This is a genomic window from Streptomyces sp. NPDC031265, from assembly GCF_055570295.1.
Genome location: NZ_JBVIHM010000002.1, coordinates 1 through 114,271, shown reverse-complemented (window position 1 = coordinate 114,271; position 114,271 = coordinate 1). Strand labels below are relative to the sequence as shown.

The following is a 114,271-nucleotide window of genomic DNA, read 5'->3' as shown; positions in this document are numbered from 1 at the left end:
GGGGCGCGCGGGGCAACCGCACCGGCGCGCGCACCGGCCGGCCGGGCGCGGAGTTGCCGTGCCGGTCGGCCGGTGCTTGCTTGGACGGGGAGAGCCCCCGGTCCGCGGGGGCGTCGCGGACCAGGAGGACCCCATGAAGTTCGCGCAGATCATCGACTTCGAGACCGAGCGTGCGGACGAGATGCGCGAGCTCATCCGCCAGTACGAGGAGAGGGCCCGGGCGGAGGGCCGCAAGCTCGGCCCCTCGCACCGCACCCTGCTGCGCGACCGGGCCAATCCGAACCGCTATCTGGCGGTGGTGGAGTTCGACTCGTACGAGGACGCGATGGCCAACAGCGACGCTCCGGAGACGACCGAGCTGGCCAAGCAGCTCGCGGCCCTGTCGACGCGGCCGCCCGCCTTCACGGACTGCGACGTGGCGGAGTCGGAGTCCCTGTAGCGCCCGGCGCCCGCCGGATCCGGCGGGCGCCCCAGGCGGTCAGGCGGGTGCCGCCTCCGGTGCCGCCTCCGCCGGGTCGAGCACCGGCCGGGTCTCCGGCAGGAGAGCGAAACAGCCGAGGCTCAGCAGCGCGACCCCGGTCAGATAGGCCGCCACGCCCCACGGCGGCCCCTCGCCCCGTGCGAGCGCGGTCGCCACGACCGGGGTCAGCGCGCCGCCCAGCACCCCGCCCAGGTTGTAGCCAAGGGCCGCGCCCGTGCAGCGCACCCGGGGCTCGTAGAGCTCCGGCAGATAGGCCGCGATCACCGCGAACATGGTGATGAACGCGATCAGCGCGCCCAGGATCCCGGCGAACATGAGCAGCGGTTCGCCGGTCTGGAGCAGCGCGACCGTCGGGAACATCCACAGCGCGCAGGCCGTGCACCCCGCCAGACAGAGCGGCCGCCGCCCGTACCGGTCGGCGAGCAGGGCCGAGACCGGGGTCAGCGCGCCCTTGACGGCGACGGCGGCCATGACGCAGACGAGCATGACCGTACGGCTCACGCCGAGGCGCTCGGTGGCGTACGCCAGGGCCCAGGTGGTCACCGCGTAGAAGACGGCGTACCCGACCGACAGCGCCCCCGCCGTCAGCAGCACCAGCCGCCAGTGGTCGCGGAGCACCTCCGCGAGCGGCAGCCGGGCGCGTTCGCCGATCTCCTGGAACTGCGGGGTCTCGGTGAGGGAGGAGCGCAGCAGCAGCCCGCCCGCCGCGAGCAGCCCCGCCCCCCAGAACGGGATCCGCCACCCCCACGCCCGGAACTCGGCGTCCGTCAGCCCCGCCGAGAGCGTCAGCATCACGCCGTTGGCCAGCAGGAACCCCAGGGACGGGCCCATCTGCGGAAAGGACGACCACAGGACCCGGCGCCGCGCGGGTGCGTGCTCCACGGTGAGCAGCACGGCCCCGCCCCACTCGCCGCCCAGCCCGAGCCCCTGAAGGAAGCGCAGCACGAGCAGCAGGACGGGGGCGGCGGCTCCGATCGTCGCGTACGAGGGCACACAGCCGATGGCGACCGTGGCAAAACCGGTCAGGAGCAGCGAGAGGAACAGCACCGGGCGCCGTCCGTACCGGTCACCGATATGACCGAAGACGACAGAACCGAGCGGGCGAGCGATGAACCCGATCCCGAAAGTGCCGAAAGCGGCCAGGGTTCCGGCGAGCGGGGAGAACGTCGGGAAGAAGAGCGGGCCCAGGACGAGCGCGGCGGCCGTCCCGTACACAAAGAAGTCGTAGAACTCGACCGCCGTCCCGGCGAGCGAGGCGGCGGCGAGCCGCGTCATCGACGGTGGTGCGTGTGTGGGGGGAGAGGTGGAGGAGAAGCGCATGCCGCGCCAACTACCCATGCTTACGGGCGGTTATGGGGGGCGTGCGGAAGCACGCCCGCGCCGCGAACGAGCGCTCGGCCCGATGGGGCTACCAGCCGCGTGCGTGCCACTCCGGCAGCTTGGGGCGCTCGTCGCCGAGCGTGGTGTCGTTGCCGTGGCCCGGGTACACCCAGGTCTCGTCCGGCAGGACCGCGAAGAGCTTGGTCTCCACGTCGTGGATGAGGCTGGCGAAGGCCTGCGGGTCCTTGTGGGTGTTGCCGACCCCGCCCGGGAACAGGCAGTCGCCGGTGAACAGGTGCGGGTGGCCGTGCGGGTCGTCGTAGAACAGCGCGATCGAGCCCGGGGTGTGGCCGACCAGGCGGCGGGCGGTCAGCTCGACCCGGCCGACGCGGATCGTGTCCCCGTCTTCGACGGGGACGTCGGTCGGCACGGGGATGCCCTCGGCGTCGTAGCGGCCCGCGTAGGTCGTCGCGCCGGTGGCGGCGACGACGTCGGCGAGTGCCTGCCAGTGGTCGCCGTGTCGGTGGGTGGTGACGACGGACTTGATGCCGTCGTCACCGATCAGCGTCAGGAGGGTGGAGGGCTCGGCCGCCGCGTCGATCAGCAGCTGCTCGCCGGTGGCCCGGCAGCGCAGCAGATACGCGTTGTTGTCCATCGGGCCGACCGCGACCTTGGAGATCATCAGATCCCCGAGCTCGTGGACATCCGCCGGACCGCCGACCTTCACCGCTCCGCTGTACGTCATGGGCTCAGCGTAACGCCGGGCCTACAGGGGCGGCAGGGCGGGCAGCGGGCCGCCCGAGGCCTCCAGGGCGGCGCCGTCCCTGCGGCCCGCGAGCCAGCCCAGCAGGTCCCATGCGGGGCCGCCGACGGTCACCGGGGCGCCCTCCGTGCCGCCGGTGCGCAGGGTGTGGCCGTTGTTGCCGGTGAGGGTGACCGGCGGGACCGAGGCGTTCCCCGAGAAGCGGTCGGCCAGGAACTGGATCTCACGCCGGACGAACTCGTCCGGCAGGTCCTCCAGCTCATAGCCGACGCCCAGGTCGACGTGGTGCAGCTCGACCTCGATCAGCCGCCTGAAGGGGATGCGGGCGGCCTGGTCGAGGACGCTGTTGCGGAGCTCGACCGTACGGGCCCAGTCGGCGGGCCGGGCGCCCTCCTCCTGGAAGCGGGCCGCGCTCTCGCGCAGGTCGGCGAGGTGGGCGTCGAGCGGACGCGCCGCGTCGCGCGCGATGTCGGCGTCCCGGGCCTCGGCGCTCTCGTACATGGGGCGGCCTGCGAGCACGTTGACGAGCGCGTCCGCGTTGCGGGCGACATGGGCGAGCACGTGCCCGCGGCTCCAGCCCGGCAGCCGTGACGGCCCGGCGACTGCCGCGTTGTCCAGTTCGGCGGCTGCGGTGAGCAGCCGGTCGGTGGCTTCCCGTACAGATACCAGGTCGTGCGCATGATCAATCATGGCGCCGACGATAGTCCCGCCACTCATTCGGGTGAAGCCGCTTGGACGAGTCCGTAAATCGAATGCGCGTGCTATAGGCTCGTCAGTGGCATCAGGCATCCTTGGCTGTAAAACGATCCATCGCCCTGGCGGCCCCCCATAGTCTGAGACGGGGGCTCCGCCCCCTGCTTCTCTTCAAGAAAGGTGCGGACCGGCGTGGCCGACCGTCTCATCGTCCGTGGCGCGCGCGAGCACAATCTCAAGAACGTCTCGCTCGACCTCCCGCGCGACTCCCTCATCGTCTTCACCGGGCTCTCGGGGTCGGGCAAGTCGTCCCTCGCGTTCGACACGATCTTCGCCGAGGGGCAGCGCCGCTACGTCGAGTCGCTCTCCTCGTACGCCCGCCAGTTCCTCGGCCAGATGGACAAGCCGGACGTCGACTTCATCGAAGGTCTGTCGCCCGCGGTCTCCATCGACCAGAAGTCGACCTCGCGCAACCCGCGTTCGACGGTCGGCACCATCACCGAGGTCTACGACTACCTGCGTCTGCTCTTCGCGCGCATCGGCAAGCCGCACTGCCCCGAGTGCCGTCGGCCGATCACCCGCCAGTCGCCGCAGGCCATCGTCGACAAGGTGCTCGAACTGCCGGAGGGCAGCCGCTTCCAGGTGCTCTCGCCGCTGGTGCGCGAGCGCAAGGGCGAGTTCGTCGACCTCTTCGCCGACCTCCAGACCAAGGGCTACAGCCGCGCGCGCGTGGACGGCGAGACGATCCAGCTCTCCGAGCCGCCCAAGCTCAAGAAGCAGGAGAAGCACACCATCGAGGTGGTCATCGACCGCCTCACCGTGAAGGACTCCGCCAAGCGCCGCCTCACCGACTCGGTGGAGACCGCGCTCGGGCTGGCCGGCGGCATGGTGGTGCTCGACTTCGTCGACCTGGCCGCCGACGACCCCGAGCGCGAGCGGATGTACTCGGAGCACCTGTACTGCCCGTACGACGACCTGTCCTTCGAGGAGCTGGAGCCGCGCTCCTTCTCCTTCAACTCGCCCTTCGGCGCCTGCCCCGACTGCACGGGCATCGGCACGCGCATGGAGGTCGACCCCGAGCTGATCATCCCGGACGAGGAGAAGTCCCTCGACGAGGGTGCGGTCTCCCCCTGGTCGCTCGGCCACACCAAGGACTACTTCGCCCGCCTGGTCGGCGCGCTCGCCGAAGAGCTCGGCTTCCGTACGGACATCCCCTGGGCGGGGCTGCCGCAGCGCGCCAAGAAGGCGCTGCTGTACGGCCACAAGACGCAGATCGAAGTGCGCTACCGGAACCGGTACGGACGGGAGCGCGCGTACACGACCTCCTTCGAGGGCGCCGTGCCGTTCGTCAAGCGGCGCCACTCGGAGGCGGAGTCCGACGGGGCGCGCGAGCGCTTCGAGGGCTATATGCGCGAGGTCCACTGCCCGACCTGTGAGGGCTCGCGACTGAAGCCGCTGGTCCTCGCGGTCACCGTGATGGACCGCTCCATCGCCGAGGTCTCCGCGATGTCGATCAGCGACTGCGCCGACTTCCTGGGCGAGCTCAAGCTCAACGCGCGCGACAAGAAGATCGCCGAGCGGGTCCTGAAGGAGGTCAACGAGCGGCTGCGCTTCCTCGTCGACGTCGGCCTCGACTACCTCTCGCTCAACCGCGCCGCCGGGACGCTGTCGGGTGGCGAGGCCCAGCGCATCCGCCTCGCCACCCAGATCGGCTCGGGTCTGGTCGGCGTGCTGTACGTGCTGGACGAGCCGTCCATCGGTCTGCACCAGCGGGACAACCACCGGCTGATCGAGACGCTGGTCCGCCTGCGCGACATGGGCAACACGCTCATCGTCGTCGAGCACGACGAGGACACCATCAAGGTGGCCGACTGGGTCGTCGACATCGGCCCGGGCGCCGGTGAGCACGGCGGAAAGGTCGTCCACAGCGGCCCGTTGAAGCAGCTCCTCGCCAACAAGGAGTCGATGACGGGGCAGTACCTGTCGGGCAAGAAGTCCATCCCGCTGCCGGACGTACGGCGCCCTGCGGATCCGTCGCGCCAGCTCACCGTGCACGGCGCCAAGGAGAACAACCTCCGGGACATCGCCGTCTCGTTCCCGCTGGGTGTGCTGACCGCGGTCACCGGTGTCTCCGGCTCCGGAAAGTCGACCCTGGTCAACGACATCCTCTACACGCACCTGGCGCGCGAGCTGAACGGCGCGCGGGCGGTCCCCGGGCGGCACACGCGCGTGGAGGGCGACGACCTGGTCGACAAGGTCGTCCACGTCGACCAGTCGCCGATCGGCCGTACGCCGCGGTCGAACCCGGCGACCTACACGGGCGTCTTCGACAACGTGCGCAAGCTGTTCGCCGAGACGATGGAGGCGAAGGTGCGGGGTTACCTCCCGGGCCGGTTCTCCTTCAACGTCAAGGGCGGCCGCTGCGAGAACTGCTCGGGCGACGGCACGATCAAGATCGAGATGAACTTCCTGCCGGACGTGTACGTGCCGTGCGAGGTCTGCCACGGGGCGCGCTACAACCGGGAGACGCTGGAGGTCCACTACAAGGGCAAGTCCATCGCCGAGGTCCTCGACATGCCGATCGAGGAGGCGCTGGACTTCTTCGAGGCGGTGCCGACGATCGCCCGTCACCTGCGGACGCTGAACGAGGTGGGGCTTGGCTACGTCCGGCTCGGCCAGTCGGCCCCGACGCTGTCGGGCGGCGAGGCGCAGCGCGTGAAGCTGGCGTCGGAGCTGCAGAAGCGGTCTACGGGGCGGACGGTGTACGTCCTGGACGAGCCGACCACCGGCCTCCACTTCGAGGACATCTCGAAGCTGATCAAGGTCTTGTCGGGACTCGTCGACAAGGGGAACTCGGTGATCGTCATCGAGCACAACCTCGACGTCATCAAGACGGCGGACTGGGTCGTGGACATGGGCCCCGAGGGCGGCAGCGGCGGTGGCCTGGTGATCGCCGAGGGGACGCCGGAGCAGGTCGCGTCGGTGGCCGCGAGCCACACGGGGAAGTTCCTGCGCGACATTCTGGGTGCGGACCGGATCAGCGACGCGGAGCCGACTCCTGTGCGGAGGGCGGCGAAGCGGGCGCCGGCGAAGAAGGCGGTGGCGAAGAAGGCGGTGGCCAAGGCCCCGGCCAAGAAGACGGCGTCCCGGGCCCGGAAGGCCTGAGCCACTCGGTCCCGGGGGTTTCGGCCCCCGGGGCCCCGGTTGTCCGGCTGCGGGCCGGTGGCCGTGCGCGGGGCTTCGCCCCGGTCCCGGGGGTTTGCCCACCCGCCCGCCCGTTGCTGGGGTCGGGAGAGCTCGGCTCCTGGGGGCTTCGCCCCCAGACCCCGTGTTTGTCTGCGGGCTCGGTGGGGGCTGGTCGCGCAGTTCCCCGCGCCCCTGAAGGCAGAACGGGCCCTGGCCACACTTCAGCTCCTCCGGCGTGCGAGGAACTGGGCCCGGCCACATTCAGGCCCTCCGGCGCTTGAGGAGCGGGGCAGGGGCCGCAGGCCCCGCCCCTTCAGGGGCGCGGGGCTGTGACATGTGAGGCTCCGCCGCGTGGGCGCGACCAGCCAGAGGCAGCCCGCAGACGAAAGAGGTCCGGGGCGAAGCCCCGAAGCGGGGGCGGGGCCGCGAGCTCCGTGAGGGGGTGCGGGGGCGGAGCCCCCTCCGACGGGATCCGGGAGCGTAGCCCCCGGGCAACCACCTCGCGCCCCACCCACCCGCGGAGGGTTTAGGGAACGGGCGGGGTGGGGGTGCTCAGGGACCCGGCGTGTGGCGGCTGTGCGCCCCGCTGCCCGCACGTCAGGGCCGCGGCGTGGGCCGCGTACGCGAGCGCGGCGGACCACGCGGACGCGGACAGGGGACCCCGCCCTGCCACCGCGTGCAGCAGCGCCGCGTTCACCGTGTCCCCCGCCCCGATCGTGTCGACCACCTCGATCCGCTCGCCAGGGACGGAGACCTCGTCGCCGGACCGGGTCCACACGGTCATCCCCGCCGCGCCCCGCGTCAGCACCACCGCCTCCGGCCCAGCCGCCAGCCACTCCTCCACCCCGCCGCCCAGCCATGCCGCGTCCTCCTCGGACAGCTTCAGGAGGGACACGTACGGCAGCCAGGAGCGGAAGCGGGCCCGGTAGGCGTGCGCGTCCGGGACCAGGCCGGGGCGGATGTTCGGGTCGAGCAGGGTGAACACGCCCCGCCCCGACTCCCGCCGCAGCAACGCCTCGTACGCGCTGGCCCCGGGCTCCAGGACCAGCGAGCACGTGCCGAGCGCCAGCGCCCGTACACCGGAGGGGAGTTCGGGCGGCAGCTCGAAGAGGCGGTCCGCGGTGCCGGACGCGTAGAAGCCGTATCCGGCGGCCCCGTCCGCCCCGACCGTCGCCACCGCCAGCGTCGTCGGCTCGGGGCCGCGCTGGACCAGGGAGGTGTCGACACCGGCGGCGCGCAGGCCGTCGAGCAGGGCCTCGCCGAAGCCGTCCGTCGACACGCGGGAGCAGAACGCGGTCTCGGCGCCGAGGCGCCCGAGGGCCACCGCCGTGTTGTACGGGCCGCCCCCCAGCCGGGGCGACAGGGGGCCCAGCCGGTCGCCGGGGCGCTCGGGGACGAGGTCGATGAGGGCTTCTCCGGCGACGACGATCACGCGGCCGAACGTACACCCATCCGGACCGGTCCCGTCCAGCCCCGGCCCCGCCACTACCCACCCCTCCGCCCCACAGCTCCCGCCGGTATCGTCGGATACGTCACCAACCCCCCATGACCTGTGGAGACCCCATGTCCGGCCAGCCCGCCGCCCGTCGTACCGTGCTGAAAGGCGCGGCCCTCGCCGGGGCCGCCGGGCTGGGAGCGGCCGCCTGCTCCACCGACTCCAAGCTCGGTCACGCCGAGACGCCGACCCCGACCGCGCCGGTCGCCCTGGGCGCGCCCGAGGAGATCCCGGTCGGCGGGGCCAAGCTCTACCGCGAGCAGCGCGTGATGGTGTCCTGCCCGGCCAAGGGCGAGTACAAGGCGTTCAGCGCCCAGTGCACCCACGCCGGCTGCGTCCTCGACAAGATCGAGGACGGGCACGGGAACTGCCCGTGCCACGGCAGCCGCTTCAACGTGATGACCGGCCAGCCGGTCCACGGCCCGGCGACCGTCCCGCTGCCCTCCGTCCCGGTGAAGGTCAAGGACGGCAAGCTCGTCGCGGGTCCGGACGCCTAGCCGTACCGCCTACGTACTACGTACGTAGGCGGACCGTTACGCCCAGTCCCAGTCGATCCCCAGGATTCCCGGCCGTGCCCCCTGCTCGACCAGATGCACCGTCCGGTGCTGGCCGCTCAGGGTCAGGTCGCCGCGGGGTGAGCGGGTCGAGCCGGCCGACGTCTGGGCGAAGCGGCGGCACCGGACCGGCAGGGCGTGCTGGTCGAAGCGGACCTGGAGCACGTACTGCCCGCCCGCGAAGTTGAAGCCGCGTATGTACTCGCTGCTCACGCCCGCCGTGCCGTCCTCGAAGCCGTAGCCGAAGAGGTACGTCTCACCGGCCCGCAGCCGGGCGTCGAAGAGCAGCTCGGCCACCAGGACGCCGGTCTCGGCGTCCCAGCGCACCCGGCCGGTGCGGCAGTTCTCTGCGGCGCGCACCCGGATCCGGGACGGGTCGCAGCCCGGGTCGCCGTGGTGGATGGCCAGGTAGCGGTCGACGCCGTCGCGGTGGGCCCGCACCACCTGCTGGGAGTCGCGGCCGAGCAGCTCCCGGTGCGCCCCGATGCTCACCCGCTCATGGTGGCCGACGGTGTGCAGCCCCCCGTCCACCGGTGACTCCAGGCCCGATATCAGCCGCTCGACGACGCCGGAGGCCTCCACCAGGGAGCGGTAGGAGCGGCCCGCCGGGCGTTCCGCCTCGCGCGCGTCGCCGTCGTCGAGCAGCCGCAGCAGCGACCGCTCCGGCAGCCCGAGGACCTCCTCCAGGGCGCGCACCGCCCGCAGCGACTCTGCGCGCTGCGGGCGCCGGGCGCCCTGCTGCCAGTAACTCAGGCTGGTCACGCCGACCTTGACGCCGCGCCCGGCGAGATGGTGCTGCACGCGTTGGAGCGGAAGTCCGCGGACGGCGAGCGCGGCGCGCAGCGCCAGGTGGAACGGGCCGGTGTGCAGCACCTGTGCCAGATCGGCATCGGTGTGGAGCATGGGGGACTCCCTCGGGACTGCTCGGATCTCGGTGGGGGTGGCCGTACAGGGCGGCCTGGTTCAACTGCGCTGCTGGTCCGGGGGGTCGGACCGCGCAGTGAACGTTCACGGCGGGGGGTGGTCAAGAGTCGCCGCGGGACCCGGGTGGCCTGGTTGGCCTGGAAGGCCTGTTCACGTGGCGGCCACTCCGTTCACACCCGCGTCTCACCCCGCATTGAAGCGCGTTGACCAGCCCACGACAACGTTCGATGCTCACCGAAAGCGTCCGGACGCGCTCCTCCAATCCCCACACCCCCCCGCTTCGGGAGGAACGCGATGCACAACCGCAAGAGACGGCTCTCGGCCCTCGCCCTCGTGGTGACGGCCCTGCTCGTCGCCCCCACGGCGAGCGCCGTCGCATCCCCGCACGAGCACGGCACCACCACAGCCGCCGCCACCACGACCGCCGCCACCGACACCCGTACCGCCGCCGACTCGCCGTCCGCCACGGCAGCCACGTCGAAGCGGCTCAACATCACCATGCAGGCCCAGCAGATGAGCAACTGGTGCTGGGCCGCCAGCGGAAACACCATCGCCACCTGGTTCGGGCGCAACTACAGCCAGAACCAGTTCTGCAACGCCGCCTTCGGGCGTCAGCAGGGCTACGACTGCCCCAACTGGCAGGCGGACCTGGGCAATGTGCAGAACGCCCTGGGCTGGGCCGGGATCAACTCCGGCTCGTACGTCACCGGCTGGCTGCGCTACTCGACCGTACAGACCGAGATCAACGCCAACCGGCCCATGGAGAGCCGGATCCAGTGGTCCAGCGGCGGCGGTCACATGCATGTGATCTACGGGTACGACACCGCGAACAGCTGGGTCTACTGGGGAGACCCGTGGCCCTCCAGCAACCGCTACAACTGGGCCTCGCACGACTGGTACGTCGACAACGACTCGTTCTCCTGGACCCACTCGCTCTACCGGATCGGGGCGTGACGACGATGACCCAGCGACGTCTGTCCTCCGTCGCCGCCGTCGCGGCGCTGCTCACCGGCCTCGCCGGTCTCTGCGCCCCGTACGCGGCGGCCGCCGGCAACCCCACCCCAACGGCCGACTCCAAGGCGGCCGCCCACCGGGCGGCCGCGGCCCCCGCCACCCTCGACACGCTCTCCCGCTTCTTCGCCCGGGACGGCAAGGTGTCCCTGACCGCCGCCGCCCCGCGCATCCAGGGCGACGCGGTGCCCGTCTACACGCTCTCCCCGGAGTTCGTCGCCGGGCGGGCGGGCGCTCCCGTCGCGAAGCTGGAGTACCTCGCCTCCACGGCCGTCTCCTCGGACGGCCAGAAGGCCTCCCTGTGGTCCGTTCCGCAGGGCACCACCTGGAAGGTGGTGAACATAGCCACCGGTGACGACGAGTCCCGCTACGCCGCGGCGGGCGCGAGCAGGCTGCCGGGCGGCACCGTCTTCCAGGAGCCGCAGATCAACGCCTGGTACGTCCAGAAGGGCGCCACCGTGCTCCCCCTGGACGAGGACGCGGTGCGCGCGGTCGGCGCCAGGGGCACCACCCTGGCCGCCTACCGGCAGCGCGTCCAGCGGGCCTACGGCGACAAGCTGCCCGGCTCCGCGTACGCGAAGTCCGGCAAGGCCGGGGGGTACGGGCAGAGCCCTGAGGAGGTCCGGGCCCAGGCCGCGTCAGCCGGCCACGGCGGTGGGACGGGCACGGCCGGGGTCGCCTCGGTGACGGCCGGTGCGGGTACGCTCGCGGCGGCCGGCCTCGGCGCGGTGGCTCTGCGCCGCCGCAGGCGCGGGGCGAACCGGGCGTAGGCAATTCCCCTGACTGTGTGACCGGCCGCGGATCGTGCGTGGCCGGTCGCGCGGTTCCCCGCGCCCCGTGAAACCGCGTTGTCGGTCCCCGCCAGTAGGGTGGTGGACATGGCAGACCCCTCCACCTACCGCCCCAAGCCGGGACAGATCCCCGACTCGCCGGGGGTCTACAAGTTCCGGGACGAACACCGCCGGGTGATCTACGTCGGCAAGGCCAAGTCCCTGCGCCAGCGGCTCGCGAACTACTTCCAGCCGCTCACGAGCCTGCACCCGCGCACGGCGACGATGGTCACCACGGCCGCGTCCGTGGAGTGGACGGTCGTCTCCACCGAGGTCGAGGCGCTCCAGCTCGAATATTCGTGGATCAAGGAGTTCGACCCCCGCTTCAACGTCAAGTACCGCGACGACAAGAGCTATCCGTACCTGGCGGTCACCCTCAACGAGGAGTTCCCGAGGGTCCAGGTGATGCGCGGCGCCAAGAAGAAGGGCGTGCGCTACTTCGGTCCGTACGGACACGCGTGGGCGATCCGCGAGACCGTGGACCTGATGCTCCGCGTCTTTCCCGTACGGACGTGCTCCGCCGGGGTGTTCAAGCGCTCCGCCCAGATCGGCCGGCCCTGTCTGCTCGGCTACATCGGCAAGTGCGCGGCCCCCTGCGTCGGCCGGGTGACGCCCGAGGAGCACCGCGGACTGGCCGACGACTTCTGCGACTTCATGGCCGGGCGCACCGGCACGTACATCCGCCGCCTGGAGAAGGAGATGACGGCGGCGGCCGAGGAGATGGAGTACGAGCGGGCCGCGCGGCTGCGCGACGACATAGGGGCACTGCGCCGGGCCCTGGAGAAGAACGCGGTGGTCTTCACCGACGCCACCGACGCGGACCTGATCGCGGTCGCCGAGGACGAGCTGGAGGCGGCCGTCCAGATCTTCCACGTCCGCGGCGGGCGTGTGCGGGGCCAGCGCGGCTGGGTCACCGACAAGGTCGAGGCCGTCGACACGGCGGGCCTGGTCGAGCACGCCCTCCAGCAGCTGTACGGGGAGGAGACCGGCGACTCCGTACCGAAGGAGGTGCTGGTCCCGGCGCTGCCCGAGGACACCGAGTCGGTCGGCGCCTGGCTGGCCGGGCGGCGTGGGTCGCAGGTGTCGCTGCGGATCCCGCAGCGCGGCGACAAGAAGGACCTGATGGCGACGGTCGCGCGCAACGCGCAGCAGGCGCTCGCGCTGCACAAGACCAAACGCGCCTCCGACCTGACCACCCGCTCCCGGGCCCTGGAGGAGATCGCTCAGGCCCTTGAGCTGGACAGCGCCCCGCTGCGGATCGAGTGCTTCGACATCTCGCACCTCCAGGGCGAGGACGTGGTGGCGTCCATGGTCGTCTTCGAGGACGGCCTGGCCAGGAAGAGCGAGTACCGGCGCTTCCAGATCAAGGGCTTCGAGGGCCAGGACGACGTCCGGTCCATGCACGAGGTGATCACCCGCCGCTTCAAGCGCTATCTGGCCGAGAGCGCCCGGCTGGGGGAGTGGGCGGACGGCGAGGAGGGCGAGGGCGCCGAGGAGGGCCCGGCCCCCTCCGGCGAGGTCCCGGCGCCCGGCGAGGCCTCCGTGGAGGCAGGCCCCCGCACCGAGGACGGGCGGCCCAAGCGGTTCGCCTACCCGCCGCAGCTCGTGGTGGTCGACGGCGGGCAGCCGCAGGTGGCGGCCGCCAAGCGGGCCCTGGACGAGCTCGGGATAGATGACGTGGCGGTCTGCGGTCTCGCCAAGCGACTGGAGGAGGTCTGGCTGCCGGACGACGACGACCCGGTCGTCCTGCCCCGCTCCAGCGAGGGGCTGTATCTGCTTCAGCGCGTGCGTGACGAGGCTCACCGGTTCGCCATCACCTATCAGCGGGTCAAGCGGACGAAGAGGTTCAAGGCGAGCCCCCTGGACGAGGTGCCGGGCCTGGGCGAGTCCCGCAAACAGGCTCTGGTCAAGCATTTCGGCTCGGTGAAGCGGCTCCGGTCGGCGACAATCGAGGAGATCTGCGAAGTTCCCGGGATAGGCCGCAAGACGGCCGAGACCGTGGCGGCGGCCCTGGCGCGGACAGCCCCGGCCGCACCCGCCGTGAACACGGCGACAGGAGAGATCATTGAAGACGACGGGGGAACCGCGAAATGACTGAGCACGACCGAACAGAAGCAGAAGCTGGAGCCGAACACGTGAGTACGGGCACGACGAACGACGCCGCCGCAGAGGCGGCCATCCCCGAGCTGGTGATCATCTCCGGGATGTCAGGCGCCGGACGCAGCACCGCCGCCAAGTGCCTGGAGGACCTCGGCTGGTTCGTCGTCGACAACCTGCCTCCCGCGCTGATCCCCACCATGGTGGAGCTCGGCGCCCGGTCCCAGGGCAATGTGGCCCGCATCGCCGTCGTCGTCGACGTGCGCGGCCGCCGTTTCTTCGACAACCTCCGTGAGTCGCTGGCCGACCTGGACTCCAAGCAGGTCACCCGGCGGATCGTCTTCCTGGAGTCGTCCGACGACGCGCTGGTGCGCCGCTTCGAGTCGGTCCGCCGCCCGCACCCGCTCCAGGGCGACGGCCGGATCGTCGACGGCATCGCCGCCGAGCGCGATCTGCTGCGCGAGCTGCGCGGCGATGCCGACCTGGTGATCGACACCTCCAGCCTCAACGTCCACGAGCTGCGCGCCAAGATGGACGCCCAGTTCGCCGGGGACGAGGAGCCGGAGCTGCGCGCCACGGTGATGTCGTTCGGCTACAAGTACGGCCTGCCGGTCGACGCCGACCTGGTGGTGGACTGCCGCTTCCTGCCGAACCCGCACTGGGTGCCGGAGCTGCGCCCGTTCACGGGTCTGAACGAGGAGGTGTCGGGCTACGTCTTCAACCAGCCGGGCGCCAAGGAGTTCCTCAACCAGTACAGCGAGCTGCTCCAGCTGATCGCGACCGGCTACCGCCGCGAGGGCAAGCGGTACGTGACGGTCGCCGTGGGCTGCACCGGCGGCAAGCACCGCTCCGTCGCGATGTCCGAGAAGCTGGCCGCCCGCCTCGCCTCCGAGGGGATCGAGACCGTCGTCGTACACCGGGACATGGGGCGCGAGTGAAGGTGTACCGACGGCGCACGAGCGGACCGGTGCTGCGCACCGGCCGCAAGCGTGGTGCCCAGCCCAAGGTCGTCGCCCTCGGCGGCGGAATGGGTCTTTCTGCGTCGCTCGCGGCGCTGCGCCGGATCACCGGCGACCTGACGGCCGTCGTCACCGTGGCCGACGACGGCGGTTCCAGCGGCCGGCTCCGGGAGGAGCTGGGCGTACTGCCGCCGGGCGATCTGCGCAAGGCGCTGGCGGCGCTCTGCGGCGACGACGACTGGGGCCAGACCTGGGCCCGGGTCATCCAGCACCGCTTCCAGTCCCAGGGCGAGCTGCACGAGCACGCGGTCGGCAATCTGCTGATCGTGGCCCTGTGGGAGCAGCTGGGCGACCACGTCCAGGCGCTCGACCTGGTCGGCAGGCTCCTCGGGGCGCACGGCAGGGTGCTGCCGATGTCCGCCGTCCCGCTGGAGCTGGAGGCGCTGGTCAAGGGCCACGACCCGGCCCGCCCCACCGACGTGGACACGGTCCGCGGCCAGGCCACGGTGGCGCTCACCCCGGGCGAGGTGCAGTCCGTCAACCTGGTCCCGCACGACCCGCCGGCGGTCCCGGAGGCGGTGGAGGCCGTCCTGGACGCCGACTGGGTGGTGCTCGGCCCGGGGTCCTGGTTCTCCTCGGTCATCCCGCACCTGCTGGTGCCCGAGCTGCTCGACGCGCTCACGGTCACCAAGGCCCGCAAGGTGCTCTCGTTGAACCTGGCGCCCCAGCCCGGCGAAACCGATGGCTTCTCTCCGCAGCGTCATTTGGAGGTTTTGGGACGACACGCCCCTAAACTCGCCCTGGACGTGGTGCTGGCCGACGAGGCCGCCGTGCCCGACCGCGAGTCCCTCGCCGACGCCGCCAAGCAGCTCGGTGCCGTGGTCGAGCTGGCGGCGGTCGCCGCGCCCGACGGGTCCCCGAAGCACGACCGGGAGCTGTTGGCCGCCGCGTACGACCGTATTTTTCGGATGCATGGAAGGATCGGCCCATGGCGATGACGGCAGCGGTGAAGGATGAGATCTCCCGGCTCCCCGTCACCCGGACCTGCTGCAGAAAGGCGGAGGTCTCGTCGATCCTGCGGTTCGCGGGCGGCCTCCACCTGGTCAGCGGCCGCATCGTGATCGAGGCGGAGCTGGACACCGCGATGGCGGCGCGCCGGCTCAAGCGGGACATCCTGGAGATCTTCGGCCACAGCTCCGAGCTGATCGTGATGGCTCCGGGCGGGCTGCGCCGCGGTTCGCGCTTCGTCGTACGGGTGGTGGCGGGCGGCGACCAGCTGGCGCGCCAGACCGGCCTCGTGGACGGCCGGGGCCGCCCCATCCGGGGCCTCCCGCCCCAGGTGGTCTCGGGGGCCACCTGTGACGCCGAGGCGGCCTGGCGCGGGGCCTTCCTCGCCCACGGCTCGCTCACCGAGCCGGGCCGCTCCTCCTCGCTGGAGGTGACCTGCCCGGGTCCGGAGGCGGCGCTCGCGCTGGTCGGCGCGGCCCGCAGGCTGCAGATCCCGGCCAAGGCCCGTGAGGTGAGGGGCGTGGACCGGGTGGTCGTGCGGGACGGGGACGCGATCGGTGCCCTGCTCACCCGGCTCGGCGCGCACGATTCGGTGCTGGCCTGGGAGGAGCGGCGGATGCGCCGCGAGGTGCGCGCCACGGCCAACCGCCTGGCCAACTTCGACGACGCCAATCTGCGCCGCTCGGCGCGGGCCGCCGTCGCCGCCGGGGCCCGCGTCCAGCGCGCCCTGGAGATCCTCGCCGACGAGGTGCCCGAGCACCTGGCGGCCGCCGGGCGGCTGCGCATGGAGCACAAGCAGGCCTCCCTGGAGGAGCTGGGCGCGCTCGCCGACCCGCCGCTGACCAAGGACGCGGTGGCGGGCCGGATCCGCCGGCTGCTCGCGATGGCGGACAAGCGGGCCCAGGACCTGGGCATCCCCGGCACCGAGTCCAATCTGACCGAGGATATGGCGGACGGCCTGGTCGGCTGATCGGGGGACCGCTCCCTCCGCTTCGCGCCGGTGCCCTTCTCGTACCGCTGTCAGCTCTATGGTTCAACTTGTCGTGACCGGCGCCCACTTGGTGGGTGCCGGTTCCGGTTTCACCACCCTTCCACGGTATTGACATGGTCATGAAGTGTCATGAGCCTGGCGTCTGTCCACTTTCGTGGCACACAACAGCAAGGGGGGCCAATGAGACGCAGAGCGAGAGCGATCCTCGCCGCGGCTTCACTGCTCACGGCCGGCCTGGCGGCGGTACCAGCCGCTCACGCCAGCCCGGGCGGCGGCGGAGGCGAAGGACTCTCCGTCTGGTACGCCAACGTCACCAAGGCGCAGCTGCCACTGCTGCTCCAGCAGGGCGCGGACGGTCAGGAACTGACAGCGCAGGTACCCGACCGGGGGACCGCCAAGGTCGAGCTCTACCTCACCGAGAAGCAGGCCGGCACGCTGAGGAAGCAGGGCGTCGACCTCACCGAGCACATGCTCTCGACGGCGACCGAGCAGCGACTCAAGGCCCAGGGGGACGGCGTCTTCCGCCCCTACAGCGGGGACAACGGGCTGCAGAAGGAAATCGTCGACACCCAGCTCGCCCACCCGGCCCTCACCAAGGTCGAGTCGATCGGCAAGACCGTCAAGGGCCAGGACATCCTCGCCCTCAAGCTCACCAAGGGCGCGGCCAAGAGCCGCGACGGCTCCAAGCCCTCCGTGCTCTACATGTCGAACCAGCACGCCCGTGAGTGGATCACCCCGGAGATGACCCGGCGGCTGATGCACTACTACCTCGACAACTACGGCAAGGACCCGCGGATCACCAAGCTCGTGGACTCCACCGAGCTGTGGTTCGTGCTCTCCGCCAACCCCGACGGGTACGACTACACCTTCACCGGCACCCAGCAGCGCCTGTGGCGCAAGAACCTGCGCGACAACAACGGCGACGGGAAGACCGCCCCCGGCGACGGCGTCGACCCCAACCGCAACTTCCCGTACAAGTGGGGCTACGACAACGAGGGCTCGTCCCCGGACCCCGCCGACGAGACCTACCGCGGCCCCTCCGCCGGCTCCGAGCCGGAGACCCGCGCGCTGGACGCCTTCGAGAAGCGGGTCGGCTTCGGCTACGCCATCAACTACCACTCCGCGGCGGAGCTGCTGCTGTACGGCGTGGGCTGGCAGGTCGCCACCCCGACCCCGGACGACGTCCTCTACAAGTCGCTGGCCGGCACGCCCGAGAAGCCCGCGATCCCCGGTTACCACTCCCAGCTCTCCTCCGAGCTGTACACGACCAACGGCGAGGCCGACGGCCACGCGGGGAACGTCAACGGGATCCACATGTTCACCCCGGAGATGTCGACCTGCCAGACCGCTTCCCGGATCGACCCGGGCGACCAGTGGAAGCCCGGTGACTGCCAGTCGGTCTTCAACTTCCCGGACGACGAGAAGCTGATCCAGCAGGAGTTCGCCAAGAACATCCCGTTCGCGCTGGCCGTCGCCGACACCGCGCGCCAGGCCGACCAGCCGGTCTCCCCGGTCGGCATCGAGGCCCCCGACTTCACCCCGGACGCCTTCACCACCTCGTACGCCCGAGGCGAGGACCAGGAAGTCGCCGTCACCGTACGCAAGTCGGTGCGCGACAAGACCCTCAACTACCGCATCGACGGCGGCCGTACGCACACCGAGGACCTCAAGGCCTGGAAGGGCGGCGACGTCTACGGCGGCGAGGACAACATCCACTTCGACCAGTACCGCGCCACCGTCGAGGGCGCGGAGACCGGCTCCAAGGTGGAGGTCTGGTTCACCGGGCGCACCCGGGCCGGCAAGCGCACCTCCAGCACGCCGTTCACCTACACCGTGGCCGCCCGGCCCAAGGGCGACACCCTGGTGATCGCGGAGGAGGGCGGCACCGCGCCCGCCCAGCACGTCGGCGCGTACACCAAGGCGCTCGCCGACAACGGCCGCAAGTCCGCGGTCTGGGACGTGGCCACCCAGGGCACCCCGAGCGCGCTCGGCGTGCTCAGCCACTTCAGGACGGCCGTCTGGTACACGGGTGCCGAGCGGCCCACCGCCGCGGTCACCGTGGCCGTGCGCGACTACCTCAACGAGGGCGGCCGGCTCGTCAACGCCGGTGAGAAGGCGGGCGGCACCGTCGACCTCGGCGGCGCCGACTCCGACGACTTCGCCCAGTACTACCTCGGCGCCTACAACCGCGTCGGCCTGAAGTCCCCGCCGGCCTTCGAGGGCGCCGGGAACCTGGCGGGCGCCAAGGCGGCACTCGGCGACGCGGGCGACAACCCGCTGGACCTGGCCGGGGCGTACACGATCACCTCGGACACGCTCAAGCCCGACCAGTTCCCGCAGTTCAAGAGCGCGGCCGCGGGCAGCTACCCGGGGATCCGCACCCCGTTCGAGCCTGCCGCCGGCGACTGGTTCGCGGCGGCCAAGCACCAGGACAGCGCCTATATGCGGCTGTCCAGGACCGTCGACCTGAGCGGCACGGCGGCGGCCGCCAAGCCGAGCCTGCAGTTCCAGCTCAGCTATGACACCGAGCCCGGCTTCGACAACGTGATCGTCGAGGCGCACACGGTCGGGCAGGAGGACTGGACGACCCTGCCGGACGCCAACGGCGGCACCAGCGCCGCGGTGCCCGCCCAGTGCGAGCAGGGCTACTACGTCCAGGGCCACCCGTTCCTGGCGCACTACCTCACCGTCGGCTCCGGCGCCTGCACGGCGACCGGCACCTCGGGCGCGTGGAACCGGTTCACCGGCTCCTCCAACGGCTGGCAGCCGGTCTCTGTCGACCTCAGCGCCTACGCGGGCAAGCAGGTCGAGCTCTCCCTCTCCTATGTGTCGGACCCCGGCACCGGTGGGGTGGGCGCCTTCGTCGACGACACCAAGCTGGTCATCGGCGGCACCGCACAGGGCGCCGAGGGCTTCGAGACGGCGCTCGGCCCGTGGAGCGTGCCGGGACCGCCGGCCGGCAGCCCCGGCAACGCCGGCGACTGGGCCCGCTCCCAGGCGCTCTTCCACTCCCAGGCGGCCGTCACCACCCACGACACCGTGCTGCTCGGCTACGGCCTTGAGCACGTGCCGTCGGCGGCCGACCGCAAGAACGTGATCGGCAAGGCGCTCCGCGCGCTGAGGGACTGATCCGGTCCGGGCGCCCCAGTGCTGAGCACCGGGACGCCCCCTACCCCGGGCGTCACGCTCCGTAGTCGGGACGGAAGTCCCCCCGGCGGCCCTTACCCGTTGGTAGGTATGGGCCGTCGGCCATGTCCGGGCCGTTGTGGCCGCTCATGGGGTGCGCTCGATGTCACTCCACGGCTCCGGGAGAGGTAGGGTCATAAGCGGTCGGGGACATCCCATACAACTCGCCGGCGTCGAAAACCGGCGTACCTAACGAGGAGATCGGTTCGTGACGATCCGCGTAGGCATCAACGGCTTTGGCCGCATCGGGCGCAACTACTTCCGCGCGCTGCTGGAGCAGGGTGCTGACATCGAGATCGTGGCTGTCAACGACCTGGGTGACACCGCGACCACTGCTCACCTGCTGAAGTACGACACGATTCTGGGCCGTCTCAAGGCCGAGGTCACGCACACCGCCGACACCATCAGCGTCGACGGCCACACCATCAAGGTGCTCTCCGAGCGCAACCCGGCCGACATCCCCTGGGGTCAGCTGGGCGTCGACATCGTCATCGAGTCGACCGGCATCTTCACCAAGAAGGCCGACGCCGAGAAGCACATCGCCGGTGGCGCCAAGAAGGTCCTCATCTCGGCTCCGGCCAAGGACGAGGACATCACCATCGTGATGGGCGTCAACCAGGACAAGTACGACGCGGCCAACCACCACGTCATCTCCAACGCCTCCTGCACCACCAACTGTGTGGCGCCGATGGCCAAGGTCTTGGACGAGAACTTCGGCATCGTCAAGGGCCTGATGACGACGGTCCACGCGTACACGAACGACCAGCGGATCCTGGACTTCCCGCACTCGGACCTGCGCCGCGCCCGCGCCGCCGCCGAGAACATCATCCCCACCACCACCGGTGCCGCCAAGGCCACCGCGCTGGTGCTCCCCAAGCTCAAGGGCAAGCTCGACGGCATCGCGATGCGCGTCCCGGTCCCGACGGGCTCGGCCACCGACCTGGTCGTGGAGCTGGAGCGCGAGGTGACCAAGGACGAGGTCAACGCCGCGTTCAAGAAGGCCGCCGAGGGCGAGCTGCAGGGCATCGTGGCGTACACCGAGGACCCGATCGTGTCCTCCGACATCGTCGGCGACCCGGCCTCCTGCACCTTCGACTCCTCCCTGACCATGGTCCAGGAGGGCAAGTCGGTGAAGATCCTCGGCTGGTACGACAATGAGTGGGGCTACTCGAACCGCCTCGTCGACCTCACCGTCTTCGTCGGCGGCCAGCTCTAAGTCTGATAAGTCTCAGGGCAGGCATCTCGATGTGAGCACAGGGCTCGGGCAGCGCAACGATGCGCCGCACGAGCCCTGTCGCTTGCCTCGTCCTTCTCCAAGGAGTCGCAGAAACACATGAAGACGATCGACGAACTTCTCGCCGAGGGCGTCTCCGGCAAGCGGGTATTCGTCCGCGCCGACCTCAATGTGCCGCTCGACGGCACCGCCATCACCGATGACGGCCGCATCCGCGCCGTCCAGCCGACGATCGCCAAGCTCGCCGAGGCCGGCGCGCGCGTGGTCGTCGCCTCGCACCTGGGCCGCCCCAAGGGCGCCCCGGACCCGGACTTCTCGCTCGCCCCGGCGGCCGCGCGGCTCGGTGAACTGCTGGGCGCGGACGTCGCGTTCGCCACCGACACCGTGGGCGCCTCCGCCAAGGAGACCGTCGCGGCGCTGGCCGACGGCCAGGTCGCCGTCCTGGAGAACCTGCGCTTCAACGCCGGTGAGACGAGCAAGGACGACGCCGAGCGCGGCGCCTTCGCGGACGAGCTCGCCGAGCTCGCCGACGTCTACGTGGGCGACGGCTTCGGCGCGGTGCACCGCAAGCACGCCTCGGTCTTCGACCTGCCCGCGCGGCTGCCGCACGCGGCCGGCTTCCTCATCGCCACCGAGGTCGGCGTCCTGAAGAAGCTCACCGCCGACGTCAAGCGCCCGTACGTGGTGGTGCTCGGCGGCGCCAAGGTCTCCGACAAGCTCGCCGTCATCGACCAGCTGCTCGGCAAGGCCGACCGCATCCTCATCGGCGGCGGCATGGCGTACACCTTCCTCAAGGCCAAGGGCTACGAGGTCGGCATCTCGCTGCTCCAGGAGGACCAGATCCCGGTCGTCACGGAGTACATGGAGCGTGCCGAGGCGAACGGCGTCGAGCTGGTCCTGCCGCTCGACATCCTGGCCTCGGGCGACTTCCCGGACCTGAAGACCAAGGCCCCGGCCGACTTCATCACCGTCGACGCGGACAAGATCCCCGCCGACAAGGAGGGTCTGGACATCGGTCCCAGGACCCGTGAGCTGTACGCGTCGAAGATCGCCGACGCCGAGACCGTGTTCTGGAACGGTCCGGTCGGTGTCTTCGAGCACCCCGACTACGCCGGCGGCACCCAGGCCGTCGCCCGGGCGCTCCTGAACTGCGACGGCTTCACCGTCGTCGGCGGCGGCGACTCCGCCGCGGCCGTGCGCACGCTCGGCTTCGACGAGAACGCCTTCGGTCACATCTCGACCGGCGGCGGCGCGAGCCTCGAATACCTTGAGGGCAAGACGCTTCCCGGCCTTGCCGCACTGGAGGACTGAACACCGTGACCACGCGTATCCCGCTGATGGCCGGCAACTGGAAGATGAACCTCAACCACCTTGAGGCCATCGCGCACGTCCAGAAGCTCGCCTTCGCCCTGGCCGACAAGGACTACGACGCAGTCGAGGTCGCGGTCCTGCCGCCCTTCGTGGACCTGCGGTCGGTGCAGACCCTGGTCGACGGCGACAAGCTCAAGATCAAGTACGGCGCCCAGGACCTCTCGGCGCAGGACTCCGGTGCCTACACCGGCGAGATCTCGGGCCTGATGCTCTCCAAGCTGAAGTGCACCTATGTGGCCGTGGGCCACTCCGAGCGCCGTCAGTACCACCAGGAGAGCGACGAGCTCTGCAACGCCAAGGTGAAGGCCGCGTTCAAGCACGGTCTGACCCCGATCCTCTGCGTCGGCGAGGGCCTGGACATCCGCAAGGCCGGCCAGCAGGTTCCGTACACGCTGGCCCAGCTGGACGGCGGCCTCAAGGACGTCCCGGCCGAGCAGGCCGAGTCCATCGTGATCGCGTACGAGCCGGTGTGGGCCATCGGCACCGGCGAGGTCGCCACCCCCGAGGACGCCCAGGAGGTGTGCGGAGCCATCCGCGGCCGCCTCGCGGAGCTCTACTCGCAGGAGCTGGCCGACAAGGTCCGCATCCAGTACGGCGGCTCGGTCAAGGCCTCGAACGTGGCCGCGATCATGGCGCAGCCGGATGTCGACGGGGCCCTGGTGGGCGGCGCGGCGCTGGACGCCGAGGAGTTCGTCAAGATCGTCCGCTTCCGCGACCAGTGAGTATGCGGTAGCGCGGATCCGTCGTACCCTTGCGGGGGTCGGGCTCGGGATAAGGAAGACGTCCCCCCGGCCCCCGTCGCCATATCAGTCCTAGGAAGTTGGTCCAGCCGTGATTGTCGGGTTCTCGATTGCCCTGATCGTCTTCAGCCTGCTGCTGATGCTGCTGGTGCTGATGCACAAGGGAAAGGGCGGCGGCCTCTCCGACATGTTCGGTGGCGGAATGCAGTCGTCCGTCGGCGGTTCCTCGGTCGCCGAGCGCAACCTGGACCGGATCACCGTCGTGGTCGGTCTGCTGTGGTTCGCGAGCATTGTCGTACTTGGTCTGCTGATGAAGCTGGACAGCTGATCTGTCGTATCCGCGTTCAGGGGTGGGTGTAACTACAATCGCTGGACGCGCGTTGGGCCTTACGTAGACTGGGGCATCTTCGAGCACCATCACGCAGGGAGTTACGACCGTGGCAAGTGGCAACGCGATCCGGGGAAGCCGGGTCGGAGCGGGGCCGATGGGTGAGGCCGAGCGCGGCGAGTCCGCGCCGCGTCTCCGCATCTCCTTCTGGTGCTCGAACGGGCACGAGACGCAGCCGAGCTTCGCCAGTGACGCACAGGTTCCGGAGACGTGGGACTGCCCGCGCTGCGGATTCCCGGCCGGTCAGGACCGGGACAACCCGCCGGACCCGCCGCGCACGGAGCCGTACAAGACCCACCTCGCGTACGTACGGGAACGGCGCAGCGACGCGGACGGCGAGGCGATCCTCGCGGAGGCGCTCGCCAAGCTTCGCGGCGAGATCTGACAGCGAAGGGCCCGGCAGACGAACTCGGTTCGTCGGCCGGGCCCTTCGGTATCACCCCAGGTCAAAGGGGATTGTCAGTGGCTCCCCCTACCGTGTGAATCAGTCGATCACATGGGGGAGTTGTGGCAACGCTGGAGAGCGCCGCCGATGCGGCGGCCGAGGTGCCCGCGTGGCGCGGGGGGTTCGGGCGGCTGTGGACGGCCGCGGTCGTATCCCGGTTCGGGGACTCGCTGCGCACCGCGGCGCTGCCGCTGCTCGCGGCCTCGCTGACCAGCGATCCGATGCTGGTCGCGCTGGTCACGGCGTGCGGCTTCCTGCCCTGGCTGCTCTTCGGGCTGCTCGGCGGCGCCGTCGCGGACCGGGTGGACCAGCGCCGGGCGATGTGGGCCGTCGACCTGGTGCGCGGCGCGCTCATGGCCGCCTTCGCCGCGGCCGTGGCCCTGGGGCACGCCTCGATAGCCCTGCTCATCGCGCTCGCCTTCGCGCTCACCTCGCTCCAGACGCTCTTCGACAACGCGGCCACCGCCCTGCTGCCCTCGCTGGTGCCGCAGTCCGCGCTCGGCCGGGCCAACGCCCGCCTGATGACCGGCCAGCAGATAGCCGGCGGCCTCCTCGCCGCGCCGCTGGTGCCGCTGCTCCTGACGGCGGGGACGGGCGTGCCGTACGTGGCGGACGCCTTGAGTTTTGGACTGGCGGCGGCGCTGGTGGCCACGCTGCGCACGGCCGCTCCGGAGCGGCCCGCCCGCAAGCCCGGCTCCACCCTGCGGAGCGAGACGGCCGAGGGGCTGCGCGCGCTGTGGGGCGAGCGGAGCCTGCGCGCGCTCTGCGTGGCCACGACGCTCTGCAACATCGGCATGGGCGCGCTCATCGCCACCCTGGTCCTGCACATCACCGGCTGGCTCCACGCGGGCCACGGCGGCTACGCGGCGGCGATCACGGCGTACGGGGCGGGCAGTGTGGCGGGCGGTCTGCTCACCCACCGACTGGCCCGCCGGCTGGGCCGGATGGGGAGCGTGCTCCTCGCGGGCGCGGTCCAGACGGTGTGCCTGGCGGCGATGGGGTCCATACGGGAGTTGTGGGTATCGATCGCGGCCATGGCCGTGTTCGCGGTGATGGGAATGGTGTGGAACGTCAACCAGGTGACCCTGATGCAGGAGCGCACCCCGCAGGCCATGCTGGGACGGACGAGCGCGGCCTTCCGGACGCTCGCCGTGGCGGGGACACCGCTGGGCGCCCTCATGGGCGGCGCGGTGGCCTCCTCCTGGGGGCTCAACACACCCGCCCTGGTGGCGTCCGGATTGTTCCTGGCCGCCGTGGCCGCTCTGATTCCTGCCCTTACGTCCTGATCAACTAGGTTGGAAGGGCAGCGGGGCAGGTACGTACGCGAGTACGAGGAAGTGGGCTGATGTCCGAGATGAACGCAGAAGGCCGTACCAGGCTCAACCAGATGCCCGAGTGGACCGCACTGGGCAAGCACCGCGAGCAGTTGGGGGACACCCATCTGCGCGAGCTGTTCGCCACCGACCCCGGCCGCGGCACCGGATACACCCTGACGGTCGGCGATCTGCATCTCGACTACTCGAAGCACCTCGTCACCGACGAGACGCTGGGGCTGCTGCGCGAGCTGGCCGCGGCCGCCGACGTGGCCGGGCTGCGGGACGCCATGTTCCGCGGCGAGAAGATCAACACGACCGAGGACCGCGCGGTGCTGCACACCGCGCTGCGCGCCCCGCGCGACGCGGTCGTCGAGGTCGACGGCGAGAACGTGGTGCCGGGCGTGCACGCGGTGCTCGACAAGATGGCCGCCTTCTCCGAGCGCGTCCGGTCGGGCGGGTGGACCGGGCACACCGGCAAGCGGATCAAGAACATCGTCAACATCGGCATCGGCGGATCCGACCTCGGTCCGGCGATGGCGTACGAAGCGCTGCGCTCGTTCACCGACCGGGGTCTGACGGTCCGTTTCGTCTCCAACGTCGACGGCGCCGACCTCCACGAGGCGGTCCGAGACCTGGACGCGGCCGAGACGCTGTTCATCGTCGCGTCCAAGACCTTCACCACCATCGAGACCATCACCAACGCCACCTCCGCGCGCGACTGGCTCCTCACCGGGCTGAACGCGGGTCAGGACGCGGTCGCCAAGCACTTCGTGGCGCTCTCCACCAACGCCGAGAAGGTCGCGGACTTCGGCATCGACACGGCCAACATGTTCGAGTTCTGGGACTGGGTCGGCGGGCGCTACTCGTTCGACTCGGCGATCGGCCTCTCGCTGATGATCGCCATCGGCCCGGACCGCTTCCGCGAGATGCTGGACGGCTTCCACCTGGTCGACGAGCACTTCCGCACCGCGCCCGCCGAGGCCAACGCGCCGCTCCTGCTCGGCCTGCTGGGCGTCTGGTACGGGGCGTTCTTCGACGCCCAGTCGCACGCCGTGCTGCCCTACAGCCACTATCTGTCGAAGTTCACCGCCTACCTCCAGCAGCTCGACATGGAGTCCAACGGCAAGTCCGTGGACCGCGACGGCAACGCGGTCGAGTGGCAGACCGGCCCGGTCGTCTGGGGCACCCCGGGCACCAACGGGCAGCACGCCTACTACCAGTTGATCCACCAGGGCACCAAGGTCATCCCGGCCGACTTCATCGGCTTCGCCGAGCCGGTCGCCGGCCTCCAGCCCGGTCTGGTCGCCCAGCACGACCTGCTGATGGCCAACTTCTTCGCCCAGACGCAGGCCCTGGCCTTCGGCAAGACGCCGGAAGAGGTACGGGCGGAGGGCGTCGCCGAGGAGCTGGTGCCGCACAAGACGTTCCGCGGCAACCACCCCACGACCACCGTCCTGGCGCGCGAGCTGACGCCGTCCGTCCTCGGCCAGCTCATCGCGCTGTACGAGCACAAGGTGTTCGTCCAGGGCGCGATCTGGAACATCGACTCCTTCGACCAGTGGGGTGTGGAGCTGGGCAAGGTCCTCGCCAAGCGGGTCGAGCCCGCGCTGAGCGAAGGGGCCGACGTGCCGGGCCTGGACCAGTCAAGCAAGGCCCTGGTCGCCAAGTACCGGGCGCTGCGGGGCCGTTGAGGCCATGGCGGGGGCGGGGGCGGGGGCGGTGCTGAGACCGCCGAAGAACGAGCCGGACCCGGCGGTCGTCGGCTGGTGGCGCGCGCAGTGGCTGGCGCTCACCGCGGCGCCGGTGGTGGTCCTGGCCGTGCTCGGCGTGCTCATCGCCCCCGCCCGGCCGTGGCTGCTCACGATGGCGGCGGCGCTCGCCGCCCTCGGGACGCTCTCCACCGCCCTGCTGCCCCCTTGGCGGTACCTACCGGCCGAGGTGGCCGCCCGGGTGCTGCGTGAATCGGCCGTCCCGACCGGCGCCGCGCTGGTCGCGCATCCGCGTGCGGCCCGGGTCCGGCGGCTGCGGTGGGCGCTGCTCGCCGTCCTCGTCCCGGTGGCGGTCCTGGCCCCGCTCGGGGCGCTCCTGCCCCCGGTCCTGCCCTATGTGGCGGCCGGGTGCGCGGCGGCGGGGGTGCCGCTCGCGGTGGCCCCCGCCCTCGACGCGTACCGGAACCTGGGGCACGGCGTCGACGGGGTGTATCCGGTGGCCCGTTCGGGCACGGTCCGCCGGGCCACGGCGGTCCTCCGGCGCGGGGGCGTCATCGGCTGGACGGTGAAGCAGTCCGTCCTCCAGCGCCGCGCCGGGCCCCTCACGCTGACCGCCACGACGGCCGCCGGAGCCGGGGCGCACCCGGTGCGCGACGCCGCCGAGGCCGAGGGCCTGGCCTTCGCGGCGCAAGCGGTCCCGGGGCTCCTGGAGCCCTTCCTGATACGGGAGCCGGGGCCCGGCGGGTCGGCCGACGCGCGCTGATCCGGCCGGAGACCGACCCCGGCGCCGGGCACACGTACAGCGTTGGGATCATTACGCGCATGACTTCCACCAGCCGTCGTACGGTTCTCACCGCCCTGGCCACCGCCACTGTCGCCGGTCCGCTGATGGGCGGCCTCGGGGCGAGTGCCGCGCACGCCACCGGGACGAACGACACCTACTCGTCCAACACCGACCTCTACACCCAGCTCGCGGGCAAGGAGGGCACCGACTTCGCCAGACGCTACAAGCGGCACGAGCAGGTCGACAGCGACCAGAGGACGGCCGTTCCGTACGGGCGCACCGCGATCCTCGCGCTGCACGGCGGTGGCATCGAGGGCGGCACCTCCGAGCTCTGCCTCGGCATCGCCGGATACGACCCGGCCACGCTCGCGCCCAAGGGCGGCCCGGCGTACGACTACTGGATGTTCGAGGCGATCCGCAGCAGCAACAACGCCGAACTGCACGTCACGTCGAAGAACTGCGACGACAAGGTGGCCCTGTCCATCGCCGCCGCGAACCTCAACGTGGTGAGCCTGCACGGCTGCACCGCGAGCCAGGCTGGGGCGCCCACCTCGCGCCCCGAGGCCGTCGTGGTCGGCGGTCTCAACACCACCCTCAAGGCGTATCTGCGCGACGCGCTGCGCGCCGCGGGCTTCCAGACCATCGACGGCTCGACCGAGCCGGACCTGGCGGGCGTCGAGCCGACCAACATCTGCAACAGGACGCTGCTCGGCAAGGGCGCCCAGCTGGAGATCACGACCGAGCTGCGCAAGTCCATGTTCACCGTGAACACCATCGCGGGCCGCGCGACCAGCACCACCCCCGTCTACGACGGCTTCGTGGCGGCGGTCCGTACCGCCGTCGCCCGTCTGGAGGCCTCCGGCGGCGAGCAGATCATCCTCTGACGCTCGCGCCGCACCCGGGGGCGAAAGCAGCGGGCCCGGCCCACCAGGAGGTGGACCGGGCCCGTTCGCCTCAGGGTGAGGCAGGCGGATACAGCGCGCGCGGCAGCCGGGACGCGGCCGCCGAGTCGAGCAGCCACAGGGTGCGGCCACGGCCGTACGCACCCGCGGCCGGAGCCTGCACCTCGCCCGCGCCCGACAGGGCGATGGCCGCGGCCTGCGCCTTGTCCTCGCCCGCCGCGAGCAGCCACACCTCGCGGGCCGCCCGGATCGCCGGCAGCGTCATCGAGACCCGGACCGGCGGCGGCTTGGGCGCGCCGTGCACCCCGACCACCGTCCGCTCGGTCTCGCGCACCGCGGGCAGCTCCGGGAAGAGCGACGCCACATGGGTGTCGGGGCCGACACCCAGCATCAGCACGTCGAACGTCGGCACGTCGCCGTGGTCCTCCGGGCCGGAGGCGGCGGCCAGCTCCTCCGCGTAGGCCGCCGCGGCGGCGTCGACGTCCTTGCCGTACGGGCCGTCCGAGGCGGGCATCGCGTGCACCCGCTTCGGGTCGACCGGCACCGCGTCGAGCAGCGCCGCCCGGGCCTGGGTGACATTGCGCTCCGGGTCGCCCTCGGGCAGGTACCGCTCGTCGCCCCACCACAGGTCGAGCCGCGACCAGTCGATCGCGTCCCGGGCCGGCGAGGAGGCGAGGGCCGCGAGCAGCCCGTTGCCGTTGCGGCCGCCGGTGAGGACCACGGACGCCGAGCCGCGGGCGGCCTGGGCGTCCACGATCTTCGTGATCAGCCGGGCCGCCGCGGCCTGCGCCATCAGCTCCTTGTCGCGGTGGACGACGAGCTGAGGGGTGCTCACTTCGCCGCCGTCTTCTTGGCCGGAGCCTTCTTCGCGGCGGGCTTGGCGTCCGAGGAGTCACCGGAAGCGGAAGCGGAAGCGGGAGCGGGACCTGAGGCCGCGGCCGGGGCCGCGTCCTTTCCGTTCGACGGATCGGCGAGCCGGTCCACGCCGAACTTCAGCGCGGAGGCGTAGGTGTCGTCCGGGTCGAGGCGCCGCAGCTCCTCGGCGATCAGCTCGGCCGTCTCGCGCCGCTTGAGCGCCACCGCGCGGTCCGGCTGGCCCTGGATCGAGAGCGTGGCCAGCGAGCCGTCGGAACGGCCCAGGATGATCGGGCCGCAGTCCGTCTCCATCCGTACGGCGGTCAGGCCCGGGCCCGAGGACTGCGAGCGCCGCACCGGCACGTCCAGCCGGTCCGCGAGCCACATGGCGAGCAGCTCGCAGCTCGGGTTGAACTCCTCGCCCTCCACCTCGACCGAGGTCACCTCGCACGACACCTGGTCGAGCGCCGCGGCCAGCATCGAGCGCCAGGGCGTGATGCGGGTCCACGACAGGTCGGTGTCGCCCGGGGTGTAGGTCTCGGCGCGGCCGGTCAGCTCCTCGATGGGCTGCTCGGCCGAGTAGGTGTCGGTGACCCGGCGCTGGGCGAGCGCGCCCAGCGGGTCGTTGGCCGGGTCGATCGGCGAGTTCACCGGCCACCAGACGACGACCGGCGCGTCCGGCAGCAGCAGCGGCAGCACCACCGACTGGGCGTGGTTGACCACCTCGCCGTACAGCCGCAGGATGACCGTCTCACCGGTGCCCGCGTCCGCGCCGACCCGCACCTCGGCGTCCAGGCGCGACTGGGTGCGGTCTCGCGGCGAGCGCGAGACCCGCTTGATGACCACGAGGGTGCGCGAGGGGTGCTCGCGCGAGGCGTCGCTCGCGGCGCGGAGCGCGTCGTACGCGTTCTCCTCGTCGGTGACGATGACCAGGGTCAGGACCATGCCGACGGCTGGTGTGCCGACGGCGCGGCGGCCCTGGACGAGCGCCTTGTTGATCTTGCTGGCCGTGGTGTCCGTAAGGTCGATCTTCATGGCCGGCGCCAGCTCCGTCCGTCTCGTGCGAGCATTTCGTCCGCCTCGACCGGGCCCCAGGTGCCCGACGCGTACTGCGCGGGCTTGCCGTGGGCGTCCCAGTACTGCTCGATCGGGTCGAGGATCTTCCAGGACAGCTCGACCTCCTCCAAGCGCGGGAAGAGGTTGGAGTCGCCGAGCAGGACGTCGAGGATGAGCCGCTCGTACGCCTCGGGGCTGGACTCGGTGAAGGACTCGCCGTAGGCGAAGTCCATCGACACGTCCCGGACCTCCATCGAGGTGCCCGGCACCTTGGAGCCGAACCGGACGGTGACGCCCTCGTCCGGCTGGACCCGGATGACCAGCGCGTTCTGCCCCAGCTCCTCCGTCGCCGTGTGGTCGAAGGGGGAGTGCGGGGCGCGCTGGAAGACCACCGCGATCTCGGTGACCCGGCGGCCCAGGCGCTTGCCGGTGCGCAGGTAGAACGGGACGCCCGCCCAGCGGCGGTTGTCGATCTTCAGCTTGACCGCGGCGTAGGTGTCGGTCTTCGACTTGGGGTCGATGCCGTCTTCCTGGAGGTAGCCGACGGCCTTCTCGCCGCCCTGCCACCCGGCCGCGTACTGGCCGCGCACCGCGCCCGCGCCCAGGTCCTTCGGCAGCCGCACGGCGCCCAGGACCTTGGTCTTCTCCGCCGCCAGCGCGTCCGCGTCGAAGGAGGCGGGCTCCTCCATCGCGGTCAGCGCGAGCAGCTGGAGGAGGTGGTTCTGGATGACGTCACGGGCGGCGCCGATGCCGTCGTAGTAGCCGGCCCGGCCGCCGATGCCGATGTCCTCGGCCATGGTGATCTGGACGTGGTCGACGTACGACCGGTTCCAGAGCGGCTCGAACATGGTGTTGGCGAAGCGGAGCGCCAGGATGTTCTGGACGGTCTCCTTGCCGAGGTAGTGGTCGATCCGGAAGACCTCGTCCGCCGGGAAGACCTCGTGGACGACCTTGTTGAGCTCCTGGGCGGAGATCAGGTCGTGGCCGAAGGGCTTCTCGATGACCGCGCGGCGCCAGGAGCCGTCCTTCTGGTCGGCGAGCCCGTGCTTCTTGAGCTGCTGGACGACCTGGGGGAAGAACTTCGGCGGCACCGAGAGGTAGAAGGCGAAGTTGCCGCCGGTGCCCTGCGCCTTGTCGAGCTCGGCGATCGTCGACTTCAGCTGCTCGAAGGCGTCGTCGTCGTCGAAGTCGCCCTGGACGAAGCGCATGCCCTGGATGAGCTGCTGCCAGACCTCCTCGCGGAAGGGGGTCCGCGCGTGCGCCTTGACGGCGTCGTGGACCTCCTGCGCGAAGTCCTCGTCCTGCCACTCGCGGCGGGCGAAGCCGATCAGGGAGAAGCCCGGCGGAAGCAGGCCCCGGTTGGCGAGGTCATAGACAGCGGGCATCAGCTTTTTACGGGACAAATCGCCCGTGACGCCAAAGATCACCAGGCCCGACGGCCCCGCGATACGCGGGAGCCGTCGGTCTGCGGCGTCACGCAGCGGATTGCTGCTTGACAAGATTTACGCCTCCGAGGGTGCGAGGCGCTGGAGCTCCGCCTCGGTGGACTTGAGCAGGTCGTTCCAGGCGGCCTCGAACTTCTCGACGCCCTCGTCCTCAAGGAGCTGCACGACCTCGTCGTACGAGATGCCCAGCTTCTCGACGGCGTCGAGCTCGGCGCGCGCCTGCTCGTAGGTGCCCGAGACGGTGTCGCCGGTGATCTGCCCGTGGTCGGCTGCCGCCTCCAGGGTGGCCTCCGGCATGGTGTTCACCGTGTTGGGGGCGACCAGGTCGTCCACGTACAGGGTGTCCTTGTACGCCTTGTCCTTGACGCCGGTGGAGGCCCACAGCGCGCGCTGCTTGTTGGCGTGCGCCTTGTCCAGCGCGGCCCAGCGGTCGGAGGAGAAGACCTCCTCGTACGCCTCGTAGGCCAGGCGGGCGTTGGCGAGACCGGCCTTGCCGCGGGCGGCCCTGGCCTCTTCGGTGCCGAGCGCGTCGATCCGCTTGTCGATCTCGGTGTCCACGCGGGACACGAAGAAGGACGCCACGGAGTGGATCTTCGCCAGGTCCAGGCCGCGCGCCTTGGCCTTCTCCAGGCCGGCCAGGTAGGCGTCCATGACCTCGCGGTAGCGCTCAAGGGAGAAGATCAGCGTGACGTTGACGCTGATGCCCTTGCCGATGACCTCGGTGATCGCGGGCAGGCCCGCCTTGGTCGCCGGGATCTTGATGAGCGTGTTCGGCCGGTCCACCAGCCAGGCCAGCTGCTTGGCCTCGGCGACGGTGGCCTTGGTGTTGTGCGCCAGGCGCGGGTCGACCTCGATGGAGACCCGGCCGTCCTGGCCCTCGGTGGCGTCGAAGACCGGGCGCAGGATGTCGGCGGCGTCCCTCACGTCCGCCGTCGTGATCATGCGGATGGCCTCTTCGACGGTGACCTTGCGGGCGGCGAGGTCGGCGAGCTGCTGCTCGTAGCCGTCACCCGAGGAGATCGCCTTCTGGAAGATCGACGGGTTGGTCGTGACACCCACGACGTGCTGCTGGTCGATCAGCTCGGCGAGGTTGCCGGAGGTGATCCGCTTGCGCGACAGGTCGTCGAGCCAGATCGCGACGCCTTCGTCGGAGAGGCGCTTGAGTGCGTCTGTCATGAGAAATGCATCTCCTACTAGTTCGTATACCGGCGTCAGCGCGCGGCGGCGGCGAGAGATTCCCGGGCGGCGGCGGCCACGTTCTCGGCGGTGAAGCCGAACTCGCGGAAGAGCACCTTGCCGTCCGCGGAAGCACCGAAGTGCTCCAGCGAGACGATGCGGCCCGCGTCGCCCACGTACCGGTGCCAGGTCAGGCCGATACCGGCCTCGACCGCGACCCGCGCCTTGACCGACGGCGGCAGGACGCTGTCCTTGTACGCCTGGTCCTGCTCCTCGAACCACTCGACGGACGGCATCGAGACGACCCGGGTCGGGACGCCCTCGGCCTGGAGCTGCTCGCGCGCCTCGACGGCGAGCTGGACCTCGGAGCCGGTGCCGATGAGGACGACCTGGGCGTCAGCGGTCTCGCCCGAGGGGCCGGTGGCTTCGAACAGCACGTAACCGCCCTTGGCGGCGCCCTCGTTGGGCTCGTACGTCGGCACGCCCTGGCGGGTCAGCACCAGGCCGTGCGGGGCGCCCTTGCCGAACACCTTGGTGTAGCGCTTGAGGATCTCGCGCCAGGCGATGGCGGTCTCGTTGGCGTCCGCCGGGCGGACGACGTTGAGGCCCGGGATCGCGCGCAGCGAGGCCAGGTGCTCGACCGGCTGGTGGGTCGGGCCGTCCTCGCCCAGACCGATGGAGTCGTGCGTCCACACGTACGTCACCGGCAGGTGCATCAGGGCCGACAGACGCACCGCGTTGCGCATGTAGTCGGAGAACACCAGGAAGGTGCCGCCGTAGATACGGGTGTTGCCGTGCAGCGCGATGCCGTTCATCTCGGCGGCCATCGAGTGCTCGCGGATGCCGTAGTGGATCGTGCGGCCGTACGGGTCGGCCTCCGGCAGCGGGTTGCCCTCGGGCAGGAACGACGAGTTCTTGTCGATCGTCGTGTTGTTCGAGCCCGCGAGGTCGGCCGAGCCGCCCCACAGCTCGGGGATGACCGCGCCCAGCGCCTGCAGGACCTTGCCGGAGGCGGCGCGGGTGGCGACGCCCTTGCCGGACGCGAAGACCGGGAGCTTCTCCTCCCAGCCCTCGGGCAGCTCGCCCGCGTTGACGCGGTCGAACTCGGCGGCGCGCTGCGGGTTGGCGGTGCGCCAGGCGGCGAACGACTTCTCCCACTCGCCACGGGCCTCACGGCCGCGGTCCAGGACGGCGCGGGTGTGCGCGAGGACCTCGTCGGCGACCTCGAAGGTCTTCTCGGGGTCGAAGCCCAGGACGCGCTTGGTGGCCGCGACCTCGTCGTCGCCGAGCGCCGAGCCGTGCGCGGCCTCGGTGTTCTGCGCGTTCGGGGCGGGCCAGGCGATGATCGAGCGCATCGCGATGAAGGAGGGACGCTCGGTCTCGGCCTTGGCGGCCTCGATCGCCTCGAACAGCGCCTTCGGGTCGAGGTCGCCGTTCTCCTGCGGCGCCACGCGCTGGACGTGCCAGCCGTACGCCTCGTACCGCTTCAGCGTGTCCTCGGAGACGGCGGTCTCGGTGTCGCCCTCGATCGAGATGTGGTTGTCGTCCCAGAGCAGGACCAGGTTGCCCAGCTTCTGGTGACCGGCCATCGAGGACGCCTCGGCGGAGATGCCCTCCTGGAGGCAGCCGTCGCCGGCGATCGCGAAGACGAAGTGGTCGAACGGGGAGGTGCCCGGGGCCGCCTCCGGGTCGAACAGGCCGCGCTCGTAGCGGGCGGCCATGGCCATGCCCACGGCGTTGGCGACACCCTGGCCCAGCGGGCCGGTGGTGGTCTCCACGCCGGTGGTGTGGCCGTACTCCGGGTGGCCCGGGGTCTTGGAGCCCCAGGTGCGGAACGCCTTCAGGTCGTCCAGCTCCAGGCCGTACCCGGCCAGGTAGAGCTGGATGTACAGCGTGAGGGACGAGTGGCCCGCGGACAGCACGAAGCGGTCGCGCCCGGTCCAGTCGGCGTCCGCCGGGTCGTGGCGCATCACCTTCTGGAAGAGGGTGTACGCGGCCGGGGACAGGCTCATCGCCGTACCAGGATGGCCGTTGCCGACCTTCTGTACAGCATCCGCGGCCAGGACGCGGCCGGTGTCTACGGCCCGCTGGTCCAGTTCGGTCCACTCAAGGTCTGTGGTGGTCGGCTTGGTGCTCACCCTGAGTCAGGGCTCCTCTCCACATGTTCGATCCCGGTGACTGTGGGCGCACCGGGCGCTGTCGAGCCTACCCCCGCCGGAACGCTCATTTTTTCGACTGCCCACGGGTTGGGACACACACCTCCAGAGTGCCGAAGACGGGTCGCTTCCGCCTCACGGCGAAGTCTTCGTGACCCGGTCCCAACACGAGCCCACCCCCGCGAAGGGCGGCGTATGGGCAACGTCTACAGTGGCGTGGTACGCGCAAGTCTTCACCGGGTTCTCATGCCCGGAACGTCCGGGCCCATCCGACCGATTGCCCCGGGACTTGCTGGGAATTCTCTGTCAGGGGTGTGCGTGACGGCCGTCGAGTCCCGACCCGCAGGGGTCGTCTTGACTCCCAGCCCGGGGGCCCATCGGCCGTTCGGGGCCCGCGTCAAGGCGTTCGTGGCACTGACCAAACCGCGGATCATCGAACTGCTCCTCATCACCACCATTCCGGTGATGTTCCTGGCCGAGCAGGGCGTGCCGTCACTCTGGCTGGTGCTGACCACCACCGTCGGCGGCTTCCTCTCCGCGGGTGGCGCCAACGCGCTGAACATGTACATCGACCGCGACATCGACGCCCTGATGGACCGCACCTCGCAGCGGCCGCTGGTCACCGGGATGGTCTCGCCGCGCGAGTGCCTCGCCTTCGGTATCACCCTCGCGGTCGTCTCCACGCTCCTGTTCGGCTTCGCCGTCAACTGGCTGTCGGCCTGGCTGTCACTCGGAGCGCTCCTCTTCTACGTCGTCGTCTACACGATGATCCTCAAGCGCCGCACCTCGCAGAACATCGTGTGGGGCGGCATCGCAGGCTGCCTCCCGGTGCTCATCGGCTGGTCGTCCGTCACCAACTCCATGTCGTGGGCGCCGGTCATCCTCTTCCTCGTGATGTTCTTCTGGACGCCGCCGCACTACTGGCCGCTGTCCATGAAGGTCCGGGAGGACTACGCGCGCGTGGGCGTGCCGATGCTGCCGGTCGTCGCCTCCAACAAGGTGGTCGCCAAGCAGATCGTGGTCTACAGCTGGCTGATGGTCGCCGTCTCCCTGCTGCTGACCCCGCTGGGCTACACCGGCTGGTTCTACACGCTGGTGGCGCTGCTGGCCGGCGGCTTCTGGCTGTGGGAGGCGCACGGGCTGCAGAACCGGGCGAAGTCGGAGGTGACGGGCGCCAAGCTCAAGGAGATGCGCCTGTTCCACTGGTCGATCACCTACGTCTCGCTGCTGTTCGTGGCGGTCGCGGTGGACCCGTTCCTGCGGTAGTCGCCCGCTCTTCGCCGGGAGGGCCCAGTGGTGGAAACCACTGGGCCCTCCCGTCGCATGTGGATCTACTCGCGAGTAGCATCCTGGACATGGCAGAAACCCAGGTTGACGAGAAGCAGGCCGCCAAGGCCGAGCGGCGGGCGGCGCGCCTCGCCAAGCAGATCGGCCACTTCGCCAAGGAGCACGGCGGCGCCGAGGGCCAGGTGGCGTACATCGGCCAGCGCGGCGCGCGGATCGTGCTCGTCGGCGAGGACGGCGGCTGGGGCGACCTGGTGGCCCCCAGCCACGCGATCGCCCTGAGCGCGGTCGAGAAGGCCGGGATCACCGTCCACGAGGACTTCGACGGCGAGTTCGCGGCCAAGGTGAGGACCGGTCGCTACGAGTGGACCCGGATGGCCGGGATCCAGCTCGGCGGTCCTAAGAACGGCTGAACGGCAACAGCAACACTCATCCGGGGCTCACCCGTTAGTGAGGTGGAAGCACACCACCCAGGGAGCCCCGGATGATCCTCGCCGTGCCGCAGCCGGAGCTGGTGGACCAGTACTGCCACGGAGTGCTCCGCACCGAGCTGGGGCTCGGCACGTTCGAGACGCAGCTCGGCAGGACCGGCGGTCCGCCCGCCCCCGGCACCACGTTCTTCGACACCCAGACCGGCTTTGCCGTCCGCCGCTGGTGCCCGCCGCTGCTGGGCCTGGAGGCGCACTGCGCCCCCGCCCGCTATCTCGCCCGCCGGCGCGAGCTGGGCGCCCTGGAGACCGTCGGACGGCTCCTGCGCGGCTCGGGCGTCTCCACCTATCTGGTGGACACGGGCCTGCCGGGCGATCTGACCAGGCCGGGGGAGCTGGCCGCCGCCGGGGCCGCCGACGCCCATGAGATCGTCCGCCTCGAACTCCTCGCCGAGCAGGTCGCCGACACCTCGGGCACCGTCGACGCCTTCCTCGCCAACCTCGCCGAGGCCGTGCACACCGCGGCCGCCTCGGCCGTCGCCTTCGTCTCCGTCACGGCCGTGCGCCAGTGCCTCGACCCGGACCCGCCCGGGCCCGGCGAGGTGCGCGGGGCGGCGGGCCGCTGGCTCACCCGGCGCCGCATCCAGGAGCCGCTGGAGGACCCCGTGCTGCTGCGGCACCTGCTGTGGAGCGCGGTCGCCTCGGGGCGGCCGCTCCAGTTGCGGCTCGGCATGGACGACGCGACCGGGCTCGCCGGGTTCGCCGCCGCGACCAACGGCCTGGGCACGGACCTGGTGCTGCTGCACGGCTATCCGTACCACCGCCAGGCCGCCCATCTGGCGAGCGTCTTCCCGCATGTGTACGCGGACGTGGGGCCCGCCCTGGTGCGTACGGGGGCGAGGGCCGCCGACGTGCTGGCCGAGCTCCTGGAGCTGGCGCCGTTCGGGAAGCTGCTCTACTCCAGCGGCGCGCGCGGGCTGCCCGAGCTGCACGTGGTGGGCGCGCGGCTGTTCACCCACGCGCTGAGCCGGGTCCTGGGCGCCTGGGTGGCCGACGGCGCGTGGGCCCGTACGGACGCGGAGCGGGTCGCCGCGATGATCGGGGCGGGCAACGCCCGGCGGGTGTACGGGCTGTCAGGCGCGGGTGAGCGCCGGGTCTGACTGGGCCGGGACGGGCGCGGAGATCTCCGGCCGCTCGCGCAGCGAGAGCAGCACGCGCACCACGGCGATCCACACCAGGCACGAGCCGAACATGTGCAGCGCGACCAGGGCTTCGGGCGTCTTGGTGAAGTACTGGACGTATCCGACGATGCCCTGGCCCATCAGCACCAGGAACAGGTCACGGGCCCGGCCGCGCGGGCCCGCCGGGGCGTCCACGGCCTTCAGGACGAACCAGAGCGCCACGGTGAGGGCCACCACGACCCAGGCCAGGTCGGCGTGGAGCTGGCTGATCATCGTCCAGTTCAACGGGATGCGGTCCACGTCGCTGGAGTCGCCCGCGTGGCGCCCGGCGCCGGTGACGACCGTGCCGACCGCGACCAGCGCGCCCGCTGCGACCACAAGCAGCCAGGTCAGCTGGACCACGGCCTTGCCCACCAGCGGGCGCGGCTCACCGTCGCCCTCGCGGGTGCGCTGCCAGGTCATCATCGCGACCGTGAGGAGCGCGGTGGAGAGCAGGAAGTGCGCCGCGACGGTGTACGGGTTGAGGCCGACCAGGACGACGATGCCGCCCAGGACCGCGTTGCCCATGACGACCCAGAACTGGATCCAGCCGAGCCGGGTGACACCGCGCCGCCACGGGCTCGCGGCCCGGGCCGCGATGATCGCCCAGCCGACTGCCGCGCACAGCACGTACGTCAGCATGCGGTTGCCGAACTCGACGGCGCTGTGGAAGTCCATCTCGCCGGTCGGCGTCAGGCTCTGGTCGGTGCACTTGGGCCAGGTCGGGCAGCCGAGCCCGGACCCGGTGAGCCGCACCGCGCCGCCGGTCACCACGATGACGACGGCCATGACGACGGCGGTGAGCGCCGCGCGCTGGACGGTCCGCGGGGACGGTGTCCACCGCTCGGCGATGAAGGCGAGCGGGTTGCGCACCGCCTGAGCCACATCGGCTCGGGTCACGTTCGGCATGCGCCCTATCGTAGGGGGCTGTTTGTGCACGTTTTCACGAGGGGGTCCCGGGGGGAGTCGGCTCCCCCGGAAGAACACGGCACGAGGGGGGCCGCACACCGGCAGTCGGCCCCTACTCCCAGCGGAAGAACTTCGCCGCCGCGCCCAGGCCCAGGACCGTCCAGACCGCCAGGATCCCCAGGTCGCCCCAGGGCATCGACGCCCCCTGCTGGAGGACGTCCCGCAGCCCGTCCGAGAGGGCCGAGACGGGCAGAAGGCCGAGCGCCGTCTGCACGCCGTCCGGGAACTTGTCCATCGGCACGATGACCCCGCCGCCCACGAGCAGCAGCAGGAACACCAGATTGGCCGCGGCGAGCGTCGCCTCGGCCTTGAGCGTGCCCGCCATCAGCAGCCCGAGCCCGGAGAACGCGGCCGTGCCGAGCACCAGGAGCAGCAGTACGGCGAACGGGTTGCCGTGCGGCGACCAGCCGAGCGCGAAGGCGATCACCGTCAGCAGAATGACCTGGAGGACCTCGGTGACCAGCACCGACAGTGTCTTGGCGGTCATCAGCGCCCAGCGCGGCAGCGGGGACGCGCCGAGCCGTTTCAGCACGCCGTAGCGGCGGTCGAAGCCGGTGGCGATGGCCTGGCCGGTGAAGGCGGTGGACATCACGGCGAGCGCGAGGATCCCCGGGGTGAGGAAGTCCACCGACTCGCCCGCGCCGGTGTCGATGATGTCGACCGCGCTGAACAGCACCAGCAGCAGTGCCGGGATAACCACGGTGAGCAGCAGCTGCTCGCCGTTGCGCAGCAGCATCCGGGTCTCGAGGGCGGTCTGCGCGCCGATCATCCGGCCGACGGGTGCGGCCCCCGGGTTCGGCGTGTACGTACCGGTACCGGCGCTCATCGGCGCAGCTCCCTGCCCGTGAGTTCCAGGCTGTGTCTTCCCGGGGGACGCTGCGTCTGACAGCGGCTGCGCCGCGGGCCGGACCCCCGGCCGATGCAGGTGTCGTCCAGCGTCACGAGCGCAGCTCCCTACCGGTCAGTTCCAGAAAGACGTCTTCGAGGGTGTGGCGTTCGACCGCGATGCCGTCGGGCATCACGCCGTGCTGGGCGCACCAGGAGGTGACGGTGGCGAGCAGCTGGGGGTCGACGGTACCGCTGATGCGGTACGCGCCCGCGGTGAGCTCGGCCGCGGCCGAGCCGTCGGGCAGCGCCTTGAGGAGGGAGGCGAGGTCGAGCCCGGGGCGGCCGGTGAAGCGGAGCGTGTTCTCGGCGCCGCCGCGGCACAGCGTCTCGGGGGAGCCCTGGGCGACGACCTTGCCCGCGTCGAGGATCGCCACGTCGTCCGCGAGCTCCTCGGCCTCGTCCATGAAGTGCGTGGTCAGGACCACGGAGACGCCGTCGGCGCGCAGTTCCCGTACGAGGTCCCAGGTGGCGCGGCGGGCCTGTGGGTCCAGGCCCGCGGTCGGCTCGTCCAGGAAGACCAGCTCGGGGCGGCCGACCACGGCCATGGCGAGCGCGAGGCGCTGCTGCTGGCCGCCGGAGAGCCGGCGGTAGGTGGTGCGCCCGCAGCTTTCCAGGCCGAGGCGCTCGATGAGCGCGGGCACGTCCAGCGGGTGGGCGTGCAGCTTGGCCATGTGGCGGAGCATCTCCTCGGCGCGGGCGCCCGAGTAGACGCCGCCGGACTGGAGCATCACGCCGATGCGCGGGCGGAGCCGTTCAGCCTCGGTGACCGGGTCGAGGCCGAGGACGCGGACCGTGCCGGCGTCCGGTCTGCGGTAGCCCTCGCAGGTCTCGATCGTGGTGGTCTTGCCGGCACCGTTGGGGCCGAGGACAGCGGTGACGGTCCCGGCGGCGACCCGCAGGTCGAGGCCGTCCACGGCGGTCTTCGATCCGTACCGTTTGACCAGGCCGGCCACCTGGACGACGGACTCGCTCTTCATGACCGGCAAGTCTAGGCAGGGCGGGCGGCGCGCCGGACCGTGGGGCGGGGGTCGTACGGGGGCGCGGACGCGCGGATGCGCGACCTCTGTTTTCCGGCCGCCGGAGGCCCGGCCAGGCTCCTGCGCGGACCCGGCCGGACGAGCGCGGAGACGGGTGTTCGAAAAGGGCCTCGACACGTCATACGCCGAGGTCAAGCCGGTCGGCGGCGCCTTGACAAGGAAGCCCCGTTTGATCGATCAGAGATCGTTTCCGCAGGTCATCTTAGGTATGCCTAAGTGATGCACCGCACCGTTCAACGATCAAGACACCGCTTGTCAGGTTCTGAGGAATTACGCAACAATGGTGTTGTGAAAAACGTTGGCGAGGTTCCGCAGGAGGAACTCGCGACCGGTGAGCGGTCCACCCGCAACCGGGTCGCGCGCTCCGTCCTGGACCACGGGCCCTCCACCGTCGCGGACCTCGCGAAGCGCCTCGGCCTCACTCAGGCCGCCGTCCGCCGCCACCTCGACGCCCTGGTGGCCGACGAGGTCGTGGCCCCCCGCGAACAGCGGGTGTACGGGGCACGGACCCGTGGCAGGCCCGCCAAGGTCTTCGCCCTCACGGACTGCGGGCGGGACGCCTTCGACCAGTCGTACGACAAGCTGGCCGTGGACGCGCTCCGCTGGATCGAGAAGTCCGCGGGCGGTGGCGCGGTCGGCGAGGAAGCCGTCGTCGCCTTCGCCCGGGCGCGGATCGAGTCCCAGTCCAAGGGCTATCGCGAGGCCGTCGAGGCGGTACCGCCCGAGGCGCGCACCGAGGCGTTGGCCAAGGCCTTGACCGCCGACGGGTACGCTGCTACGGCGCGCAGCGCGCCCCTCCCCGGACGGGGCGAGCAGCTCTGCCAGCACCACTGCCCGGTCGCCCACGCGGCCGAGCAGTTCCCGCAGCTGTGCGAGGCGGAGACGGAGTTCTTCTCCCGCCTGCTCGGAACCCATGTGCAGCGTCTGGCCACCATCGCCCACGGCGACGGGGTGTGCACGACGTTCATCCCGCACAGCGCACCACAGACCACCGAATCAGCATCCACAAGCACGGCCGGGAGGAACCCCGCATGACTCTCCCCACGGAGACTGCCCACCCCGAACTTGAGGGCCTGGGCAACTACGAGTACGGCTGGGCCGACTCCGACGCGGCGGGTGCCGTTGCCAAGCGCGGGCTCTCCGAGGACGTCGTCCGCGACATCTCCTCGAAGAAGAACGAGCCCGAGTGGATGTTGAAGCTGCGCCTCAAGGGCCTGCGGCTGTTCGACAAGAAGCCCATGCCGAACTGGGGCTCCGACCTCTCGGGCATCGACTTCGACAACATCAAGTACTTCGTGCGCTCCACCGAGAAGCAGGCCGCTTCCTGGGAGGACCTGCCGGAGGACATCAAGAACACGTACGACAAGCTCGGCATCCCGGAGGCGGAGAAGCAGCGCCTCGTCGCCGGTGTCGCGGCCCAGTACGAGTCCGAGGTCGTCTACCACCAGATCCGTGAGGACCTGGAGGAGCAGGGCGTCATCTTCCTCGACACGGACACCGCGCTGAAGGAGCACCCGGAGCTCTTCCAGGAGTACTTCGGCACGGTCATCCCGGTCGGCGACAACAAGTTCGCGTCGCTGAACACGGCCGTGTGGTCGGGCGGCTCGTTCATCTACGTGCCCAAGGGCGTCAAGGTCGACATCCCGCTCCAGGCCTACTTCCGTATCAACACGGAGAACATGGGCCAGTTCGAGCGGACGCTGATCATCGTCGACGAGGACGCCTACGTCCACTACGTCGAGGGCTGCACCGCCCCGATCTACTCCTCGGACTCGCTGCACAGCGCCGTCGTCGAGATCATCGTGAAGAAGGGCGGCCGCTGCCGCTACACGACGATCCAGAACTGGTCGAACAACGTCTACAACCTGGTCACCAAGCGCGCCGTGGCGTACGAGGGCGCGACCATGGAGTGGATCGACGGCAACATCGGTTCCAAGGTCACCATGAAGTACCCGGCCGTCTACCTGATGGGCGAGCACGCCAAGGGCGAGACCCTGTCCATCGCCTTCGCGGGCGAGGGCCAGCACCAGGACGCCGGCTCCAAGATGGTCCACATGGCGCCGAACACGTCCTCCAACATCGTCTCCAAGTCGGTGGCGCGGGGCGGCGGCCGCACCTCGTACCGCGGTCTGGTCGAGATCGGCGAGGGCGCCCACGGCTCCAAGTCGAACGTGCTCTGCGACGCGCTCCTGGTCGACACCATCTCCCGCTCCGACACGTACCCGTACGTGGACGTCCGCGAGGACGACGTGTCCATGGGCCACGAGGCGACCGTCTCCAAGGTCTCCGAGGACCAGCTCTTCTACCTGATGAGCCGCGGTCTGACCGAGTTCGAGGCGATGGCGATGATCGTGCGCGGCTTCGTCGAGCCGATCGCCAAGGAGCTGCCCATGGAGTACGCCCTGGAGCTCAACCGGCTGATCGAGCTGCAGATGGAGGGTTCGGTCGGCTAGCACAGCCTGACGACCGACCCCCAGCAGCGCACGCAGACTGATCTAGGAAGAGAGCACTACGACAGCCATGGCTGAGGCTCAGAACGCCCCCACTCTCAACTCCGTTCGAGCAGGGGGACCCCCACCGGCGGGCTCCACCACCGCCGGTTCGCTCGCGGTGGCCGCCGAGTCGACCGTCGCCACGCGCATGAGCGCGCCCCCGTCCTTCGACGTGGCGGACTTCCCGGTTCCGCACGGCCGCGAGGAGGAGTGGCGGTTCACGCCGCTGGAGCGGCTGCGCGGGCTGCACGACGGCACCGCCGTCGCCACCGGTGACGGACTGCGCGTCGAGGTGACGGCCCCCGAGGGCGTCACCGTCGAGACCGTCGGCCGCGACGACGCCCGGCTCGGCCGGGCCGGCACGCCCGTCGACCGCGTCGCCGCCCAGGCGTACTCCTCGTTCGAGAAGGCCTCGGTCGTCACCGTCGCCAAGGAGGCGGTCCTCACCGAGCCGATCCGCATCGCCGTGCACGGCGAGGGCGGCACCGTCTTCGCGCACCAGCTCGTCGAGCTGGGCGCGTTCGCCGAGGCCGTCGTGGTCATCGACCACACCGGTGACGCGGTGCTCGCCGCCAACGTGGACTTCGTCCTGGGCGACGGCGCCAAGCTGACCGTCGTCTCGGTGCAGGACTGGGACGCCAAGGCCGTCCACGTCGCCCAGCACAACGCGCTGGTCGGCCGCGACGCCTCCTTCAAGTCCGTCGTGGTCACCTTCGGCGGCGACCTGGTCCGTCTGCACCCGCGCGTCTCCTACGCGGGCACCGGCGGCGAGGCCGAGCTCTTCGGTCTGTACTTCACCGACAAGGGCCAGCACCAGGAGCACCGCCTCCTCGTCAACCACAACACGCCGCACTGCAAGTCCAACGCCGTGTACAAGGGCGCCCTGCAGGGCGACGGCGCGCACGCCGTGTGGATCGGTGACGTCCTCATCCAGGCCAAGGCCGAGGGCACCGACACCTACGAGATGAACCGCAACCTGGTCCTGACGGACGGCGCCCGCGTCGACTCCGTGCCGAACCTGGAGATCGAGACCGGCGAGATCGCCGGCGCCGGTCACGCCTCGGCCACCGGCCGCTTCGACGACGAGCAGCTGTTCTACCTGATGGCGCGCGGCATCCCCGCGGGCGAGGCCCGCCGTCTGGTGGTCCGCGGCTTCTTCGCCGAGCTGGTCCAGCAGATCGGTGTCGCGGACGTCGAGGAACGACTGCTCGCCAAGATCGAGGCGGAGCTGGAGGCGTCGGTCTGATGTCCGCCTTCGTCCGCGTCTGCGCACTGAGCGAGCTGGAGGAGGACACCCCGAAGCGGGTGGAACTCGACGGCACGCCGGTGTCGGTCGTCCGCACCGGGGGCGAGGTGTACGCGATCAACGACATCTGCTCGCACGCCAACGTCTCCCTGTCGGAGGGCGAGGTGGAGGACTGCCAGATCGAGTGCTGGCTGCACGGCTCCAGTTTCGACCTCCGTACCGGCAAGCCGTCCGGCCTCCCCGCGACGCGACCCGTGCCCGTTTATCCCGTAAAGATCGAAGGGGACGATGTGCTCGTCTCCGTATCCCAGGAGAACTAAGTCCCCATGGCAACGCTTGAAATCCGCGACCTGCACGTCTCCGTGGAAGCCGAGAACGGCCCCCGGGAGATCCTCAAGGGCGTCGACCTGACCGTGAAGCAGGGCGAGACCCACGCCATCATGGGCCCCAACGGCTCCGGCAAGTCCACCCTCGCGTACTCGCTCGCGGGTCACCCCAAGTACACGATCACCAGCGGCACGGTCACGCTGGACGGCGAGGACGTCCTGGAGATGTCCGTCGACGAGCGCGCCCGCGCCGGCGTCTTCCTGGCCATGCAGTACCCGGTCGAGGTCCCCGGCGTCTCGGTCTCCAACTTCCTGCGCACCTCCGCAACCGCCATGCGCGGCGAGGCGCCCAAGCTGCGCACCTGGGTGAAGGAGGTCAAGTCCGCGATGGAGCAGCTCCAGATGGACCCGGCCTTCGCCGAGCGCAACGTCAACGAGGGCTTCTCCGGCGGTGAGAAGAAGCGCCACGAGATCCTCCAGCTGGAGCTCCTCAAGCCGAAGATCGCGATCCTCGACGAGACCGACTCCGGTCTGGACGTCGACGCGCTGCGCCAGGTCTCCGAGGGCGTCAACCGCGTCCGCGCGACCGGCGAGGTCGGCACCCTGCTGATCACCCACTACACGCGCATCCTGCGCTACATCAAGCCTGACTTCGTCCACGTCTTCTCCGAGGGCCGCATCGTCGAGTCCGGCGGCGCCGAGCTCGCCGACAAGCTGGAGAACGAGGGCTACGAGGCCTACAGCACGAAGGGCGGCGCTTCCGAGTGACGATTCTGCCGGGCCTCCTCGACACCGAGGCGATCCGCAAGGACTTCCCCTTGCTGGACCGTGTGGTCCACGACGGGAAGAAGATCGTGTACCTCGACAGCGCGGCGACTTCGCAGAAGCCGCGCCAGGTGCTCGACGCCCTCAACGAGTACTACGAGCGGCACAACGCCAACGTCCACCGTGGCGTGTACACGGTGGCCGAGGAGGCCACGGCGCTGTACGAGGGCGCGCGCGACAAGGTCGCCGCGTTCATCAACGCGCCGAGCCGCGACGAGGTGATCTTCACCAAGAACGCCTCGGAGTCGCTCAACCTGGTCGCCAACATGCTGGGCTGGGCCGACGAGCCCTACCGCGTGGACCACGAGACCGAGATAGTCATCACGGAGATGGAGCACCACTCCAACATCGTGCCGTGGCAGCTGCTCTCGCAGCGCACCGGCGCGAAGCTGAAGTGGTTCGGCCTCACCGACGACGGCCGTCTCGACCTCTCCAACATCGACGAGATCATCACCGAGAAGACGAAGATCGTCTCCTTCACGCTGGTCTCCAACCTGCTGGGCACCGTCAACCCGGTCGAGGCGATCGTCCGCCGCGCCCAGGAGGTCGGCGCGCTGCTCTGCATCGACGCCTCGCAGGCCGCGCCGCACATGCCGCTGGACGTGCAGGCGCTCCAGGCCGACTTCGTGGCCTTCACCGGCCACAAGATGTGCGGCCCGACCGGCATCGGCGTCCTGTGGGGCCGCCAGGAGCTGCTGGAAGACCTTCCCCCCTTCCTCGGCGGCGGCGAGATGATCGAGACGGTCTCGATGCACTCGTCGACGTACGCTCCGGCGCCGCACAAGTTCGAGGCCGGTACGCCCCCGATCGCCCAGGCCGTCGGCCTCGGCGCGGCGGTGGACTACCTCTCGGCGATCGGCATGGACAAGATCGCCGCGCATGAGCACGCGATCACCGAGTACGCGGTGAAGCGCCTGCTGGAGGTCCCCGACCTGCGGATCATCGGCCCGACCACGGCCGAGGACCGGGGCGCCGCGATCTCCTTCACGCTCGGCGACATCCACCCGCACGACGTGGGCCAGGTCCTCGACGAGGAGGGCATCGCGGTCCGGGTCGGCCACCACTGCGCACGCCCGGTCTGCCTGCGCTACGGAATTCCCGCGACCACGCGAGCGTCTTTCTACCTGTACTCCACGCCCGCCGAGGTCGACGCCCTGGTGGACGGTCTGGAGCACGTACGGAACTTCTTCGGCTAGGGGTAGCGACGTGAAGCTGGATTCGATGTACCAGGACGTCATCCTGGACCACTACAAGCACCCGCACGGGCGGGGCTTGCGGGACGGCGACGCCGAGGTGCACCACGTGAACCCGACGTGCGGCGACGAGATCACCTTGCGGGTGAAGTACGACGGCTCGCAGATCTCCGACATCTCGTACGAGGGCCAGGGCTGCTCCATCAGCCAGGCGAGCGCCTCGGTCCTCAACGACCTGCTGGTCGGCAAGGAGCTGGACGAGGCACAGCGGATCCAGGAGACCTTCCTGGCGCTGATGCAGTCCAAGGGCAAGCTGGAGCCGGACGACGCGATGGAGGAGGTCCTGGAGGACGCGGTGGCTTTCGCCGGCGTCTCCAAGTACCCCGCACGCGTCAAGTGTGCTCTGCTGAGCTGGATGGCCTGGAAGGACGCGACGGCCCAGGCGCTGGGCGCCGGAGCCGAGAGGAAGAGCGCATGACCGAGAACGCAGAGGCCACGTTGAAGCCGGCCTCCGAGGAAGAAGTCCGCGAGGCGCTGTACGACGTCGTCGACCCCGAGCTGGGCATCGACGTCGTCAACCTGGGCCTCATCTACGGCATCCACATCGACGACGCCAACATCGCCACCCTGGACATGACCCTGACGTCGGCGGCCTGCCCGCTGACCGATGTGATCGAGGACCAGGCGAAGTCGGCGACGGAGGGCATCGTCAACGAACTCAAGATCAACTGGGTCTGGATGCCGCCGTGGGGCCCGGACAAGATCACGGACGACGGCCGCGAGCAGCTTCGGGCGCTCGGGTTCAACGTCTGATCCCGCTCGTACGTCGCGTGGGCCCCCGGTACCGATGGTGCCGGGGGCCCTTCGCGTTACAGGGGCTCGACCAGGCGGCGCATGACCTCGACGGGCAGTGCCGGGTTGGCCGCCGCGGCAGAGGCCAGCTCCTCGTCGTCGAGCAGTTCCACGATCCGGGTCACCGGCAGCCGGGGATGGCCCGCGAACGCCTCCCGCACCTGTGGATCCGGGTCCCGCGTGAGCCGCTCGACGGTTTCCGCGTCGGCCTCGGGGTCCCGGGCGGCGAGCGCCCGGACCGCCGCCGGGTCCTCGTCGTCGGCGTGCCGCGCGAGCCCCGTAGCCGGGAAGTTCACCCGGGCCGGCAGGTCCTCGCGGCCCCGGCCGGTGTACTCCAGGAAGCAGCGGAGCAGCAGCTCCGGCGGGGCGTCCGGATGGTTCTGGGCGAGGAGCACGCGTACGCCGAGGTCGGGGTCGGCGGCCAGCAGGGTCAGCAGGTCGGGCGGCAGACCGGGGTCCCCGGCCGCGCACCGGCGTAGCAGCGGATGGCCGGAGAGCGCGCGGCGGCGGGTCTCCTCGGGGTCCATCGGCGCGGAGGGCAGCCCACGGTGCCGGAAGGGGCCGTCCTGGGTGATTTCGTACGCGATGGCCGCCCGCTCCTCCTCGGTCAGGGCGGGGTGTCGGGAAACGGCCAGGCGAACGGCCGGATCGGGGTCGCCGGCGAGCAGCCGGAGCTCGTCCGGCCCCAGATCCGGCCGTTCGGCGATGTCTTCGCGCACCTTGGGGTCCGGGTCGCGGGCGAGCAGGCCATGACGTCGGCGGGCAGGCCTCGGTTGGACGCGATCATTCGCCGCTCGTCGTGCCGCGTCGGGCTGGCCAGCACCGTCTCGACGACGGCGCGGCTGAGGGCGGCGTGCATCAGCAGGTGGGTGCGGAAGTGACTGCTGTGCTTGGGGAGTTCCGCCTCCACCCGGGCGGGATCACGCTCCCGATCGTGCCGCTCCCGCGACCGCAGGACCATGCCGCGCACCTCCTCGTCGGGGTCGGCCAGGAGGGCTGCACGTTCCCCCTCGGACAGGTCGTCCCACGACCTCGCATCTTAACGATGGCGCAGGCGGGCCAGCACGAGCGGCGGCAACTTCCGACCCGTGTCCAAGCGGAGCTGCTACAGCAGGAAGCGCTGGGGTGCGCCATGATCGGTGAACCGTTCTCGCTGCACCACGAAAGCCAGGCAACGCCGCCCTGGTGTGGGTGGCGGGCACGGGGCCCGGTGGCCGGTGCGGTCAGTCCCTCACTCCCGGAACGGATCGACCGACACCGGCGGCCGTACGGATCTGTTCGCCTCCCGTACGTATCTCGTACGGGAGAATTTGGCGCACGCACCGGAGCCTTCTCGTCGACATCACGCCGACGAGAGGCACCCAGTGCTGTATGACGTCTCCCCTTCGAAGCGCGTCGCCCTTGCGGCTGTGAGCGGGGCTCTCACGCTGGCCGGCATGGGTCTGAACGCACCCGCGCACGCGGCCGGTTACGGCACCCCGACCCTCTCGCTCTCGGCCGGACACCTCTCGGGCGCCGTGGGGGCGAGCGCGGACCCTGTGGTGACCGTGACCGTGGGACAGAGCGGAGCCGACGCGGGCGCGCTCACCGTCGCCGCCTCTGCCAGCACCAAGGCCTCCGTCGCCGGGACCGGGGACGTGAAGATCACCGGGACCGGGGCAACCCGGCAGGTGGCGGTGGCCGCGCGCGGGCGCGGGTACACCGACCTCACCCTCAAGGTCACCGGGCTCGGCGGCAAGAGCGTCACCAAGACGCTGCACTACGCAGCCTCGGCCGCCGTCCAGTACGCCTCCGACACCCGGTACTTCACCGGGTCCAGCGACGCCTCCGCCGCCGTCGACGTGGGTGGCGGGTACGTCGTCGTGGCCGACGACGAGTCCAACACGCTGCGGCTCTACGACCGTTCGGCCTCCGGCGCGCCCGTGCGGACCTGGGACTTCAGTTCCGGGCTCGGGGTCAGCAAGGAGATCGACATCGAGGGCGCCGCCCGCGTCGGCAACACCGTCTACTGGACCGGCTCGCTCGGCAACAACAAGGACGGCGAGTACAAGGCCGACCGCAACACCGTCTTCACCACCACCGTCACCGGCTCCGGGGCCACCGCCCAGCTCACGTTCGGCCGCTCGTACAAGAAGCTGCGCGACGACCTCGTCGCCTGGGACCGCGCCCACGGCGACCGGTACGGCTTCGCCGCCGCGACCGCCGCCGGGCAGGCGCCCAAGCAGACCGACGGGTTCAACGTGGAGGGCCTTGAGTTCGCGCCCGGGTCCACCACCACCGCGTACGTCGGCTTCCGGGCGCCGCTCGTGCCCCCGGCGGGCGGCGGCAAGGCGCTCATCGTGCCCGTCACCAACATCGACAAGGTGGTGGGGAGCGGGGTCAAGGCGGTGTTCGGGTCGCCGATCGAACTCGATCTGGGCGGGCTGAGCATCCGGGACATCCGCAAGAACGCCGCCGACCAGTATCTGATCGTCGCCGGGTCGTGGGCGGCCGACGACAACTCCGACCCGTACGCCCTCTACTCCTGGGACGGCGTCGCCGCGCACGCCCCGGTCAAGCTGCGCGACCTGCCCACCAGCGACCCGGGCGGCTGGGAGGCCGTCGTGGACGTGCCGGACCTGTCGGTGCCGGGGGCCCGCGCCCAGCTGATCACCGATGACGGGTCGGCCGACCTGTACGGGGACGGGACCGAGGCGAAGGACCTCACCCACCCCGAGTGGAAGAAGTCCCGCGCCACCTGGTTCACCGTCACCGGCTGACCCCTGCGCCGCCCGTCGGCGGCACCCCCTTCGTCTCGGCCGTCGCCTCCCGAAGTGCGGGGGCGGCGGCTTCGAAGTAGCGGAACAGGACGCGGAGTTCGTCCGGGGCGAAGCCGCCGAAGACCTCCGCCATCCGTCGGCGCGCGGCGCCGAACGCCTGCTCGTCCTCCTCCGCCGGGACCGGGACCGGCTCGACCACCACCCGGCGGCGGTCGGCCGGGTCCGGGGCGCGGCGCAGCCGTCCCGCCTTCTCCAGCCGGTCCACCAGCCGCGTCGTCGCGGACTGGGTCAGCCCGATCCGCTCGGCGAGCGCGCCCGTGGTGAGCGGCCCCGCCAGTTCCAGGACGTTGAGGGCGTAGAGGTCGGTCGGGTTCTGGCCGAGGACGTCGGCCGCCGCCTGGCCGTGCAGGACCACGGCGGTCAGATACGCGCGGTACGTGGCCGCGCCCCGCCGCAGCAGATCCTCGGTCTCACGCGCTCTCTCCTGGTCCGGCATGTCTCGTCCTGTCTCGGTGAGGGATTGCCCAATGCATGCATGCGTGCATATATTGCATGTGTGCAATTAATCGTACCCGAATCTCAGGAGACAGCCATGCCCATGTCGACCGTCGACGCCGATCTCCACTCCGTCCGCGAGCTCTTCGAGGGCCACCGTCTCGCCTGGGGCGACGCCGACGCGTACGGGGCGCACTTCACCGAGGACGCCGACTACGTCACCTTCTACGGCGGCCGCCTCGTCGGCCGCGAGGCAGTGGTCGAGGGGCACCGCGGGCTCTTCGACGGGGTCCTCAAGGGCTCACGGCTGTACGCGGAGATCACCGCCGCCGACTTCCCCGCACCCGGCGTCGCCCTCGTCCACGCGCGCGGTGCCGTGCTCAAGGGCCGGGCGCGCAGGCCCTCGCGGCGGGCGCTCTCCGTGCAGACGTACGTCATCGTCCGTGGCGCGGACGGCCGTTGGCGCATCCGGGCCTTCCAGAACACCCGGCTGCGGCCCCGCGTCGAGGCCCTCTCCCACTGGCTGGCCGCGCGGGCGCCCAAGGGCTGAGACCGGCCGCCCGGTACGGTCGTGGCATGGCCCCCGTCCCAGGAACGTGCGACTGATGGCCCGCCGGTACGACCCCGACCGGCGGCGCCGCATCATCGACGCCGCGATCCGCGTGGTCGGCGAGCGCGGTATCGCCGGGCTCAGCCACCGCAGCGTGGCCGCCGAGGCCGATGTGCCGCTCGGCTCCACCACGTACCACTTCAAGACGCTCGACGAGCTCATGGTCGCCGCGCTGCGCCAGGCCAACGAGGGCTTCGCCGCCGCGATCCGCGAGAGCGGGGCGCTGGCCGAGCCGGGCGTGGACGTGGCCGCGGAGCTCGCGCGGCTGATGGGCGAGTGGATCGCGGGGGACCGGGCGCGGGTGGAGCTGGAGTACGAGCTCTATCTGGCGGCGCTGCGGCGGCCCCCGCTGCGGCCCGTCGCCGCCGAGTGGACCGAGGGTGTGGCGGAGGTCCTGGCCCGGCACACGGACGCGGTGACGGCCCGGGGCCTGGTCGCCCTGATGGACGGCATCTGCCTCCAGGCGCTGCTTACTGGCGGAGCCTATGACCAGGTTTACGCGCGGGAGTTGCTGGGGCGGCTGTTGCGGTAGCGCTCTGCGGGGCGTGGTCCTTCGGCTGCGGACCGTGGGTGGCCGGTCGCGCAGTTCCCCGCGCCCCTAAATACCCAGGGGTGCGGGGAACTGTGCGAGCAACTCACCACAGCCCGCAGACGGGCTCCGCGCCCCAACCGTTATGTACACCCGTACGCATCGCTGTGTACGCTTGTCCGTATGCCGTACGTCCTGCTCTCCTGCGCCATCGCGTCGGAGATCGCCGCCACCTCGGCGATGAAGTACAGCGAGGGCTTCACGCGACCCTGGCCCTCGCTGGTCACCGCCTGCGGATACCTCCTCGCGTTCTATCTGCTCTCGCTCACCCTGAAGTCGATGTCCGTCGGCACGGCGTACGCGATCTGGTCCGGCGCGGGCACGGCCGTCATCGCCGCCATCGGGATGCTCTTCCTGGGCGAGGCGATGACGGCCGCCAAGCTCGCCGGGATCGCGCTGATCATCGGCGGCGTGGTGCTGCTCAACCTCGGCGGCGCCGCGCACTGAGGCTCAGCTCCCCGCCCGGCGCACCGCCTCCAGCGCCGCCCGCACGCTCGCCTCGATGTCAGTGATCGGGTACAGCGCCTCGATCACCGTACGGTCCCGGTCGACCACCAGCGTCAGGCGCTTGAGCCGGCTCACCCCCGCCGTGCGGAACGTCGGCAGCCGCAGCGCGGCCGTCAGCGTCAGGTCCGCGTCCGACAGGAGCGGGAAGCGCAGCCGCTCCTTGTCCGCGAACGCCCGCTGCTCGTCCGGGCGTTGGCCGGACACGCCGTGCACGGTCGCGCCCGCCGCGGTGAACTCGGCGAGCTGGTCGCGGAACGTGCATGATTCGAGCGTGCAGCCCGGCGCCCCCGGGATCCCCGCCCAGCCGGGCGGATACGACTCCTTGCGGGCGTACGCGCCGGGAAAGCAGTAGAGCACGGTGTACGCGCTCTCCTGAGCCACCGGGTCCCGCAACTCACCGTCGTAGTCGGTGAGTTGGAGCTCCGGCACCTTCGTGCCGACCAGCTCCCGCACCCGGTCGGTCTCCCCGGAGCCCTCCGTCGCCGTGGCCATCGCCTCTCCTTCTCCCAGCACCCAGGTGTCTCCCCAGTCCTGGAGTGCGATCAGTACGGGCAGCAGGGCACGGCCGCGCGGAGTGAGCCGGTACTCGTGCCGAACCGGGCGGTCCTGGTACGGCTCCCGGGTCAGCACCCCCGTCTCGACCAGCAGCTTCAGCCGCTCGGCGAGCACTTTGCGGGACATGCCCAGTTCGCGCTGGAGCGCGTCGAAGCGGTGCACCCCGCGTGCGGCGTCGCGCACGATCAGGAGGGTCCACCAGTCGCCGACGACGTCCAGGGCCTGGGCGATGGCGCAGTGCTCGTCGTGGAGACGGGTGCGTTGAGGCATGCCCCCATCCTTCCGTACGCCGTTGACCTGCGGTCTCCATGCTGACATAGTCCGTTCCTATAAGGAACTCACTCGGAAACGAGATCGAACGAGCTCAGGGGGGCGACGGCGTGAAGACCTTGCGCGCGGTGCCGAGAACCGTCCGGCTGCTGTGCTTCGGCATGTTCTTCAACGCGGTCGTCAGCTTCACGTTCATCTACCTCTTCGTGTACCTGACCGGCCCGCGCGGCCTCAGCGTCGGCCAGGCCGGAGTGATCAGCGGGGTCGGCGGCATCGGCCTGGTCGCCGGGAACTTCACCGGCGGCTGGTTCGGCGACCGGTACGGCCACCGGCGCGCCCTGCTCGCGGGAGCCGTCGTCAGCGGCGTCCTCCTGGTCACCCTCGGGCTGCTGCCGACCGCCCTGCTGGCCGCCGCCCTGCCGCTCGCCCAGTACGCCTCGGGAGTCGTGCGGTCCGCCAACTCCGCGCTCGTCGCCGTCGGCGTCCCCGAGGGCAGCCGCCGCCAGGGCTTCGCCGTGATGCGTTTCGCGTCCAACGCGGGCTTCACCGTCGGGCCGCCGCTCGGCGCCCTGGTCGCCGCCCACTGGTCGTACGGCTGGCTCTTCGCCGCCGACGGCGCCGGCACCCTGCTGTTCGCGGCGTACGCGGCCCGGGTGCTGCCCGCCCGCGCGGCCACCCACGCCAAGCCGTCCTACGACCCCGGCGCGCCCGGCCTGTGGCGGGAGCTGCGGGTCCGGCCCGCCGTGCTCGTGCTGCTCGCCGCGATCGTCTGCGTCGACGTCGTCTACCGCCAGCAGTACTCCACCCTGCCCGTCTTCCTCGGCGACCACGGCATGGACGCCCACGTCTACGGCTGGCTCATCGCCCTCAACAGCGGGGTGATCCTCTGCCTCGAACTGCCCGCCGTCCACGCCCTGCGCGGCCGCGCGCCGCTGTCGGTCGTCGGCTGCGGGCTGCTCCTGGTCGGCCTCGGCTACGCGCTGCTCATCCCGGGCGCCGCCCTCGGCTGGGCCCTCGCCCTGATGGTGTCGCTCACCCTCGGCGAGATCCTCTACAAGACCACCGCCACCGCGTACGTGGCCGACCAGGCGCCCGCCCACGCCCAGGGCCGCTTCCAGAGCCTGTACGCGGGCGCCTCCATCAGCGGCCAGGTGCTCGCCCCGCCGCTCGGCGGCGCCCTCTACAGCGCCGCGCCCGGTCTGCTCTGGCCGCTGTGCGCCGCCCTCGCGGGCCTCGCCGGGCTCGCCGTGCTGTGGGCGCGCGGCCTTCCGGCGCCGCTGACCGGGGGTGACGCGCGCCCGGGACATGAGACCGGTTCGCCCCGGCGGGCCGTCGCCGGTTAGGTTTTCTGCCATGACCGACACGACTGCTACTGCTTCTCGCTCCACCGGCGCCGTCGCCGCCGGCCTCGCCACCCTCGCCGGCGACGGCACCGTCCTCGACACCTGGTTCCCCGCCCCCGAGCTCATCGCCGAGCCCGGTCCCGCCGGCACCGAGCGGCTCACCGCCGACCAGGCCCTCGCTCTCGTCGGGAAGGGCGCGGCCGACGCCCTCGGCGTCGACGAGCGCCGGGGCGTCGAGGTCGTCGCCGTCCGTACGGTCATCGCCTCGCTCGACGACAAGCCGCTGGACGCGCACGACGCGTACCTGCGCCTGCACCTGCTCTCGCACCGCCTGGTCAAGCCGCACGGGCAGAACCTGGACGGCCTCTTCGGCCTGCTTGCCAACGTCGCCTGGACCTCGCTCGGCCCGGTCGCCGTGGACGACGTCGAGCGGGTGCGGCTGAACGCGCGCGCCGCCGGACTGCACCTCCAGGTCACGTCCATCGACAAGTTCCCGCGCATGACGGACTACGTGGCCCCCAAGGGCGTCCGCATCGCCGACGCCGACCGGGTGCGCCTCGGCGCCCACCTGGCCGAGGGCACCACCGTGATGCACGAGGGCTTCGTGAACTTCAACGCGGGCACGCTGGGCACGTCGATGGTCGAGGGCCGCATCTCCGCCGGTGTCGTCGTCGGCAACGGCTCCGACATCGGCGGCGGCGCGTCCACGATGGGCACACTGTCCGGGGGAGGAAACGTCCGTATCGTCATCGGCGAGCGGTGCCTGGTCGGCGCGGAGGCCGGGGTGGGGATCGCGCTCGGTGACGAGTGCGTCGTCGAGGCGGGGCTCTACGTCACCGCCGGTACGCGGGTGACCATGCCCGACGGGCAGATCGTGAAGGCCCGCGAGCTTTCCGGGGCTTCGAACATTCTGTTCCGGCGGAACTCGGTTACGGGTGCGGTCGAGGCCCGGCCCAACAATGCGGTGTGGGGCGGGCTCAACGAGATTCTGCACAGTCACAACTGAGGTCCCTGGGGCGCGCGTTGTCGACTGCGGGTCGTCTTGGGTGCTCGCGCCCACGCGGCGGAGCCGCACGATGTCACAGCCCCGCGCCCCTGGGTGCTTCAGTGGATCAGGTCGTCGTATGCCTTCCGCAACACGGCGGCCTGGTCCGGGGTCGCGGGTCGCAGGGGCTCCCGCACCGGGTTGTCCAGCAGCGCCTTCACCGTCACCGTGCCCGGTAGGCCCGATGCCATCATCAGTTCCGACAGGGGGAGCGTGAGGTGGTTGAGGCGGGCTGCCTCGTTCACGTCTCCCTTGTCGTAGGCGTCCAGCGGTGCCCGCATCCGGCTCGGGGCCACGTTCGCCACCGTGCTCACGTATCCCGCGCCCCCTACCGCGTACAGCGGCAGGTTCGTCTCCTCGCAGCCCGAGTAGTACGCGAGCGAGGTGCGACCGATGACCTTGGTGGAGGCGAGCAGGTCGTACGCGCAGTCCTTGACCGCCACGATCCGCTCGTGTTCCGAGAGCCGCAGCAGCGCGTCCGTGCCGATCCGGACGCCCGTCCGGCCCGGGATGTCGTAGAGCATCACGGGGAGCCCCGTGGCGTCCGCCACCGTGCGGAAGTGCGCCTCCACCGCGTCCTGCGGCGGGCGGCTGTAGTACGGCGAGACCACCAACAGGCCGTTCGCGCCCGCCTCTTCGGCCTGCCGCGACAGCTCCACGGTGTGCCGGGTGGAGGCGGTCCCGACCCCGGCCACGACGTGGACGTCGTCCCCGACCTCCGCGCGCACCGCCCGTACGAGCGCCGCCTTCTCGGCGTCGGTCGTGGTGGGCGACTCACCCGTGGTGCCGCTGAGCACCAGGCCGTCGCAGCCCTCGGCGACCAGGTGCGCCGCCAGCCGCCGCGCGTGGTCGAGGTCGAGGCGGTCGTCGGCGGTGAAGGGCGTGATCATGGCGCAAAGTGCGCGCCCGAAAGGGCGGGGAGTGCTCATTCGCGAAGTCTGGGCCGAAGCGAGCGTGAAGGTCTACTTAGATTTGCTTTCGGTTGATCAACAGCATCGCTGAAGTGTTTGGTGCGCAGGCGCTCTTGGCGGCCGCCAGGGCGTACGTCACCATGAGAGACCGGTGTGTCCGTTCATGTCCGTACCGTCGTACCGTCGGAGGCCGTCATGAAGCTCGGCAAGGCTCTCGCCACTGGTGTCGCGGAGGAACAGCCCGAGGATGTCGTACGGGACGAGGCGCCGCCCGTGCCCGAGGAGGTCCCGGCCGAAGCTCCCGTCGAGGTGACGGCGGGCCGATGAGGCTGCGGCTCCCCGAGGAACGCCCGAAGGAGCCGCCCACCGGCTACAAGATCGCCCACGCGGCGCTCTCCCAGGACGGCTCCCGGGCCGGCTTCCTCGGCATCTCGCTGGGCGCCGCCCTGCCCTACGGCGTCCTCGACGACGCCCACTGCGCCTACGGGCGGCGCCACCGCTCGCCGTCCAGGCTCTGCGACTGCGGCTTCCACTGTCTGCACACGCGCGCCGAGGCGGCCGCGCTGACCTGCACGGCCGAGCACCGAGGGGCGCTGCTGCTCGAAGTAGCGGTGCTCGGGCGCTACATCCGGTTCGAGCGCGGGATGCGCTACGCCCGCCAGCGGGTGCGCACCGCCACGGCCGGACCGTGCCGCTGCCGACGGCGGGCGACCGGCCTCGCCGACGCGGGCCGGGGGCGGCCCGGATGGCGGGTCGTCGAGCCGGTCTGCGCGGTGTGCGCGGGGTCGCGCGCGACCGTGGCGTTCGACGACTTCGCCCGGCGCGGCGGCGCGGGGCTGAAGGTCCTGGCCGCGCCCGCCGTCGACGCGGGCGCCCCCGAGCCCGGCCGGACCTTTCCGGAGCTGGTCGCGGAGGCGGCGCTGCTCCAGGCCCGGCTCGACTGGTTCCAGAGCGAGTTGGCGCGGCTCGGCAACCACGGGGACTCGCGATAGAGGGACAAGGAGGGCCCCTGTCCGTCCTTGACCTCAAGTGACCTTGACGTTTCAGGATGGTGATCGTCCACGCGGCACAGCACAGCGACGATCACCAGGAGACCGCCATGTCCGCCACGCCCACCGACGTGAAGTTCGACGCCCTCCCCGACCTCCGCCGCCCCGGTGCCGGAGTCGTCAAGTCCAGCGTCTGGCGCATGGGTACCTCCGAGCGGCAGCGGGCCGCCGTCGAGGCGATCGCCAAGGCGTGGGGCAGCCGGGACTGGCCGGACGTCGGCCTGCTCTCGTACAGCGTCTACACCGGTACGGACGGCGACGCGCTCCTGCACTACTCGCAGTGGGAGAGCGAGGCCGCCTACCAGGACTTCTTCCGGCGGTTCCGGGACGGCCGCAACGCCGAGATCGACGCGGCCGTCCCCGGCATCGAGCGCACGGGCCTGCACTCGTACGAGCTCTACCGCAGCAGCGACCCGCGGCCGGGCGACCCCCGTACGCCCGGCTGCATCGTGATCGTCGACGTGGAGTTCGAGGGGCCGGACCCGGACCGCCAGCGCGCCTGGGTGGACGGTGTCTTCGAGGCGCTCGACACCGACCCGGACCTGCCCGCCGGCGGCCTCTCCGCCCACTTCCACGCGAGCCTGGACGGCACCCGCGTCCTCAACTACGCCGAGTGGGCGAGCGAGCAGGCGCATGTCGACGCCCTGGCCGCGCGCGATGACGGGGTCGGCTCGAAGACCCCGCAGTGGGCCCGGGTGCAGAACTACCCGGGTGTGACCGGTGGCGGGGTGACGCGCTACCTTCCGGCGCTGACCGTCACCCCGGCCGGGTGACCTACGGGCGGAAGCGGATGACCTGCGGGTCGTGGTCGCTGGTCTGGTCCGAGAACTCGGCGTTGATGTGCACGCTGTCGTAGTCGAAGCCGCGGACGGCCGGGCTGGTCAGGATCTGGTCGAGCACCTGGGTGTTGCCCTGGTACACGTAGGAGTAACGCTCCTTCTTCGGCAGCGTGCGGAACGCCGAGCGCAGCGCGCCGCCGTCCTCCAGGGCCCTGGTGGTGTCCGAGAAGTCGAAGTCGTTGATGTCGCCCAGCGCGAGCACCCGGGCGTGCTTGTCGACCGCGAGGATCTGCTTGACGAAGCCGTTCACGGCCTGCGCCTGGAGCAGCCGCTTGGCCTCGGAGGAGCGCGGCACCGGCTGGTGCTGCGAGGCCAGGCCCTCGTCGCCGCCCTTGGAGGCGAAGTGGTTGGCGATGACGAAGACCGTCTGCCCCTTGAAGACGAACTCGCCCGCGAGCGGCTTGCGGCTGTCCGCCCAGGCCGGGTTGGCGGGGTCGATGCGGCCGGGGGAGAGCGTGAGGGCCGGGCGGCCCTTGGTGCCGGTGACGCCGACGGCGGTCCTGGAGTCGCCGCCGGGGCGGTCGGTGAACGAGACCCGCGCCGGGTTGAAGAGGAACACCTGGCGGATGTTGCCGCCGGGCTCGCCGCCGTCCTTGAGGTTCTCCGGGTCGATCGAGCGCCACTGGTAGGCGGGGCCGCCCTTGGCGACGATCGCGTCCGTGAACTTCTTGATGGTGGCGGACGCGTCGACCGTGCCGTCGTTCTTGGCGCCGTTGTTGTCCTGGATCTCCTCCAGGGCCACGATGTCGGGCGAGGCGAGGTGGGTGACCACACCGTCGGCCAGCGCGTCGAACTTCGCCTGCGGGTCGCTCGGGTCCAGGTTCTCCACGTTGTACGTGGCGACCGCGAGCTCGCCGGTGCGCTGCCTGCGGGTGGTCTCCCGCTTGAGGCCGCTGTCCTTGACCGTGCCGAGCGTACGGGCGGTGATCGTGTACCCGCCGAACTGGTTGAAGTCCAGCGGCCCTTCGGTGGCGCCGGTCAGCGTGTCACCGACGTTCGCCTTGGGGAAGGGCTGCTGCGCGCTCGGCACGAGGCTCTGGATCTGGAGGCGGCCGGTGTTCTGGTCGTCGTACGACGAGTACAGCGAGCCGCCCCGCTTGGTGCGGTTCTCGCGCGGCTTCACGGTGACCCACAGCTCGCTGTACGGGTCGGTGGCGCCGACGATCCGCGAGGTGCCGATGCGGACGTTCATGCCCTCAAGGGACTCGTAGTAGTCCAGGGCGTACTTCTTCGGCTGGAGGGTCAGCCCGTTGACGCTGTTGCCGGCGGCCGGGTCGCCCGCCGGGGTGTAGCGGCCGGGAACGGTACGGGCCGTCACCGTGACCGGGGCGGGCAGCGGGTTGCCCGGGGAGACGACCGTCACGGTCGGCTTCGATATCTGGGTCAGCGACTGGTTGCCGGAGGAGAGGCCGCCCGGGACGTACTCGGTGACCGTGCCGGAGACCTTCACCGCGTCGCCCACGGCAACGGTCGGGGCCGAGCCCGTGAAGACGAAGACGCCCTCGCTGGTGGCCGGGTTGTCGTCCGGTGCGGTGTCCTGGAACCAGAAGCCCTTCGAGGAGCCGTACGTCCGTACGCCCGTGACGACGCCCGGTACCTCCGCGACCTGCTTGCCGGCCAGCGGCGAGGTGCGGGTCGTGCCCTGGATGTCGTGGATGCGGGCCGGGGCGGGGACGGTCGGGTCGGCCGCGGCCGATACGGTGCCGGCGAGCAGACCGGCGCCCAGCGCTGCGGCGACGACGGCGGAGACGGCGGCGGATCTCGGAACGGGCATCAAGAAACTCCGGAAGATGAGGGATCGGTGCACGTGCGGGTGCGGTGCTGCTCAGGTGTGCAGCAAGTTCTACGCGCGTCAATCTCTTGGCTGAGCGGTGCAGTTGTCAAGGGTCGCCGGGTGGCCGGAATCTGACGGCTGGATGAACCGGCCGGCGTGGGAGGCCGGACATCTCCCGGCGATTCCCGTACGCAACCGTCGCCGCCCCGGCCGGAACCCGCCGTGCGGCCCGGCCCGGGCTCTCGGCGGGCGCGGCGATACCCGGTGAAATGCGTCTACGCTGGGTGCCTCTCGAATCACATCGCTTCGCCCGAGGAGTACGCCACAGATGTCCGGAGACCGCCCCACCCTGCCGCCGGTGCGGCTGCACTCCGAGGCCGAACTCGCGCGGGCGGCGCTCGCCGCCCCGCTGCTGGCCCGCGCGGCCCGGCTCGCCCGCTGGGCCGGGCCCGGGACCCGGGTCGGCGCCGGCGGCGAGCTCGTCGAGGAGCAACTGCCCGCGGCGGCCGAGGCGCTGGGCCTCACCGCCGACGACGACGGCGCGGCGGACGCGAGCGAGGCGTGGCGGATCGCCGTCGACGCGGGCCTCGTCGACGTCACCGACGCGGAGGACGAGGACGGCGAGGGGACGGCCGCGACGGGCGAGAGCCTCGCCCTGCTCACCTCCGGCTCCCCGCAGGACGTCCTCACCACCTGGCTGGACGCCTTCGACGCGGTCTTCGCGGACGCGACCGCCCCCGTGCTCGACGACTTCGCCGACCTCATCGGGGACGACGGCGAGCTCGACTTCGACCGGCTCGACTGGGACCCGCAGGCGGAGGCCGACTTCCTGGAGGGCGTGCTCGGCAACCTGTATCTGCTCACCGTGACCGAGGGCGGCGCGGGCGAGGGCCCGGTGCCGCTGCCCGCGCTCGCCGCGTCGATGATCATCCCCGACGACATGGGGGAGCCCACCGACGACATCCTGGAGCAGGTGTCGGACGCGATGATGCGCCTCGACGACCAGTTCCGGCTGCTCGAACCGATCGGCCTGGTGGAGTACCGGCCGGTGGACGAGGCGCTGATGGCCGAGGAGGGCGAGGAGCCCGCCCCGCCCGTCGACGACGAGGACGTCGCCCGGTACGGCATGGTCCGCCTCACCCCGCTCGGCCTCTACGGCGTACGCGCCCGGATGCTGGAGGCGGGCGTCGAGGCGCCGGCCGTCGGCGACCTCGCGGACAAGGGCGCGGACGTGCTGCTCGACGGCATCGCGTACTACCCGGAGGCGGCCGCCCGCGCCGAGACCGAGCAGTGGCTGGCGCGGCACGAACTCCCGGCCGCAGTGCGGGAGTTGCTGGCCGCGTCCCGCGGCTCGGACGAGCGCGGCCCGCTGCGCCGCCTCCACTGCCAGCAGGCGCTCGCCCTCACCGGCGCCGAGGCCGAGCCCGCGCTGCGCGAGGTCCTGGACGACGCGGAGCTGGGCGGCCTCGCCCGGGTGTGGCTCGCCGAGCGGGGCGCGGCGGACGTCCCCGCGCCGCCGGAGGCGATGGTGTTCTGGCTCGCGGTGGACACGATCGCCGCGCAGCTGGCGGTGGACGGGGACCTGGAGGAGCTCCAGGGCCTGGTGGAGGGCCTGGTCGGCCAGCACAGCGGCTTCTTCGACGCGGCGTGGCGGGTGGAGCACCCGGCTACGGCGGACGTGCTGGAGGCGATGGGCCGTCTGCACCCGGACAAGAAGGTGGCCAAGGAGGCCCGCAAGGCGGCGTTCAAGGCGCGGTCGCGGGCGTAGTCCCTCGCGGGATGCGGTGCTTCGTCTGCCGACCGTGCTCGGCTGGTCGCGTGGTTCCCCGCGCCCCTGTAGGTGACCCCGGACCCGGGTGAGTCCTCGGGGTGGGGACGGCGGACTGCCTGAGGGGCGCGGGGAACTGCGCGACCAGCCCAGCACGGTCCGCAGGGGAACGACGGCCCCCCGGGCGCGGGAGTTGGGGTGGGCGACACCCCGTGTTGTCGCGGTGTTCGCCCGCCACCGGGACGCTGGCCCCGCCCCCCCCGCCTCCCGCAACCCCCGTCAGGAGACCCCCGATGTCGCTCAGCCGCAGGGAGTTCGCCAGGAATTCCGCCCTCACCGGTGCCGGAGTCGCCCTCACCGGATCCGTCGGGGCGCTGGCCACGGCGCCGGGCGCGCTGGCCGCCGAGGACGCGTACGGCGCCGCCGGACACGGGCACCACGAGCCGGGCTACGGCCCGCTGCTGCCCGACCCCGAGGGCATACTCGCGCTGCCGAAGGGCTTCTCGTACCGGATCGTCACCCACAGCGGCGTCACCAAGCTGGAGTCCGGCGAGATCACCCCGTCCAACCACGACGGCACCGCCGCCTTCGAAGGGCCGCGCGGCGTCACCCTGCTCGTCAACAACCACGAGCTGAAGGGCCCGCGCAAGAGCTGGCCGCACCCGGTGCCGCTCACCGAGGGCCTGGTGTACGACCCGGCCGCCTCCGGCGGCTGCACCGTCGTCGAGGTGCACCCGCACGGCGGCCCGGTCGCCGAGTGGGTCGGCATCGCCGGTACCTCCACCAACTGCGCGGGCGGCGCCACCCCCTGGGGCACCTGGCTGACCTGCGAGGAGACCGAGGACAAGGCCGGCTCCAACGGGATGACCAAGGACCACGGCTATGTCTTCGAGGTCGACCCCTACGACCGGCGCGCCAACCGCGCCCCCAAGCCCCTCAAGGCGCTCGGCCGGTACGCCCACGAGGCCGTCGTCGTCGACCCCCGGCGCGGCCACCTCTTCCTGACCGAGGACGCCGCCGGGCCCAACGGCCTGCTCTACCGCTGGACCCCGCCGCACGGCTTCAAGCACGGCCGCGGGAAGCTGCGCACGCTGGCCGACGACGCCGGAGCCCTCCAGGCCACCAAGTGCTTCGACGCGGGCGGCCGGTTCGTCGACGACCTCTCGCGGGCCACGAAGATCGGCACGGTGTACGGGGTCGACTGGGTCGACGTGCCCGACCGCGACGCCCGCACCACCTCCGTACGCAAGCAGTTCACCGGCCAGGACGTCACCCGCGCCCGCAAGCTGGAGGGCATGTGGTGGGGCGACGGCGGTGTGTACATCGTCTCCTCGTACGCCCGTGAGGAGTCCCCGGTCCAGCACGACGGCCAGGTGTGGTTCTACGACCCGCGCCGCCGCACCCTCACCCTCAAGGTGCTGCTCGGCGTCAACGCCGCGCCCGGCCAGGACGGCGCCTTCGACGGCCCGGACAACATCACGGTCTCGCCGTACGGCGGTCTGGTCATCGCCGAGGACGGCGCGGGCATCCAGCACCTCTTCGGCGCCACCGACTCCGGGCGTACGTACCCCATCGCCCGCAACGAGCTCAACCAGGGCACCGAACAGGCCCCGGAGTACAGCGAGTTCACCGGGGTGACCTTCTCGCCCGACGGGCGGACCCTGTTCGCCAACATCCAGGAGCCGGGCATCATGCTCGCCATCACCGGACCGTGGCGCCGTCAGCCGCGCTGAGCGCGGGGAAGTGTCGTGATGCGGCTGCGGGCCGTCCGTGGCTGGTCGCGCAGTTCCCCGCGCCCCTGAAGGGGCGCCGTGGCGCAGCCGACCCTGCCGCTCAGGCCGAGGGCTTGTCGTACGCCCGTATCGACGCCTTGCCGATACGGGCGTACCAGCCCGCGCCGTCCGCCGCGAGCTCGCTCACCCGGTCCGGCATCGGCCAGCTCCGCAGCGCCCGGCCGTCGGTGAGGCGCAGTGCGGTGCAGGCGCTGCCCGCCGCCGCGTAGACCACCGGGTCCGCCACCACCGGCGGGACCTGGGCGACCCCGCCGCTCACACGCGCGTTCCAGCGGACCCGCCCGGTCGCCGGGGCCACCGCCTCCAGGGTGCCCGCGTCCCGCCAGTGCAGCAGCAGGCCGCCGCCCGTCACCGGTGCGCGGGCCCCGCCCAGCCGCTTGGGCCAGCTCGCGTCGAGCCCCAGGGTGGCCCGGGACCAGCGGTCGCGTACGTCGTGGGCATCGCAGCCGTACAGCCTGTTTCCGGCGGCGACCAGCAGCCTCCCGGCCGACTGGCCCAGCGCGGTCGACCCCGCCGGGAGGCTCACGTCCGTGAGCGTCTGTACGGGACGGACCGCCCGGCCGTCCGCGTCGACGAGATGCACCCTGCCCGTCGCGGTGAGCACCGCGAACCCGGCGGGCAGCGCGCACACCCCCAGCGCGCCCCCGTCGCCCGCCGCGAGCGGATACGTCCACCGCTCGGCGCCGTCCTTCGCTGCCACGCACCGCAGCCGCGTCGACGCGCCGGGCACGGGGGCGATCAGGAGCGCGTCGCCGAGCACGGCGGGCGGCAGGGTCGCCGGGCCCGGCGGCGTGGTCCAGCGCACGGCGCCGCCGGCCGGGTCGGTGGCCCGGGTGCGCCACTCGGAGCTCGTCTCTCCGCGCGAGTCGACGAGCAGCCCGCCCGTCGCGGTGAACCAGCCCAGGGCGGGCGCCAGGCGGGGCGCCTGCACCCGGACGGTGCCCGACGCGAGGACGACGGCCGGGAGTCCCAGGTCCGGCGCGAGGAGCAGCCCGTCCGACGCGCCCCACCACCCGCTCGCCGTCCCGTCCGCCTTCCGCTGCCAGACCGGCGCCCCGTCGGCGCCCGCGCGCGCCTCGACCACACCGGAGGACGAGCCCGCCGCGTCGGTGCCGTGCACCAGTACGGACGCCCCGGCCACCAGCAGCGCGTCCACCTCGCCGCTCCTCGGCTCCAGGCTCCAGCGCGCCCCGCCCGCCGCCGCACCGGTGTGCACCACCGGGTCCCACGAAGACCCGGATCCGCGGCCGTCCGGGGTGGGCCGCAGCAGCGCGTATCCGAAGAGCCCGGCGAGTCCGCCCCCGCCGGCGAGCAGCAGGCCCCGCCGGGCCACCGCCCGGCCGCGCCACGGGCGTACGGGACCGGCCACCGGCTCCCGTACGGTCTTCCGTACGGTCGGCGGCGGCGCGTCCTGCGGCTCCGGCACCGGGTCGTCGGCGAGGACCAGTGACCGCACGGGCTCCTCGCGCCACCACAGCGGGGGCCGCGGATCGCGCAGCGCCCGCAGCACGGTCCGTACGGTCGGACGGGCCCCGGGATCCTTGCCCAGACAGCGCTCCACCAGCTCCCGCAGCCCCGACGAGCGCGTGACGCCGGACAGTTCGGGCTCCTCGTGGACCGTGCGGAACAGCAGGATCGCCACCGTGCCGGTACCGAACGGGGTACGGCCGGTCGCCGCGAACGCGAGCACCGCGCCCAGCGCGAACACATCGGCGGCGGCCGTCGCGGGCGGGCCGTCCCCGGCGATCAGCTCGGGGGCCAGATAGCCCGGCGTCCCGATGATCGCGCCGGCCTCCGTCAGCGCCTGTCTGTCCACCGTCCGGGCGATGCCGAAGTCGATGACGCGCGGCCCGTCCGCCGTCACCAGCACGTTCGACGGCTTCAGATCGCGGTGCACCAGACCCGCCGCGTGGATCGCGGTGAGCGCCTCGGCGAGGGCCGCGCCCAGCGCCCGCACCGCGTCCGGCCGCAGCGCACCGCCCGCCGCCACGGCCCGGCTCAGCGTCACGCCCGGCAGGAACGCCGTGGCCAGCCACGGCACCGGCGAGTCGGGATCGGCGTCCAGGACCGGGGCCGTGTGCGCGCCCGCCACGGCCCGCGCGGCGGCCGCCTCGCGCCGGAACCGCTCCCGGTAGTGCGGGTCGTCCGCGAGGTGCTCGTGGACGGTCTTCACGGCGACCAGCCGCCCGCCCGTCGTGCGCCCGAGGTACACCTGCCCCATCCCGCCCGCGCCGAGCCGGCCGAGCAGGCGGATCCCGCCCAGCCGGCGCGGATCCGAGGCGAGTAACGGATCCGTCATGCGGCGCCGTCCGGGCCGTGGAAGGTGGTGAGGACCGACCCGGCGCACACGTGCACCAGACCGCCCCCGGCGCTCCCGAGCAGTTCGTCGCGTCCCTCGAACGGCACGGCCCACACCAGCTTCCCCGTCGCCGGGTCCAGCGCGTGCAGCCCCCACTTCGGCCCGCCCAGCGCGAGCCGGTCACTGCCCGGCTCCGGCCCGGTGACGTACAGCCGCCCCTCGGAGAGCAGTGGCGGCGGCGATGCGTGGGGTGCCTCGGTGAGCCGCCGTACGTCCGTACGCAGCCAGTGGGTCCGGCCGGTGGCCGCGTCCAGCGCGCTCACCTCCGAGTGCGAAGCGGCGTGCACCAGGCCACCGGTGGCCGTCGGCGTCACGGACACCGAGCCGGTGACGCCCCGGGACCACAGCGTGGTCCGGGTCGCCAGATCGACGGCGCTGACCGCCTCGCCGAGCGCGAAGTAGCCCGTGCCGGTGGCCCCCGGATGGGCGTCCGGCCGCAGCGCCCCGCCCGCGACGGTCGTCTCCGGGCGGCCGTCGGAGGCCCGCAGCACATGGAGCGGCTCCTGCGCGCGGACCTTGAGCTGCTCGGGCTCGTCCGACTGTGCGTAGACGGACGCGGCGACCGCGAACCGCCCGCCCGCGTGCCGCACCGCCGTCACCCCGGCGGCCGTTCCCTCGTGGTACCAGAGCCCCTCGCCGGTCGCCGGGTCGTAGCCGTACGCCCGCCAGGGCCGCTTCTGCCCGGCCCGCCGCGACCAGGCGGTGTCGTACGGCTCGTACGTGACGAGGCACACGACCGCGTCGCCGAGCGCGAACATGCCCCGGGAGCCCTCAAGTTCGACGTCGTCGGGCAGGAGCGAACTGCGCGGCCGCAGCCCTTCGAGCTGCGGATCGCGGGTCTCCCAGCGGGTGTCGCCGGTGGCGGAGTCGAGCGCGGCGAGGGTCGGAGCGCCGGCGAGCTCCGTGCGTACGAGGTAGACGAGGTCCGTGCCGTGTGGCACGACCTGGCCGACGCCCTTGGCGTCCCGCTGCCAGCGGACGGCGCCGGTGGCGGGGTCGAGGCGGGTGAGCAAGGCGTTGTCGAGGACGTAGAGGGCGTCGCCGTGGCGGATCAGGGCGCCGCCGTACTGGGTGGGGCCGAGCGTACGGGTCCACAGGGCGCGGCCGCGGGGCCAGGAGGTGGGGGCGGGGTCGGCGGCCTGCTCGCCGACACTCCCACTTCCGCTTTCGTTCTCGCCGAGTGCGACCGCGGTGGAGATTCCGGCGGCGGCGACGGCGCCGGAGGCGGACCAGAGGAGGAAGCGGCGGCGGGAGGCGCGGCTGGAGTCGGGCAGCGCTGTGTCCGGCGGAGAGGGAGCCGCCTCGATCAACTCGGCGGTGGCTTCCTCGTGCTGGCGTATCAGACCGGTGACCGGCTCCTGCTCCCACCACGGCTCGGGGGCGCTGCGCCCGGCGCACCACGCCAGGACCTCGGCGACGGTGGGCCGGTCGGCGGGCTCGCGGGCCAGACACCGCCCGAGGAACTCCCGCCAGTCGTCCCCCGGTACGCCGTCGAGGTCCGGCTCCTCGTGGAGCGTGCGGTAGAGGACCTGCGGGGCGCTGCCCGCGCCGAACGGGTTGCGGCCGGTGGCGCAGAGCGCGAGCAGCCCGCCGAGCGCGAACACGTCGGCGGCCGGGCCGGGTTCGCCGTCGCGGGCGAGCTGTTCGGGGGCGATGAAGCCGGGGGAGCCCAGGGTCTCGCCGGAGTGGGTGAGCGCCTCTCCTTCCACCCCTTCTACGGTCCCCTTGGCGATCCCGAAGTCGATGATCTTCGGCCCGTCCCGGGTCACGATCACATTGGCGGGCTTGAGGTCGCGGTGCACGAGGTGCGCGGCGTGCACGGCGGCCAGCGCCTCCGCCAGCAGGGCGCCGAGCGCGGCGAGTTGCCGGGGGCCGAGGGGGCCGAGCGCGGAGACGGCCTCGGAGAGGGCGGGGCCGGCGGCGTACGCCGTGGCCAGCCACGGGGGTTCGGCGTCCGGGTCGGCCGCGAGTACGCCTGCGGTGTACGGGCCGTCCACCGCCCTGGCGGCCGCCACCTCGCGGCGGAAGCGCTCCCGGAAGCGGGGGTCGGCGGCGAGGTGGGGGTGAACGGTCTTCAGCGCGACCAGCCGCCCGGAGGCGGCGCGGGCCAGGTGCACCTGGCCCATGCCGCCGTCGCCGAGCAGCGCGACGAGGCGGTACCCGCCGATCTCCCGCACCGCACCTCCCGATCCGCTCGCCTCGACCTTACGGCCATCAGCATGTGCGACGCGGCCTGCCCCACCCCTGGTTGCGCCCCACCCCGCCCCTTCGCCTGAACCCTCCGGGGGTGGGTGGGTGGTTGAGGTGGTTTCCCGGGGGCTGCGCCCCCGGACCCCTTTGCGGGGCCTGCGGCCCCTGCACCCCGCTTCGGGGCTCCGCCCCGGGTCCCGTTCGTCTGCGGGCTGTGTGTGGCTGGTCGCGCAGTTCCCCGCGCCTCTAGGGGGCACCCCACTCCTCAAGCGCCGGAGGGGCTGATGTGTGGCCGGGCCCCGTTCTGCCTTCAGGGGCGCGGGGAACTGCGCGAGCAACCACAGCGCACCCGCAGACGAACCCCGGGCCAAGAAGGGGCGCGGGGAACTGCGCGGCCAGCCCCCACCGGCCCGCAGACAAACGGGTCCCACGGGCGGAGCCCCCCCGGCAGCCCGCCCCGGCCCGCCGCCGCTTCAGCCAGCCGTCCGCTTCAGGACCAGGCTCACGTTGTGGCCCCCGAAGCCGAAGGAGTTGGAGAGCGCCGCGTCCCACTCGCCGGTGCGGTTCGTGCCCGCCACCACGTCGAGCTGCACCGCCGGATCCAGCCGGTCCAGGTTGCGCGTGGCCGGGACCGTGCCGTCGTGGAGGGCGAGCAGGGCCGCCATCGCCCCCACGGCCCCGGAGGCGCCGAGCATATGGCCGGTCATCGACTTGGTCGCGGTGACCACCGGGTGGGTGCCGATCGCCCGTGCCACCGCGTCCGCCTCGGCCAGGTCCCCCGACGGCGTCGACGTGGCGTGCGCGTGCACCACGCCGATGTCGGCGGGGCCCAAGTCGGCGTCCCGCAGCGCCGTTTCGATCGCCCGGACCTGGCCCGCCACGTCCGACGCGGTGATGTGGTCGGCGCTGGAGGTCACGGCCGCCCCCGCCACCGCCCCGTACACCCGCGCCCGCCGGGCCCGCGCGAAGGAGGCCCGCTCCAGGACGAGTACGCCCGCGCCCTCGCCCATCACGAACCCGCTGCGGTCCGCGTCGAACGGCCGGGACACCGTCTCGGGGTCGTGCTCCTGTGGCGACAGCGCCTTCATCTGCGCGAACGCGGCGAGCGTGAACGGGTGCAGACAGGCTTCCGTGCCGCCCGCGACCACCACGTCGGCCCGGCCCGCGCGGATGAGGTCGAGCCCCATCGCGATGGCCTCCGCCCCGGACGCGCAGGCGCTCACGGGCGTGCGCGCCCCGGCCCGCGCGCCCAGGTCCATGGAGACCCAGGCCGCCGGGCCGTTGGGCATCAGCATCGGCACGGCGTACGGCGAGAGCCTGCGCGCGCCGCTCTTCTCGTACGTGTCGTCCTGGCCCAGCGTGGTCAGCACGCCACCGGTGCCGGTGCCGATCACCACCGCCAGCCGCTCGGGCTCCACCTGGGGGGTGCCCGCGTCCCGCCAGGCCTCGCGGGAGCTGATCAGGGCCAGTTGTTCACATCGGTCAAGGCGCCGCGCCTCGACCCGGTCGAGCAGCGAGACCGGGTCGACGGGCAGGGCCGCCGCGACCCGGACCGGTAGGTCCGCCGCCCACTCCTCGGTGAGCAGGGACACCCCGGACTTGCCGGTGAGCAGACCGGACCAGGTGGATACGGCGTCCGCGCCGAGCGGGGTGATCGCGCCGAGACCGGTCACCACTACCTCTTCATGATCGTTCATGCCCTCGACCCTGCCAGTCGCGGGCGGGTGCGGGGGAGGGGCCGAACGGATCGATTTGTCCCAGGAGGGTTGTGGGCTCCGGACAACAGGTGTTCCGTGTCGCCTCGCGTCACGGAAACGCGCGGGGCCCGTCGCCCGCGTGCGGCGGGTGACGGGCCCCGGTCGTCTCGGGCCGTCGTCGCGGTCTTCCGGCGGGTCAGAGCGCCTCGGCCGACGGCTTCACCATCCCGCGCACTGTCCGGGACTTCACGAAGTTCCCCAGCGCCGTCATCTCCCACTCGCCGGAGAACTGCTTGATCAGCTTGGCCATCATCACGCCCGTCTGCGGCTCGGCGGTGGTCAGGTCGAAGCGGACCAGCTCCTCGCCGGTCGCCGCGTCCATCAGCCGGCAGTACGCCTTGGCGACCTCGGTGAACTTCTGGCCGGAGAACGAGTTCACCGTGAAGACCAGGCCCGTGGCCTCCGCCGGGATGCGGCCCAGGTCGACGACGATCACCTCGTCGTCGCCCGCGCCCTCGCCCGTGAGGTTGTCGCCGGAGTGCTTGACCGCGCCGCCCAGGATCGAGAGCTTGCCGAAGTAGCAGCTGTCCAGGTGGTTGCGCTGCGGCCCGTACGCGATCACCGAGGCGTCCAGGTCGATGTCCTTGCCGCGGAACGCGGGCTCCCAGCCGAGGCCCATCTTGACCTGCGAGAGCAGTGGGCGGCCGCCCTTGACCAGCGACACCGTCTGGTTCTTCTGGAGGCTGACGCGACCCTTGTCCAGGTTGATCTTCCCGCTCGGCGCGGCGGCCGGCGCGGCCGGAGCCGGGGCCGGGGGAGCGGCGGGCATCGGCGGCGCGGTCACGGGGGCGACCGGGGCCGGTGCGGCGGGGGCGGGCGCGGGGGCCTGGGGCTCCTCGACCGAGACGCCGAAGTCGGTGGCGATGCCCGCCAGCCCGTTCGCGTACCCCTGGCCCACCGCGCGGGCCTTCCAGGCGCCGCTGCGCAGATAGACCTCCATGACGACCAGCGCGGTCTCGCCGCCGAGCTGCGGCGGGGTGAAGGTGGCGATCACACTGCCGTCGTCGGCGTTGCGCAGGGTGGCGGTGGGCTCGATGCCCTGGAAGGTCTGGCCCGCGGCGTCGGGGCTGGCGGTGACGACGATCTTCTCGATGCCGGGCGGCACCGCCGACGTGTCCACCACGATCGCGTCCGGGGCGGTGCCGCCGCCGGACCGGTAGGTGACACCGGGGCCCGAGGGCTGGTTGTAGAAGATGAAGTCGTCGTCCGAGCGCACCTTGCCGTCGGCGGTGAGCAACAGGCCCGACACGTCGAGCCGCACCGGGGCGGCGACGTCCACCGCCACGCGGGCGGTCGGGAGCGGAAGGTTCGAGCCAGGTGTCATTGCGGTCATGCTCCGGGAACGAGCGGCACGGCTTTACGGTTCCTTGAACGTCCCGCCAATTCGGTGAGCGTCCCGCCGATGCGTGAACGATCACGGATCCGCCCGTCACCCGTCCCTGCCGGTTTCAGTACGGCCACACCGGCGGGTCGGTGGTGAAGTGGCCGCCGAGGTACGCGTGGTCCGGGCTGTCGGGGTCGAGCTCGCCCTGCTCGGCGACCAGCTTCTCGGCATACTGCTCGGAGTCGTCCTGCGGCTCGTACCCGAGCTCCCGTGCCGACGAGAGGTCCCACCACAGCCGGGTGTTGGCGGAGGAGCCGTAGACCACCGTGTGGCCGACGCCTTCGGCGGTGAGGGCCGCGTGGAAGAGGCGGGCGCCGTCGCCGGGGCTCATCCAGATCGAGAGCATCCGTACGGAGGTGGGTTCCATGAAGCAGGAGCCGATCCGCACCGAGACGCTCTCCAGGCCGTACTTGTCCCAGTAGAACTGGGCCAGGTCCTCGCCGAACGACTTGGAGAGACCGTAGAAGGTGTCGGGGCGGCGCGGGGTGTCGACCGGGATCAGGGCGTCCCGCTCCAGCGGCACCTCGCCGCGCGGGCGCGGGGTGAAGCCGACCGCGTGGTTGGAGGAGGCGAAGACCACGCGCGCGACGCCCTCCTCGCGTGCGGCCTCGTAGAGGTTGTACGTGCCCTCGATGTTGGCCCGCAGGATCTTGTCGAACGTGGACTCCAGGGAGATGCCCGCCAGGTGCAGGACCGCGTCGACGCCCCGGACCGCCTCCCGCAGCGCGCCCCGGTCGCCGAGGTCGGCGGTGATCGCGTCCGGCTCACCCGGGATGGTCCGTGCGTCGAGAAGGCGCAGGTCGTAGCCGTACGCCGGAAGCAGCCCCCGCATCAGGGTGCCGAGTCCGCCGGCGGCGCCGGTGAGCAGGACGGTGCGGGGAGCGGGCATGGGGATCTCCTCGGTGCGCGGGCGGGGCGGCGGCCGTGCGGGCCGGACGGACACCCCCATGGACGTCATTCATATCCATGGACAAGCTAGGGAGCAGGCTCCGGCCCCGTCAAGTGTGGCGCGGAGCGCCTGGCGACGCCATGGCGGCAGAGGTGTCACCCGTGCGGAAAACACCCGCACGCCGGGGTTTCGCGTCTTGACCGTCGTCGTAGGGCTGCCATAGCGTGGTGGCGTTCAGAAATGTAGACGTCGGTCAGAATTGTGCACAACGGCCTTTGCCCTGGGAGCGCCTGTGACGCCCGATAACCCATCCCCGCTCGCCGCCCGCCTGGACGGTCTCCTCTTCTTCCCGGTCACCCCCTTCGGGCCGGACGGCGGCCTCGACCTCGCCGCCTTCCGCGCGCATGTGAGGAGCGGCATCGACGCGGGCGCGGGCGCGGTGTTCGCCTGCTGCGGTACGGGAGAGTTCCACGCGCTCACCCCGGAGGAGTTCCACGCCTGCGTGGCCGCCGCCGTCGAGGAGGCCGCGGGCCACGTCCCGGTGGTGGCAGGCGCGGGATACGGGACGGCCCTCGCGATCCAGTACGCCGAGCTTGCCGAGGACGCGGGCGCCGACGGGCTGCTCGCCATGCCGCCGTACCTCGTCGTCGCCGACCAGGAAGGGCTGCTGCGCCACTACACCGCGCTCGCCGCCGCCACCTCCCTCGACGTCATCGTCTACCAGCGCGACAACGCGGTCCTCACTCCCGCCACCGCCGTCGAACTCGCCCGGGCCGACGGCATCATCGGCCTCAAGGACGGCATCGGGGACCTCGACCTGATGCAGCGGATCGTCAGCACGGTCCGCCGCGAGGAGCCCGACCGCGAGTTCCTCTACTTCAACGGCCTGCCCACGGCCGAGCTCACCGGTCTCGCCTACCGGGGCATCGGCGTCACGCTCTACTCGTCGGCGGTCTTCTGCTTCGCCCCGGACATCGCGCTCGCCTTCCACCGGGCGCTCGACACCGGCGACGACGCCACCGTGAACCGCCTCCTGGACGGCTTCTACGTGCCGCTCGTCGAACTGCGCAACCAAGGCCGCGGCTACGCCGTATCCCTCGTCAAAGCGGGCGTACGGCTGGCGGGTCTGGAGGTCGGCGAGGTGCGGCCGCCGCTGAACGAGCCCGACGCGGCCCACATCAAGCAGCTGGCCGCGCTGATCGAGCGGGGTCGCTCGCTGTTGGCGGAGGGCGAAGGGGAGCCGGTCGGGCGGGGCGGGGCGGGCGCGTGAAGGCGTCCGCGTTCCTCTACCCCTGGGACGTCATCGGCGACCCGGACGCGCCCGCGCGGATCGCCGGCCTCGGGGTCGGGCAGGTGACGCTCGCCGCCGCGTACCACTCGACCCGGGCCCTCACCCCGCACCACCCGCGCCACCGGGTGGTCACGGCCGAGCACGCGGCGGTCCTCTACCCCGTCGACGAACGCCGCTGGTCCGGCCGTACGCTGCGGCCGTACGCCGCCGGGCGGTGGGCGCCCGGGGACGCGTACGGCGAGGCCGCCGAGGAGCTCGTGGCGGTCGGCCTCGACGTCCACTCCTGGGTCGTCCTCGCCCACAACTCCCGCCTCGGCGCGGAGCACCCCGAGACCTCGGTGGTCAACGCGTACGGCGACCGCTACCCCTGGGCGCCCTGCATAGCGCGCCCGGAGGTCCGCGCCTACCTGGTCGCCCTCGCGGCGGAGGCGGCGGTACGGCCCGGGGCGCGCGGGACGGAACTCGAATCCTGCGGCTGGTACGGCCTCGCGCACCTGCATGCCCACGACAAGATCGCGGGAGTGGCGCTGGACGACACGGCCCAGTACCTGATGTCGCTGTGCTTCTGCGATTCATGCCGGCAGGGGTACGGGGAGTGGGGCCTGGACGCGGAACGGCTGGCGGGGGAGGTGCGGGCGGCGCTGGAGCCGGTGTGGCGCGGGGGCCCGTGTGCGGGCGGGGAACTGCTGGAGGCGACGGAAGGCTACCGCGCCGCGGTGGCGCGGAGCCTTCAGGAGGAGGTGGTCGGCGCTGTGCGGGATGCGGCGGGGCCCGGTTTCCAGGTGCTGCTGCACGCGGACCCCGGTGTGCACCGGTGCGGGGCGAACGTGGGGGTGGATGCGGCGGGGGTGTTCGGTCTGGCGGACGGCGTGGTCGTCCCTTGCCCCGCCGGCCGCCCGGACCTCCTGCGGCCGTTCGCGGCGCACGCGGGGGCGGGGGCGGTGGTCGCGGCGAACTTCACGGTGGTGGCGGGGATGGGGGGTCGGCCCGGGGCGCTGGGGGAGGATGCGGTGCGGGCGGAGGGGGCGGGGGCGACGGAGTTGAGGCTGTACCACGGGGGGTTGGCGTCGGGGGAGGACGTGGTGGCGGTGCGGCGGTCGGGGGTGGTGGGTTGACCCCGGTTGACCCCCCACCCCGCCCGTTCCCTGCTGTGGCATTGTGCGGCTCCGCCGCGCGGCCTGGGCGGGCGGCCGGGTGGCGGGTCGGGGTGGGCTGCTGGGGGCTCTGCCCCAGCCCCCCCATTCGTCTGCGGGTTCGGTGGGGGCTGGGAGCGCAGCCCCCGGGAGAATCACCTCGACCCGCCCCCCACCCCCGGAGGGTCCAGGGAAGGGGCGGGGTGGGGCCCCGCAGCGTCAGCGCAGCCAGCAGCGCTCCCGCCCCCACCACCGGCAGCAGCACCCGCGGCCCCGCCGGCCCCGCCCGCGCCCGCCGATGCCCTACGACGAACCCAGCGCCGCCCGCATCATCTTCTGCGCCACCGGCGCCGCCAGGCCGTTGCCGCTCACTTCCGAGCGCGCCGCTCCCGAGTCCTCAATGAGCACGGCCACCGCCACCTCCTTGCCGGTGGCGGAGTCCTTCGCGTACGACGTGAACCAGGCGTACGGCGTCTTGGAGTTGCCCACGCCGTGCTGGGCCGTGCCCGTCTTGCCGCCGACCTCGGCGCCGCTCACCTTGGCGTTGGAGCCGGTGCCGTCCTCGACGACCGTCACCATCGCGGCGCGCAACTGGCGCGCGGTCTCCGCCGACATGATCCGCTTGCCGTCGCCGTCCTGGTAGGACAGCAGGGTGGCACCGTCCGCGTCCGTCACCTGGGAGACCATATGGGGCGATGCCATGACTCCATCGTTGGCTATGGCGGCGGACACCATGGCCATCTGGAGCGGCGTCGCCGTCACATCGAACTGGCCGATGCCGGTCAGTGCGGTCTGCGCCTTGTCCATGCCCTTCGGGTACACACTCGCCGAGGCTCGTACCGGCACGTCCTGCTTCGCGTCGTTGAAGCCGAACTTCTCCGCCATGGCCCGGACCTTGTCCTGGCCCAGCCGGTCCGCCATCTTCGCGAAGACGTTGTTGCACGAGTACTGGAGCGCCGTGCGGATGGTGGCGTTCTCGCACGGCGCGGACGGGTTCTCGTTGGTCAGCACGGTCCGGGTGCCGGGCAGGGTGTACGGGTTGGGGCTGTCGGTCCTCGTGTCCACCGACGGGTAGAGGCCGTTCTCCAGTGCCGCTGCCGCCACCACCAGCTTGAACGTCGAACCCGGCGGCAGCGGCTGCCGCAGCGCCCGGTTGACCATCGGCTTGTCCGGGTCCTCGGAGAGTGCCTTCCAGGCGTCGCCGTCCGTCGAACCGGCGATCTTCGACGGGTCGTACGACGGCGTCGAGACCATGCCGAGGATGCGGCCGGTCTTCGGGTCGATGGCGACGGCCGCGCCCTTCTTGCTCCCGAGCGCCTGGTAGGCGGCCTTCTGCACCGCCGGGTCGATGGTGGTCAGCACGTTGCCGCCGCGGGCCCGCTCGCCGGTGAGTACCGAGAGCGGGTCTTTCATACGGGTGTCGGTGCCGTCGAGCACCTTGCCGTAGATCCCCTCCAGCTGGGTCGCCCCGTACACCTGCGAGCTGAAGCCGGTCACCGCCGCGTACATTTCACCGTTCTCGTACGTGCGTTTGTACGCGAGGTCGCCGCTCGCCGTCCTCTCCGATCCGGTGACCGGGGAGCCGGCCACGATGATGTCCCCGAGCGGGTTCGCGTACTGCGCGATGGTGTTCCGCCGGTTCAGCTTGTCGTCCGCGAGGGCCTGGCCTTTGTAGAACTGCACATAGGTGGCCCGTCCCAGGAGGGCGAGCACCATGAGCAGACAGAAGACCGAGGCGCGCCTGATCGTCTTGTTCATCCCAGGGAAAGGACGAGGCGGCTGAAGCGAATCGTTCCATTTGGCCGGTTTTCTCAGGAAGCTCTCATCTGTCGCAGAGGGCTCAGAGGGCTCAGAGATCGCAGAGGCCTCAGCGCGGTGTGATGAACCCCGACTCGTACGCCGCGATCACCGCCTGGGTGCGGTCCCGCGCGCCCGTCTTGGCGAGCACCGACGCCACATGCGTCTTCGCCGTCGCCGCGCCGACGCCCATCCGGTCCGCGATCTCCGCGTTGGAGAGGCCGGTCGCCATCAGCCGCAGTACGTCCGCCTCGCGCTCGGTGAGCCGGGCCGCCCAGGGCGGGGGCGCGGGCCGGGCCGAGGAGTGCAGCGCCGCCAGCTCCCGCACCGCCGACGGATAGAGCAGCGAGTCGCTGCGGGCCACCAGGCGCACCGCCTGCACCAGCTCCTCGGCCGCCGCCCGCTTCAGCAGGAACCCGGCGGCCCCGGCGCGCAGCGCGTCGTACACGTACGAGTCGTTCTCGAAGGTCGTCACCACCACGATCCGCGGCGGCGAGGGGAGCGTCGCCAGGATCTGCTCGGTGGCGCGGATGCCGTCGATCTCGGGCATGCGCACGTCCATCAGGACCACGTCGGGGCGCAGTTCGCGCACCACCGAGACCGCCTGCGCGCCGGTCGCGGCCTCGCCCACGACCTCCAGGTCCGCCTCCGCCTCCAGGATGGCCCGCAGCGCGGTGCGCACCATCCGCTCGTCGTCCGCGAGCACCACCCGGACCGCGCTCATCGCGCACCCCCGGGCTCGCCCGCGACCGGGAAGCGGACGGCGAGCCGCCACCGGCCGCCCTCGGGGCCCGCCTGCGCGCGGCCGCCGAGCAGGGCGGCCCGTTCGGCTATCCCGCGCAGGCCCCGGCCGCCCCCCGGACGTACCACTTGAGCCGTCTCGGGCAGGGGGTTCTCCATCACGATCTCCACTTCCTCGCCGTCGACGGCGATCCGCAGGGCCACGGGCGCGGCGCCGCCGTGCCGCAGGGCGTTGCTCAGGCCCTCCTGCACGATCCGGTACGCCTCGCGCGAGACCAGTTCCGGCACGGCGGCGAGGTCGCCGTCCGCCGTGTACGACACCTTCACGCCGGTACGCGACAGCAGCCCGTCGAGACCGGAGAGGCCGGGCCCGGCGCCCCCGGCCGCCTCGTCGTCCCCCTGCCGCAACAGGCCGAGCACGGAGTCGAGTTCACCGACCGTGCGCCGGGTCGTCTCCTCGATCGCCGCCAGCGCCTCCCGTACGAAGGCGGGGTCGCTGTCGAACACCCGGCGGGCCGCGCCCGCCTGGAGCGTCACCGCGCTCAGCGCGTGGCCCACCGAGTCGTGCAGCTCGCGCGCCAGCCGGTTGCGCACGGCGAGCTCCGCCGCCCGCTGCTCGGCCGCCGCCAGCCGGTCCGCGGGCGTCGGGCCGAGCAGTCTCGGCGCCCAGCGGGCCAGCAACGCGCCGGAACCGGCCGCGCAGCAGTTCAGCGCCAGCAGTCCGGCCAGGCCGAGCGGTGGGGCGAGCAGCACCGTCCAGCCGTCGAAGAGGGGCAGTTCGAGGCGGGAGTGCCGCAGCGCCGCGAAGAGCGGCAGCACGATCAGGGTCAGCGCGAACGGCGGCAGCGCGAGCGTCATCCCGCTGATGATCCCGCCGAGGCCGATGTGGAGCGTGAACCATCCGGCGGTGCGCACCCGGGCCGCCCGTGAGCCGGCGGGCCCGTCCGCGAGCGCGGCCGGGTCGACCCCGCACAGCGCGCGGGCCGCCGCCACCGACAGCGGGCGGGCGATCGGGAACAGCGCGGAGACGGCGGCGATCGGCAACGCGCAGGCGAACGCGGCGAGTTGGAAGCGAAGGTTGGTGTAGACGTCCGCGCCGCCGGTGACCGCACCCACGATCACCGCGCCGAGCAGGAAGTACGGCATCAACGCCGCGCCGCCGAGCACCAGATGGACCCAGCGCAGCCGGGCCGTCCGGCCGAGCAGCCGCGTGGCGATGATCATCCGTACAGCGTAGGCGAGGACGGCGGCGGGAGCCCGGTCCGGTGGAGGTCCGGTCCGCAGGGGTTCAGCGCGCCAGCGTGAGGACGACCTCGTCGATCTCGGCGCCCCGGGCGTTGGCGAAGCCGCGGTCGTGTCCGACGATCTCGAAGCCGCACTTCTGGAGCACCCGGATCGAGCCGGTGTTGTCGGCGGCGGCGCGGGCGTGCAGCGGGCGCTGAGGAACGAGCCCGACCAGGGCCGACAGGGCGGCGGTGGCGATGCCTCGGCCCCAGTGCGCGCGGTCCACCCAGTACGTCACCTCGCGATGGTCCGGCGGGCCGTAGACCGCCGCGTGGCCCGCCACTTCGCCGTCGGCGAGCACCGTGCGTATCAGGTCGTCCGAGGCGCGGAGACGGGCCCAGTGGGTGTCGAAGCGGGCCCGGTCGCTGGGGTCCTCGGCGGCGAAGGCCGCGACCCGCACCGACTCGGGGTCGCTCATGTGCGCGAAGAACACCGGCAGATCGTCGTCGCACACCTCCCGCAGGACGACGGCCGGCCGGGCGTGCGAGGAGGAGGCGAGCGTCATGGGTCAGAGCCTACGCGTGGCCAGGGTGAGCCGGTCGCGGGCGTCGAACAGGGCGTCCTTGACCATCTGTTCGTGCGCCGGGGTCAGCCGCGCGACCGGCACCGAGCAGCTGATCGCGTCGCGCGCGGGGGTCCGGTACGGGATCGCGACGCCGAAGCAGCGCAGCCCCAGCGTGTTCTCCTCGCGGTCCACCGCGTACCCCTGCTCGCGGATCTGGTGGAGCTCCTCGATGAGCTTCTCGCGGTCGGTGATGGTGTGCTCGGTCAGCTCCTGGAGGGTCTCCGGGAGCAGCTTGCGCACCTGCTCGTCGCTGTGGGTGGCGAGCAGCGCCTTGCCCAGCGAGGTCGAGTGCGCGGGCAGCCGGCGGCCGACGCGGGTGAAGGGGCGCAGATAGTGCTGGGACTGGCGGGTGGCGAGGTAGACCACGTTGGTGCCGTCGAGGCGGGCGAGGTGGATGGTCTCCGTGGTGTCGTCGGAGAGCCGGTCCAGGGTGGGCCGGGCGGCCGCGACAACCTCGTCGCCGTCGATGTACGAGGTGCCCACCAGCAGGGCCCGGACGCCGATCCCGTACCGTGTGCCGGTGGCGTCGGTCTCCACCCAGCCGAGCTCGACCAGGGTGCGAAGGAGCATGTAGAGGCTGGACTTCGGGTATCCGACCGCCTCCTGGACCGCGGCGAGGGAGTGCATTCCGGGGCGCCCCGCGAAGTACTCCAGCAACTCCACCGTACGCACGGCGGACTTGACCTGGGCCCCACCTGTCTCGGCAGCCGACATTCGCCCTCGCCCCTTCTTCGTCTGCGCGTCTTGCCAACGCAGAACGCCCGTCAATAGAGTCCAGCATATTCACCAACAGGAACACTGTTCAGAATACCGAACAAACCCTGGTGGTGGAGCAGGACGGGCAAGGATGACGAGCAAGGTCGTTCCCGGAGCACGGGCAGGGCCGGAAGCCGGAAGGACATCGCGGTGAGCACAGCACCAGTCTGGAGTGTCGACCCCCGTACCGGGAAGCCGCGCGAGGAAGTCGCTTCGGAGGCGACCGAGCACGAGGTCGACGAAGCGGTACGGGCCGCGTGGGCGGTGCGCGGCGCGCTCGCCGACCGGACCGTACGGGCCGCGCTGCTGCGGACCGCCGCCGAGCTGCTCGACGGGGCCGCCGAACACGTGGTGGAGGCCGCCGACGCCGAGACGGCCCTCGGGCCGGTCCGGCTCACCGGCGAACTCGCCCGGACCACCGCCCAGTTGCGGGCGTTCGCGGACGTCGTGGACGAAGGCGCCTTCCTCGACGTGCGCATCGACCACGCCGACGCGGGCCGCACCCCGCCGTGGCCGGACCTGCGCCGGATGAAGGTGCCGCTTGGGGTGGTCGCGGTGTACTCGGCGTCCAACTTCCCGCTCGCCTTCTCCGTCCCCGGCGGGGACACGGCGAGCGCGCTGGCGGCGGGCTGCCCGGTCGTGGTCAAGGCCCACCCGGCCCACCCGGCCACCTCCGAGCTGTGCGTCTCGCTGCTGAGGCGGGCGGCGGTACGGGTCGGGCTGCCGCAGGACGTGGTGGCGCTGGTCCACGGCTTCGACGCGGGCGTCGCGCTGGTGCGCCACCCGCTGGTCTCGGCGGCGGGCTTCACCGGTTCGGTACGGGGCGGGCGCGCCCTCTTCGACGCGGCGGCGGCCCGGCCGGTGCCGATCCCCTTCCACGGCGAACTGGGCTCGCTGAACCCGGTCGTGGTCACCGAGGCGGCGGCCGAGGAGCGCGGCGAGCAGATCGGGGCGGGCCTCGGGGCGTCGATGACGCTGGGCGTCGGCCAGTTCTGCACCAAGCCGGGCTTCGTGCTGGCGCCCGTCGGTGCCGGGGGTGATGCGATGGTCAAGGCGCTGACGGCGGCGGTGAGCGACGCGGAGGCGGGGGTGATGCTCGACCACCGGATGCGGGACGCGTTCGTGGCCGGGGTCGCCGAGCGGGCCGCGCTCGACGGGGTCGGGGCGCCGGTGACGCCGGGTTCCGGCGGGGCGCACACGGTGAGCGCGGGGTTCCTGACGGTGGGGGCTTCGGCGCTGTTGTCGCCCGGGCCGCACGACTTGTTGCTGGAGGAGTGCTTCGGGCCGGTGACGGTGGTCGCGCGGTATGAGCACCCGTCCGAAATCGGAGCGGTGCTCTCGCGGTTGCCGGGGAACCTGACGGCGACGCTTCAGCTGTCGGCGGGGGAGGCGGCGGGGGCCGAGGGCGGGGCGGCGGCGCAGCTGCTCCTCGCTGAGCTGACGGCTCTCGCGGGGCGGGTCCTGGTGGACGGGTGGCCGACGGGGGTGGCGGTGGCGCCGGCCCAGCACCACGGGGGGCCGTACCCGGCCACGACGTCGACGTCCACGTCGGTGGGGGCGACGGCGGTCGAGCGGTGGCTGCGGCCGGTGACGTACCAGAGCACGCCGGAGGCGCTGCTTCCGGTGGAGCTGCGGGAGGGGGGTGGGGCGGGGGTGATGCGGTGGGTGGACGGCCGGTTGGAACTCCCCGCCCCGCCCCTTCCCTAGACCCTCCGGGGGTGGGTGGGGGTGGAGCTGGTCTCCCGGGGGCTCCGCCCCCGGACCCCCGGGCAGGCGGCTCCGCCCCCTGCACCCGCCGGTGCTCTGCCCCGGACCCCGTACCGGGGGTGGGTGGGAGACCGAGACTGCGCCCCCGCACCCCCTCGGGGCTACGCCCCCGGACCCCGAGCGGGGCCTGCGGCCCCTGCACCCCGCTTCGGGGCTCCGCCCCGGACCCCGCTCCTCAAACTCCCCCTGGACTTCGTCCAGGGGGGACCCCCAGGGGCTGAATTTGGCCGTGCCCCGTAAACCTGACCTGTCCGCGCTGGACATCCCCATCCCCCTCAGGGGCGCGGGGAACTGCGCGACAGGCCCCCACCGGGCCCGCAGACGAATCCCGCACCCCCGGAGGGTTCCGCGGGGAATTGCGCGACCGGCTCCCACCGGGCCCGTAGACGAATCCCGCACCCCGGAGGGCTACCGCAGCCGCCGCGTAGCCACCGCAGTCCCCGCGAACAGGGCCGCCGCCACCACCAGCCACACCCTCATCCCGGGTACGAATCCCCCCGCCACCAGCGCCCCCGACATCGCCACACTCAGCGCCCCCGCCACCTGCCGCGCCGCGTTCAGTACGCCCGCCGCCAGGCCCGCCCGCTCCTGCGGCAGGGCCTCCATCATCGCGGCGGTCAGGGCCGGGATGGAGAGGGCGCAGCCGAGGGCCAGGGGGATCAGGAGGAACGCCACCAGCAGGGTGGGTGTCTGTTCGTCGGGGACGAGGAGCAGGAGCAGGCCCGCCAGGGCCACCAGTTGGCCGATCATCATCGGGCGGCGCGGGCCGTAGCGGTTGGCGAGTTTGCCCGAGAGGACGTTCGTCGCCGGGATCAGGGCCGTCATCGGCAGGAACATCAGGCCCGCCACCAGCGCCGACTCCCCCCGCACCCGCTGGAAGTAGAGGGAGAAGACGAAGATCACGCCGTAGAACGCCACACTCGCCGCCGCACCGACCGCGACCGCCACCGCGACCGTCGGCGTACGGAACAGGCCGAGCGGCACGACCGGATGGGCCGCGCGCGACTCGATCAGCAGGAAGGCCGATCCGGAGACGAGCGCCACCGCGCCCGCCACCACCCGTACCGGTCCGGACTCGATCACCGCGAAGGCGAGCGCGGCCAGGGCCACCACCGCCGTCAGCTGGCCGGGAAGGTCCAGCGGCGCGGGGCGGCGCTCCGAGCGCGGGGCGCGGGTCGTCAGGGCCAGCGCCGCCAAGCCCAGCGGGAGGTTGATGAAGAAGATGCCGCGCCAGTCCCAGGCCGTGGTGAGCGCCCCGCCCGCGACGGGGCCGAGCGCCACCGCGACCGAGCCGCCCGCCGCCCACAGCGCCACCGCGCGGGCCCGCCGCGCCGGATCCGCGTACGCCTGGCGCACCAGGGCGAGCGAGGCGGGCAGCACCACGGCGGCGGCCGCGCCCTGCACCACCCGGGCCCCGATCAGCACCCCGAGGTCCGGGGCGAAGCCGCAGGCGGCGGAGGCGAGGACGAAGACGAAAGTGCCCAGCGCGTACGCCCTCGCCGAGCCGATCCGGTCCGCGAAGGCGCCGGTCGACAGCATCAGCGCCGCGAACGCGAGCGTGTACGCGTCGACCACCCACTGCAGCCCGGACATCCCGCCGCCCAGGTCGGAGCCGATCGCGGGCAGCGCCACGTTCACCACGGACGCGTCCAGCGTGATCAGGGCGAAGCCGAGGAGCGCGGCGGCGAGGGTGAGGCCGGGGGAGGGGGAACGGGACGGCCTGTGCCGTAGGGACCCGTCGGTGCTCAACTGGTCGGCGGCGGAGACGGATTGGCGTACGGCGTCGGGTGACATGCCCTCAGCCTGACGATCCGCCGCCGGTTACAGTAGTGGCCTGAACGTCATGCATCCGGAGGTTCTGGCCATGAAGTCCGACCGGCGGTCCACGAACCGGCCATCCGCCCCCCACCGCGTCGTCGTCATCGCGCCCTCTCCCGTGGCGATGTTCAACCTCGCCATCCCCGAGCTGCTCTTCGCCAAGGTGGAGATCGACGGTTCCCCCGGGTACGAGCTGACCGTCTGCACCCCGGAGCCGGGCCCGGTCGCCACCACCGGCGGGCTGGACCTGTACGTGGGCCGGGGCCTGGACGCCGTGGCGGACGCCGACACGGTCCTGGTCGCGGGGACGGGGCAGCGCTATGTGCCCGATCCGCGCACGGTGGAGGCCGTCCGCGCGGCCGCCGCCGACGGAACCCGGATCACCTCCATCTGCAGTGGCGCCTTCGTCCTCGCCGAGGCCGGACTGCTCGACGGGCGCAGCGCCACCACGTACTGGGAGCTCGCCGAGGAGCTGGGCCGGCGCTACCCGACCCTCGACCTCAAGGGCGACGTCCTCTACGTCGAGGACGGGGACGTCATGACCTCGTCCGGATACGCGGCCGGGATCGACATGTGCCTGCACATCATCCGTACCGACTACGGCGCCGCCGTCGCCAACCAGGTGGCCAGGGCCGCGCTGGTCGCCCCCGTGCGGCCCGGCGGGCAGACCCAGTTCACCCAGACCCCGCTGCCCGCCGAGCGGGGCGTGGCCTGCGCCGACACCCGGGGCTGGGCGATGCGCAACCTGGACAAGCCGCTCACCCTCACCGACCTGGCCCGGCACGCGGGGGTGAGCGTGCGCACCCTGACCCGCCGCTTCCACGCCGAGAGCGGGGTCAGCCCGCTGCAGTGGCTGCTGCACCAGCGCATCGAGCGGGCCAAGGAGCTCCTGGAGACCACCACGCTCGCCATGGACCAGATCGCCGAGGCCAGCGGCCTGGGCAGCGCCGACTCGCTCCGCGCCCATCTGGTCCGGCGCACGGGTCTGACCCCGAGCTCGTACCGGGCCACCTTCAGCAGGCTGGAGACGGTGGGTTCAGCGAGGGCGGGCTGACCGATGGCGGGCTGATCGGTGGTGGACCGACCGGGGGAATGCGTCGGCCGTCCCGTACGTTGTAATACTTGAAAGTGACACAAACTACTCGGAGAGAAGTGACATGCGCGTCGAGATCTGGAGCGACATCGCCTGCCCGTGGTGCTACATAGGCAAGGCCCGTTTCGAGAAGGGCCTGGCGGAGTTCGCCCACCGCGACGACATCGAGGTCGTGCACCGCTCCTTCGAGCTCGACCCGAACCGCGCCAAGGACGCCGTCGGCCCGGTGATCCCGATGCTGGCGGAGAAGTACGGGCGCACCCTGGACGAGGCCCGGGGCATGGAGGAGCACGTCGCCTCCAACGCGCACGCCGAGGGCCTGGGCTACCTCACCGAGGGCCGGGACCACGGCAACACCTTCGACATCCACCGGCTGCTCCACCTCGCCAAGGCCCGGGGCCGCCAGGAGGCGCTGCTCGACCTCGCCTACCGGGCGAACTTCGCCGAGGAGCGCTCGGTCTTCGACGCCGCCGTCCTGCTGGAGCTGGCCGTCGAGGCGGGCCTGGACGCCGACGAGGCGAAGGCCGTGCTCGCCGACGAGAGCGCGTACGCCGACGAGGTGCGCGCGGACGAGGCCGAGGCCGCCGCGCTCGGCGCCGGCGCGGTGCCGTTCTTCGTGGTCGACCGCAAGTACGGGATCTCCGGCGGCCAGCCCGCCGAGGTCTTCACTCAGGCGCTTGAGCAGGCCTGGCAGGAGCGCACGCCCGTCCTCGCCACGCTCGGCGCCCCCGCCGCGGCCGAGGGCGACGCGTGCGGCCCGGACGGGTGCGAGGTCCCGCGCGCGTGACGCGTGTGATGTGAGTGGTGCACGTACGGTCGTGGGGTTGTTGGGCTGCATACTTTCGGCCCAACCCGTAAGCAGACGTTGACGGTTCCCCTTGGCCTTTGTCGATTGACCCCGGGGCGGGGGGACCTCAGGGTGGGATCATGGAGATCCTGGAGCCCCTGTCGGGCGACGCGTTCGCGCCCGAGACGACGTATCTGAACACCTCCGGCTGCGGCCTGCTGCCCCGGCGTGCCGTGGACGCCATCGCGCGGCTCGCCGGGGAGAACCTGACGGGCACCCGCGAGGGCGCGGGCAGCTTCGACGCGCTCGCCGCCGTCCGCGACTCGTTCGCCCGGCTCACCGGGGTCGGCGCCGACCGGGTCGCCCTCGGCTCCTCGGTCTCGGTGCACGTCGCCCTCGTCGCCCACTCACTGCCCGCCGGGGCCGAAGTCCTCGCCCCCGAGGGCGAGTTCAGCTCCGTGGTGCAGCCCTTCGCGGTGCGCGGCGACCTCAAGATGCGGTACGTGCCGCTGGAGTCGCTGGCCGAGGCGGTACGGCCGGGCACGGCCCTGGTCGCCTTCTCGTCCGTCCAGTCCGTCGACGGGCGGGTCGCGGACCTTGACGCCGTACGGGCCGCGGCGGCCGCGCACGGGGCCCGTACGCTCCTCGACGCCAGTCAGTCGGCGGGCTGGCTGCCGCTGGACGCGGGCGCGTACGACTACACGGTCACGGCCGGTTTCAAGTTTCTGGCCTGTCCGCGCGGTACGTCGTTCCTCACCGTGACGGAGGAGGCACAGGAGCGGCTGGCGCCGCTGCACTCGGGGTGGTTCGCGGCGGCGGACCTGGCCGACAACTACGGGCCGGTCCGGGAGCTCGCGGGGTCCGCGCGGCGCTACGACGAGCCGGGCTCGTTCCTGTCGTACCACGCGGCCGCCGAGTCGCTCGCGGTCCTTGAGGCCGTGGGGATCGAGGCGGTGTACGCGCACGACTTGGCGCTGGCGGGGCGGTTCCGGGCGGGGCTCGCCGCCCTGGGGCACCGGGCCGTCGCCGAGTCCTCGGCGATCGTTGCCGTGCCGGGGCTTGGCGGCGTGCAGCCGGAGTTGTTGCGGGGTGGCGTTCACGCGTCCGCGCGGGGTGGGAACCTGCGGTTCGCTGTCCACCTGTACAACTCGTCTGCCGACGTGGACCGGGCGTTGGAGGTGCTGGGCGCGGCCCTGTAAGACCGTCCTTTTGCCGCGGGCCGTCTGTTTGCTGCGGGTCGTGCTGGGCTGGTCGCGCAGGTCCCCGCGTCCCTTGTCGGGCCGTCTGTTCGCTGCGGACCGAGGCGGGCTGGTCGCGCAGGTCCCCGCGTCCCTTCGGCGCCGTGCTGCGCGGGGCTCTGACGGGTGTGCTCAGCAGTCCGGAGGCGGGCAGTCCTCCGTCGCCGCCATCGGGCACAGGTTCGTCTCCACCTTGTTCAACAGGCGGGCCAGTTCGGCGCGTTCCGCTGTGGTCAGGCCCGCCAGGGTCTTCTCCTCCAGGCTGTTCCACGCCGCCTCCACCGCGTCGTGCAGGGCGCAGCTGGCCTCCGTCGCCTCGACCAGGGAGGCGCGGCGGTCGGCGGGGTCGGGGCGGCGGCGGACCTGGCCCGCCTGCTCCAGGCGCTGGAGCATCTTCGTCACCGTCGACGGGTCCAGCTCCAGCGCCTTGATCAGCTCGGACTGGCGCACCGCGCCCGCGTCCCACAGATGCATCATCAAGATCTCCTGGCCCGCGTAGAGCCCGGTCGCGCGCAGCAGCCGGCCCGCGGCGACGCGGTGCAGCCGGGCCACCCGGGAGACGGCGTGGCTGATCGGGCCCCCGCGCGCCGCACCCGGGGTGCGGGACAACTCCGTACAGAGGGGGTCTTGGCTGCGCGCGTCCGTGGTCATGCCACAACTTTACCTTGGTCGGCCAATCAATGGGTTACAGTGGGCCGCGTCGGATTACTTGGCCGACCACATAAATCTCCCTTGGAGCTGTCATGAGCACCGCCTTCGACCCGATCGACCTGTCCGGCCTCCGCCTCCCCAACCGCATCGCCATGGCGCCGATGACCCGCAGCCGCGCCTACGGCCCGGGCAACTCGCCCACCGCGTCCACGGCCGCGTACTACGCCCAGCGAGCCGGTGCCGGGCTGATCATCAGCGAGGGCATCCAGCCGGCCGCCGTCGGCCAGGGCTACCCCGACACCCCCGGCCTGCACAGCGAGGAGCAGGTCGCCGCCTGGCGCGAGGTCACCGACGCCGTGCACGCCCAGGGCGGCCGCATCTTCGCCCAGCTGATGCACGCCGGCCGCATCGGCCACCCCGACCTGCTGCCCGGCGACCTGGTCAACGTCGCCCCGTCCCCGGTCGCCGCCGCGGGGAAGGTCTACACGCACAACGGCCCGCAGGACTTCGTCACCCCGCGCGAGCTGACGGACGCCGAGGTCGTCGAGACCATCGGCCAGTACGCGGCGGCGGCGCGCAACGCCATCGCGGCCGGCTTCGACGGGGTCGAGCTGCACGGCGCCAACGGCTATCTCATCCACCAGTTCCTGTCGCCCACCACCAACCTGCGCACCGACCGCTGGGGCGGCTCCGACGAGGCCCGCACCCGGTTCGCCGTCGAGGCCGTCAAGGCCGTCGCCGCCGAGATCGGCGCGGGCCGCACCGCCCTGCGCATCTCGCCCGGAAACAGCTACAACGACATGAGCGAGCCCGCGCCGGAGGCCACGTACACCGCGCTGGTGCGCGAGCTTGAGACCGTCGGGCTCGCCTATCTGCACATCCTGGAGGGCGGTCCCGGGCTCCGCGAGCTCACCCGAACGCTGCGCAAGCTGTTCAACGGCACGGTCGTGCTCAACGCGGCCACCGACGGCCCCACCGGCCCGGACGCGCTCGCGCTCATCGAGGACGGCACCGCCGACCTGCTCTCGTACGGGGCGCTCTTCCTCGCCAACCCGGACCTGCCGCAGCGCCTTGAGACGGGCGGCCCGTTCAACGCCCCCGACCCGGCCACCTTCTTCGGCGGCGACGACAAGGGCTACCTCGACTACCCGGCGCTGGGCGCCGCCGTCGTTGTCTGACCGGGGCGAAAACCCCTGGTCGCGGCCCGGTCCTGCGGGGGAGGATCGGGCCGTGACCAGGGACATCGAGCAGGACGTACGGGTGCGCGCCGCCGCCCGCAACAACGCCGAGTGGTGTGCGGCGCTCTGCCGCGCACATGGCATCACGGGCGCGTGGGGCCCCCGCGCCTGGACCAGCGCACAGCGCACCCCGCCGCTCTACCCCGACGCGGTGACCCTCGACCCGGGCGCCGGGCCGCGCGGGATCGTGGAGCGGATCGACGACTCACCGGGCGCCTCGGTCAAGGACAGCTTCGCCGCTCTCGACCTGACGGCCGACGGCTTCGAGGTCCTCTTCGACGCCCAGTGGATCCACCGCCCCGCGCAGGGGACGGGCGCGGGAGGGTGGGAACCGGTGCGTACGGAGGCCGAGTTGGCGCAGTGGGAGCAGGCGTGGTCGGACGGGGACAGCAGCGGTCTCTTCCCGGCCGCGCTCCTCGACGACGGCTCCCACTCCTTCCTCGCGGCGCGGGACGCGACGGGCCGGATCGTCGCGGGCGCGGTCGCCAGTGAGGGTGCCTCGGTGGTGGGCGTCTCCAACCTGTTCGCGGCCGACGGCGACCTCGACGCGGCCTGGGCCGGCTGCCTGGGCACGCTCGCCCGGCACCGGCCCGGCCTCGACGTGGTCGGCTACGAGAGCGGCGACGACCTCGCGGCCGCCGTCCGCGCCGGGTTCACCCCGGTCGGCGGGCTCAGGATCTGGCTGCGCCACTGAGTGGTTCGCCGTACCAGCGCCAGGACTCCTGGCGCGGCAGGTCCGGCAGCTCCGCCCGGCCGGTGGCCCACAGCAGCACGCGCCACCGGTCGGGATCCGCCGGAACCTCGCGGAACAGCCGCGCGAGCACCCGGTCGCAAAGCCCGCCCGGCGGCGCCCAGGTGACCCCGAGGCCCTCCGCCACGTCGTGGGTGTGCAGCAGCGTCTCCACGACACCCATCGCCGCGAAGCCCTCCGGGTCCGAGATGCCGAAGCCGTGGTGGGCGCGGACGTCCGGGGACGCCGTGCGGACCATCGCGGTCAGCAGGGCGCCGCTGGCCTCCAGGGTCTGGAGGAGCCCGGCGGGCCCGGCCGCGCGGTCCGCGTGCACCGCGTTGCGCGGCCCGCCGGGACGTTTCGCCTCCCACAGGTACGGCACCTCGCCGTCGAGCGGCGGCTGCTGCGGGCCGAGCTGCACGGCGTACGCGAAGAGGTCGTCCGAGAGGTGCTCGACGGTCTCCCAGCAGTCCCACTCCAGGGAGCCGGCCTTCACGCTCCAGTCCGCGGCCAGCCCCGCCCGCAGCGCGGTGACGGAGAGCCGTACGACGTGTTCGACATCGGCCGCGGTGACGGGAGTCCGTGAAGATTCATCAGCCATGCGCCGACCGTACCAACGATCAACGCACCGGCGGGCTGTGACTCCAGGGGCGACCCCCGGACCCCCTGGCCGGGCCGGGTCACCCCACCGGCGTGAAGTCTCTGGCGCCGATGAACTCCGGGCGGCGGATCGGGGCCGCGAACGGCTCGGCCGCCGCGTTCTCCACGCTGTTGAAGACGATGAAGACGTTGCTGCGCGGATACGGGGTGATGTTGTCCCCGGAGCCGTGCATGCAGTTGCAGTCGAACCAGGTCGCCGAGCCGGCGCGCCCGGTGAACAGCCGGATCCCGTGCCGGTCCGCCATCTTCGTCAGCGCCTCGTCGGACGGCGTGCCCGCGTCCTGCATCTGGAGCGACTTCTTGTAGTTGTCCTTCGGCGTGGCCCCGGCGCACCCCAGGAAGTCCCGGTGCGAACCCGGCATGATCATCAGGCCGCCGTTGGTGTCGTGGTTCTCGGTGAGCGCGATCGACACGGACACGGTCCGCATGTTGGGCAGGCCGTCCTCGGCGTGCCAGGTCTCGAAGTCCGAGTGCCAGTAGAAGCCCGACGCCCCGAACCCCGGCTTCACGTTGATGCGCGACTGGTGGACGTACACGTCCGAGCCCAGGATCCGCCGGGCGGTGCCGACCACGCGCTCGTCGCGCACCAGACCCGCGAAGATCTCGCTCATCCGGTGCACCTCGAAGACCGAGCGCACCGACTGGGACTGCGGCTCGATGATCGACCGTTCGTCGGCGCGGACCGCCGGATCGGCGATCATCCGCTCCAGCTCGCGCCGGTAGAAGGCCACTTCGTCGTCGGCCAGCAGCTGGTCGACGGTGAGGAATCCGTCCTTCTCGTACGATTCGAGCCCGTCGGACGGCCCCCAGACGACGGGGTCCTGACGGGGGGTCACCACTTCGGTGGCGCCACGGGTGGGGTACAGGTCCTGCATGTCGATCAGCCCTCCTCGGGTTCGGTCAGCAGCGGGTAGACGCCGTTCTCGTCGTGGTCCTCCCGTCCGGTGACGGGCGGGTTGAAGACGCAGACACAGCGGAAGTCGGTCTTGGGGCGCAGGGTGTGGCGCTCATGGCCGTTCAGCAGGTACATCGTGCCGGGCGCGATCCAGTGGGTCTCGCCGGTCTCGTGGTCGGTGAGCTCGGCCTCGCCCTCCACGCACAGCACCGCCTCGATGTGGTTGGCGTACCACATCGACGTCTCGGTGCCCGCGTACAGAATCGTCTCGTGCAGGGAGAAGCCGACCTTCTCCTTGGCGAGCACGATCCGCTTGCTCTCCCAGGTGCCGGAGGCGGCGCGGACATGGCGTTCGGTGTTCTCGATGTCCTTCAACGAGCGGACGATCACAGCGGGTTGCTCTCTTTCCTCGTACGTACGGGTCAGACGGCCATCTCGCGGACCGCGCGGGCAAGGGTGCGCAGCCCCTCGTCGAGCTCGTCCTGCGTGATCGTCAGCGGCGGGAGCAGCTTGGTGACCTCGCTCTGCGGGCCCGACGTCTCGACCAGAAGCCCGAGCTCGAAGGCGCGCCGCGCCACCGCGCCCGCCCGCGCCTTGTCGTGGAACTCGATGCCCCAGACCAGGCCGTGGCCCCGGTACTCCTTGATGTCGACCAGGTTCTCCTCGGTGATCGAGATCAGCGCCTGCTCGACCTGCTCGCCGCGGGCCCGGGTCTGCTTCTCCAGGGCGCCGCCGTCGGCCCAGTAGGCCTCCAGTGCCGCGGTCGCGGTGACGAAGGCCGGGTTGTTGCCGCGGAAGGTGCCGTTGTGCTCGCCCGGCTCCCACACGTCCAGCTCCGGCCGGAACAGGCAGAGCGACATGGGCAGTCCGTAGCCGCTGATCGACTTGGACAGGGTGACGATGTCCGGGGTGATGCCCGCCTCCTCGAACGAGAAGAACGCGCCGGTGCGCCCGCACCCCATCTGGATGTCGTCGACGATCAGGAGCATGTCCTGGCGCCGGCACAGGTCCGCGAGCGCGCGCAGCCACTCCGGGCGGGCCACGTTGATGCCGCCCTCGCCCTGCACGGTCTCCACGATGACGGCGGCGGGCTTGTTGAGCCCGGAGCCCTGGTCCTCTAGAAGCCGCTCGAACCACAGGAAGTCGGGGGTCTGCCCGTCCAGGTAGTTGTCGAACGGCATCGGCGTGCCGTGCACCAGCGGGATTCCGGCCCCGGCCCGCTTGAACGCGTTGCCGGTGACGGCGAGCGAGCCGAGCGACATGCCGTGGAAGGCGTTGGTGAAGGAGACGATCGACTCGCGGCCCTTCACCTTCCGCGCCAGCTTCAGCGCCGCCTCGACGGCGTTGGTGCCGGTCGGGCCGGGGAACATCACCTTGTACGGCAGGTCGCGCGGGCGCAGGACCACGTTCTGGAAGGTCTCAAGGAACGTGCGTTTCGCGGTGGTCGCCATGTCCAGGCCATGGGTGATGCCGTCGCGTTCCAGATAGTCGAGCAGGGCCCGTTTCAACACCGGGTTGTTGTGGCCGTAGTTGAGCGAGCCGGCCCCGGCGAAGAAGTCGAGGTACTCGTGGCCGTCCTCGTCGGTGAGCCGGGCGCCCTGGGCGCGGTCGAAGACGGCCGGCCAGCCGCGGCAGTAGCTGCGCACCTCCGACTCGACGGTCTCGAAGACGCTCAGTGCGGGCGGGGTGATGGTCACAGTCGTACTCCCAGGTCGATCCGGTAGAGGACTTCCGCCTGGTGCCCCTCGTCGGGGAACAGGCCGCTGTCGAAGAGGACTTCGCGGTGGGGCGCGGTGCCGCGCCGCTCGGCGAAGGCGGTGAACAGCCGGTCGGAGGCGGTGTTGTCGGGGGTCACGGTGGTCTCGACGGAGCTGACCCCGTGCGAGTCGGTGACCTTCCCGGTCAGCGCTTCGAGCAGAGTGCCGGCGAGGCCCCGCCCCCGGTGCTCGCGGTCGACGGCGACCTGCCAGACGACGAGCGTCTCGGGCCGGGCGGGCCTGACGTATCCGGTGACGAAGGCGATCGGCTCACCGGTGGCGTCGCGCGCCACCACGGAGGTCGCGGCGAAGTCGCGGCACCAGAGCAGATAGCTGTACGAGGAGTTGAGGTCCAGGACTTGCGAATCGCGGGCGATACGCCAGATCGCGGCGCCGTCCTCGACGCGTGGGGTGTCGATATGGACAACGGTCTGTGCGGCGGTCATGCGGAGGGAATTTACCCAGCGGAAATCGAAATCGCATTCCCGGGAGGGGGTGTGCGCGGCGCGGGTCTGTGTTATCACGCGGGCATGCGCGCAAGGCGTTTTGTCCGGTAATTCCGGGACAAAAAGGCGCCTTTGTGGGGTCGATCACACCCGCCCGAGGGCCGCGAAAACCTTGTTGAGATCTTGCGTTTGAGATCAACAAGCCGGGGCAGAAGAAAACGGGAAGCTGCTCTGGATAAAGCAGCTTCCCGTTTACTGGAATTAATCGGCTATCCATATGCGATAAAGGTGCTACCAGGTTTGTGACACGGCCTTGCGGGCAGCTTCCGTATCGACCTTCCGGCCCGTCTCGCCCAGCGCCGCCCCCAGCGCCGCGAGCGAGCCCTGGACCGCACCCCGAGTGGCATCGGCCCCGTAGTGATTGACCCGGATCATCTCCTTCGCCAGCGCCCCGCCGCCCGCGATCAGCGGCAGCGCGGGATCGGCCGCCAGCGCCTTGGCGACCAGCTCGGAGGCGTCGACGCCCTCGGGGGTGCGCAGCGTCGTGGCCACCGGGGCCGCGTCCCGCGCCTCGTACACATACGGCTCCAGACCGCCGCCGAGCGCCGAGGCGCCCGCCCGGGTCGCGGCCGCGGCCGACGCGTGCCGGGCCGTCACCGTGTCAAGGCCCTCAGCCTCGATCCGCTCCACACACGCCTCCAGGGCCAGCATCTCCAGCTGCGCCGGGGCGTGCAGCAGCGCCTTGCGGCCGCCGTCGATCCAGCGCTCCTTCCAGTCGAGGAGCGACAGGTAGGAGCGGCGCGGGGCGCCCGGGTTGGCGGCGATCCGGGCCCAGGCGCGCTCGCTCACCGACACCGCCGAGACGCCCGCCGGGCCGCCCATCGCCTTCTGCGCGCCGATCACGCACAGGTCCACCCCCCACGCGTCCGGCAGCAGCGGCTCGGCGGCCACCGAGGCGACCGCGTCCAGCATGAACAGCGCGCCGTGCCGGCGGACCACCTCGCCGATCTCCGCCACCGGGTTGGTGTTCCCGGTCGCCGCCTCCGCGTGCACCAGGGAGACGAAGTCGATCTCCGGGCGCTCGGTGAGTGCCCGGTCGATCTGCTCGGCGGACACCGCCGTGTGGAACGGCACCTCCAGGTCCACGACCTCGGCGCCGCAGTCCCGCAGCCAGTTGCCGAAGGTCTGGCCGTACGGGCCCGTCACCACGTTCAGGGCGGTGGAGCCGGGGTGCGCGGCGCCCCGGATGCAGCCTTCCAACGGCAGCAGCGCCTCGCCCTGCATGATCACCACGTCCTGCTCGGTGGCGAGCAGCGCGGCCACCCGCCGCTCGATGGCCGCGAAGCGGTCGGCGGTCAGCGGAGCCAGGTCGAGGAACGGGTGCGTCACAGCGGTGCCTTCTTCACATCAGCGGGTGTGCTCGGTACTTCGGTGCTCGGTACTTCAGCGGGTGCGCTCGGTACTTGAGCGGGTGTGCCGGTACTTCGGTGGGTGTACCCGGTCGAGGGTACCCAGCGCCTCGTACAGTGCTGACCATGAGCGATCACGTGGTGCTGCATGTGAAGGGGCGGGTGCTCGTCGGTCCCGAGGAGGTGCGGGACGAACTGTGGGCGGTGGACGGCCGGATCACCTACGAGCGCCCGCCGGGTGCCGTGGACGCCGTGACGGTCACCGGCTGGGCGCTGCCCGGCCTGGTCGACGCGCACTGCCACGTCGGGCTCGACCAGCACGGCCCGGTCGACGACGAGACCAGCGAGAAGCAGGCCCTCCAGGACCGGGAGGCGGGCACCCTGCTGGTACGGGACGCGGGCTCCCCTTCCGACACCCGCTGGATCGACGGCCGCGACGACCTGCCGAAGATCATCCGCGCGGGCCGCCACATCGCGCGCACCCGCCGCTACATCCGCAACTACGCCCATGAGATCGAGCCCGGCGACCTCGTCGCGTACGTGGCCCGCGAGGCGCGGCGCGGTGACGGCTGGGTCAAGCTGGTCGGGGACTGGATCGACCGCGAGGTGGGCGACCTGTCGCCGTGCTGGCCGCGCGGCGAGGTCGAGGCGGCGATCGCCGAGGCGCACCGGCTGGGCGCGCGGGTCACGGCCCACTGCTTCGCGGAGGACTCGCTGCGCGACCTGGTCGAGGCCGGCATCGACTGCGTCGAGCACGCCACGGGCCTGACCGAGGACACGATCCCGCTGTTCGCGGAACGTGGCGTCGCCATCGTCCCGACCCTGGTCAACATCGCCACGTTCCCGCACCTCGCGGACGGCGGGGAGGCCAAGTTCCCGGTCTGGTCGGCGCATATGCGCCGACTGCACGCCCGCCGCTACGACACGGTCCGCGCGGCGTACGACGCCGGAATCCCGGTCTTCGTCGGCACCGACGCGGGCGGCTCGATGGCCCACGGCCTGGTCGCGGCGGAGGTGGCGGAACTGGTCAAGGCGGGCATCCCGCCGGTGGAGGCCCTCTCCGCCACGGCCTGGGGCGCCCGCGGCTGGCTGGGCCGCCCGGTCCTGGAGGAGGGCGCCCCGGCGGACCTCGTGGTGTACGAGCAGGACCCCCGGGCGGACGTACGCGTACTGGCGTCACCGAGCCGGATCGTGCTGAACGGGCGGATCGTGGGATGAGGGCGGGGAGTTGACGCGGAGGGTGACGGTCCGGGGGAGTGGCTCGTTGTAGTCGTTCGGCGCGATGACGCGACCGCCGGCGCGGACCACCGGCGTACGCCGCGGGGAGGCGGATCGGTCGCCACGGGGGGAACGCATACACGAGCCAACTCGAACGGAAGGCCGCAACAACCCCCCTTGGGGTGAACTGACGCCAGGTGTACGCGAGTTCACTCTCTGTGCGTAGAGATTCCGGTGTCTCAAGTCACCGGCGTGCCCCTGGCTCACCCGAGCCCCACGAGTCCCCGTGGGCGGGGTGCAGGGGCCGCAGGCCCCGCGAAGGGGTCCGGGGGCGCAGCCCCCGGGAGACCACCTCACCCCCCACCCACCCCCGGAGGGTCAAGGGAACGGGCCGGGGGGCGACCAACCCCCGGTCACCCCGACGTCAGCGTCAGCGCCTGGTCCAGCGCCTGGAGGAATCGATTCGTCGTCGAACGGTCCCGCACCGCAAGCCGCAGCCACTCCGGCCCAAGGCCCGGGAACGTGTCGCCGCGCCGGGCAAGAAACCCCAGCCCACGAAGCCGCGCACGCACCGCCCCCGCCCCCGCCATGCGGACCAGTACGAACGGCCCCTCCGCCGCTCCCACCACCCGTACCTCCTCGAACTCCCCCAGCCCCGCCACCAGATGCGCCCGGTCCGCGGCGAGGCGGTGCGCCGCCTCCTCCGCCTCCGCCAGCGCCCGGGGCGACACGCACGCCTCCGCCGCCACCAGCGCGGGCGTGGAGACGGGCCACAGAGGCTGGGCCCGCGACAGCGCGGCCACGACCGGGGGCTCGGCCAGCACATAGCCGATCCGCAGCCCCGCGAGACCCCACGTTTTGGTGAGGCTGCGCAGGACCACCAGGCCCGGCACATCCGTCCGCCCCGCCAGCCCCTCCCGCTCGCCGGGCACCGCGTCCATGAACGCCTCGTCCACGACCAGCGTCCGCCCGGGCCGGGCCAGCGCGGCCAGCACCCCACGGGGGTGCAGCACCGACGTGGGGTTCGTGGGGTTGCCGACCACCACGAGGTCCGCCTCCGACGGCACCGCCGCCGGGTCGAGCCGGAACCCGTCCTGCGGGCGCAGCAGGACCCGGTGGACCTCGTGCCCCGCGTCCCGCAGGGCGGCTTCCGGCTCGGTGAACTGCGGGTGCACCACCACGGGGTGCCGGAACGAAAGCGCCCGCGCCAGCAGTACGAACGCCTCCGCCGCCCCCGCCGTGAGCAGCACCCGCTCCACGGGCAGCCCGTGCCGCCCCGCGACCGCCGCCCGCGCCGCCCGCCCGTCGGGGTAGGCGGCGAGCCCGGTCAGGGACGCGGCGATCCGCTCCCGCAGCCAGTCCGGGGGAGTACCCGCCCGTACGTTGACCGCCAGGTCGGTCAGACCTTCGCCGCCGTCACGGACCTCGGCGTCCCCGTGGTGGCGCAGATCGTGCTCAGTGATGTGCGTGCGCATGGCTGCCATGGTGGTGATGATGGTGGCCGTCGTCGTCCGGGTGGAAGTGCGGCTGCTGGGGCAGTCCCACCTTGTCCTCGAAACCGGGCAGCGCGATCCGGTAGACGCAGGAGTCGCAGTTCATCCGCAGATCCCCCTTCACCGCCTCCTCGTACCGCTCCATGACGAGCGCGTGCAGCTCCTCGGCCGCCCCGATGACGTCGGCGGAACGGACGTCGAGGCCGGGGTGCGCCGCCGCCCACTCCTCGGTCTGCTGCCGCACCCGGTCCGGCAGGATGCCGGTGAACAGGAAGTACGGAAGGACCACGATCCGCCGGGCCCCCAGCTTCTCGCAGCGGTCCAGGCCCGCCGGCACGTCCGGCGCCGCCAGCGACACGAACGCCGTCTCCACGCCCGCGTAACCGCGCCCCTCCCAGAACAGCCGGGCCGCCTTGTACACCTCGGAGTTGGCGTCCGGGTCGGTCGAGCCCCGGCCGACCAGGAGGACCGTCACCTCCGAGCGGTCGAGGTCGCCGATGACCTCGTCGACCCGGCGCTCCAGGACCGCGAGCAGCGACGGGTGCGGGCCGAGCGGGCGGCCGTACGTGTAGGAGATGCCGGGGTGGCGCTCCTTCTCGCGGGTGAGCGCGGCCGGGATGTCGCCCTTGGCGTGCCCGGCCGACACCAGCATCAGGGGCACGGCGGCGAACCGCTTGACGCCCTGCTCCACCAGCGAGGTCACGGCCTCGCCCAGCGGCGGCGGCGACAGCTCGATGAAGCCACCCGCGACGGGCAGCTCGGGGTTGCGGCGGCCGAGCTCCTCGACGAACGCGCGGAACGCCTCGGCCCCGGCGTCGTCCCGGGTGCCGTGCCCGGCGACGAGCAGTGCGGGCTTGGTCTGGGGGGTGGTCACTGGTTCTCCTTGGAGAGGGGGTGGTACAGAAGGGCGTTGAGCGCGGCGGAGGCCACCGCCGAGCCGCCCTTCTCGGAAACGTTGCTGACGGCGGGCAGGCCGCTCTCGCGCAGCGCCTGCTTGGACTCGACGGCTCCGACGAAACCGACCGGAAGGCCGATCACCAGCGCGGGAGCGGTGTCGAGGGTGAGGAGTTCTTCGAGCGCGGTGGGCGCGTTGCCGATCACCCAGAGCGCGCCGGGTCCCACCTCCTCGTACGCGAGCCGGATGGCGTGTGCCGAACGCGTGAGTCCGGGTCCGGACTCGGCGTCCCGCAGACGGCAGACGGTCTCGCGCCGGGTGATCCCGGCCGCGACCATCTCGACATCGGTGACGACCGGCGCCCCGGCGTGCAGCGCCGCGTGCGCCTTCACCAGCGACTCCTCGGCGCAGACGAGGTCCGTGGCATAGCCGAGGTCGGCGGCGGAGTGGACGACCCGCTCCACCACGGCCCTGGTGAGCGGCGCGAAGTGCGAGGTGTCGAGGCGGGCGCGCATCCGCCGGTACGACTCCACCTCGATCGGGTGGACCGTACGCTCCCAGGGCCTGCTCACTCGGCCCCCTCGGCGGTCGCGGCCTGCCACCGGTAGCCGCGCGGGGTCACCATGCGGCCGGCGATCTCACGGGTGGCCGTGTTGCCCACCGTCACGACCGTCATCATGTCCACGGTCGCCGGGTCCAGCGCGCCGAGCGTGGTCAGCCGGCTGCTCTCGTCGGGGCGCGAGGCGTTGCGCACCACGCCGACCGGGGTGTGCGGGGCTCGGTGCTCGGCGAGGATGCCGAGCGCCTTGGGCAGCTGCCAGTCGCGGCCCCGGCTGCGCGGGTTGTAGAAGGTGACCACGATGTCCGCCTCGGCGGCCGCGCGCACCCGGCGCTCGATCACCTCCCACGGCGTGTGCAGGTCCGAGAGCGAGATGGAGACGTGGTCGTGCCCCAGCGGCGCGCCCAGGATCGCGGCGGCGGCCAGCGCGGCCGTCACGCCAGGGACGCCGACCACCTCGATGTCGTCGGCGGCCTCGGCGAGCGCGGGCGACGCCATCGCGTACACCCCCGCGTCGCCCGATCCGATCAGCGCGACCGCGTGCCCCTCGCGCGCCCGGGCGACGGCGGTACGGGCCCGCTCCTCCTCGGCGCCGAGCCCCGACTCCAGGACCGTGGTGCCGGGCCGCAGCAGATCGCGGATCTGGTCCACGTACTGGTCGAGCCCGACGAGCACCGAGGCCCGGCGCAGCTCGTCCTTGGCGCGCGGGGTGAGCAGGTCCCGGGCCCCGGGCCCGAGCCCGACGACCGCGAGCCGCCCGCGCGGGGCGCGCCGCACGACCGCGCAGGTGGCCATCGCGGCCCGCCCCTCGGGGCTCGACTTCCGCTTCGGCACGAGGAGTTCACCACCGCCCGCGAGCGCGGCGGCCTCCGCGACGGAGGGCGTCCCGACGGCGTCCAGGGGCGCGTCGGAAGGGTTCGGCACCTCGATACGGGAGAGCTCCTCCGCACTGTACGTGGTGAGCGGCACTCCGAGCCGGGAGGCCGCCTCGACGATCCCCGGCTCCTCGGACTTCGCGTCCACGGTGGCGAGTTCGGCCACGCTGAGGAGGCTGAGCCCCGCGTCCCGTACCGCGTCCTCGACGAGCCCGAGCACCTCGTCGACGGGCGCGCCCTTGGACGCGCCGACACCCACGACGAGGGACTTCGGCCGCAGCACGGCTTCGTCGGGCCCGAGTTCAAGGAGGCGGTCGGTGAGATGGAGGGCGGCGGGGCCCTCTGCGGCGGCGGTCACGTTCGACGGGAACGCCGGCAGCGGCCACACGCCGTCCGCCCGCAGCGCCACCGGCGAGCCGTCCAGGACCGCCCGGGACACCGCCGCCACCGCGCCCTCCACCGGCAGGCCAAGGGTGTCCAGGCCCGGCACGCCCACCGCGTCCGTCGCCGTGGTCACCACCGGCGTGCAGCCGAGGACTTCGGCCGCCTCGGCGGCCAGCGCGTTGGCGCCGCCCCCGTGGCCCCCGAGCAGCGAGACGGCGAAGCGCCCGGCCTCGTCCACGCAGACCACACCCGGGTCGGACGCCTTGTCCGCGAGGAGCGGGGCGAGCAGCCGGACCGTGGCGCCCGTGGCGAGGAAGCACACCAGCGCGTCGCACTCCGCGAAGGCCCGCTCCATAGCCTCCCGCACGGGTCCTTCGTACACCCGGACCCGGCCGGGCCAGGCCGCGGCCAGCCGGTCGCGGGCTGTGGCGCCCGCCGCCGTGGCGGAGATCAGGCCGATCACTGAACAGCTCCTTCGACAACCGATACAGCTGCGGGGCGGTCGCCCCACAGCAGGAAGACGGGGTTGGTGGCGGCGAGCCGGGTCACGTCCCCGGGCAGCGGTGCGAGCCGCGACGACTGCAGCAGGACGCCGTCGGTCTCCAGACCGGCCCCGGCCAGCGCCGCCCGCACCGCGGGAACGCGGTCCAGCGCCGCCAGCGCCACCACGACCGAGCGCCGGGCCCGCCGGGCGCAGGCGGTCACGATCGCGGGCAGCTCACGGCCGCCCCCGCCGATGAACACCGCGTCCGGATCCGCGAGATCCGACAGGACCGTGGGCGCCGCGCCGTGCACCACCCGTACGTCCACACCGTGCGCCGCCGCGTTGGCCCGGACGTGCTCGCAGCCCTCGGCGGTCTTCTCGACCGCGACCGCCGCCGCGCCGAACCGGGCGCACTCCACGGCCACCGAGCCCGACCCGGCCCCTACGTCCCAGACCAGATCGCCCAGGCGCGGACCGAGCCGGGCCAGCGCCAGCGCCCGCACCTCGGCCTTGGTGATCATCGAGTCGCGGTGCGCGAACGCGCTCTCGTCCAGCGCCCAGCGGTCAGGCGTGGCGCGGCCGCCCGCGACCGTGCGCACCGGCGAGAGCGCCTTCTCCTCGTCCAGGCAGACGATCACGCTGACCGCGTCCCACTCGCGGGCCGCGGCCTCGGCCGGGCTCACCCGCACCAGCCGCTCCCGCTCCGGGTCGCCGAGCGCCGACGCCACCACCAGGAGCCGCTCGGGCCCCCGGCGGGCGAGCTCGGCGCCCAGTTCGGCGGGCCCGGCACCGGGCCCGGTCAGCACGGCGGTCTTGGGGTGCGCCCGGCACACATTGGCGGCCGTCCGCAGGTCCCGGCCGTGCGCGCTGACCACCAGCGCGTCGTCCCAGGGCAGCCCAAGCCGGGCGAAGGCGACCGCCACCGACGCGGTCCCCGGCCGTACGTCCAGCTCCTGCGGCCCGAACCGCTCGGCCAGCGCCCGCACGATCCCGAAGAACCCGGGATCCCCGGAGGCCAGCACCACGGCCCGGCCACCGCGCTCGTGGTGCTCGGCGATCGCGTCGAGGGCGGGCGCCAGCGGACCGAGCACCACCTGCTTGGCCCCCGACGGGAGTTCGGCCGCCGCGAGATGGCGGGCGGCGCCGGTGACCAGCGTGGCCTCGGCCACCGCCGCCAGGGCGTCCGGTGCCAGCGGCGCCCCCGTCCCCGTACCGATGACGGTGATCATGACGGGGTGCGCTCCGCCTTCTCGGCCTTCAGAGCGCGGCGGGCCGCCGGGTCCGCCCGGCGGAAGCCGTGGAAGTGACCCGGGTGGTAGAGGTGCGAGCGGGTGCCGGAAGCCGAGAGGGCCGGGCCGACCAGGAAGAGCGTGTGCTTCCAGAGCTTGTGCTCCTTCACCGTCTCCTCCAGCGTGTCGATCGTGCAGCGCAGCACCAGCTCCTCGGGCCAGGTCGCCTGGTACGCGATGACGACCGGGGTCGAGGTCGGATAGCCGCCCTCCAGCAGCTCCTCCACCAGCTGGCCCGAGCGGGCGGCGGACAGGAAGACCGCCATCGTGGTGCCGTGCCGGGCGAACTCGCGGACCTCCTCGCCGGGCGGCATCGGCGTCTTGCCGCCGCCCAGGCGGGTGAGGATGACGGACTGCGCTACCTCCGGGATGGTCAGCTCGCGCTGGGCGATCGCCGCGACCGCCGAGAACGACGAGACGCCCGGGATGACCTCGACCTCCAGGCCGAGCCCCGCCACCCGGTCGAGCTGCTCCTGGGTGCCGCCCCACAGCGCCGGGTCGCCGGAGTGGATACGGGCGACCTTCAGCCCCTCCCGGGCGGCCCGCTCGTACACCCCGACGACGTCCTCCAGGGACATCGCCGCCGAGTCCAGGATCTCGGCGCCTTCGCGCGCGTGGTCCAGGACCTCGGCCTGCACCAGGCTCGCGGCCCAGATGACCACGTCGGCCTCGGCGATCGCCCGGGCGGCGCGGAACGTCAGCAGATCGGCGGCGCCGGGGCCGGCGCCGACGACGGTCAGCCTGCCGGTGGGGGCATCGGCCATGGGAGGGGTCCTCTCGTACGTCACACAGTCGGTAAAGCGAAATGCGCGGGGGTGGGTCAGTCGGTTAGCAAGGGCGCATGGCAGTGCTCGTGGCGCTCGGTGCGTTCCTGATGACTCTGGTCGGCGGCTGGACGGCCCAGCGCGTCACCGACCGGCGCCATCTCGTGCTGGGGCTCGCGGGCGGGCTGATGCTCGGCGTGGTCGGACTCGACCTGCTGCCGGAGGCGATGGAGGCGGCGGGCGAGGACGTCTTCGGCGTACCGGCCGCGCTGCTTCTGTTCGTCGGCGGCTTCCTCCTCGCCCACCTGGTGGAGCGCCTGCTCGCGGTACGCAGGGCGGCCCATGGAGGCGAGAAGAGGGTGCCGCAGGTGGGTCTGACGGCGGCCGCGGCGATGGTCGGGCACAGCCTGATGGACGGCATCGCCATCGGCGCCGCCTTCCAGGTGGGCGGCGGCATGGGCGCGGCCGTGGCGGTCGCCGTGATCACGCACGACTTCGCCGACGGCTTCAACACATACACGATCACCAGTCTGTACGGGAACGAGAAGCACAAGGCCGTCGCCATGCTGATCGCGGACGCGCTCGCCCCGATGGTGGGCGCCGCCTCGACGCTGCTGTTCACCCTTCCGGCCGAGCTGCTCGGAGGCTATCTGGGCTTCTTCGGCGGGGTGCTGCTGTATCTGGCCGCCGCCGAGATCCTGCCCGAGGCCCACCACGACCACCCGGCGCTCTCCACGCTGCTGTTCACGGTCGGCGGGGTGGCCTTCATCTGGCTGGTGGTGGGGATCGCGGGGTGAGCCCACCGCGTACGGAGCCTTGGGCGCTGTCACAGCTTGCCGCCGCGCCCGCCCTCGCGCCGCGCGGGCGCGATGAGCGTCGAGAGGTACGGCAGCGTGCCGCCGTCGAGCTCCGCGGCCGGGCGGATGAACTCCTCGTCCAGGCCGAGCGCCGAGCCCCACACCGCGTCGTCGATCCGCCCGGTCGCCCGCAGCGCCGCCGCCACCTCACCGGCCTGGCGCCCGAACTTGTACGCCACCACCGTGCCCGGCCCCTCAAGGGCGTCCTTGAGCACGGTCGCCCCGGCGGTGACGGGGACGAGGGTGAGCGGCTCGGTCCCCTCCGTGAGCACGGCGCCCGAACGCGCGGCGAGGTCCTGCATCGCGGTGATCCCGGGCACGGTCACGATCTCCGTCCCCGGCACCAGCTCGGTGATGGTCTGGGCGAGATAGGTGAACGTCGAGTACACATTGGGGTCGCCGATGGTCGCGAAGGCCACCGAGCCGTGGGCGCGCAGCAGTTCGGCGACCGCCTCGCCCGCCGCGTCCCAGGCTGCCTCGCGCCGCCCCCGGTCGGAGCGCTCGTTGAGCGCGAAGACGACCCGGACGACCTTGTCCCGGTCCACGTAGTGCAGGACGGTCGCCTCGGCGCGGCCGGGCTCGCCGCCGTCCTGTCCGTCGGCTGCGGCCATCACGGGCACCACGACGACGTCGGCCTCCCGAAGGGCCCGTACGCCCTTCACGGTCACCAGCTCCGGGTCACCGGGCCCCACTCCGACTCCGACAAGCTTGCTCATGGAGTGCACCTCTCAACGAACCGACGGGCGATGGCGGGCCGGGCGGCCCAGTGCGTGTGCAGATAGCTCGCGTGCACGCCCTGCTGTACGAAACCTTCGACCCGGCGCTCCGGGTGCACCAGACCCCACGCGGGCGCGGGCCCCGCCCCCGGGTCGAGGACGGTCCGGTGGAACTCGTGGCCGCGCAGCCTCGCGCCGGCGGGCGCCAGACAGCTGTCCCCGACCGCGACGGCCTCCCGGTACCCGAGTGTGAGCCGCTCCGACATCCGGGCGTCGGCGTCCAGGACCCCGCACATCGGCTGCCCGTCGAGCGACCGCGCCAGATAGAGCAGCCCGGCGCACTCGGCGGCGACGGCCGCGCCGGACCGCGCCAGCTCGCCGACGGCTTTCCGCAGCGGCTCATTGGCACTGAGCTCCGCCGCGTACACCTCGGGGAACCCGCCGCCGATCACCAACCCGGCGGTGCCTTCGGGCAGGCTCTCGTCCCTGAGCGGGTCGAACACCACGACGTCCGCCCCGGCGGCGGAGAGCAGCTCCGCATGCTCGGCATACGAGAACGTGAAGGCGGGGCCCCCGGCGAGGGCGACGACGGGCTGCGCCCCCGGGTGTCGTGTTCGGCTGCGGGCTGTCTGTGGCTGGTCGCACAGTTCCCCGCGCCCCTTTTCGGCCCGGTGTTCGGCTGCGGGCTGTGTGTGGCTGGTCGCGCAGTTCCCCGCGCCCCTCAGGGGAACGGGGGGCGCGGCAAATCCAGCCCCTGGGGGTCCCCCCTGGACGAAGTCCTTGGGGGAGTTTGAGGAGCGGGGGCCGGGGCGGAGCCCCGAAGCGGGGTGCAGGGGCCGCAGGCCCCGCTCGGGGTCCGGGGGCGTAGCCCCCGGGAAACCACGCTCATCCCCACCCACCCCCGGAGGGTCAAGGGAAGGGGCGGGGTGGGGGAACAACCCCGCCGGGTCCCACGGCTCGCACCCGACCCCCGGCGCAGACCGAGCCAGTGCCAGCAGAGCCACCAGATCGCACCCCCGCCGCACCTGCTCCCCCATCGCCGCGACAGCGGCCACCGCGTCGGCCCGCCGCTCGGCGACCGGCACGAGCCCGAGGTGCCGAGACGGCGTCGACACGGGGGCAGCGCGGCGCAGCGCGCCGAGCACCGGCACCCCCGACTCGTCCAGCGCCTCCCGCAGCAGCTCCTCGTGCCGCTCCGACGCCACCTTGTTGAGGATCACGCCGCCGATCCGCACCCCGGGATCCCAGGACGCGAACCCGTGAACCAGCGCCGCCACCGACCGCGACTGCGAGGACGCGTCGACGACCAGTACCACCGGCGCCCGCAGCAGCTTCGCCACCTGCGCGGTGGAGGCGAGCTCACCGAGCCCCGCCGCCCCGTCGTACAGCCCCATCACGCCCTCGACCACCGCGACGTCGCACCCCCGCGCGCCGTGCGCGAACAGGGGAGCGATCAGCTCCTCGCCGCACAGATACGCGTCGAGGTTGCGCCCGGGGCGCCCCGTGGCCAGGGCGTGGTAGCCGGGGTCGATGTAGTCGGGGCCGACCTTGTGCGGGGACACGGTGAGCCCGGTCGCGGCGAGCGCGGCCATCAGGCCCGTGGCGACCGTGGTCTTCCCGCTGCCCGACGAGGGGGCCGCGATGACGAGACGTGCTACCACTCGATGCCCCGCTGCCCCTTCTGACCGGCGTCCATCGGGTGCTTGACCTTGGACATGTCGGTCACCAGATCCGCGAAGTCCACCAGCTTCTCGGGTGCGTTGCGCCCCGTGATCACCACGTGCTGGGTGCCCGGGCGGTCCCGCAGCACCGCGATGACCTCGTCCGTGTCCACCCATCCCCAGTGCATGGGGTACGCGAACTCGTCGAGCACGTACAGCTTGTACGTCTCGGCCGCCAGGTCCCGCTTGACCTGCTCCCAGCCCTCGCGGGCCTTGTCCTCGTTGGTCGAGTTGTCGCCCTGCAGGTCGCGCTGGACCCAGGACCACCCCTCGCCCATCTTGTGCCAGTCGACGCTCCCGCCCTCGCCGGAGGCGCCGAGCACCTTCAGCGCGTTCTCCTCGCCGACCTTCCACTTCGCCGACTTGACGAACTGGAACACCCCGATCGGCCAGCCCTGGTTCCAGGCCCGCAGCGCGAGCCCGAACGCGGCCGTCGACTTGCCCTTGCCGATGCCCGTGTGCACCACGACCAGCGGCCGGTTACGCCTCTGGCGGGTCGTCAGCCCGTCCTCGGGCACCACGCTCGGCTGTCCCTGCGGCATCAGGCGGCCCTCCTCGAAGTCCCTTGAACGTCCTTGACCAGACCGGCGATCGAGTCGGCCCGCAGCTCGTCGAGCGTCACCGCCGGGCCGCCCAGCTCCCGCGCAAGCTCGGCCGCGAGCCCGAGGCGCACCGCGCCCGCCTCGCAGTCCACGACCACCGACGCGACCCCTTCGGCGGCGAACAGCCGGGCCGACCGGCCCGCGAGCGCCACCGGGTCCACACCACCGGTGGCCCGCCCGTCCGTCACCACCACGAGCAGCGGCCGCCGCGACGGATCCCGCATCCGCTCCACGCGCAGCACGTCGTGCGCCTTGAGCAGCCCGGCCGCGAGCGGGGTACGCCCGCCCGTCGGCAGCGTCTCCAGACGGACCGCAGCCGCGTCCACCGACGATGTCGGCGGCAGGGCCACCTCCGCGTCCTTGCCCCGGAAGGTGATCAGGCCGACCTTGTCCCGCCGCTGATACGCGTCGAGCAGCAGCGAGAGCACCGCGCCCTTGACCGCGCCCATCCGCTGCCGGGCCGCCATCGAGCCGGAGGCGTCGACGACGAAGAGCACCAGGTTGCCCTCGCGGCCCTCCCGGGTCGCCTGGCGCAGATCGTCGCGCCGGACGACCAGGCCGCGCCCCGAGCGCCCGCGCGCCCGCTGGTGCGGCGCGGCCGCCTGGACGGTCGCCGCCAAGTGCAGCTTGGTGAGGGCGCCCTGGGGGCGGCGGGCCCCGGTCGTGCGCCCGTGCGCCGTGCGGGCCCGTGAGCGGCGCCCGGCCGCGCCCTCGCCGAGCCCCGGCACGCTCAGCATCTTCGTACGGAACGGCTCGCCCGCCCGTACGGCCTGCTGCTCTCCCGCGCCGGACGGCTGCGGCTCGCCGCCCTCGCCCGCCTCGGGGCGCGCGGGGGTGTCCCCGGCGCCCGCGTCCGGCGTCGGGCCGCCGTCCTGCGGGGGCTGCCCGCCCCCGCCGCCCGGCCCGTCCGGATCCGGGTCGTCGTCCTCGCCCTGGTCCCCGAACTCCTGGAGGGTGTCGTCGAGCTTGTCCTCGTCGAGGCCCGGGGCGTCGAACGGGTTGCGCCGGCGCCGGTGGGGCAGCGCGAGGAGCGCCGCCTGCCGGACGTCCTCGGCGAGCACGTCCGTACGCCCCGCCCAGGCGGCCAGCGCCGTGGCGGTGCGGGCCATCACGATGTCGGCCCGCATACCGTCGACCTCGAAGGCGGCGCAGGTCGCGGCGATCTGCCGGAGCGCGGCGTCACCGAGCCGCACCTCGGGCAGCAGCGCACGCGCCGCGACGATCCGCGCCCGTACGGAGCTCTCCTCGTCGTCCCAGCGCGCCGCGAACGCGGCGGGCTCGTCGTCGTAGGCGAGCCTGCGGCGGACCACCTCGACCCGCTGGTCCGGCTCCCGGGAGGCCTTCACCTCGACGGTCAGCCCGAACCGGTCCAGCAACTGCGGCCGCAGCTCACCCTCTTCGGGGTTCATGGTCCCCACCAGCAGGAAACGCGCGGCGTGCCGTACGGAGACGCCCTCGCGCTCCACGTACGAGGCGCCCATGGCGGCGGCGTCGAGCAGCAGGTCGACCAGGTGGTCGTGGAGGAGGTTGACCTCGTCGACGTACAGGATCCCGCGATGGGCGTGGGCCAGCAGACCGGGCTCGAAGGCCTTCACGCCCTCGGCGAGCGCCCGCTCGATGTCGAGTGCGCCCACGAGACGGTCCTCGGAGGCGCCGACCGGCAGCTCCACCATCCGCGCGGCCCGGGCCGCCCCGGTCCCGGCCTCGTGCGGCCCGTCGGGGCACCCCGGGTCGGGAGCCCCGGGGTCGCAGGAGAACCGGCAGCCCGTGATGACGTCGACCTCGGGCAGCAGCGCGGAGAGCGCCCGCACGGCGGTCGACTTGGCGGTGCCCTTCTCGCCGCGGACCAGGACGCCGCCGACGGCGGGTGACACCGCGTTCAACAGCAGCGCGAGCCGCAGGTCGTCCTGGCCGACTACAGCAGTGAAGGGAAAAGGCGTGCTCACGCTTGGATCACTCCTTCGAGTGGCTGACACCGGAAGCGGGCCGACTTGCGGTAACTGCATGTCAGGTGGGGAAACAGCTCCCCGCCGGTGCGGGGGTGGTCCAGACGTCGACACCCGGGAGCACGAGCTGGTCGACCGGTCCCCGCCGGTGCGGGGGTTCGGAGGGCGCTCATTCGTCCCCCTCCAGATCTCCCTCAAGTTCGAGGTAGGTCGCCCGGAGCCGGTCCAGGGTCTCCTGGTCCGGCTCCGCCCACAGCCCTCGGTCGGCTGCCTCCAGGAGGCGCTCGGTGATTCCCCTCAGCGCCCACGGATTGGACTTCCGCATGAAGTCCTGGTTCTCCGGGTCGAACACGTACTCCGCCGACAACTTCTCGTACATCCAGTCGTCGACCACCCCCGCCGTCGCGTCGTACCCGAACAGGTAGTCCACGGTCGCGGCCATCTCGAACGCGCCCTTGTAGCCGTGGCGCCGCATCGCCGCCATCCAGCGCGGGTTGACCACCCGCGCGCGGAAGACGCGGTGGGTCTCCTCGCCGAGGGTGCGGGTCTTGATCTGGTCGGGGGTGGCCGAGTCGCCCACGTACGCCTCGGGGGACTCACCCGTCAGATGGCGGACCATGGCGACCATGCCGCCGTGGTACTGGAAGTAGTCGTCGGCATCATGGATGTCATGTTCTCTGGTATCCACGTTCTTCGCCGCCACCGCGATCCGCCGGAACGCCGTCTCCATGTCGCCCCGCGCCGCGCGCCCGTCGAGCCCGCGCCCGTACGCATAGCCGCCCCACACCGCGTACACCTCGGCCAGGTCCGCGTCCGAGCGCCAGTTGCGCGCGTCGATCAGCGGCAGCAGGCCCGCCCCGTACGCCCCCGGCTTGGAGCCGAAGATACGGGCCGTGGCGCGGCGGCGGTCGCCGTGCTCGGCGGTGTCCTCGTCGGCGTGCGCCCGTACGTAGTTGGCGTCGGCAGGCTCGTCCAGCTCCGCCACCGTCCGCACCGCGTCGTCGATCAGGCCGACCACGTGCGGGAACGCGTCCCGGAAGAAGCCGGAGATGCGGACGGTCACATCGATGCGGGGACGGCCCAGCTCCGCGGCCGGGACCACCTCGAAGCCGGTGACGCGCCGGGACGCGTCGTCCCACACCGGGCGGCAGCCGAGCAGCGCCAGGATCTCCGCGATGTCATCGCCCTGGGTGCGCATCGCGGAGGTGCCCCAGACCGTGAGGCCCACGGACTTGGGGTACTCGCCGTTGTCCGCGAGGTAGCGCTGGAGCAGCGAGTCCGCCAGCGACTGGCCGACCTCCCAACTCAGCCTGGACGGAATGGCCTTGGGGTCGACCGAGTAGAAGTTGCGGCCGGTCGGCAGGACGTTGACCAGGCCCCGGGTGGGTGAGCCGGACGGGCCCGCCGGGACGTAGCCGCCGTCCAGCGCCCGCAGGATGTGGGTGATCTCGTCCGTCGTACGGGCCAGGCGCGGCACCACTTCGCGGCAGGCGAAGTCGAGGACCGCGATGGCCGGGGCGAGTTCGGCGCGCAGGACCTCGGTCACCAGCGGGCCGCACGCGGCCGCGTCCCAGCCGCGCTCCTCCATGCCCTCCGCCAGGCGGCGGCACAGCTGCTCCAGGAGGTCGATCGTGTCGGCCGCCGTACGGGCGGGGCCCTCGACCAGGTCCGTGAGCTCCACCGGCACCTTCACCGGTGTGCCCGGCTCGGCGAGCAGTTCCTTCTCCACGAGGCCGAAGTGCTCGGCCAGCGACGCGCGCAGGCCGGGCAGCGCGTTGGCCTGGCCGCCCCACACCTGAGAGGCGCGCAGCACCGCGAGCACCAGGTTGACCCGGGGCTCGGCCTCGGGGCCGCCGCCGAGGATGTGGAGGCCGTCGCGGATCTGGACGTCCTTGATCTCGCAGAGATAGCCGTCGATGTGCATGACGAACTCATCGAAGTCGCCGTCGTCCGGCTGCTCGGCGATGTGCAGGTCGTGGTGGAGCTCGGCGGCCTTCACCAGCGTCCAGATCTGGGCGCGCACGGCCGGGGCCTTCGTCGGGTCGAGGTCGCTCACCAGCGCGTACTCGTCGAGGAGTTGCTCCAGTTTGGCAAGGTCGCCATACGTGTCGGCGCGGGCCATCGGCGGGACCAGGTGGTCCACGACCGTGGCGTGGCCGCGCCGCTTGGCCTGGGTGCCCTCGCCGGGGTCGTTGACGATGAACGGGTAGACCAGCGGCAGCTCGCCCAGGACCGCGTCCGGGCCGCAGCCGGAGGACAGGCCGAGGCCCTTGCCGGGCAGCCACTCCATGGTGCCGTGCTTGCCCATGTGGACGATCGCGTCGGCGCCGAAGCTGTTTTCCAGCCAGCGGTAGGCAGCCATGTAGTGGTGCGACGGGGGCATGTCGGGGTCGTGGTAGATCGCGATGGGGTTCTCGCCGAAGCCGCGCGGCGGCTGGATCATCACGACGACGTTGCCGAACTGGAGGGAGGCGAGCACGATCTCGTCGCCGTCCACGTACAGCTGGCCCGGGGGCTCGCCCCAGTGCTCCAGCATGCTGTCGCGCAGCTCCGGCTCCAGCTTCTCGAACCAGGCGCGGTAGTCGGCGAGCGGCACGCGCGCGGGGGCGGCCGCCAGCTGCTCCTCGGTGAGCCACTCCACGTCGTGGCCGCCCGCGTTGATCAGGCGGTGGATCAGCTCGTCGCCGTTGTCCGGGTGGCCCTCCACCACGTAACCGGCATCGCGCAGCGCGTCCAGGACGCGCACGGCGGAGGCGGGCGTGTCCAGGCCCACCGCGTTGCCGACGCGGGAGTGCTTGGTCGGGTACGCGGTGAAGACCAGGGCCAGCTTCTTCTCCGCGTTCGGCTTGTGCTTCAGCCGGGCGTGGCGCACCGCGATTCCGGCGACCCGGGAGGCCCGCTCGGGGTCGGCGACGTAGACCGGCACGTCGTCCGGGCCCTGCTCCTTGAAGGAGAAGGGGACGGTGATCAGCCGGCCGTCGAACTCGGGGATGGCGACCTGCATCGCCGCGTCCATGGGGGAGAGCGCCGCGTCCGAGGCCTCCCATGCCGCCTTGGACGAGGTGAGGCAGAGCCCTTGCAGCACCGGGACGTTCAGGTCGGCCAGGGCGCCGATGTCCCACGCCTCCTCGTCGCCGCCCGCGCTGGCCTGCGAGGCCGTGGTGCCGCCCGCCGCCAGGACGGTGGCGATCAGCGCGTCCGCCCGGCTCAGCGTCTCGTACAGCGCGGGCTCGGCGCCGCGCAGCGAACCCACGTACACGGCAAGGGCGTTGGCGCCCTGGGCCTCGATGCGGTCGCAGAGGACGTCGACGAACGCGGTGTTGCCGGAGAGCTCGTGGGCGCGGTAGAAGAGCACGCCCACGGTGGGGCGGCCCTCCACGTACGCGCGCGTGCCGTGCACGCCCCACTCCGGCATCTTCTCCGGCTCGGCGAAGCCCACGCCGGTCAGGAGTACGGTGTCGGAGAGGAAGCGGGCGAGCTCCACCAGGTTGCCCGGTCCGCCCTCGACCAGATAGCGCAGGGCCTCGGCGACCACACCGGCCGGGACCGACGACTCGGCCATCAGCTCCGCGTCCGGCACGGACTCGCCGCCGAGCAGCACGGTCGGGATGCCGGACGCCTTCAGCGCCGCAAGCCCGTCCTCCCAGGCGCGCTTGCCGCCCAGGAGGCGCACGACGGCCACGGACGCGCCCTCGATCAGTGTGGGCAGCTCCTCGGCCACGTCGATACGGGTCGGGTTGCCGATCCGGAAGGGCGCCCCGGAGGCCCGGGCCGCCAGCAGATCCGTGTCGGCGGTCGACAACAACAGCACAGTGCTCATGCGGGTGCTCCAGGTGCGATGAAGGGAAGTCCTGCGGGCGCGCCCTGCTCGATGAGCCGCATGAGCGCGTCCGTGTCCGCGTGTTCTTCGATGAGGTCGCCGAGGCGGTCCAGCTGCTCTTCGCGCAGCGCGCCGAACGACGTGTCCGGGGCGGGCACGAAACGCCGTCCGGCGGCGCTCGCCACCCGCTCCAGGAACCGTCGTCTGAATCCGTCGCTCTCAAGTGACCCGTGCCAGTGCGTGCCCCAGACCGCACCGACCCGGCATCCGTCCAAGAAGGCTTCCCCGCCCAGCACTTGAGCGACGCCGTGGTGGATCTCGTATCCCTCCACGTGCTCGCCCAGCGCCTCGCCGGTCGGCCGTGCAAGTGTCTTCTCGGCCGCGAACCGCACCCGTACGGGCAGCAGTCCGAGCCCCGCCACGGAACCCGCCCGTGACTCGACCTCGTCCTCGATGTGCTCTCCGAGCACCTGGAACCCGCCGCAGATCCCCAGCACCGGACGCCCCTCGGCCGCCCTGCGCGCCAGCTCCCGCGCCAGTCCCCGTTCCCTCAGCCATTCCAACGCCCGGACCGTGCCCCGGGTTCCCGGCACGACGACCAGATCCGCGTCGGCCAGTTCCTCGGGCCGGTCCACGAACCGTACGATCACGCCCGGTTCGGCGGCGAGGGCGTCCACGTCCGTGAAGTTGGACATCAGAGGGACCGCGCAGACCGCGACCCGCAGCACGTCGTCGCCCACCGGCGGCGCCACCACGGACTCGCGCACGGCGCCGCGCAAGGAGACCCTCCCCCGAGCTCTCGAACTCCCTCGAGCAGGGGGGACCCCCATCCCGTCCTCCTCGTCGATGCCGAGCCCGTGCGCGAACGGCAGGATCCCGTACGTGTGGCGTCCGGTGAGCCCGCGCAGCATGTCGATGCCGGGTTCGAGGAGCGAGACGTCGCCCCGGAACTTGTTGACGATGTACCCGGCGACCAGCGCCTGGTCCTCGGGGCTCAGCAGCGCCGTCGTACCGAAGAACGAGGCGAACACCCCGCCCCGGTCGATGTCGCCGACCACCACCACCGGAAGCTTCGCGGCGCGCGCGATGCCCATGTTGACGATGTCCGTGCGCCGCAGATTGATCTCGGCCGGACTGCCCGCCCCCTCGCAGATCACGGCGTCATACGTGCCCCGCAGCCGCTCCAGACAGTCCACGACGGTGCCGAGAAGCGCTTCCTGGCGTCCGCCGTGGTAGCCGCTGGCGCTCAGCTCGCCCACCGGCCTGCCCATCAGTACGACCTGGCTCGACCGGTCGCTCCCCGGCTTGAGCAGCACGGGGTTCATCAGCGCGGACGGCTCGACGCGCGCCGCCTGCGCCTGCATCGCCTGCGCGCGCCCGATCTCGGCGCCCTCGCGCGTGACGAACGAGTTGAGGGACATGTTCTGCCCCTTGAAGGGCGCGACCTTCACGCCCTGGCGCACCAGCCACCGGCAGATCCCGGCGGTGACGACGCTCTTCCCGGCGTCCGATGTGGTGCCCGCGACCAGCAGTCCGCCGCTCATGTACGTACCTTCCTCACCGCGATCGCCACAGCCAGCGCCAGCCAGCCCACCCGGCGCGACAGCCGCACCGCCCGCTCGATGTCCGGGACTTCCACCGCCCGGCCGCCCCCGTTCAGGACGGGCCGGTGCTCGACACGGCCGCCGTACGAGAGGGTGCCGCCGAGCCGTACGCCAAGCGCGCCCGCGAACGACGCCTCGACGGGACCGGCGTTGGGGCTCGGGTGCTTGCGGGCGTGGGGGGGGGGGGGGGGGGGGGGGGGGGGGGGGGGGGGGGGGGGGGGGGGGGGGGGGGGGGGGGGGGGGGGGGGGGGGGGGGGGGGGGGGGGG

98 protein-coding genes and 3 pseudogenes are annotated in these 114,271 nt (G+C 72.2%); 51 read left to right on the top strand and 50 right to left on the bottom strand.

Annotation, left to right across the window (positions count from 1 at the left end):
- Window positions 1-133 precede the first annotated feature (133 nt).
- Complete coding sequence (locus ACZ499_RS04705; RefSeq protein WP_371652055.1) at window positions 134-439, top strand: hypothetical protein; 306 nt, start codon at window positions 134-136, stop codon at window positions 437-439.
- 39 nt (window positions 440-478) lie between these two features.
- Here the strand turns inward: ACZ499_RS04705 and ACZ499_RS04700 are convergent, their stop codons facing one another.
- The 3 genes from ACZ499_RS04700 to ACZ499_RS04690 form a co-directional block, all read right to left on the bottom strand.
- Window positions 479-1,756: an MFS transporter gene (locus ACZ499_RS04700; protein ID WP_468672288.1), complete on the bottom strand. Its 1,278-nt coding sequence runs from the start codon at window positions 1,754-1,756 to the stop codon at window positions 479-481.
- A gap of 133 nt (window positions 1,757-1,889) precedes the next feature.
- Window positions 1,890-2,546, bottom strand: coding sequence for an MBL fold metallo-hydrolase (locus ACZ499_RS04695; RefSeq protein WP_468405137.1), 657 nt, complete (start codon window positions 2,544-2,546; stop codon window positions 1,890-1,892).
- A gap of 21 nt (window positions 2,547-2,567) precedes the next feature.
- Entirely contained in the window at window positions 2,568-3,254 is a 687-nt protein-coding gene (locus ACZ499_RS04690) for a maleylpyruvate isomerase family mycothiol-dependent enzyme (RefSeq protein WP_468672285.1), read from the bottom strand.
- Between the two features lie 195 nt (window positions 3,255-3,449).
- Between ACZ499_RS04690 and uvrA the strand changes: the two genes are divergently transcribed.
- The gene (gene uvrA, locus ACZ499_RS04685; RefSeq protein ID WP_468672282.1) at window positions 3,450-6,422 is read left to right on the top strand and encodes an excinuclease ABC subunit UvrA; all 2,973 of its coding nucleotides are present in this window, start codon (window positions 3,450-3,452) and stop codon (window positions 6,420-6,422) included.
- 547 nt (window positions 6,423-6,969) lie between these two features.
- Here uvrA and ACZ499_RS04680 read toward each other — a convergent pair.
- Entirely contained in the window at window positions 6,970-7,875 is a 906-nt protein-coding gene (locus ACZ499_RS04680) for a carbohydrate kinase family protein (RefSeq protein ID WP_468672279.1), read from the bottom strand.
- A gap of 131 nt (window positions 7,876-8,006) precedes the next feature.
- On the opposite strand from ACZ499_RS04680, the gene ACZ499_RS04675 reads away from it, so the two are divergent.
- Window positions 8,007-8,435: a Rieske (2Fe-2S) protein gene (locus tag ACZ499_RS04675; RefSeq protein WP_468672277.1), complete on the top strand. Its 429-nt coding sequence runs from the start codon at window positions 8,007-8,009 to the stop codon at window positions 8,433-8,435.
- Window positions 8,436-8,471: 36 nt separating this feature from the next.
- Here the strand turns inward: ACZ499_RS04675 and ACZ499_RS04670 are convergent, their stop codons facing one another.
- Window positions 8,472-9,395, bottom strand: coding sequence for a hypothetical protein (locus ACZ499_RS04670; RefSeq protein ID WP_468672276.1), 924 nt, complete (start codon window positions 9,393-9,395; stop codon window positions 8,472-8,474).
- 315 nt (window positions 9,396-9,710) lie between these two features.
- On the opposite strand from ACZ499_RS04670, the gene ACZ499_RS04665 reads away from it, so the two are divergent.
- The 16 genes and pseudogenes from ACZ499_RS04665 (at window position 9,711) to ACZ499_RS04590 (ending at window position 28,369) form a co-directional block, all read left to right on the top strand.
- On the top strand, window positions 9,711-10,370 hold the full coding sequence (locus tag ACZ499_RS04665) for a papain-like cysteine protease family protein (RefSeq protein ID WP_468672273.1): 660 nt from the start codon (window positions 9,711-9,713) through the stop codon (window positions 10,368-10,370).
- A gap of 5 nt (window positions 10,371-10,375) precedes the next feature.
- Window positions 10,376-11,197, top strand: a complete 822-nt coding sequence (locus ACZ499_RS04660; RefSeq protein WP_468672844.1) for a hypothetical protein — start codon at window positions 10,376-10,378, stop codon at window positions 11,195-11,197.
- A gap of 108 nt (window positions 11,198-11,305) precedes the next feature.
- On the top strand, window positions 11,306-13,351 hold the full coding sequence (gene uvrC / locus ACZ499_RS04655; protein ID WP_468672271.1) for an excinuclease ABC subunit UvrC: 2,046 nt from the start codon (window positions 11,306-11,308) through the stop codon (window positions 13,349-13,351).
- Window positions 13,348-14,292 carry an RNase adapter RapZ gene (gene rapZ / locus ACZ499_RS04650; RefSeq protein ID WP_371652042.1) on the top strand — a complete coding sequence of 315 codons (945 nt, stop codon included), beginning with the start codon at window positions 13,348-13,350 and terminating at the stop codon, window positions 14,290-14,292. The genes uvrC and rapZ overlap by 4 nt, the downstream gene beginning before the upstream one ends.
- Window positions 14,289-15,311 carry a gluconeogenesis factor YvcK family protein gene (locus tag ACZ499_RS04645; RefSeq protein ID WP_468672269.1) on the top strand — a complete coding sequence of 341 codons (1,023 nt, stop codon included), beginning with the start codon at window positions 14,289-14,291 and terminating at the stop codon, window positions 15,309-15,311. Before rapZ ends, ACZ499_RS04645 begins: the two co-directional genes overlap by 4 nt.
- Entirely contained in the window at window positions 15,302-16,291 is a 990-nt protein-coding gene (gene whiA / locus ACZ499_RS04640) for a DNA-binding protein WhiA (protein WP_468405120.1), read from the top strand. Before ACZ499_RS04645 ends, whiA begins: the two co-directional genes overlap by 10 nt.
- Before the next feature lie 201 nt (window positions 16,292-16,492).
- Window positions 16,493-19,441 carry a M14 family metallopeptidase gene (locus ACZ499_RS04635; protein ID WP_468672264.1) on the top strand — a complete coding sequence of 983 codons (2,949 nt, stop codon included), beginning with the start codon at window positions 16,493-16,495 and terminating at the stop codon, window positions 19,439-19,441.
- 265 nt (window positions 19,442-19,706) lie between these two features.
- Complete coding sequence (gap, locus tag ACZ499_RS04630) at window positions 19,707-20,714, top strand: type I glyceraldehyde-3-phosphate dehydrogenase (RefSeq protein ID WP_385536952.1); 1,008 nt, start codon at window positions 19,707-19,709, stop codon at window positions 20,712-20,714.
- A 117-nt stretch (window positions 20,715-20,831) separates the two neighbouring features.
- The gene (locus ACZ499_RS04625; protein ID WP_468672262.1) at window positions 20,832-22,043 is read left to right on the top strand and encodes a phosphoglycerate kinase; all 1,212 of its coding nucleotides are present in this window, start codon (window positions 20,832-20,834) and stop codon (window positions 22,041-22,043) included.
- A gap of 5 nt (window positions 22,044-22,048) precedes the next feature.
- Window positions 22,049-22,825, top strand: coding sequence for a triose-phosphate isomerase (gene tpiA / locus ACZ499_RS04620; RefSeq protein ID WP_468672260.1), 777 nt, complete (start codon window positions 22,049-22,051; stop codon window positions 22,823-22,825).
- 109 nt (window positions 22,826-22,934) lie between these two features.
- Window positions 22,935-23,171 (top strand): preprotein translocase subunit SecG, encoded by a 237-nt coding sequence (gene secG / locus ACZ499_RS04615; RefSeq protein ID WP_266978384.1) that lies wholly within the window; start codon window positions 22,935-22,937, stop codon window positions 23,169-23,171.
- Between the two features lie 109 nt (window positions 23,172-23,280).
- Window positions 23,281-23,616, top strand: coding sequence for an RNA polymerase-binding protein RbpA (locus ACZ499_RS04610; RefSeq protein ID WP_003976875.1), 336 nt, complete (start codon window positions 23,281-23,283; stop codon window positions 23,614-23,616).
- 122 nt (window positions 23,617-23,738) lie between these two features.
- Window positions 23,739-24,962 carry an MFS transporter gene (locus ACZ499_RS04605; RefSeq protein ID WP_468672258.1) on the top strand — a complete coding sequence of 408 codons (1,224 nt, stop codon included), beginning with the start codon at window positions 23,739-23,741 and terminating at the stop codon, window positions 24,960-24,962.
- A 68-nt stretch (window positions 24,963-25,030) separates the two neighbouring features.
- Window positions 25,031-26,683, top strand: a complete 1,653-nt coding sequence (gene pgi / locus ACZ499_RS04600) for a glucose-6-phosphate isomerase (RefSeq protein WP_468672842.1) — start codon at window positions 25,031-25,033, stop codon at window positions 26,681-26,683.
- Window positions 26,684-26,930: 247 nt separating this feature from the next.
- Window positions 26,931-27,464: pseudogene (locus ACZ499_RS04595) on the top strand (PH domain-containing protein); the annotation flags it as partial.
- Window positions 27,465-27,523: 59 nt separating this feature from the next.
- Window positions 27,524-28,369, top strand: a complete 846-nt coding sequence (locus tag ACZ499_RS04590; protein ID WP_468672257.1) for a poly-gamma-glutamate hydrolase family protein — start codon at window positions 27,524-27,526, stop codon at window positions 28,367-28,369.
- Between the two features lie 70 nt (window positions 28,370-28,439).
- On the opposite strand, the gene pgl is transcribed toward ACZ499_RS04590, so the two are convergent.
- The 5 genes from pgl to tkt are packed head-to-tail and all read right to left on the bottom strand — an operon-like array spanning window position 28,440 to window position 35,057.
- A complete protein-coding gene (gene pgl / locus ACZ499_RS04585) occupies window positions 28,440-29,222 on the bottom strand; it encodes a 6-phosphogluconolactonase (protein ID WP_468405109.1) in 783 nt (260 codons plus the stop codon).
- A complete protein-coding gene (gene opcA / locus ACZ499_RS04580; RefSeq protein ID WP_468672253.1) occupies window positions 29,219-30,277 on the bottom strand; it encodes a glucose-6-phosphate dehydrogenase assembly protein OpcA in 1,059 nt (352 codons plus the stop codon). The genes pgl and opcA overlap by 4 nt, the downstream gene beginning before the upstream one ends.
- On the bottom strand, window positions 30,274-31,797 hold the full coding sequence (gene zwf, locus ACZ499_RS04575; RefSeq protein ID WP_468672251.1) for a glucose-6-phosphate dehydrogenase: 1,524 nt from the start codon (window positions 31,795-31,797) through the stop codon (window positions 30,274-30,276). The genes opcA and zwf overlap by 4 nt, the downstream gene beginning before the upstream one ends.
- A gap of 3 nt (window positions 31,798-31,800) precedes the next feature.
- Window positions 31,801-32,919, bottom strand: a complete 1,119-nt coding sequence (gene tal, locus ACZ499_RS04570; protein ID WP_468672250.1) for a transaldolase — start codon at window positions 32,917-32,919, stop codon at window positions 31,801-31,803.
- A gap of 35 nt (window positions 32,920-32,954) precedes the next feature.
- Window positions 32,955-35,057: a transketolase gene (tkt, locus tag ACZ499_RS04565; protein ID WP_468672248.1), complete on the bottom strand. Its 2,103-nt coding sequence runs from the start codon at window positions 35,055-35,057 to the stop codon at window positions 32,955-32,957.
- 330 nt (window positions 35,058-35,387) lie between these two features.
- Between tkt and ACZ499_RS04560 the strand changes: the two genes are divergently transcribed.
- The 3 genes from ACZ499_RS04560 (at window position 35,388) to ACZ499_RS04550 (ending at window position 37,947) form a co-directional block, all read left to right on the top strand.
- Window positions 35,388-36,341, top strand: a complete 954-nt coding sequence (locus ACZ499_RS04560) for a heme o synthase (protein ID WP_385541641.1) — start codon at window positions 35,388-35,390, stop codon at window positions 36,339-36,341.
- Window positions 36,342-36,430: 89 nt separating this feature from the next.
- A complete protein-coding gene (locus ACZ499_RS04555; protein WP_468405099.1) occupies window positions 36,431-36,772 on the top strand; it encodes a hypothetical protein in 342 nt (113 codons plus the stop codon).
- Between the two features lie 71 nt (window positions 36,773-36,843).
- A complete protein-coding gene (locus tag ACZ499_RS04550; protein ID WP_468672245.1) occupies window positions 36,844-37,947 on the top strand; it encodes an amidohydrolase in 1,104 nt (367 codons plus the stop codon).
- Here the strand turns inward: ACZ499_RS04550 and ACZ499_RS04545 are convergent.
- The 3 genes from ACZ499_RS04545 to ACZ499_RS04535 form a co-directional block, all read right to left on the bottom strand.
- Window positions 37,921-38,916: a COX15/CtaA family protein gene (locus tag ACZ499_RS04545; RefSeq protein ID WP_468405095.1), complete on the bottom strand. Its 996-nt coding sequence runs from the start codon at window positions 38,914-38,916 to the stop codon at window positions 37,921-37,923. The two genes, ACZ499_RS04550 and ACZ499_RS04545, sit on opposite strands and share 27 nt — an antisense overlap.
- 112 nt (window positions 38,917-39,028) lie before the next feature.
- Entirely contained in the window at window positions 39,029-39,802 is a 774-nt protein-coding gene (locus ACZ499_RS04540; protein ID WP_468672243.1) for an ABC transporter permease, read from the bottom strand.
- A gap of 112 nt (window positions 39,803-39,914) precedes the next feature.
- Complete coding sequence (locus ACZ499_RS04535) at window positions 39,915-40,841, bottom strand: ABC transporter ATP-binding protein (protein ID WP_468672240.1); 927 nt, start codon at window positions 40,839-40,841, stop codon at window positions 39,915-39,917.
- A gap of 348 nt (window positions 40,842-41,189) precedes the next feature.
- Here ACZ499_RS04535 and ACZ499_RS04530 point away from each other — a divergent pair, with 348 nt between their 5' ends.
- The 8 genes from ACZ499_RS04530 to ACZ499_RS04495 all read left to right on the top strand — a co-directional run bounded on the left by ACZ499_RS04530 (window position 41,190) and on the right by ACZ499_RS04495 (window position 47,796).
- Complete coding sequence (locus ACZ499_RS04530; RefSeq protein WP_468672237.1) at window positions 41,190-41,936, top strand: helix-turn-helix transcriptional regulator; 747 nt, start codon at window positions 41,190-41,192, stop codon at window positions 41,934-41,936.
- Window positions 41,933-43,354, top strand: a complete 1,422-nt coding sequence (gene sufB, locus ACZ499_RS04525; protein WP_385541651.1) for a Fe-S cluster assembly protein SufB — start codon at window positions 41,933-41,935, stop codon at window positions 43,352-43,354. The genes ACZ499_RS04530 and sufB overlap by 4 nt, the downstream gene beginning before the upstream one ends.
- A gap of 67 nt (window positions 43,355-43,421) precedes the next feature.
- Complete coding sequence (sufD, locus tag ACZ499_RS04520; RefSeq protein ID WP_468672235.1) at window positions 43,422-44,639, top strand: Fe-S cluster assembly protein SufD; 1,218 nt, start codon at window positions 43,422-43,424, stop codon at window positions 44,637-44,639.
- On the top strand, window positions 44,639-44,959 hold the full coding sequence (locus ACZ499_RS04515) for a bifunctional 3-phenylpropionate/cinnamic acid dioxygenase ferredoxin subunit (RefSeq protein ID WP_468405085.1): 321 nt from the start codon (window positions 44,639-44,641) through the stop codon (window positions 44,957-44,959). Before sufD ends, ACZ499_RS04515 begins: the two co-directional genes overlap by 1 nt.
- 6 nt (window positions 44,960-44,965) lie before the next feature.
- Complete coding sequence (gene sufC, locus ACZ499_RS04510) at window positions 44,966-45,733, top strand: Fe-S cluster assembly ATPase SufC (RefSeq protein WP_468405083.1); 768 nt, start codon at window positions 44,966-44,968, stop codon at window positions 45,731-45,733.
- Window positions 45,730-46,986, top strand: a complete 1,257-nt coding sequence (locus tag ACZ499_RS04505) for a cysteine desulfurase (protein ID WP_468405081.1) — start codon at window positions 45,730-45,732, stop codon at window positions 46,984-46,986. The genes sufC and ACZ499_RS04505 overlap by 4 nt, the downstream gene beginning before the upstream one ends.
- A 10-nt stretch (window positions 46,987-46,996) precedes the next feature.
- Window positions 46,997-47,461 carry a Fe-S cluster assembly sulfur transfer protein SufU gene (gene sufU, locus ACZ499_RS04500; RefSeq protein WP_385541660.1) on the top strand — a complete coding sequence of 155 codons (465 nt, stop codon included), beginning with the start codon at window positions 46,997-46,999 and terminating at the stop codon, window positions 47,459-47,461.
- Window positions 47,458-47,796, top strand: coding sequence for a metal-sulfur cluster assembly factor (locus ACZ499_RS04495; protein WP_101387762.1), 339 nt, complete (start codon window positions 47,458-47,460; stop codon window positions 47,794-47,796). Before sufU ends, ACZ499_RS04495 begins: the two co-directional genes overlap by 4 nt.
- 56 nt (window positions 47,797-47,852) lie before the next feature.
- Here the strand turns inward: ACZ499_RS04495 and ACZ499_RS04490 are convergent, their stop codons facing one another.
- Window positions 47,853-48,554 carry a hypothetical protein gene (locus ACZ499_RS04490; RefSeq protein WP_468672229.1) on the bottom strand — a complete coding sequence of 234 codons (702 nt, stop codon included), beginning with the start codon at window positions 48,552-48,554 and terminating at the stop codon, window positions 47,853-47,855.
- On the bottom strand, window positions 48,443-48,796 hold the full coding sequence (locus tag ACZ499_RS04485; protein WP_468672227.1) for a hypothetical protein: 354 nt from the start codon (window positions 48,794-48,796) through the stop codon (window positions 48,443-48,445). Before ACZ499_RS04485 ends, ACZ499_RS04490 begins: the two co-directional genes overlap by 112 nt.
- Before the next feature lie 475 nt (window positions 48,797-49,271).
- On the opposite strand from ACZ499_RS04485, the gene ACZ499_RS04480 reads away from it, so the two are divergent.
- Window positions 49,272-50,594: a hypothetical protein gene (locus ACZ499_RS04480; RefSeq protein ID WP_468672225.1), complete on the top strand. Its 1,323-nt coding sequence runs from the start codon at window positions 49,272-49,274 to the stop codon at window positions 50,592-50,594.
- Here the strand turns inward: ACZ499_RS04480 and ACZ499_RS04475 are convergent.
- Window positions 50,584-51,090 (bottom strand): MarR family winged helix-turn-helix transcriptional regulator, encoded by a 507-nt coding sequence (locus ACZ499_RS04475; RefSeq protein WP_468672223.1) that lies wholly within the window; start codon window positions 51,088-51,090, stop codon window positions 50,584-50,586. The two genes, ACZ499_RS04480 and ACZ499_RS04475, sit on opposite strands and share 11 nt — an antisense overlap.
- A gap of 96 nt (window positions 51,091-51,186) precedes the next feature.
- Between ACZ499_RS04475 and ACZ499_RS04470 the strand changes: the two genes are divergently transcribed.
- From ACZ499_RS04470 to ACZ499_RS04460, 3 genes are all read left to right on the top strand, one after another.
- Window positions 51,187-51,639 carry an SgcJ/EcaC family oxidoreductase gene (locus ACZ499_RS04470; protein ID WP_468672221.1) on the top strand — a complete coding sequence of 151 codons (453 nt, stop codon included), beginning with the start codon at window positions 51,187-51,189 and terminating at the stop codon, window positions 51,637-51,639.
- 55 nt (window positions 51,640-51,694) lie between these two features.
- A complete protein-coding gene (locus ACZ499_RS04465) occupies window positions 51,695-52,231 on the top strand; it encodes a TetR/AcrR family transcriptional regulator (RefSeq protein ID WP_468672219.1) in 537 nt (178 codons plus the stop codon).
- Between the two features lie 180 nt (window positions 52,232-52,411).
- On the top strand, window positions 52,412-52,735 hold the full coding sequence (locus ACZ499_RS04460; RefSeq protein WP_468405066.1) for a DMT family transporter: 324 nt from the start codon (window positions 52,412-52,414) through the stop codon (window positions 52,733-52,735).
- Window positions 52,736-52,738: 3 nt separating this feature from the next.
- On the opposite strand, the gene ACZ499_RS04455 is transcribed toward ACZ499_RS04460, so the two are convergent.
- The gene (locus ACZ499_RS04455; RefSeq protein ID WP_468672217.1) at window positions 52,739-53,620 is read right to left on the bottom strand and encodes a winged helix-turn-helix transcriptional regulator; all 882 of its coding nucleotides are present in this window, start codon (window positions 53,618-53,620) and stop codon (window positions 52,739-52,741) included.
- 110 nt (window positions 53,621-53,730) lie between these two features.
- On the opposite strand from ACZ499_RS04455, the gene ACZ499_RS04450 reads away from it, so the two are divergent.
- On the top strand, window positions 53,731-54,963 hold the full coding sequence (locus ACZ499_RS04450; RefSeq protein ID WP_468672215.1) for an MFS transporter: 1,233 nt from the start codon (window positions 53,731-53,733) through the stop codon (window positions 54,961-54,963).
- Window positions 54,964-54,973: 10 nt separating this feature from the next.
- Entirely contained in the window at window positions 54,974-55,969 is a 996-nt protein-coding gene (gene dapD, locus ACZ499_RS04445; RefSeq protein WP_468672213.1) for a 2,3,4,5-tetrahydropyridine-2,6-dicarboxylate N-succinyltransferase, read from the top strand.
- Window positions 55,970-56,067: 98 nt separating this feature from the next.
- On the opposite strand, the gene dapA is transcribed toward dapD, so the two are convergent.
- Window positions 56,068-56,937 (bottom strand): 4-hydroxy-tetrahydrodipicolinate synthase, encoded by an 870-nt coding sequence (gene dapA / locus ACZ499_RS04440; protein WP_468672211.1) that lies wholly within the window; start codon window positions 56,935-56,937, stop codon window positions 56,068-56,070.
- 135 nt (window positions 56,938-57,072) lie between these two features.
- On the opposite strand from dapA, the gene ACZ499_RS04435 reads away from it, so the two are divergent.
- The 3 genes from ACZ499_RS04435 to ACZ499_RS04425 all read left to right on the top strand — a co-directional run bounded on the left by ACZ499_RS04435 (window position 57,073) and on the right by ACZ499_RS04425 (window position 58,741).
- The gene (locus ACZ499_RS04435; RefSeq protein ID WP_385541684.1) at window positions 57,073-57,246 is read left to right on the top strand and encodes a hypothetical protein; all 174 of its coding nucleotides are present in this window, start codon (window positions 57,073-57,075) and stop codon (window positions 57,244-57,246) included.
- Window positions 57,243-57,911 (top strand): hypothetical protein, encoded by a 669-nt coding sequence (locus ACZ499_RS04430; RefSeq protein WP_468672208.1) that lies wholly within the window; start codon window positions 57,243-57,245, stop codon window positions 57,909-57,911. Before ACZ499_RS04435 ends, ACZ499_RS04430 begins: the two co-directional genes overlap by 4 nt.
- A 107-nt stretch (window positions 57,912-58,018) precedes the next feature.
- The gene (locus ACZ499_RS04425) at window positions 58,019-58,741 is read left to right on the top strand and encodes an antibiotic biosynthesis monooxygenase (protein WP_468672206.1); all 723 of its coding nucleotides are present in this window, start codon (window positions 58,019-58,021) and stop codon (window positions 58,739-58,741) included.
- A 1-nt stretch (window position 58,742) separates the two neighbouring features.
- Here the strand turns inward: ACZ499_RS04425 and ACZ499_RS04420 are convergent, their stop codons facing one another.
- Complete coding sequence (locus tag ACZ499_RS04420) at window positions 58,743-60,581, bottom strand: endonuclease/exonuclease/phosphatase family protein (RefSeq protein WP_468672204.1); 1,839 nt, start codon at window positions 60,579-60,581, stop codon at window positions 58,743-58,745.
- Window positions 60,582-60,909: 328 nt separating this feature from the next.
- Between ACZ499_RS04420 and ACZ499_RS04415 the strand changes: the two genes are divergently transcribed.
- A complete protein-coding gene (locus tag ACZ499_RS04415) occupies window positions 60,910-62,349 on the top strand; it encodes a hypothetical protein (RefSeq protein ID WP_468672202.1) in 1,440 nt (479 codons plus the stop codon).
- Window positions 62,350-62,642: 293 nt separating this feature from the next.
- Window positions 62,643-64,082: an alkaline phosphatase PhoX gene (locus ACZ499_RS04410; RefSeq protein WP_468672199.1), complete on the top strand. Its 1,440-nt coding sequence runs from the start codon at window positions 62,643-62,645 to the stop codon at window positions 64,080-64,082.
- Window positions 64,083-64,182: 100 nt separating this feature from the next.
- Here ACZ499_RS04410 and ACZ499_RS04405 read toward each other — a convergent pair whose 3' ends face one another.
- The 5 genes from ACZ499_RS04405 to ACZ499_RS04385 all read right to left on the bottom strand — a co-directional run bounded on the left by ACZ499_RS04405 (window position 64,183) and on the right by ACZ499_RS04385 (window position 72,721).
- Window positions 64,183-66,441, bottom strand: coding sequence for a protein kinase domain-containing protein (locus tag ACZ499_RS04405; RefSeq protein ID WP_468672197.1), 2,259 nt, complete (start codon window positions 66,439-66,441; stop codon window positions 64,183-64,185).
- Entirely contained in the window at window positions 66,438-68,678 is a 2,241-nt protein-coding gene (locus ACZ499_RS04400; protein WP_468672195.1) for a protein kinase domain-containing protein, read from the bottom strand. The genes ACZ499_RS04405 and ACZ499_RS04400 overlap by 4 nt, the downstream gene beginning before the upstream one ends.
- A gap of 486 nt (window positions 68,679-69,164) precedes the next feature.
- Window positions 69,165-70,388 (bottom strand): beta-ketoacyl-[acyl-carrier-protein] synthase family protein, encoded by a 1,224-nt coding sequence (locus tag ACZ499_RS04395; RefSeq protein ID WP_468672193.1) that lies wholly within the window; start codon window positions 70,386-70,388, stop codon window positions 69,165-69,167.
- Between the two features lie 196 nt (window positions 70,389-70,584).
- Window positions 70,585-71,781: a TerD family protein gene (locus tag ACZ499_RS04390; protein ID WP_468672191.1), complete on the bottom strand. Its 1,197-nt coding sequence runs from the start codon at window positions 71,779-71,781 to the stop codon at window positions 70,585-70,587.
- Window positions 71,782-71,896: 115 nt separating this feature from the next.
- Window positions 71,897-72,721 (bottom strand): NAD-dependent epimerase/dehydratase family protein, encoded by an 825-nt coding sequence (locus tag ACZ499_RS04385; protein ID WP_468672189.1) that lies wholly within the window; start codon window positions 72,719-72,721, stop codon window positions 71,897-71,899.
- Window positions 72,722-73,013: 292 nt separating this feature from the next.
- On the opposite strand from ACZ499_RS04385, the gene ACZ499_RS04380 reads away from it, so the two are divergent.
- Together ACZ499_RS04380 and ACZ499_RS04375 are read left to right on the top strand one after the other, a co-directional pair.
- Window positions 73,014-73,991 carry a 5-dehydro-4-deoxyglucarate dehydratase gene (locus tag ACZ499_RS04380; RefSeq protein WP_468672187.1) on the top strand — a complete coding sequence of 326 codons (978 nt, stop codon included), beginning with the start codon at window positions 73,014-73,016 and terminating at the stop codon, window positions 73,989-73,991.
- Window positions 73,988-75,127, top strand: coding sequence for a hypothetical protein (locus tag ACZ499_RS04375; protein WP_468672185.1), 1,140 nt, complete (start codon window positions 73,988-73,990; stop codon window positions 75,125-75,127). The genes ACZ499_RS04380 and ACZ499_RS04375 overlap by 4 nt, the downstream gene beginning before the upstream one ends.
- A gap of 321 nt (window positions 75,128-75,448) precedes the next feature.
- Here ACZ499_RS04375 and ACZ499_RS04370 read toward each other — a convergent pair whose 3' ends face one another.
- The 5 genes from ACZ499_RS04370 to ACZ499_RS04350 form a co-directional block, all read right to left on the bottom strand.
- Entirely contained in the window at window positions 75,449-76,903 is a 1,455-nt protein-coding gene (locus ACZ499_RS04370) for a peptidoglycan D,D-transpeptidase FtsI family protein (RefSeq protein WP_468672183.1), read from the bottom strand.
- 109 nt (window positions 76,904-77,012) lie between these two features.
- Entirely contained in the window at window positions 77,013-77,666 is a 654-nt protein-coding gene (locus ACZ499_RS04365; protein WP_468672181.1) for a response regulator transcription factor, read from the bottom strand.
- Entirely contained in the window at window positions 77,663-78,907 is a 1,245-nt protein-coding gene (locus tag ACZ499_RS04360) for a sensor histidine kinase (protein WP_468672179.1), read from the bottom strand. Before ACZ499_RS04360 ends, ACZ499_RS04365 begins: the two co-directional genes overlap by 4 nt.
- 64 nt (window positions 78,908-78,971) lie before the next feature.
- Window positions 78,972-79,472, bottom strand: a complete 501-nt coding sequence (locus ACZ499_RS04355) for a GNAT family N-acetyltransferase (protein ID WP_468672176.1) — start codon at window positions 79,470-79,472, stop codon at window positions 78,972-78,974.
- Between the two features lie 3 nt (window positions 79,473-79,475).
- Window positions 79,476-80,246, bottom strand: coding sequence for an IclR family transcriptional regulator (locus tag ACZ499_RS04350; RefSeq protein WP_468672174.1), 771 nt, complete (start codon window positions 80,244-80,246; stop codon window positions 79,476-79,478).
- 192 nt (window positions 80,247-80,438) lie between these two features.
- Here ACZ499_RS04350 and ACZ499_RS04345 point away from each other — a divergent pair, with 192 nt between their 5' ends.
- Window positions 80,439-81,995, top strand: a complete 1,557-nt coding sequence (locus tag ACZ499_RS04345; protein WP_468672172.1) for an aldehyde dehydrogenase (NADP(+)) — start codon at window positions 80,439-80,441, stop codon at window positions 81,993-81,995.
- A gap of 468 nt (window positions 81,996-82,463) precedes the next feature.
- Here ACZ499_RS04345 and ACZ499_RS04340 read toward each other — a convergent pair whose 3' ends face one another.
- Window positions 82,464-83,849, bottom strand: a complete 1,386-nt coding sequence (locus tag ACZ499_RS04340; protein ID WP_468672169.1) for an MFS transporter — start codon at window positions 83,847-83,849, stop codon at window positions 82,464-82,466.
- 148 nt (window positions 83,850-83,997) lie between these two features.
- On the opposite strand from ACZ499_RS04340, the gene ACZ499_RS04335 reads away from it, so the two are divergent.
- The 3 genes from ACZ499_RS04335 to ACZ499_RS04325 all read left to right on the top strand — a co-directional run bounded on the left by ACZ499_RS04335 (window position 83,998) and on the right by ACZ499_RS04325 (window position 86,952).
- The gene (locus ACZ499_RS04335; RefSeq protein WP_468672840.1) at window positions 83,998-84,927 is read left to right on the top strand and encodes a GlxA family transcriptional regulator; all 930 of its coding nucleotides are present in this window, start codon (window positions 83,998-84,000) and stop codon (window positions 84,925-84,927) included.
- Window positions 84,928-85,030: 103 nt separating this feature from the next.
- On the top strand, window positions 85,031-85,753 hold the full coding sequence (locus ACZ499_RS04330) for a DsbA family oxidoreductase (RefSeq protein WP_468672166.1): 723 nt from the start codon (window positions 85,031-85,033) through the stop codon (window positions 85,751-85,753).
- Window positions 85,754-85,893: 140 nt separating this feature from the next.
- The gene (locus ACZ499_RS04325) at window positions 85,894-86,952 is read left to right on the top strand and encodes an aminotransferase class V-fold PLP-dependent enzyme (protein WP_468672163.1); all 1,059 of its coding nucleotides are present in this window, start codon (window positions 85,894-85,896) and stop codon (window positions 86,950-86,952) included.
- 171 nt (window positions 86,953-87,123) lie between these two features.
- On the opposite strand, the gene ACZ499_RS04320 is transcribed toward ACZ499_RS04325, so the two are convergent.
- The gene (locus ACZ499_RS04320) at window positions 87,124-87,642 is read right to left on the bottom strand and encodes a MarR family winged helix-turn-helix transcriptional regulator (RefSeq protein WP_468672161.1); all 519 of its coding nucleotides are present in this window, start codon (window positions 87,640-87,642) and stop codon (window positions 87,124-87,126) included.
- A gap of 92 nt (window positions 87,643-87,734) precedes the next feature.
- Between ACZ499_RS04320 and ACZ499_RS04315 the strand changes: the two genes are divergently transcribed.
- Both ACZ499_RS04315 and ACZ499_RS04310 read left to right on the top strand, forming a co-directional pair.
- Window positions 87,735-88,820 (top strand): alkene reductase, encoded by a 1,086-nt coding sequence (locus tag ACZ499_RS04315; protein WP_468672158.1) that lies wholly within the window; start codon window positions 87,735-87,737, stop codon window positions 88,818-88,820.
- Window positions 88,821-88,872: 52 nt separating this feature from the next.
- Window positions 88,873-89,574, top strand: a complete 702-nt coding sequence (locus ACZ499_RS04310; RefSeq protein WP_468672156.1) for a hypothetical protein — start codon at window positions 88,873-88,875, stop codon at window positions 89,572-89,574.
- Here ACZ499_RS04310 and ACZ499_RS04305 read toward each other — a convergent pair.
- From ACZ499_RS04305 to ACZ499_RS04280, 6 genes and pseudogenes are all read right to left on the bottom strand, one after another.
- A pseudogene (locus ACZ499_RS04305) lies at window positions 89,552-90,295 on the bottom strand (VOC family protein); the annotation flags it as partial. The gene ACZ499_RS04310 and the pseudogene ACZ499_RS04305 sit on opposite strands and share 23 nt — an antisense overlap.
- Window positions 90,291-91,145, bottom strand: a complete 855-nt coding sequence (gene thpD, locus ACZ499_RS04300; RefSeq protein WP_468672154.1) for an ectoine hydroxylase — start codon at window positions 91,143-91,145, stop codon at window positions 90,291-90,293. The gene thpD and the pseudogene ACZ499_RS04305, both read right to left, overlap by 5 nt.
- Before the next feature lie 5 nt (window positions 91,146-91,150).
- Window positions 91,151-91,555 (bottom strand): ectoine synthase, encoded by a 405-nt coding sequence (locus ACZ499_RS04295; RefSeq protein ID WP_406345146.1) that lies wholly within the window; start codon window positions 91,553-91,555, stop codon window positions 91,151-91,153.
- Between the two features lie 32 nt (window positions 91,556-91,587).
- Entirely contained in the window at window positions 91,588-92,862 is a 1,275-nt protein-coding gene (gene ectB / locus ACZ499_RS04290; protein ID WP_468672152.1) for a diaminobutyrate--2-oxoglutarate transaminase, read from the bottom strand.
- Window positions 92,859-93,368, bottom strand: coding sequence for a diaminobutyrate acetyltransferase (gene ectA, locus ACZ499_RS04285; protein ID WP_468672151.1), 510 nt, complete (start codon window positions 93,366-93,368; stop codon window positions 92,859-92,861). Before ectA ends, ectB begins: the two co-directional genes overlap by 4 nt.
- A gap of 291 nt (window positions 93,369-93,659) precedes the next feature.
- Window positions 93,660-94,757, bottom strand: a complete 1,098-nt coding sequence (locus ACZ499_RS04280; RefSeq protein ID WP_468672148.1) for a pyridoxal-phosphate-dependent aminotransferase family protein — start codon at window positions 94,755-94,757, stop codon at window positions 93,660-93,662.
- A 146-nt stretch (window positions 94,758-94,903) separates the two neighbouring features.
- On the opposite strand from ACZ499_RS04280, the gene ACZ499_RS04275 reads away from it, so the two are divergent.
- Window positions 94,904-95,995, top strand: a complete 1,092-nt coding sequence (locus tag ACZ499_RS04275) for an amidohydrolase family protein (protein ID WP_468672146.1) — start codon at window positions 94,904-94,906, stop codon at window positions 95,993-95,995.
- A gap of 413 nt (window positions 95,996-96,408) precedes the next feature.
- Here ACZ499_RS04275 and cobC read toward each other — a convergent pair whose 3' ends face one another.
- From cobC to cobM, 6 genes are read right to left on the bottom strand one after another with little or no spacing between them, the layout of a single operon-like run.
- On the bottom strand, window positions 96,409-97,479 hold the full coding sequence (gene cobC / locus ACZ499_RS04270) for an Rv2231c family pyridoxal phosphate-dependent protein CobC (protein ID WP_468672144.1): 1,071 nt from the start codon (window positions 97,477-97,479) through the stop codon (window positions 96,409-96,411).
- On the bottom strand, window positions 97,451-98,362 hold the full coding sequence (locus ACZ499_RS04265) for a sirohydrochlorin chelatase (RefSeq protein WP_468405001.1): 912 nt from the start codon (window positions 98,360-98,362) through the stop codon (window positions 97,451-97,453). The genes cobC and ACZ499_RS04265 overlap by 29 nt, the downstream gene beginning before the upstream one ends.
- Window positions 98,359-98,898 carry a precorrin-8X methylmutase gene (locus ACZ499_RS04260; RefSeq protein WP_468672838.1) on the bottom strand — a complete coding sequence of 180 codons (540 nt, stop codon included), beginning with the start codon at window positions 98,896-98,898 and terminating at the stop codon, window positions 98,359-98,361. Before ACZ499_RS04260 ends, ACZ499_RS04265 begins: the two co-directional genes overlap by 4 nt.
- Window positions 98,899-98,951: 53 nt before the next feature.
- Entirely contained in the window at window positions 98,952-100,664 is a 1,713-nt protein-coding gene (gene cobJ / locus ACZ499_RS04255; protein WP_468672141.1) for a precorrin-3B C(17)-methyltransferase, read from the bottom strand.
- Window positions 100,661-101,914 (bottom strand): precorrin-6y C5,15-methyltransferase (decarboxylating) subunit CbiE, encoded by a 1,254-nt coding sequence (gene cbiE / locus ACZ499_RS04250; protein WP_468672139.1) that lies wholly within the window; start codon window positions 101,912-101,914, stop codon window positions 100,661-100,663. The genes cobJ and cbiE overlap by 4 nt, the downstream gene beginning before the upstream one ends.
- Window positions 101,911-102,738, bottom strand: coding sequence for a precorrin-4 C(11)-methyltransferase (cobM, locus tag ACZ499_RS04245; RefSeq protein ID WP_468672137.1), 828 nt, complete (start codon window positions 102,736-102,738; stop codon window positions 101,911-101,913). The genes cbiE and cobM overlap by 4 nt, the downstream gene beginning before the upstream one ends.
- A 77-nt stretch (window positions 102,739-102,815) precedes the next feature.
- Between cobM and ACZ499_RS04240 the strand changes: the two genes are divergently transcribed.
- Window positions 102,816-103,535: a ZIP family metal transporter gene (locus ACZ499_RS04240; protein WP_468672135.1), complete on the top strand. Its 720-nt coding sequence runs from the start codon at window positions 102,816-102,818 to the stop codon at window positions 103,533-103,535.
- Window positions 103,536-103,564: 29 nt separating this feature from the next.
- Here the strand turns inward: ACZ499_RS04240 and cobI are convergent, their stop codons facing one another.
- The 7 genes and pseudogenes from cobI to ACZ499_RS04205 all read right to left on the bottom strand — a co-directional run.
- A complete protein-coding gene (gene cobI, locus ACZ499_RS04235; RefSeq protein ID WP_468672133.1) occupies window positions 103,565-104,311 on the bottom strand; it encodes a precorrin-2 C(20)-methyltransferase in 747 nt (248 codons plus the stop codon).
- The gene (locus ACZ499_RS04230) at window positions 104,308-105,972 is read right to left on the bottom strand and encodes a cobyrinate a,c-diamide synthase (RefSeq protein WP_468672130.1); all 1,665 of its coding nucleotides are present in this window, start codon (window positions 105,970-105,972) and stop codon (window positions 104,308-104,310) included. The genes cobI and ACZ499_RS04230 overlap by 4 nt, the downstream gene beginning before the upstream one ends.
- Window positions 105,966-106,574, bottom strand: a complete 609-nt coding sequence (cobO, locus tag ACZ499_RS04225) for a cob(I)yrinic acid a,c-diamide adenosyltransferase (RefSeq protein WP_468404987.1) — start codon at window positions 106,572-106,574, stop codon at window positions 105,966-105,968. The genes ACZ499_RS04230 and cobO overlap by 7 nt, the downstream gene beginning before the upstream one ends.
- The gene (locus tag ACZ499_RS04220; protein WP_468672125.1) at window positions 106,574-108,580 is read right to left on the bottom strand and encodes a putative cobaltochelatase; all 2,007 of its coding nucleotides are present in this window, start codon (window positions 108,578-108,580) and stop codon (window positions 106,574-106,576) included. The genes cobO and ACZ499_RS04220 overlap by 1 nt, the downstream gene beginning before the upstream one ends.
- A 169-nt stretch (window positions 108,581-108,749) precedes the next feature.
- The gene (cobN, locus tag ACZ499_RS04215; RefSeq protein ID WP_468672123.1) at window positions 108,750-112,400 is read right to left on the bottom strand and encodes a cobaltochelatase subunit CobN; all 3,651 of its coding nucleotides are present in this window, start codon (window positions 112,398-112,400) and stop codon (window positions 108,750-108,752) included.
- On the bottom strand, window positions 112,397-113,944 hold the full coding sequence (locus ACZ499_RS04210; protein WP_468672120.1) for a cobyric acid synthase: 1,548 nt from the start codon (window positions 113,942-113,944) through the stop codon (window positions 112,397-112,399). Before ACZ499_RS04210 ends, cobN begins: the two co-directional genes overlap by 4 nt.
- Window positions 113,941-114,177, bottom strand: a pseudogene (locus ACZ499_RS04205) (cobalamin biosynthesis protein); the annotation flags it as partial. The pseudogene ACZ499_RS04205 and the gene ACZ499_RS04210, both read right to left, overlap by 4 nt.
- Window positions 114,178-114,271 lie beyond the last annotated feature (94 nt).

Bases quoted from the DNA above. Each gene is read 5' to 3' on its own strand.
- ACZ499_RS04515 (WP_468405085.1), top strand. From the start codon at position 44,639: ATGTCCGCCTTCGTCCGCGTCTGCGCACTGAGCGAGCTGGAGGAGGAC.
- ACZ499_RS04210 (WP_468672120.1), bottom strand. From the start codon at position 113,944: ATGAGCGGCGGACTGCTGGTCGCGGGCACCACATCGGACGCCGGGAAG.
- ACZ499_RS04335 (WP_468672840.1), top strand. From the start codon at position 83,998: ATGTTCAACCTCGCCATCCCCGAGCTGCTCTTCGCCAAGGTGGAGATC.
- ACZ499_RS04480 (WP_468672225.1), top strand. From the start codon at position 49,272: ATGGGTCTGAACGCACCCGCGCACGCGGCCGGTTACGGCACCCCGACC.
- ACZ499_RS04390 (WP_468672191.1), bottom strand. From the start codon at position 71,781: ATGACCGCAATGACACCTGGCTCGAACCTTCCGCTCCCGACCGCCCGC.
- ACZ499_RS04325 (WP_468672163.1), top strand. From the start codon at position 85,894: ATGGAGATCCTGGAGCCCCTGTCGGGCGACGCGTTCGCGCCCGAGACG.
- ACZ499_RS04315 (WP_468672158.1), top strand. From the start codon at position 87,735: ATGAGCACCGCCTTCGACCCGATCGACCTGTCCGGCCTCCGCCTCCCC.
- ACZ499_RS04550 (WP_468672245.1), top strand. From the start codon at position 36,844: ATGATCCTCGCCGTGCCGCAGCCGGAGCTGGTGGACCAGTACTGCCAC.
- ACZ499_RS04635 (WP_468672264.1), top strand. From the start codon at position 16,493: ATGAGACGCAGAGCGAGAGCGATCCTCGCCGCGGCTTCACTGCTCACG.
- ACZ499_RS04705 (WP_371652055.1), top strand. From the start codon at position 134: ATGAAGTTCGCGCAGATCATCGACTTCGAGACCGAGCGTGCGGACGAG.
- ACZ499_RS04465 (WP_468672219.1), top strand. From the start codon at position 51,695: ATGGCCCGCCGGTACGACCCCGACCGGCGGCGCCGCATCATCGACGCC.
- ACZ499_RS04485 (WP_468672227.1), bottom strand. From the start codon at position 48,796: ATGGTCCTGCGGTCGCGGGAGCGGCACGATCGGGAGCGTGATCCCGCC.
- ACZ499_RS04555 (WP_468405099.1), top strand. From the start codon at position 36,431: ATGGCAGAAACCCAGGTTGACGAGAAGCAGGCCGCCAAGGCCGAGCGG.
- ACZ499_RS04625 (WP_468672262.1), top strand. From the start codon at position 20,832: ATGAAGACGATCGACGAACTTCTCGCCGAGGGCGTCTCCGGCAAGCGG.
- ACZ499_RS04360 (WP_468672179.1), bottom strand. From the start codon at position 78,907: ATGATCATCGCCACGCGGCTGCTCGGCCGGACGGCCCGGCTGCGCTGG.
- opcA (WP_468672253.1), bottom strand. From the start codon at position 30,277: ATGAAGATCGACCTTACGGACACCACGGCCAGCAAGATCAACAAGGCG.
- thpD (WP_468672154.1), bottom strand. From the start codon at position 91,145: ATGCAGGACCTGTACCCCACCCGTGGCGCCACCGAAGTGGTGACCCCC.
- ACZ499_RS04545 (WP_468405095.1), bottom strand. From the start codon at position 38,916: ATGCCGAACGTGACCCGAGCCGATGTGGCTCAGGCGGTGCGCAACCCG.
- ACZ499_RS04690 (WP_468672285.1), bottom strand. From the start codon at position 3,254: ATGATTGATCATGCGCACGACCTGGTATCTGTACGGGAAGCCACCGAC.
- ACZ499_RS04660 (WP_468672844.1), top strand. From the start codon at position 10,376: ATGACCCAGCGACGTCTGTCCTCCGTCGCCGCCGTCGCGGCGCTGCTC.
- cbiE (WP_468672139.1), bottom strand. From the start codon at position 101,914: ATGATCACCGTCATCGGTACGGGGACGGGGGCGCCGCTGGCACCGGAC.
- rapZ (WP_371652042.1), top strand. From the start codon at position 13,348: ATGACTGAGCACGACCGAACAGAAGCAGAAGCTGGAGCCGAACACGTG.
- ACZ499_RS04370 (WP_468672183.1), bottom strand. From the start codon at position 76,903: ATGAACAAGACGATCAGGCGCGCCTCGGTCTTCTGTCTGCTCATGGTG.
- dapA (WP_468672211.1), bottom strand. From the start codon at position 56,937: ATGAGCACTCCCCGCCCTTTCGGGCGCGCACTTTGCGCCATGATCACG.
- ACZ499_RS04260 (WP_468672838.1), bottom strand. From the start codon at position 98,898: ATGCGCGCCCGCCTCGACACCTCGCACTTCGCGCCGCTCACCAGGGCC.
- ACZ499_RS04700 (WP_468672288.1), bottom strand. From the start codon at position 1,756: ATGACGCGGCTCGCCGCCGCCTCGCTCGCCGGGACGGCGGTCGAGTTC.
- ACZ499_RS04430 (WP_468672208.1), top strand. From the start codon at position 57,243: ATGAGGCTGCGGCTCCCCGAGGAACGCCCGAAGGAGCCGCCCACCGGC.
- ectA (WP_468672151.1), bottom strand. From the start codon at position 93,368: ATGACCGCCGCACAGACCGTTGTCCATATCGACACCCCACGCGTCGAG.
- ACZ499_RS04330 (WP_468672166.1), top strand. From the start codon at position 85,031: ATGCGCGTCGAGATCTGGAGCGACATCGCCTGCCCGTGGTGCTACATA.
- cobN (WP_468672123.1), bottom strand. From the start codon at position 112,400: ATGAGCACTGTGCTGTTGTTGTCGACCGCCGACACGGATCTGCTGGCG.
- ACZ499_RS04410 (WP_468672199.1), top strand. From the start codon at position 62,643: ATGTCGCTCAGCCGCAGGGAGTTCGCCAGGAATTCCGCCCTCACCGGT.
- ACZ499_RS04415 (WP_468672202.1), top strand. From the start codon at position 60,910: ATGTCCGGAGACCGCCCCACCCTGCCGCCGGTGCGGCTGCACTCCGAG.
- ACZ499_RS04395 (WP_468672193.1), bottom strand. From the start codon at position 70,388: ATGAACGATCATGAAGAGGTAGTGGTGACCGGTCTCGGCGCGATCACC.
- cobO (WP_468404987.1), bottom strand. From the start codon at position 106,574: ATGCCGCAGGGACAGCCGAGCGTGGTGCCCGAGGACGGGCTGACGACC.
- ACZ499_RS04665 (WP_468672273.1), top strand. From the start codon at position 9,711: ATGCACAACCGCAAGAGACGGCTCTCGGCCCTCGCCCTCGTGGTGACG.
- ACZ499_RS04240 (WP_468672135.1), top strand. From the start codon at position 102,816: ATGGCAGTGCTCGTGGCGCTCGGTGCGTTCCTGATGACTCTGGTCGGC.
- uvrC (WP_468672271.1), top strand. From the start codon at position 11,306: ATGGCAGACCCCTCCACCTACCGCCCCAAGCCGGGACAGATCCCCGAC.
- pgi (WP_468672842.1), top strand. From the start codon at position 25,031: ATGAACGCAGAAGGCCGTACCAGGCTCAACCAGATGCCCGAGTGGACC.
- ACZ499_RS04425 (WP_468672206.1), top strand. From the start codon at position 58,019: ATGTCCGCCACGCCCACCGACGTGAAGTTCGACGCCCTCCCCGACCTC.
- cobI (WP_468672133.1), bottom strand. From the start codon at position 104,311: ATGAGCAAGCTTGTCGGAGTCGGAGTGGGGCCCGGTGACCCGGAGCTG.
- ACZ499_RS04340 (WP_468672169.1), bottom strand. From the start codon at position 83,849: ATGTCACCCGACGCCGTACGCCAATCCGTCTCCGCCGCCGACCAGTTG.
- ACZ499_RS04385 (WP_468672189.1), bottom strand. From the start codon at position 72,721: ATGCCCGCTCCCCGCACCGTCCTGCTCACCGGCGCCGCCGGCGGACTC.
- ACZ499_RS04420 (WP_468672204.1), bottom strand. From the start codon at position 60,581: ATGCCCGTTCCGAGATCCGCCGCCGTCTCCGCCGTCGTCGCCGCAGCG.
- ACZ499_RS04540 (WP_468672243.1), bottom strand. From the start codon at position 39,802: ATGAGCGCCGGTACCGGTACGTACACGCCGAACCCGGGGGCCGCACCC.
- ACZ499_RS04355 (WP_468672176.1), bottom strand. From the start codon at position 79,472: ATGACGCTCGCCTCCTCCTCGCACGCCCGGCCGGCCGTCGTCCTGCGG.
- ACZ499_RS04475 (WP_468672223.1), bottom strand. From the start codon at position 51,090: ATGCCGGACCAGGAGAGAGCGCGTGAGACCGAGGATCTGCTGCGGCGG.
- ACZ499_RS04495 (WP_101387762.1), top strand. From the start codon at position 47,458: ATGACCGAGAACGCAGAGGCCACGTTGAAGCCGGCCTCCGAGGAAGAA.
- ACZ499_RS04320 (WP_468672161.1), bottom strand. From the start codon at position 87,642: ATGACCACGGACGCGCGCAGCCAAGACCCCCTCTGTACGGAGTTGTCC.
- tal (WP_468672250.1), bottom strand. From the start codon at position 32,919: ATGACAGACGCACTCAAGCGCCTCTCCGACGAAGGCGTCGCGATCTGG.
- dapD (WP_468672213.1), top strand. From the start codon at position 54,974: ATGACCGACACGACTGCTACTGCTTCTCGCTCCACCGGCGCCGTCGCC.
- ACZ499_RS04455 (WP_468672217.1), bottom strand. From the start codon at position 53,620: ATGCCTCAACGCACCCGTCTCCACGACGAGCACTGCGCCATCGCCCAG.
- ACZ499_RS04670 (WP_468672276.1), bottom strand. From the start codon at position 9,395: ATGCTCCACACCGATGCCGATCTGGCACAGGTGCTGCACACCGGCCCG.
- ACZ499_RS04675 (WP_468672277.1), top strand. From the start codon at position 8,007: ATGTCCGGCCAGCCCGCCGCCCGTCGTACCGTGCTGAAAGGCGCGGCC.
- ACZ499_RS04275 (WP_468672146.1), top strand. From the start codon at position 94,904: ATGAGCGATCACGTGGTGCTGCATGTGAAGGGGCGGGTGCTCGTCGGT.
- ACZ499_RS04365 (WP_468672181.1), bottom strand. From the start codon at position 77,666: ATGAGCGCGGTCCGGGTGGTGCTCGCGGACGACGAGCGGATGGTGCGC.
- ACZ499_RS04695 (WP_468405137.1), bottom strand. From the start codon at position 2,546: ATGACGTACAGCGGAGCGGTGAAGGTCGGCGGTCCGGCGGATGTCCAC.
- whiA (WP_468405120.1), top strand. From the start codon at position 15,302: ATGGCGATGACGGCAGCGGTGAAGGATGAGATCTCCCGGCTCCCCGTC.
- ACZ499_RS04350 (WP_468672174.1), bottom strand. From the start codon at position 80,246: ATGTCGGCTGCCGAGACAGGTGGGGCCCAGGTCAAGTCCGCCGTGCGT.
- cobM (WP_468672137.1), bottom strand. From the start codon at position 102,738: ATGGCCGATGCCCCCACCGGCAGGCTGACCGTCGTCGGCGCCGGCCCC.
- ACZ499_RS04535 (WP_468672240.1), bottom strand. From the start codon at position 40,841: ATGAAGAGCGAGTCCGTCGTCCAGGTGGCCGGCCTGGTCAAACGGTAC.
- sufD (WP_468672235.1), top strand. From the start codon at position 43,422: ATGGCTGAGGCTCAGAACGCCCCCACTCTCAACTCCGTTCGAGCAGGG.
- ACZ499_RS04460 (WP_468405066.1), top strand. From the start codon at position 52,412: ATGCCGTACGTCCTGCTCTCCTGCGCCATCGCGTCGGAGATCGCCGCC.
- sufC (WP_468405083.1), top strand. From the start codon at position 44,966: ATGGCAACGCTTGAAATCCGCGACCTGCACGTCTCCGTGGAAGCCGAG.
- ACZ499_RS04405 (WP_468672197.1), bottom strand. From the start codon at position 66,441: ATGACGGATCCGTTACTCGCCTCGGATCCGCGCCGGCTGGGCGGGATC.
- sufB (WP_385541651.1), top strand. From the start codon at position 41,933: ATGACTCTCCCCACGGAGACTGCCCACCCCGAACTTGAGGGCCTGGGC.
- cobC (WP_468672144.1), bottom strand. From the start codon at position 97,479: ATGGCAGCCATGCGCACGCACATCACTGAGCACGATCTGCGCCACCAC.
- ACZ499_RS04590 (WP_468672257.1), top strand. From the start codon at position 27,524: ATGACTTCCACCAGCCGTCGTACGGTTCTCACCGCCCTGGCCACCGCC.
- ACZ499_RS04470 (WP_468672221.1), top strand. From the start codon at position 51,187: ATGCCCATGTCGACCGTCGACGCCGATCTCCACTCCGTCCGCGAGCTC.